Source organism: Chryseobacterium sp. W4I1, from assembly GCF_030816115.1.
Lineage (GTDB): Bacteria > Bacteroidota > Bacteroidia > Flavobacteriales > Weeksellaceae > Chryseobacterium.
In genome coordinates this window covers 3,861,029-3,975,515 of record NZ_JAUSXQ010000001.1, presented here as the reverse complement: position 1 = coordinate 3,975,515, position 114,487 = coordinate 3,861,029, and the positions used below count along the sequence as shown (strand labels likewise).

The window sequence follows — 114,487 nt, the reverse complement described above, 5'->3', positions numbered from 1 at the left end:
TTTTCTGCGCATCGAATCTTGACGAAAAAAAATACAAAATCATCATCCTGGAACAGAACTCGGATGTGCTTCAGAAGGTAAAGATTTCAGGCGGTGGCCGCTGCAATGTGACGCATGCGTGTTTCGACCCAAAAGAATTGGTTCAGTTTTACCCCCGTGGCAATAAGGAATTACTTAGTGTTTTCACAAAATTTCAGCCGGGAGATACTATGGAGTGGTTCGATCAGCGTAATGTTTCTTTGAAAATTGAAAATGATAACAGAACATTTCCGGAAAGCAATTCCTCACAGACGATTATCAATACTTTCCTGCATGAAATTCAGAATAAAAAAGCAGAGGTCAAAACAAAATGCTCTGTAAAAGATATTGAAAAACAGGACGACAAATATCTTGTTAAAACAAGTTTAGGTGATTTTGAAGCGGATTATATCGTTTATACAACAGGAAGTTCCCCAAAATCACTAAAGATTGTTGAAAATCTGGGCCATAAGATTATTCCTCTTGTTCCATCACTTTTTACATTCAATATTAAGGATGACTTACTTAAAGATCTTCCCGGAACGAGCTTTGAAAATGCAGAAATTTCAATTCCTTCCCTTAAAACAGAAGAAAGCGGTCCTTTACTGATCACCCATTGGGGGCTTTCGGGACCTGCCGTTTTAAAAATTTCAGCATGGGAAGCCTTAAGCCTGGCGAGATTGAAATATAATTTTGAAATTGAAGTGAATTTTATTTCAACTACTTTGGATGAAGCAGAAGAAAGTTTCCACAACTTCAAACAGTCCAACCCGAAAAAGACAATCGGCCAATCTAAAATATTTGATATCACCAACAGGTTCTGGCAGAAAATATTAGAAGTTTCAAAGGTTGACCTGAATAAGCAGATGTCCAATATTTCAGGAAAAGAAATGCAGAAGATCCTTGAAAATCTTTGCAGGAAAAAACTGAAGGTCACAGGAAAATCAACTTTTAAAGACGAGTTTGTAACCGCTGGAGGCATTGATTTAAAGGAAATTAACTTCAAAAACATGTCCTCTAAACTTCTACCGAATTTCCACATTGCCGGAGAAGTTCTGAACATTGATGCGGTGACGGGAGGTTTCAATTTCCAGGCATGCTGGAGTGAAGGATGGCTAATTGCACAACATTTAAATAGCTTATCATGATGAAAAAAATAATTTTATTCAGTTTATTATTAATTTCGGCAACTGTATTTTCGCAAACACAGGAAACTGTAAAAACTTCACCGGAAGACCGTTCTAAGTATGTTCCGGAAGATGCTAAACCAGCAGAATATCCCGGAGGCATTGCTGCATTCAGCAATACGGTAGCATCAAAAATAAAAGCAAACCGCATAAAAGGAGTAAAAGGAAAAATACATTCTAATGCACGATTCGCAGTTAATATTAATGGTGATATTGAAAAAATTACAGTAACAGGCGAAAACGTAGAATTTAATAGAGAGGTGGAAAGAGCCATTACATCTGTGAAAACAAAATGGACTCCTGCAGAATACAAAGGGTATCAGGTGCTGACCTGGTATAATCTGCCTTTTATACTTAATTTCGATTAAATAAAATGTCTACGTTCCAAAAACATACTTCTCCCTTTTTTAGAGCTCTTTTAATTATGGGGTTTGGATATTTTTTTTGGCTCATGCTTAAAATTACACTAGAATATATTCCATTTAATCCCAATGTGAGTTTTCTGATGATTAAACAAACGGAAGTAATAGACAGACCGGAATATCTTACGTTTTTTTATACACATGTTTACACCAGTATTTTTGTACTGTTTTCCGGATTTCTGGCGATCCTGAGAAAAGATTTCGGATTAAAAAGCTTTCACAGGAATATTGGTAAGGTCTATATATTTTTAATTCTGATCCTGGCTGCACCGTCAGGAATTTATATGGGAATTTTTGCCAATGGAGGTTTTCTTTCTAAGGTTTCCTTCATTATTTTAGGTTCTCTGTGGTGGTTTACTACCTACAAAGCCTATCAATCTGCAAGACAAAAAAAGTTTAAAGAACACAAGCAGTGGATGTGGCGTAGTTTTGCACTCACTTTATCTGCTCTTAGTTTAAGAATCTGGAAAGTAATTATTGTATATTTATTCCACCCCAATCCTATGGATGTTTATCAAATCATTGCATGGCTGGGCTGGATTCCGAATATCTTTTTAATTGAATATTTAATCACAAAAAAACATCTATGAAAATTTTAAATTACACTCTTGCCTCTTTACTCGCGGTTTCTTTGCTAAGCTGTAAGAAAGATGGAAAAATTACTGAAACAGGAAAGGATTCCGTAATCGCAAAAAAGGATTCTGCTGTAGTTCCTGAGATCTATAAAGAATATTACGGAATTTATATGGGCGATTTCGCCGGAAAAGAAATGATTACTTCTGAAGATGGCGAGGAATATGAGGATTTTGTCAATAAGAGAATTTCTCTGAAGATCAATAGAATTACCAAAGACAGTGTTTACGGACAAAGCATCGTGAATGGAAATCAGCGCCCTTTCAGAGGGATATTTAATGAAAGTACTAAATCTTTTGTTTTGGATGAGCCCGGAAATGACAAAACAGACGGAAGATTTGAAGTGAAATTAAGCGGAGACAGTATTACGGGAAAATGGAATGCATTTAATAAAACAGCTGTAAAATCCCCCTTAAAAACGATTAAAATATCTAAGAAAGAATTTGTTTATAATCCGAATTTCATGCTGGATAAGGATTCTGACTTAGTAGATTGGTCAAATCCGAAGGATTTTGTAGAAAAATATACGGATGAAGAAACCGGAAAGACTGAAAGCTATACGACTTCTAAAAACAGAGTGGCTTCTGAAGCGATCTTTAAACTGAATGCCTCTAAGCAGAAACTTACCGAAAAAGACCTGAAAAATTTACGCAAAATAGATCTTGAGATCATCAAAAATGCTGTTTTTGCAAGACATGGCTATTCTTTTAAAAAGGAAACTTACAGACATTTCTTTGAGCAGACAGATTGGTACATTCCTGTTTCTAGCAATGTAGACAAAGAGCTTTCCTTAATTGAAAAAGACAATGTGGCATTGCTGAACCGTTTCATCAAATATGCAGAGGATAAATACGACAGTTTCGGAAGATAATAGTGAAGTAATGAGAAAGTATCTGTTTTTTATTTTATTATTTTGGACCGTTTCAATTGCTGCTCAAAAGGACTCAACAGTAGTTCCGGGTGTAAAATCAAATGTAGAAGCAGTATCCCAGCCAACCAAAACTGCAGAGTTTCCGGGAGGACACCGGGCATTTGTCAATGAGATTTTAAAGAATTTTAAAACGGCTCCATTGGTAAAAGCGGGAATCATGAGTGCAAAAGTGGTTGCTACTTTTATTGTGGATACGGAAGGAAAAATGGTGGGTATCAAAATAGAATCCTATGAACATCCAATGGTAAAGAATGAATTTCTGAGAACACTTAAAATGGTAAAAACCTTATGGATTCCTGCTGAACAGAATGGCAAAAAAATCAGAAGCATCATGAGACAGCCTTTGATATTCAATCTGCAATAACCTCCTTTTTTTTCAAATTATTAAGTCTCAGCCAAAGGAAAAGAAGCATACATCCCACAGCATAGCAAAGGATATCAATCCATGAGAAAGAGTTTCCAATAACAATATACATCAGGCTTCCAGGACGGAAGCCTAGTTTTTCTGCAATATGGAAGTATTGCGCAAATTCTACAAGGCAGGAAAAAACTAAAATCCCAAGAATAAGCTTTTTATCGTTCATCTTCACAAAGCTTTTGACAAAGGTATAAAGCAGGATTACAACGATAACATCACCAAAATAGGCTCTTACAAAGAAAATATTGGCCAGTTTTGTGGCAATTAAAACTTCGGTTAGGAAAATGAAGATGGTGAGAAGAAAATACTTTAAACTGAATCTGAATTTCATCTTGTTTTTTTTAATTTGGCTAAAACCTTGTAGAGGCTGATTATTGTTAAGCAGGCTAAAACCCACTCCTCAATTTGATAAGGCAATTTTTTTTTTTGCTCATAAAAAATCGGCATTCACAGAATACCGATCTTATAACACCTAAGGCAAATATATTATTTCTTTACTTTAATTGTACATCCTATGGCTACTGTTTTTGTCATTTTTACAGGCTCATTTTTGATCAGGGCGTTTACAGCATCCTGAACGTAATATTCTGATACATCATTCGGGTTATCGTAGTTATTGTCGATAGCACCGATGTATTTTACAATATTCTTTCCGTTTTCTTTCTGCAGAACAAAGACGTGGGGTGTTTTTGTGGCTCCGTACAAAGGATAGATCTTCTGTCCTTCATCCACCAGATAAGGAAACGTAAAACCTTTCTGTTTGGCTCTCTCAATCATTTGCTGGTAACCGTCTTCAGGCTGTATAGTAGGATCGTTCGGATTAACGGCAATAACCGGATAACCCTGGTTTTTAAATTTTTTATCTAGCTCAACAATTCTATCTTCATATTTTTTAGCATAGGGACAGTGATTGCAGGTGAAAACGACAATAAATCCTTTTGCACTTTTAAAATCACTTAAGGAAACCATTTTTCCGTCGGTATTTTTCAGTTTAAAATCAGCTGCTTCATCTCCGACTTCGTACCCTTTCGAACCGGAAGTATTTTCTTTCCGTACCGAATCTTTATCAAGGCCTGATGAAGTAAAGCTCAGCAGCCCGATTCCGGCAATAAATGCCAACATTAAAAATTTCAGGTTTTTCATATTATTTTTATTGTAAATTATCGTTGATTGTCTTTTCCAGGTCTTCTTTGTTCATTTCGCCGTCATTGAAATATACTTTTTCTCCTTTTTTATAGAAGATGGTGACAGGAATATTTCCATCCCAGTTTTTTTCAAATCTGGGGATCCAGGTATTCATCCTTTTATTGTCATCCAGCAGCACCACTTCTGCAGTAAGGTTTTTATTTTTGATGAACTTCACCACTCTGTCCTTATCAATCTGTCTGTCCAGTGAAACGAGGATCATTTTAAATTTCGGGTTATCCTTGTACTTATTGTTGAGTTCCATAAAATGTGGAAGCTCTTTTACACATGGCGCACAGGTAGTTGCCCAGAAATTGACAACCAGAATTTTATCATTCTCTTTTTGAATGCGCTTTTCAAGATCTTCATATTTCAAGGAAGATACTTCTGCCTGCTGGGCAATAGAAGCCGTAAAGCATAGAAATACAGCCAATAGGGTTAATACATTTTTCATGATTCAAAAATAGTGATTAATTGTCATTGAAAATAACTGCCTTACATTTATTATCCGTTTTGATGAAGGAATGAAAAGTATACAAAAATGTTGCCGTAAGAAATTATTTGATATTACTTCTCATTTCACTAACTATTACTTTATCAGCAACTTTAACATTATTTTATTAATCACCGCACATTGAATTGAATGAAAATTTGTAAATTAGCTTCAACCAAATTAAAATTATTATGAAAAAATCAGATTTTCAAAAAAGAAAGCTTTCAAAAAATGAACTGAAAGAAATCAGTGGTGGAAAAAGACCTGTCTGTCCAAGAGTCGTAAGCTGTATTGATCCGGCAACCGGAGAGGAATTGTATGGTGTTTATGGCGTTCAGGACGGGTATTGCTGTTAAGTATTTAATTAAATCAGAATCATATGAAAAATTCAAACATCCAAAACAGAAAGCTCACGAAAAAAGAGCTGAAAGAAATCAACGGAGGCGCTGCTTCATGTTCAGGAGATCTATGCAAACTCAGAGGGGTAAGCAGTCATTTTATGATTGTCGGACCGAAAGGCAGAGACGGATATTGCTGTTAAAATAAAAAAAATGATTGGAGCTAACCTCCAATCATTTTTTTTATCGAATTCAGCTTCATTAAAGCTTCAATAGGTGTCAAAGTATTGATATCTATTTTCGTCAGCTCTTCGCGGATGTTCTCCAAAACAGGATCGTCAAGCTGGAAAAAAGAAAGCTGCATATTTTCCTCTGTTACTCTTTTAATACTTTCAGAAGTACTGGTGGTCTGCGAACGGCTAGCTTCCAGGGTTTTCAGAATTTCATTGGCTCTGTTTACCACCTTTGCAGGCATTCCCGCCAGTTTCGCTACATGAATACCGAAACTATGCTCACTTCCCCCGGGAATCAGTTTTCTTAAAAAGATAATATTCCCTTTGTTCTCCTGTATGGAAACGTGGAAATTCTTTACTCTTTCAAAATTCACCGTCATTTCATTCAGCTCATGATAATGCGTTGCAAACAGTGTTTTTGCCTGTGTAGGATGCTGGTGAAGGTATTCTGCAATTGCCCATGCAATAGAAACCCCATCATAAGTGGATGTTCCTCTTCCAATCTCGTCCAATAGGATCAGGCTGCGTTCTGAAATATTATTGAGGATATTAGCCGCTTCGTTCATTTCCACCATGAAGGTAGATTCTCCTGCAGAAATATTATCCGTAGCGCCTACCCTTGTAAAGATTTTATCCAAAACTCCGATCTCGGCATGTTTTGCAGGAACAAAACTTCCTATCTGAGCTAAAAGACATACAATAGCTGTCTGCCGCAGAATGGCAGATTTACCCGCCATATTGGGCCCTGTCACCATAATGATCTGCTGCGAATCTTTATCTAAAAAGATGTCATTCGGGATATATTTTTCGCCTAAAGGAAGAGCATTTTCAATGATGGGATGCCTTGCTTCTTTAAGATCAATAGCATACCCTTGATTAAGCACCGGTTTTGTATAACTTTCAGAAACAGCCAGTTCCGATAATCCTGCAGCTACATCAAGCTGCGCAATAATATTGGAATTTCCCTGGATCTGATCCATATAGACCATAGTTTCAGCACATACATTTCTGTACAGCTCATTTTCCAGTACACTTATCTTTTCTTCTGCTCCCAGGATCTGGCTTTCATATTCTTTCAGCTCTTCTGTAATATAGCGTTCTGCATTCACGAGGGTCTGCTTTCTCAGCCAATCACCTGGAACCTTATCTTTATGAGCATTCCTTACTTCTATATAATACCCGAAAACATTATTAAAATCAATTTTAAGGCTTGAAATTCCCGTTCTTTCGATTTCTCTCTGGCACATTTCATCCAGAAAACCACGGCCTTTGCTTTGAAGGCTTCTCAAATGGTCCAGCTCTTCGGAAACACTGGCTTTAATGGTATTTCCTTTTGAAAGATTAACCGGAAGCTCTTCGTTCAAATGATTCTGTAAAAATTTGATCAGTTCTTCCATATCAAATAATGGCTCTAACCAAGCCATAACATCGGCATGAGGATGAAGCAATGCTTTAATCTGGTGAATATTGATCAGACTCTGACGCAGATATCCCAGCTCTTTTGGACAAATCTTTTCAGCAGCGAGTTTCCCCATCAGCCTGTCCAGATCCGAGATAGATTTCAACAGTTGGCAGATCTCGTATTTTAAATGATCATTTTCATTCAGGAAATCAATTAGGGAAAGCCTTCTCATAATCTCGTCTACAGATTTTAAAGGAAGAATAATTCTTCTTCTCAAGAGCCTTCCACCCATTGGGGTAGATGTTTTATCTATAATATCCAGCAGCGATTTCCCCTGCGGATTGCTTGGATATACAATTTCAAGGTTTCTTAATGTAAAATTATCCATCATCAGGTAATCTTCCTGCGGAATGATCTGAAGCTTTGTAATATGCGCAAGAAGGTTGTGGTGGGTATCTTCCACTAAGTAAGCGAAAATAGCTCCTGCTGCGGTTATGGCAAGCGGGAAGTTTTCGACTCCAAAACCTTTTAAAGAATTGGTTTTAAAATGAGAGGTTAGTTTTTCATAAGCAAAATTATACTGGAACGCCCAGTCTTCAAGCTTAAAGGCACTTTTATTTTTAAGCTGTTCCGGCAATTGAACGCTTCTCTGAAATACGATTTCACTGGGATCAAAAGTATTAACGATATGAAGAATTTTGTCTAAATTCCCCTCACTAACCAAAAATTCACCGGTAGAAACATCCACCATGGCAATCCCGTACTTTTCTTTTTCTTTGTGAAGGGAAAGCAAGAAATTGTTCTTTTTTGAATTTAAAACCTGGTCGTTGAAAGTAACTCCGGGGGTTACAAGCTCCGTAACACCTCTCTTAACTATTCCTTTGACCATTTTCGGATCTTCCAATTGATCACAGATGGCAACTCTCATTCCGGCTCTCACCAGTTTTGGCAAATAGGAATCTACGGAATGATGCGGGAATCCCGCCAGCTCTATATGCCCATCCCCATTGGCTCTTTTGGTAAGAACAATTCCAAGGATCTGGGATGTTCTTACAGCATCCTGCCCGAAGGTTTCATAAAAGTCTCCTACTCTGAATAACAAAAGCGCATCAGGATATTTCGCCTTTATGGTATTGTACTGCGTCATTAACGGGGTTTCTTTCTTCGTTGCTTTTGCCATAATAAAAAATGAGCCCCAAATTTAAATAAAATATAGGCAGGGTTGTGATATGTGATGAAATTATTCTCAATATGGAGACCAAAAACGACACTTATATGTTCTGAACAAAATATTTATTGTATTTTTAAGTAAAAAAATTTCTATGATTTATCCTGTTCTGGAAACAGAAAGACTCTTACTAAGACAGCTGACATCTACTGATTCAGCAGACCTCTTTGAATATTTTTCCCAGGATAAAGTGATGGAATATTATGACCTGGAAATCTTTAAAACACTGGAAGACGCCCAAAATATTATCAACCACTTTAATGGCGAGTTTGAAAAAGGTAAAGGATTTCGTTGGGCTCTGGAATTAAAATCTGAAAAGAAGGTGATAGGAACCTGTGGCTACCACAATTGGTCCCGTGAGCATTTCCGGGCAGAGATCGGATATGAGCTGAATCCGAAATTCTGGAGAAACTCTTACATGAAAGAAGCTATTCTTCCCATTCTGATATTCGGTTTTGAAAGCATGCGGCTTCATAGGGTTGATGCGTTTATAGATCCTTCAAATATTTCTTCTGAGAAGCTTTTACAATCTTTAAATTTTAAGGATGAGGGAACACTCCGTGATTATTTTTTTGAAAAAGGAAAGTTTGTAGATGCTAAAATTTTTGGACTTATTAATGAATAAAGATGGGAGATGGATGCCAGAAGATGGAAGTTTCCAAAGTTCTACAAAACGACTGAATATTTTTTTAATTAATTTTTTTAGCATTGATCTTCTTGAATTACAATCATAGCAAGAAGTATTAGGGAAACAGTAACTTCCAGCTTCCCTCTTCAGCCTTCCAGACTATTTCCTTTTCTTTTCAAAAGCTTCGGTCCCTTTTTCATACGCCCATTTCTGCTTGTAATTCACCCAGTTAGCCTTAAACAACTTACGAAGAAGTTTGTCCGTATATCTCATGATAAAAACATGGTACATCATATTGGCAAAAACACCCGGCTTGTTAGGAAGTGCTCTAAGCGACATAGAAAACCCCGGTTCCAGATACCTGTTAAAATGCCAGAATGCCCCGGGAATGAAAAGAGCATCTCCATGTTCCATAAAAATCTCATATCCTTTAGCATATTGTAGGGCCGGAAACTTTTCATAATCCGGATTTTCATAGTCTATATCATAAACGGTATGAACGGAAAGCGGTACTTTATATAAGAAGGCAGACTGTTTCTGATCAAATAAAAGGATTCTCTTTTTTCCCTCGAAATGAATATGTAAAAAGTCTCCAAGATCCACATCGTAATGCATCAAGACATGGGCCTCACTTCCCCCAAAGAAAAGAGTTGGGAGCCTCTTAAAAAATTTTATTCCCAAGTCAGGATAGGTAAAGTTTTTCAGCAGTTCAGGAAGCCTGTCTGTAATGATATAGAAAAAGATACGTAAATCTGAAGGTCCACTTTTTATCCTGTCGATATAATCCTTCATTTTCATATTCGTCACCGGTGCATCTGAGCTTTTAGAAGCATCTGCAGGCTTGTTATCATACAGCGGAACATCCTGGTCTCCGGCTTTTTCACGGATATAGGCGAGATTCCATTGGTCAAAAGCATCCCATCTGGCCGCAAAATTTTTGATCAGAAGCGGCTTGTGCTTTTTGAAATAATTTTTCTGAAAATCTTCTTTACTGATATCGTTAACTGTATCTACGTTTTCGAGGATCATCTTATATTGTTATTTAGTACGAAATAAAAATAGTGTTTTTTTGAAATCTGTGAAAATTAAAAAACAGAGATGAACTGTCAAATTTTCATTTTAAACTTAATTTTAAGCTGTTGATAAAGCTGAGCTCAAATGAAAAAATTATCTTTGTGAGACACGTCAGTTTATGAGAGCCTACAATACCAAACATTTTCTGAAGATTCTTCTCAGTATGCACAAAAGCGATACCATGAAGATTCTTTTTCCAACAATGATCCTAGTGGGACTTTACTCCTGGGGAATCCAGTATCTGGAAGTGGAATATCTTCATCTTACCACAAAGTCAGGGGTCAGTAATGTAGGAATGATTCATTCTTTATTGGGTTTTGTACTTTCATTACTGCTGGTTTTCAGAACGAATACAGCGTATGACAGATGGTGGGAAGGCAGAAAACTTTGGGGAAAACTGGTGAATGACACCCGAAATTTTGCCATAAAGATCAATGCTATTTTAGGAGAAGACCGCCAGGATGCAGAGCAAATTGCAAGGTATTTAAAGTATTTTCCTCATTTTCTGGCTAAACATCTTTCTAAAGAATCTACAAGACTGGCTTTGGACGAGGATTATTCTGAAATTGAAAAATCGCTGAAACATCACGGTCCCAGTGAAATTGTTATTCTTTTAACGCATAAACTGAACCAGTTGAAAAAGGAAGGTAAGATCTCAGATATTGAAATGCTGTATCTGGATACTCAGGTTTCCGGGTTTCTGGATGTATGTGGCGGTTGCGAAAGAATTAAAAACACGCCTATTCCTTACTCTTATTCGTCGTTTGTGAAGAAATTTATCATCTTATATGTACTGGCACTTCCGGTGGCATATGTGATTACCATCGGGCTTCTGATGATTCCGCTGACCGTATTTGTATATTACGTTCTAATGAGCCTTGAGCTGATTGCAGAAGAAATTGAAGATCCTTTTAATAATGATGAAAACGATATTCCTATGGAGGCATTGGCACAGAATATTGAAAAGAATGTTCACCAGATTATGGGTTTGAAAAAGTAAAAATCAACCTATAGGCTGATTTCTTTAAGCTCTCCGTCCTCTTTTATTTCAACAAATTTACTTTCCCGGTTGGCGGCAGAGTAACCATAGAAAAACGTTTGGTATATCGGTGATGAATACAGATAACCTCCATACGCATTGTAAGCATCTGATCTTCCGGTTTGCTCCTGATAACTACCGGTTGCCGTAAAGTTGATGATGGTTTCCAGGTAGTATTTTCCCGGTTTTAATTTTTCAAATTTAAATCTTCCATAATCATCCGTCAAAGCTTCCAGTCTGTATTTAAAAGCATCTTCTGACATGTATACGGTCGTTTTTTTGCTCTCATATTTCCGTCTCATGCTGTAAAATTCATCAAAATAAGGCGTTACAGGAAAAAGCATGACCACCGTTCCTTTTGGTGCATAGTGTTTTTCGCCGAGTAGCGGTTTAATCCCAAACTTTCCTTTCTGCTTTGTGGAAGCCACTCCCTCAATAGAGGAATTTCCGAAGCTGAGCATCTCCCTGGCCATCTTTTTATCAAAAAATGCCTGCGGATAGTAGGTATTCTGTGCCTGTGAAAATATAAAAGCGAATACCAACAGCAGTAAAGTAGATATTTTTTTCATGTTAATATTTTAAATCAAATATAAGTATTTTGCTATTTTTGAAGTAAAAATATCTATGAAATACATTTTTCTGCTATTAATTTCTGCATCATCGTGGGCAATAGCACAAAAACCGTGCGGATTTAAAGACGGACTCCAGGAAGGATCATGTAAAGCATTCTATGATAACGGGCAGACAAAACAGATTCTTGAATGGAAAAAAGGAAAGGTGGATGGCGATGCTATTTATTATCATGAGAATGGAAAAATTCAGGCTAAAGGCGAATATAAAAAGGACTTTAAAGTAAAAGAATGGACTTATTATGATAAAAATGGAGCCCTTACCTCAAAAGAAGTTTTCAGAAACGGAGACAAAAATATCTATGATAACAGCTTTACCGCTACTTTTTATACTCCTTCTGGTGTAGTAAGTGAAATTTCCAATTATAAATTCGCTAAATTACACGGTGAATCCAAATTATTCTATGAGAACGGAAAATCGGTAAAACAGATCGGTCAGTATGAAAACGGGCTGGCCGTAGGAAAGTGGAAGGCACTTTATCCGTCAGGGAAAGTACAGCGTGAAACAGAATTTGCCAATGATAAATGGAACGGAAGCAGGGTTCATTACCGTGAAGACGGTAGCGTAGAAAAGACCGAGATCTACAAGGACGGAAAATTAATCTCAACAAAATAAAACAATTGGTACAGAAATTAAAACTGGAAGAACTTAACAGAATCGATGTAGAAACATTCAAGAAGGTTGAGAAAATTCCATTGGTCATTATTTTAGACAATCTCAGAAGTATGCATAATGTAGGTGCTTCTTTCAGGACGGCAGATGCTTTTCTGATTGAAAAAATCATTCTTTGTGGTATTACACCGCAGCCGCCACACCGGGAGATCCATAAAGCTGCACTTGGAGCGACAGAAAGTGTAGATTGGGCCCATGAAAGTGATATCAACACAGCGATCAGCGATTATAAAAGCCGGGGCTATGAGATCATTGGGATTGAACAGACGACAGACAGCGTTATGATAACAGACTTTAGCATTGATCAATCTAAAAAATATGCGTTGATTCTGGGAAATGAAGTGGAAGGCATAAGTGATGAAGCACTGCCGAACATTGACACGTTTCTTGAAATTCCTCAGTTGGGAACCAAGCACTCTCTGAACGTGAGTGTATGCGGTGGAATTGTAATGTGGGAGTTCGCAAAAGCCCTAAAATAAAAAAACTGCATATGTCCTTAAAAGACAGTGCAGTTTGAAATAAATCTAATAAAAAGTAAAAATGAAAGGCGACAAAGATACTTTTTTTTTATTTACAAACAAATTTTAACATCATCTTTTTTATTTTCGCCGAAAAAAAGTGGTGTTTTGAGAAAAAGTTTCATTTAATTTTTTATAAATTAGCACAATGTTTATCAAGGATTATATCTCAAAAGACTTTCCGTGTTTTAGCCTGACTGACTCAATAGAATCAGCAAGGAACATGTTAGAGGATTTCGGATATTCCCATGTTTTCATTAAAAAATCCCACCACTTTTACGGAGCCATTGCTGAAGACTTTCTGTATGAAGGAGATGGAATCCTGAAGGATCTTGAACACCAGATCGAGCGCTTTGCCATTCTGGAAGACAATAATATCATGGACAGCATCCGCCTGTTCTATACCTTCAGTGCCAATGTAATTCCGGTGATCAACAAAAATGAAAAATACCTGGGCTATATCACGTGTGAGGATATCTTTCAGAATCTTTCACGTTATCCCCTGTTTTCAGAAACCGGAGCTATTCTTACCGTAGAAACAGCGGCAAGAAAATATTCGATGACGGAGATCGCCAATATTGTGGAGAGCAACAACTCGAAATTCTATGGCGGATTTATCACCCTGATGTCTGATGAAGTGATCCAGGTGACCATTAAGATAAGTAATGAAAACCTTTCCTCGATAGATGCTACTTTTGACCGGTATGATTACAGAATTGTAGAAAAATATTATTCTGATGAGAAATCAGATCTGTTTAAGGACCGGTTCGGATTTTTTCAAAAATTCATAGAAATATAACATGAAGGCAGCCATATATTCTCAGAAAAAAGACCTCGATACTTTTTTATATTTAAGCAAGTTTATTTCAGAACTTGAAACAAGGGGCATAAAATCTGTTCTGTACGATGAAATGGCTGAAGCGCTTCAGTTTTCAAAGATATTTGAAACATTCAACAGCAAACAGGACCTTCTGGATAAGGAAGTAGATCTCTTCTTTACCTTCGGGGGAGATGGAACTATCGTAAATTCCCTAACCTTTATAGAAGACCTTGAGATTCCTGTTGTTGGGGTAAATACCGGAAGACTCGGTTTCCTGGCCAGCTTTACCAAAGAAGAAGCTTTCAAAGAATTGGATGCGATCTTAAAAGGGGATGTAAAAACCAGCCGGAGAGCAGTAATAGAAGTTGTTTCGCCAAGATCCAGCGATTTTTTTCCTTATGCCCTGAACGATGTTACGGTATCCAGGAAAGAAACTACGTCCATGATCACGGTAGACTCTTATATTAATGATGAGTTTTTAAACGTTTTCTGGGGAGACGGAGTTATTGTCTCTACCCCTACAGGATCGACGGCTTATTCATTAAGCTGTGGCGGCCCCATCATCTCACCGAACAACGAAAATTTTGTCATTACTCCCATTGCACCCCACAATCTGAATGTGAGGCCGTTGGTTGTGAATGACAGAGTGGAAATAAAATTTAAAGTGGAAAGCAGGGTACCCCAGTATTCTCTTTCTCTGGACTCCAGACTGGTCCATATAGAAACAGACAAAGAAATCATCATCAAAAAGGCAAGTTTCCAGCTTCTTCTGGTACAGCCCAATCATTTAAGTTTCTACGAAACGATCCGTCAGAAGCTGCTTTGGGGCAGGGATAAAAGAAATTAGTAATTCCTCAAAAATGATTACCTTTACAGGAATTTTAAAAACGCCTAATAATTTAAAATAAAAAGTAAAACATGAGCAGAATTTTTCCGGCAGGAGTTGCCACAGGTCAATTAGTTACCGATATTTTTCAGTATGCTAAAGAAAACAAATTTGCACTGCCAGCAGTCAATGTAATTGGTTCAAGCAATGTAAATGCTGTTATGGAAACTGCAGCGAAATTAAACTCTCCTGTCATTATCCAGTTTTCAAATGGCGGAGCTGCTTTTAATGCAGGAAAAGGATTAAGCAATGATGGTCAGAAAGCAGCAATTTTAGGATCTATTGCGGGAGCCAAACATATTCATACACTTGCAGAAGCTTACGGAGCGACTGTTATTTTACATACTGACCACTGTGCAAAGAAATTATTGCCTTGGATCGACGGATTATTAGATGCCAGTGAAGAGCATTACAAACAGACAGGAAAGTCTCTTTATTCTTCTCACATGCTGGATCTTTCTGAAGAATCTTTAGAAGAAAATCTTGAGATTTCAACTAAATATTTCGAAAGAATGGCTAAAATGCAGATGACTTTGGAAGTTGAAATCGGTGTTACAGGAGGTGAAGAAGACGGTGTTGACAATTCTGATGTTGACAACTCTAAATTATACACTCAGCCTGAAGATATCGCCTATACTTACGAAAAATTAAAGGCTATTTCTGATAACTTTACGATTGCAGCTGCATTTGGTAACGTACACGGAGTTTACAAGCCAGGAAACGTGGTTCTTACCCCAAAAATCCTTGATAACTCACAGAAATATGTTCAGGAAAAATTCGGAACAGCTGAAAAGCCTGTTAATTTTGTATTCCATGGAGGTTCAGGATCTACTTTAGAAGAGATCAGAGAGGCTATCGACTACGGAGTTATCAAAATGAATATTGATACAGACCTTCAATTCGCTTACACGGAAGGAGTTAGAGACTATATGGTTAACAATATTGATTATTTAAGAGCTCAAATCGGAAACCCTGAAGGAGAAGAGAAACCGAACAAGAAATTCTACGATCCAAGAGTTTGGGTAAGAAAAGGTGAGGAAACTTTCTCTACAAGACTGGTAAAAGCGTTTGAAGACTTAAATAACGTAAATACTTTAAAATAAGAACTGTGTAAACTTGTATTAATGTAAAAAGTATTCATGATGAGTGCATTTTACATTAATACATTTTACATTTATACCCTAATACAATCAAAATGGCATTCGACTGGTTTAAAAGAAAAGCAAAAAACATTACCACCTCTACTGATGAAAAAAAGGATGTTCCCAAAGGTCTTTGGCATCAGACTCCATCAGGAAAAATAGTGGAGCATGATGAATTGAGAAGAAACAGCTACGTTTCTCCTGAAGACGGATTTCACGTAAGAATTGGAAGTGCAGAATTTTTTGAGATCCTTTTTGACGAAGGTAAATTCACTGAACTGGATGCCAATGTTGAAAGTATTGATATCTTGAATTTCAAGGATACAAAACCTTATAAAGACCGTTTAAAAGAAGTAAAAGCGAAGACAAAACTTACAGACTCTATCAGAAACGCAGTAGGAACCGTAAAAGGAACTGAAATGGTGGTTTCATGTATGGATTTTGCTTTTATCGGGGGATCTTTAGGCTCTGTAATGGGTGAAAAAATCAGAAGAGCAGTAGATTACTGTATCGCCAATAAACTTCCGTATATGATCATCTGTCAATCCGGAGGAGCGAGAATGCAGGAGGCGACTTATTCACTGATGCAGTTAGCTAAAGTACAAGCTAAGCTTGCCCAACTGTCTGAGGCAGGGCTTTTATACATTGCTTATCTTTGTGACCCTACTTTTGGAGGAATCACCGCTTCTTTTGCTATGACCGCAGATATTATCATGGCCGAACCGGGCGCATTGATCGGTTTTGCCGGTCCAAGAGTAATCCGTGAAACTATCGGAAGAGACCTTCCGGAAGGTTTCCAGACCTCTGAATTCCTGCAGGAAAAAGGATTCGTGGATTTTATTGTAAAGAGAACTGAAATTAAAGATACAGTAGCTAAAACAGTGAATTTATTAGCTGTAAACGCATAAGTCTGTAACAAACACTATACAATCTCTCTCTAATTAGGGAGAGATTTTTATTTATGAGGACTTTCAAGATATTTTTTAATACCATCCGAAGCATGAGCCTGAAAAAGATCATGCGTTTATTATCACTGCTTCTCCCCCATCCTCTTTTTGCATTATTGAGTTTCTATGCCACCGTACAGGCTTTCGCTATTGCACAGAAAAAGTTTCCCAAAACGGCCTCCAATAATGGTATTGGAAATGCTTTCAGGCATGCGCTGTGGTGCTGTTTTATCATGATGTACTGCTGTAAAGTATCTTCCCCGGAAAAAGCACTGGACTTCTGTAAAAGAATCACCGATATGCATGAAGAACTGTTTCCAAATCAGCCTTTAGAAACCAAAATGGATCTTCATAACAATAAGATCGGTATGGATTATTTTATGGAACTGCTTCCCGGAATTCACCGGCAGTTTTTTGAGAAGAACTTTTTTATAGACAGTCTGGCCAAAAAAATGGATGATGCAAAGGTTTTGAAAAACCTGGATGATAATTTTGAAGGCTATTTGGTTTACCTTGAAGATTAAGTATATCACCGGAAAATATTTGACATGAACATACAGGAACAAATCAATACTTATATTACCGGTCAGCCTGAACCCAAAAGCAGCGATATGCAGAACCTTCACAAAATTATACTTCAGGTATTACCGGAATGTAAAGTATGGTTCATGGACGGCAAAAATGCTGAAAATCAAATTATTGCAAACCCTAATATAGGATACGGATCATACACAATTAGATATTCAAACGGAACCAGTAAAGAGTTTTATCAGATTGGTATGAGCGCCAACACAGCGGGTATATCCATTTATATCATGGGCATAAAAGATAAAAAATACTTGCCTGAGACCTATGGAAAAACAATAGGTAAAGCAAGCGTAAGCGGATATTGCATTAAGTTCAAAACACTGAAAGACATCAATATTGGCATCCTTGAAGCAGCCATGCGATCGGGAACTGAGCAGGGGTTATAATTTCGAAAAAACACACTAAAGCATACTACATAGCACTGAAAGCGATCCCGCATAAAATATTCATGGGTCATCATTTTTCTCAAATTTTCACTACATTTAAGACCAAAATAAACTAGAATGGTTCTCAGCAGAATTTGGTCGGCTTTTATTATTATTGCCATTGCCATTGCCAGCATTAAATACGTTTCGTCAGGCCACTACAAAACCATTTTCAATGATATGGTCGTAGGTAAAGGCGGTGACACGGTTCAGATCGCTTCACAGCCAATGAACATGCTTACCCCGATTGTCAGAGACAGCCTGATGAAAAAAAATGATTTTGCAGACAGCAGGATTCATTACAAAACAGACTCTATAAAGCAGAATGTAAAAGTTTACAGAATTCAGGAAGCAGACGGCGTGATCGGAACCTCCGAAACCGCTGTAAAGATCTGCATCGGCCTGATCGGGATCATGACTTTATTCATGGGATTCATGAGTATTGCTGAAAAAGCAGGTGGAATCAATCTTTTAAGCCGATTTATACAGCCATTCTTCTCTAAACTATTTCCTGAGATCCCAAAAAACCATCCCGCTTTCGGGCATATGCTGATGAATTTCAGCGCCAATCTTCTGGGTTTGGACAATGCCGCTACTCCATTCGGTTTGAAGGCTATGGAAAGCCTGCAGACTTTAAATCCAAATAAAGATACCGCCAGCAATTCACAGATCATGTTTCTGTGTCTTCATGCCGGAGGAATGACACTTATCCCGGTTTCTATTATTGCAATCCGGGCTTCGATGGGTTCCAAAACCCCAACGGATATTTTCCTTCCTTGCATGATTGCTACATTTGCAGCCACATTAGCCGCCATGATCATTGTATCGCTGTATCAGAAGATCAACCTGCTTCGTCCTGTAGTCATTGCATATGTAGGAGGAATTTCAGCAGTTATTGCACTTCTGGTGGTCTATCTGGTTCAGCTAAGCAAAGATCAGCTTGATGATTTCAGTAAAGTATTAAGCAATGGCCTTATTCTGTTTATTTTCCTTGCTATTGTACTGGGAGCTGTATATAAAAAGATCAATGTTTTTGATGCCTTTATTGAGGGCGCCAAAGAAGGTTTTACCACCTGCGTCAAGATCATTCCTTATTTGGTTGGAATGCTGATCGCTATTTCTCTGTTGAGAACTTCAGGCGTTTTTGATGTAATTATTGACGGAATGAAGTGGGTTGCTTATACGGTAGGTTTTGACCCTAGATTTGTGGATGGGCTTCCGACAGCACTTATCAAGCCTTTATCCGGATCAGGAGCCAGAGGAATGATGGTGGATACTATGGCTACCTTCGGAGCCGACAGTTTCCAAGGAAAGCTTGCCGCAGTTCTTCAGGGAAGTTCAGATACAACGTTTTATGTCATTGCAGTTTACTTTGGTGCAGTAGCCGTAAAGAACACAAGATATACGGTAATTGCCATGCTTCTGGCAGATCTGGTTGGAGTTATTACTGCAATTGCATTGGCTTATCTTTTCTTTGCTTAACTTTCAACCAATGGTTGTTTGTTGCCAGTTACTGGTTGTAGGTTTACTTCCGGATCTAAAAGGAAAAATGAATAATTTTATAAAATATGTCCAATTAAATTGGCGAACATAATTATACAAACAGCAACTAGCAACTAGCAACTAGCAACTAGCAACTAGCAAAAAAATCAAGTATGATCACAGATAAAGAATTTACATTAAGGTTAATACGTCAGTTAACTCAAGCCTTAGAAAAACTGATTTTAGATAAACCGGAAGAAAGTATGATGCAGAAGGAACTAGATTTTGATTCTTTAATGAAGGATATTTTCAAAATAGATTTCAAGGAAATTTCTGCTAAATCAAAAGAGGAAATTATTGCCATTGTTAATGAAAGACAGGAAAGAGACCATAAAGATTATTACGAAATGCTGGGCAATCTTTTCTATTATACAGGCAAACAGCAAAATAATAAAGACTTTTTGGATAAATCAAAAACGTTTTATGAACTTTATCTCCAGACGAGCGGTATTTTTGCACTTCCGGTGATCAACAGAATTAATGAAATAAAAAAAGCACTTGAATAAAGTGCTTTTGTATTTTAGAATGTGATTTTATACGTTCCTGTAGAGGATGTGGCCGCCTTTTCGGCTTTTACATACTTCTTGACCCAGGATACACCTGTAGAAGAAATACAGGGATCTGATGTTCCTCCTGCTCTTCTTGCAGAAACAACATTACCTGCTTTATCAACCGTGTAGGCAATTGTAATGGTTCCACTTGCCGTGCAGCTGTTACTAGGCTGTGCTCCGCCTCTTCCCATGGTTCCAGGGATATATCCAATTAATTTTCTGTCAATTCCTACTTTACTATCTCCGTTTCCGTCTCCTCCCAAAGGATCTCCTGCATTTCCAATACCAGTGCCCGTCCCCTGGCTTCCGGCTTTTGTTCCTCTTCCTCTGATCAGGTTTCCGATGGCTGCATTTCCTTTTCCGTCACCATTTCCGGTTTTAGAATTGGCAGTTGTTGCTCCGGCTTTCTTAGTATTTTTTGAAGCACTTGCACTTGTTGCTGTCTTCTTATCTGTTTTTTTAGATTCTTCTTTCTTAGGAACGCTCACTTTTGAATTATTTCCCGTGATTATCTTTTCTTTTGCCTCCGTTTTCTTTGGCTCAGGTGCAGGTTCCGGTTTTATTACGGTTTTAGTTTCCGGAACAGGTGTTTCAGCTGGTTCGGGTGTTACTTCTGTAGCTGCAGCAAGACTTCCGGGCTGATCGGCTGGTTCTTCTACACCATTTCCATTTCTGTTGTCCCCGAAATTTACAAGCATTGTTGTTATTACTTCATCCGGCTGCTTATCAAGCTCTGGCTTTAATTTATAAAGAAAAACAAAAAGCAGGATCGCAGACCAAATAAGGATAGAAAGTACTGCACTCTTTATCCTGTCTCTGTTTTGCTCGTTTTTGTCTACTGTATAGCTTTTCATCTTAAAATGATTCTTTTCCGGATTTCCCGGATCCATTATTTATCTTTAACTGTTGCAATGGCAATATTAAATTTATTTTTCTCCGCAATTTCCATGGCAAAAACCACATCTTTATGCATGGTATTTTCATCTGCACGGATGGTGAAAGATTTATTGGTCTGACCTGTTAATTTACTAACAATCAATGGTTCCAGCTGATCTCTGGTTACGGGAGTGTCATCTACAAAATAAGACCCGTCAGGCTTAATGCTTACCGTCAATGGATTGGGAATATTATCTTCAACTGCTCCCGCTTTAGGTAACTTCACATCAATCGCACTCTGGTTGGCAGCTGATGAAGTGATCATAAAGAATATCAGCATCAGCAAGATAACATCGGTCATCGCAGCCAAACTGAATTCGGGATTCGCTTTATTTCTTCTCTGAATTTTCATAGATTTATAAAGGTTTGTTGATAAGGTCTAAAAATTCACCGGACATATTCTGTGCTTTCAATACAAACTTATCTATTCTTGTTAAAAGGATATTGTAGAAAAAGTTAGCCGGAATTGCTACCGCAAGACCTACTGCCGTCTGCCCTAATGCAGTATAAATACCTTCAGAAAGTGTTTTCGGCGAGAAAGAACCGGTAGCATGCGAAAGATTGAAGAACGCAATGATCATCCCGATAACTGTTCCCAAAAGTCCTAACATCGGGGCAATACTAGGTACCACTGCTAAAAGGTTAAGATTCTTCTCCATATTGGCAACTTCTACCTGGGCCTGGGATTCCATGGCACTTACGATATCAGAAACGGGACGTCCCAGCCTTGAAATTCCCTTTTCTAAAATTCTTCCTTCCGGAGAATTCTGCTTTTTAGCATAATCTGCTGCTGCCTCTATCTTTCCTTCTTTGATAAAATCTTCAATATTGTCCATGAAATTGGCATCCGTCTTAGAAGTCAGTCTTTTAATAAAGAAAAAGCGTTCAAAGAACAGATATACTGAAAAAACTCCTAAAGCCAAAACGACGAACATCACTATTTTAGCGAAAGCCCCTCCATGGAACATGATCTTCCAAAATGAAAATTCTAAATCGTCTGTTGCAACTGCAGGAGCAGTAATCTGTGCAAATAAAATCTGAGTAAGTTCCGTTAACAGCATTAATGTGAATTTTTATAAAATTTTAACGACAAATGTAGTGGAATATTATGAATTGCTCTCTTAAAAATTGCTTAAAAACAACTTAAAATTTGTTATGATTGAGAGACAGCAAATTTCTTTCCAAAAGAAATTTTGAAAAGAAATTTGATATAAAAAGGATGAGAAAACGATTAGTCCTCGTCTACAACAATAGCATCCTGCTTAAATTCGCATTTTAAACGGAATGGGATCGGCGTGTCAGATCCCGTATAGAAATCGTCAATAGTCCCTTTCCAGATAACCTGAAGCTCACCTTCTTCATTTTTGTCAAACGCAAGCTCATTATCATAGATAAAAGCATCTTCGTCATCAAATAAATCCACTTCGGTGTAAGTATCTTCCTCAGAATCATTAATACTGATCACTTTTCCTTCTATCTCCGCCGATTCGATGGGGAAATCAAAAATTTCAAGTGAAAGTTGCGGAAAGTTGTACTGTAATGAATCATCATCTACATGATCCAGGCTGTCATCCGTTATAATTTCAACCTCTAATAAATGCTGTTGGTTGCTGTAGACCGCTTTACAATAAGTGTTTCTAATATTGTATTTTAAGGTCTCCTCCGGATGGTAAATTTTTAAAATCCCTTTCATTATTTCTTAAAAAAGAGCTGTAATAATATGATTGTTAAATGTTTTAGACAAAGATAAAAAATTGATTCAAAGTTGAAAATGTTTTGAAAATTATTTTTTTAAATCATTATGATTGATTATTCTGTATATGCCAATAATACTTACTTTTGCTTTCATAAAGATTCATGATAATGAAAAACATTTTATCAAAAGTTATTTTAGGATTGGGACTGGTAATCAGCCTTGCCTCATGCAGGAAATCTGATTCTCCGCTGACCAAGGTAACTCCTACGAATATGGATTCTATTGCATCTAACTATTACGAGCAGTATCTTAAATTATATCCGTTAGACGCTACTTCCCAGGGAGATACGAGATACAATGATCAGCTTCCCATCAATATCGACCGGGATTTTATTTCCGGAGAGGTTGCTTTTTATAATTCTGTCCAGAAAGAACTGGAAAGCGTTGATTATAAAGCTCTTTCAGATGAAGACAAAGTCGTATATGATGTGCTGGATTATACTTTAAAGGATAAAATTGAAGCGTATGCCTATCACCCGGAATATATTCCTTTCACACAGTTTGGAGGACTTCCCCTAAGCTTCCCCCTATATGGAAGCGCAGAAGGAAGCCAGCCTTTCAAAACTGAAAAGGACTACAGCGACTGGCTGAAAAGAATGGAAAAATTTCCAGCCTGGATGGACGCCGCTGCTGAAAATTTCCGTGAAGGGATCAATAATAAATTTGTCCTTCCTAAAAAACTGGTTATCAAAATGATCCCACAGATGAGATCAGAAGAGATCACCACAACCGACATGGATAAAAATATTTTCTACGGACCGATTAGAAAGTTCCCGAAAGATTTTACAAAAGCCCAAAAGGATAAATTTTCTGCTCTTTATGCAGAAGCCATTACCAAAAAGATTATTCCTGCTTATACCAAAATGGGTGCTTTCCTTGAGAAGGAATACCTGCCGAAAGCAAGAGACACCGACGGATACAACAGCCTTCCAAACGGAAATGAGATTTACAGATATTACGCAAAGAGCTGGACAACCACAAAGAAAACACCTGAAGAGATCAATAAAATAGGCCTTCAGCAGGTAGCTATGCTTCGTGCAGAAATGGAAAAGGTAAAGCAGCAGGTTGGTTTTTCAGGAACACTGGAAGAGTTTATTAACTTCGTAAAAACAGATCCTAAGGCAATGCCATATAAAACTTCTAAAGAGGTTCTGAACGGATTTAATGGCATTTTAGCGAAAATCACTCCTAAACTGAAGACCATGTTCAATGTAACACCAAAGACAAAGTTTGAGATCAGGCAGACGGAAAAATTCAGAGAAGCAAGTGCCAGCGCAGAATATATTCAGGGAACACCTGACGGAAAAAGACCGGGGATATTTTACATTCCTCTTCCTGATCCTTCCAAATTCAATGTAACTTCGGGAATGGAATCTCTTTTCCTCCATGAAGCCATTCCGGGGCACCATTATCAGGTTTCGCTTCAGCAGGAAAATACTAAGCTTCCTAAATTCATGAGATTCGGATGGTTTGGTGCTTATGGTGAAGGCTGGGCCCATTATTGCGAAACTTTAGGCCCGGAATTCGGGTTATATACAGATCCTTACCAGAAAATGGGTTACCTGAGTGATCAGATGCTGAGAGCAGTAAGGCTGGTAGTAGATACAGGAATCCATACGGGAACGATGAGCAGAGAAGAAGCCATTAAATATTTCCTGGGCAATATCTCTTATGATGAAGCCGGCGCCACTGCAGAAGTGGAAAGATATATGGCAATGCCGGGACAGGCTTTGGGCTATAAAATTGGTTCTCTACGTATCCGTGAGCTTAGAGAGAAATACCAGAAAGAGCTTGGAAGTAAATTTAATTTAGCCAGCTTCCATGATGAAGTTTTAAGCCAGGGATGCCTTCCTCTTGATGTTCTGAACAGAAAAATGGAGCTTTGGGCCACGAAGCAGAAGTAATTTTCTCTAAAAAATATAAAATCGATCATTTTGACGAAGCAGTTTAGTAAATTGCTTCGTCTTTTGTTTTGTAATATGATTCATTACCGTAATTTATGTGAAAACCCACCAATACACAAAATATAAAAATATGATTATAGAAAGCCTGAGATCTCTTTACAACAGGGATTTAAATAAGTTAAAAACAGAGATAGAGTCTTACCAGAATGAAGACGTAATCTGGAAAACCGATAAAAATATTTCCAATTCCGCAGGAAATCTCTGCCTTCATTTGGTTGGAAACCTTAATACTTATTTTGGTGCAGAACTAGGAAAAACCGGCTATATCAGACATCGAGAACTTGAATTTTCACTAAAAGATATTCCACGAGCAGAACTTATTGAAAAGATATCGGCAACCATAATTATGGTAGATGATGTCCTTAGCCAATTAACTTCTGAAGATCTTGAAAAGGAATATCCTCTCATTATTTTTGAAGAAAAAATGACAACAGGATATTTTTTAATTCACCTGATTACACACCTGGATTATCATCTTGGACAAATCAATTATCACAGAAGGCTGCTGGATATTTATTAACTAAACCGTTGTTTGCCGTAAAAATTCCACCTTTTTATGGAAGTGGAATCAGTTTACGTAATAAAATGTTTACTTTTCAAACATCATTTTTGTGATAATATCTTTCTCACCTTTTCCTCTGGCCGGAGAATATTCTCTTCCGTAATAAATAATCTGAAGGTGAAGTTTATTCCATACTTCTTTCGGAAATATGGCTTTAGCATCTTTTTCCGTTTCTACAACGTTTTTTCCTGAAGTAAGCTTCCATTGCGTCATCAGCCTGTGAATATGAGTATCTACCGGAAAGGCAGGAAACCCGAAAGCCTGGCTCATGACCACTGAAGCTGTTTTATGCCCTACTCCGGGAAGCGCTTCCAGTTCTTCATATGTTTGGGGAACGATCCCGTTGTGCCTTTCCAGTAAAAGTTCGGCCATCCTTTTAAGGTTTTTGGCTTTCGTATTGGATAATCCAATCTCTTTGATCAGTTCCTTTATTTCATATTCCTCCAGTCTGGCCATTCTCTGTGGTGTTCCTGCCACTGCAAAAAGGTCGGGAGTTACCTGGTTTACTTTTTTATCCGTTGTCTGTGCAGAAAGTGCTACAGCAACCATCAGGGTATAAGGATCTGTATGATCTAACGGAATAGGTGTTGTAGGATATAGTTTCTCTAATTCAGTCTGAACGAGCTCCGCCCTTTGCTTTTTTGTCATGTAACCATTAAATTTGAACAAAATTAATTCATTATGCTGAAAGTTGGAGATAAATTACCTGAATTTGAAGGAACAAATCAGGACGGGGAAATCATTACCTCATCAAAATTGATCGGGAAGAAATTGGTTATTTTCTTTTACCCGCAGGCCAATACACCTACCTGTACCGTGGAGGCATGCAACCTGAGCGATAATTATTCAAAGCTTAAGAAAGCTGGATTTCAGCTGCTGGGAGTAAGTGGAGACACTATAAAAAAGCAGAAAAATTTCCACAGCAAATTTGAATTCCCTTACGATCTTATTGCTGATGAAAGCCACAATATCATTGAAAAATTCGGTGTTTGGCAGGAGAAAAAGACTTTCGGAAAAACCTATATGGGAATTGTAAGAACAACGTTTATTTTTGATGAGAACGGAATTTGTTCAAGAGTGATAGAAAAAGTTACTTCAAAGACTGCTGCAGAGCAGATATTAGAGTAAGAGTAAGATCAATATATTTTTAACCTTAATAATTGTATTTTTACTATTGAAAGTCTTAATTATAAGATTATTAAGGTTAATTGAATTAGATTTTAACTAAAAGTAGAAATTAGAAGTTAAAACAGTTATTCTGTTTCATAATACATCAACTCCTCATCTTCGTTAGGAAGGGTAACATAGTTCTTAAACTTCAGGCCTAGTTTTTCAATCAGTTTCTGTGAGGAGAAATTATCTTTTGAAGTAATGGCAGAGATCTTTTTTAAACCGAAATCATCCATTCCGATAGATTTTACTTTCTGTGCTGCTTCATAAGCATATCCTTTACCTTCAAATTCTTCCAGCAGGGAAAATCCTATATCCACAACATCCAGTCCTTCCCTTTCAAAGATTCCTACGCCCCCTATTTTGTCTCCTTTATCTTTTGTAACAACTAAATAGTTACCATATCCCAATTTATCGAATTGCGGAAGAAACCTGTTCAGAATATAGTTTTCTGCATCGGAAAGTGTTTTTATACCCCGTTCGCCAATGTATCTGATGAATTTAGGCCTGTTATACAGCTCAAAAATAAACTCTTTGTCATCCACAGACATAGGCTGAAGGATCAGTCGTTCCGTTTCGTAGACCTTACTTCCGTTTGGGTGATTTTTTAGGCTCATCTTTTGGTTCTTCTTTTTTTTGAATTTTTAAAAGTCTCGGGTTATTGGCGCACTTTTTATTGTAAAGTTCAATATAAGTTCCATTATCTTTCACATTGGAAACGACTCCTGAAGACTTATTGACCGTCAGTGTATAATGCGTTTTCTGGTAAGGGCATTCTTTTGAAGTAAGCTTGCCGATATCCAAATAATAATTGGTGGAATCTTCATAATAATTGCCGGCAACATCTTTAAATTCTTCATCCACCATATATCCGTCAGTGGTAAGTATAATGGCTGCTTCTTCCGCATTATCAATTTTTCCGGTGAACTTTTTCAGAGCTTCCAGATCTGTTATATAATTTATCTTTCCGCCTGCAGAATAAGCAATATAATAAAAGCTGTCTTCCTCGGGAAATAAATTAAATCCGGAAAACTGCGGGGTATATTCTATTTTTCCGCCGGAAGTCTTAAGATCCTGGTTTTTCCCGTAACTGTTGTATACCAGCACCCAGGAATCAATCCTTTCATTGGGAATGATCTGCTGCAAAATATTCGGAATATTGGAAAAGTTTTTCTTGTTTTGGGAGTATCCAAAGAATCCCAAAAGTAGAAATATAAAAACTGTTGATCGGATGGCGTTTTTTTTCATAACTCAAAATCAGCAGAAAGATACCAATATTTACATGAATTTATCTCCTTTCTTGAAACTTTTCAGGTCAAGAACATAGTCTTTAATCAGCTGATCGTTGTCCCGAGGGCATATCAGCAGGGCTTTATCAGTGTCGACAATAATAAAATCTTTAAGGCCGTCTATAATGACAGCTTTGTTATTATTTTTCAGTCGGATAAGATTTCCATTGGAATTATAATTAAGAAAATGCTTTAGTTTTACAGCATTATCATTTTTATCTTTTTCAGTATTTTCATAGACGGATGTCCAGGTTCCTAAGTCACTCCATCCGAGATCGGAAGGAATTACATATACATTTTTTGCTTTTTCCAGAATCCCGTTATCAATAGAAATTTTCTGAACTTTAGGATAAATGGTTTCAATACAGCTGTTTTCCTTATCAGAATTATACTCACAAGCCATGAAATGCTGCATCATCTCAGGAAGATAAAGTTCAAAAGCGTGATGGATACTTTTTACATTCCAAATAAAAATCCCTGCATTCCACAGGAAGTCCCCGCTTTCCAAAAAGCTCTGGGCAATTTCAAGAATAGGCTTTTCTGTAAAGGTTTTTACTTTAAAATAATCCGATCCTTTCTTTTCTACAAACTGAATATATCCGTAGCCCGTATCAGGTCTTGTAGGCGTAATTCCGAGAGTTACCAGATAGTCCTGTTTTGCTGCAAGATCAAAAGCCAGTTCTACTTTCTCCAGAAATACATCTTCCTTTAAAATCAGATGATCTGCCGGAAGTACAATCATCGTTGCATCCGGATTAATTTCTGCAATCTTGTTGGCCATATACAGATTGCAGGCAGCTGTATTTTTCATCAGAGGCTCGCCGACAATATTTTCTTCAGGAATTTCCGGAAGCTGCTGGTGGGAAAGCGCAACATATTCTTTATTCGTGATTACGAATATCTGTTCTTTAGGAATGATACGGCTGATTCTGTCATAAGTCTGCTGAATCATGGTACGCCCTGTTCCTAAAATATCCTGAAACTGTTTTGGAAATTTTTGTGTACTCATTGGCCAGAACCGGCTCCCGATTCCGCCCGCCATGATGACACAGTATCTATCTGATTTTAACATTCTTGCCTACATTTTTCAACCCTAGCCAAAGGCTTGAAAGAATACTTTCTTCCTGTAGCCAGATTCTTACAAAGATAGTTTTTTTTAATCAGTCCTTCTAATAAATACTTTTCGTTTCGATATATAAAAAATTCTCCTTTTTCAAGCTCTTCAATGAAATATAGGCTATCATCCTGTTTTTCAGTATGAAAATATCTTACAAGATCCGGACTTGCCATGAAATTGGCTTTTGGCGATTTCGAAAACCGAATGATGATGGGCCTCAGATCCTCATCATACACCTCAAGACTTTCAAGAAGCATATTCCTGAACGTCTCCTTCCACTCATTCCCGTGCGGTGATATTCTTCGTCCATATTTTTCAAAAGCAATAAGATGAGCCAGCTCATGCGTAAGCACAAAGAAAAAAAGCGGAGGCGTCAGGGTTGAATTGACGGTAATTTCGTGGGAGTGATCAGGCAGTTTTCTGTAATCTCCCAGCTTAGAATTTCTACCGCGTGTGACTTTTATATGAATAAAGTGATCCGCAAACCAGATTCTTAGGTATTTATGGGTATTTTGAGGTAAATATTTTTCTAATGACTTGATAGACATCCTACAAAGTTAATGGAATTCCCGAATAGAAGTTCAGCAGTTTAAGGCTAAAAAGATAATTATATTTTGCCTGAGCTACTGAACCCTGAGCATTGGCGTAATTATTTCTTGCTACATTGACGTCATAAATGGTGCTTCTTCCTGCCGCATAGCTCTTATCAGCAAAATCCAGGGCCAGCTTTGTACTTTTTTCTGTTTCTGCCGCAGAAAGAAAGGTTTCATAATTGGCATCTACATCAAACTGCGCCTTCTGTACATTCTGTCTTACGGTCTGTTTCTGCTGCTCAAGAGTAATCTTAGCTACACTTTCATTGATTTTAGCCTGCTCTACCTGCAGCTTGGTAATTCCCTTATTGAAAATAGGAACATTAAGTGAAATACTGGCCTGCTGTCCAAAATTATCTTTATACTGACCGAATAAATTTCTTTCCATTACAAGATTACCTGCCTCATCCACTCCCGTTATGTTTGTAGTTAGAAGATTATTATAAAAACTTCCTATTCCCACACTTCCCGTAAGTGTAGGCCAAAAAGCAGTCTTGCTCACTTCTGTTTGCGCTATTGCAGAATTAATCCTGCTTTCTGCCGCTTTTACCTGAGGCTGATTTTCAAAAGCTGTAGTAAGAACTTCGTCCACCGATTTTAACTGGGGTTCCAATTGATCCGGCACTTCTACATATTCAATATCAAAATCCTTATAGTCAGGAAGCTGTAAGAGCTGTGCCATGGCAAAAAGACTTCTGCCAACATTAATTTCAGCTGTTTTCTTATTTTGCTTCTCTCTCGCCAATGCTGCTTCTGCTTCCGCCAGAATAGTTTGAGCGGTAGTTCCGACCTGCGTTGTTATTTTTGCCCTGTCGTATTGTTTTTGTGCATTTTCAACGGCACTTTCCGATATTTTTACAATTTCTTTATTCAGCAGTGTTGTAAGATATTGCTGTGCAATCTGCAGGGAAATATCATTTTTAATCGTTTCTACATCATATTGGCTGGCTTCTACATCAAACTGAGTTTTCCTGATCGTTTTCTCCAGTCTTCCGTTATTATACAGTAAAATATCTGCTCCTAAATTAGCACTGTTACTGAATCGGTCATTCCTTAAACTTCCTGTTCCAAATGAAGTCTGCCCAAAACTTACACTGTTAGACATGCTTCCGGACACCGAAGGCAGATACTGATTTCTTGCTATTTGAAGATTAGAATCCTGGATCTGTTTAGAATATTGATTTTGGATAACCTGAAGATTATGTTCCACGGCATAGTCTACACATTCTCTTAAGGACCATTTCTTCTGAGCGCTTAGCCCCAGACAGCTTAATCCAAAAACGATAATCCAACCTTTTTTCATATTAATAATTTTCCATATTAGACGAGCCAAATATAAAAAAGTTACAGTTTAAAAAAATTATTGTTTCATTTTAATAAAACTTTTGAGAATTTTGTAACATGACAATCGAACAATACCAAGAAGCGGTAGACTGGCTTTTCATTCAGGCTCCGAATTATCAGACAGACGGACAAAAGGCTTACAAACCTGGATTAGAAAACATTACAAGGCTATGCACCTTCTTTGGAAACCCTCAGGAGAAGATAAGATGCATCCATATCGGAGGCACAAACGGTAAAGGATCTTCAAGCAATATGCTGGCATCAGTTCTTCAAGAAGAAGGCTATAAAGTTGGTCTGTATAATTCTCCTCATCTTATAGATTTTACGGAACGCATCAAAGTCAACGGAAAAAACTGCGATAAAAAATTTGTCTTTGAGTTTATTCAAAAACTGAAAACCCTCCCTGAAGACATACTTCCCTCCTTTTTTGAATTTACAACCATCATGGCTTTTGAATATTTTTATCAGCAGGGAGTAGATTTTGCCGTTATTGAAGTGGGTCTTGGGGGAAGACTGGATTCAACCAATATCATTACACCTTTGATTTCTACAATCACCAATGTACAGCTGGATCATCAGAATATCTTAGGAGACACAATTGAGGAAATTGCAGCAGAAAAAGCAGGAATTATCAAGTATCACATTCCAATTATTTCCGGAGATGACAATGATACCGTAAAAAATATTATCCGGCAGAAGGCCAACCAGGAAAATGCACCATTTATAGACGCCACTGCAATAAAGTCTGACCTTACTTCAGATCTTAAAGGAAATTATCAGCAGAAAAACATCCGTGTTGTTGTGGCTATGATTGAAGAGCTGAAGAAAATAAGCATCCATGTTTCTGCAGAAAATATAGAAAAAGGACTGCTCCACGTGCATCAAAACACCGGATTTATCGGACGCTGGTTTGAGTTTTCAAAAGATCCGCTTACCATTTGTGATACCGGACACAATCAAGCAGGTCTTGAGTATGTATTTTCACAATTGAATTCTATTAATCGTCACAAACATGTTATTCTGGGTTTTGTGAATGATAAAAATATCGATGAAGTAATGGCTCTTCTTCCCGAAAATTCAGAATTTTATTTTGCGAAACCGTCTATTAACAGGGGAAGACATCCGGAAGATTATGAAAATCTGCTTCAGGAAGCAAAAATTTCTTATAAAATTTTCGACTCAGTACAGGAAGCATATCTTTCTGCAAAAGAGCGATGTACAAATGAAGAAATGATTTTTATAGGAGGCAGTAACTTTGTAGTTGGAGAATTTTTAGAAAAAAATTTGGAGATTTCTGAATAAGTCGTATATTTGCACCACTCTAAACGAGGAAACAAGTTATAGGGGCTCTTAGCTCAGTTGGTTCAGAGCATCTGGTTTACACCCAGAGGGTCGGGGGTTCGAATCCCTCAGGGCCCACACAAAGGATACTGAAGCCTTTCAAAAAATTTCAGGGCTCTTAGCTCAGTTGGTTCAGAGCATCTGGTTTACACCCAGAGGGTCGGGGGTTCGAATCCCTCAGGGCCCACAAAATCTCTCAGGAAACTGGGAGATTTTTTTGTTTAAAAAATTCAGGATATTCTTACCTTTACAGCTTAAACACTCTGTTTTTTTGAAAGAACTTCACTTTATATCATTCAATTATCCTTATCCTCCCTCCTACGGTGGTATTATTGATGTTTATTATAAGATTAAAGCATTATCTGATCTGGGTATAAAGATCCACCTTCACTGCTTTGTAAATAATATTCCTGAAAGTCTTGATGCAGAGATTAAAAACATTACAGAGAATGTTTTCTTTTACAGAAAAAAGAAAAATCCTTTCTCTTATTTTTCTACTGTTCCTTTTGCTGCTGCGATGAGAAATTTCTAACAGCCTTTTTGAGAATCTAATGGAGATCAAAGCTCCCGTGTTATTTGAAGGACTTCAGACCACTCAAATCATCAGTCAGCTAAAAAATAAAGGGTTCAAGCTCTATCTGCGCCATCACAATAACGAAACAGAATATTATAAAGGGCTTTCTTCATCGGAAAAAAACATCTTTAAAAAGATCATTTACAAGATTGAGTCTTTAAAGTATTCAGGCTACCAAAAAAAAGTTTTAAAAGAATTTGAAACCGTTTTCTGTCTCTCTGAAAAAGAATATAACGAAGTTAATTCATATTCCAAAAATGCAGAGTTAATCCACATTTTCCATGGCAACAGGTTTGTGAAAATCTTGGGCAAAAAAGGAAATTATTTCTTTTTCCATGGAGATCTGAGTATATCGGACAACAAAAAGGCACTGGATGAAACGATTAATCTTTTTAAAAATCTGCCACAATATCAACTTGTTGTAGCTTCTGACCGGGCTGATAATGACATCAAGAAAAAGATCAGCAATATTGTGAACATTGATCTGGTGCCCATCGAAACAACTGAAAATCTTCACTGTCTTTTTGAAAATGCTCATGCTAATATTCTTCTCTCCTACCAAAATTCCGGCACGAAGGTTAAACTGTTTAATGCATTATACAATAGCCGGTTTGTGATCATTAATCAGAATATCACAGACGATCATGCTTTAATGGATTTATGCCTTTTCGGATCTGATATGAATGAGATCCGAAAACTAATTATTGAGACAGAAAAAAAAGACTATAATGGAAATGAGTACAGAAGTGAAGTCCTTGAGAAGAACTACTCTGATGATGCTAAGGCTAAAAAAATGGCTAAAATTATTTTTAAAGATTAACTGCCTTTACGATTTTCTGAATATTAAGTTCCTCAAGACAGGCCCAGTCTCCCCGGTAGCACTCTTTGTCCCCAAAAACAGAACAAGGTCTACAGGTAAGGTCTGTCATCTGAACCACATCGTCTTCGCTCTGTCCGAAGCCTAAAAACCCCGCATAAGGATGTGTTGCTCCCCATATCGAGACACATCTTGTTCCCATAAGGCTGGCAAGGTGCATATTGGCAGAATCCATTGAGATCATCAATTCAAGTTCAGAGATTTTTTGAAGTTCTTCTGAAAGGCTAAGTTTTCCTGAAAGGCTTTTGGTATTTGGGATTTCAGTTTCCCATTTTTCAAGGGTTTCGGTTTCTTTTTTCCCACCTCCAAAGAAATATATCGTATGTTTTTGAGCCAGGATTCTGGCCAGTTCAAACGATTTTTCCAGAGGAAGCATTTTTCCTTTATGCTGGGCGAAAGGCGCAAAGCCTATTCCTGATTTCTGTCCCGGTGTTGGTCTAAGCTTATTGGAAAGCTCAACTTTGAAACCCATTTGGCGGAAAACATCTGCATAACGTTCAACTGTTCTTTTTAGCTGAACCTTATTTAAATTCCAAACATCTGTAAGTTCTTCTTTTTCCTCTTTGCCTTTGTTTATTTTAAATACTTTTAAACCTTTTCTTCTGTAAATCTTATCCAGAACTTTGGTTCTGATCACATCATGAAGATTGGCTATAAAATCAGGGTTAAATTCTTTTACAAGTTCATTTGCCAGTCTGTTCAGACCAAAGAACCCTTTATAATCATCAAGATTAATTCCTTTAAAGGTCACATTCGGAATATCCGTAAACAGGCTTTCAAAATTCTTTCTGGAAACCATAACAATTTCCACATCCGGATTCTGCTCCAGAAACTCCCTGAAAACGGGCGCTGTCATCGCGACATCACCAAAAGCGGAAAAACGATATGCTAAAATTCTGGTCACAGGCTATGATTTCAGCTGATAAGCGACTGCGTAAAATTTGATCTGTTTGGTCATTGCCATTAATCCGTTCGCTCTGGATGGCGAAAGAAATTCCTGAAGTCCGATTTCCGAAATGAATTCAAAATCAGAATCTAAAATCTCCTGCGTTGAATGACCGCTATAAATACTGACCAACAGAGAAACAATTCCTTTTGGAAGGATCCCATCTGAATCGGCATCAAAAAAGAGTTTCCCATCTTTGAATTCAGCATCAATCCATACCTTACTCTGGCAGCCTTTGATCAGGTTATCATCTGTTTTCTTATCTTCCGAAAGCCCCTTCAGCTCTTTTCCAAGATCAATAATATATTCATATTTCTGCTCCCAGTCATCAAGAAACGCAAATTCGTCAATTATCTCTTGCTGTTTTTCTTTAATGGTCATCTTTTTAACAAATTTTTAGCAAAGATAACCATTTTTATAAAGATAATTTATTTTGATGCGTTTTCAAAAACTTCCAGTAGTTTTATTTCTTCATTTTCCCAGCACAGGCTATCTGATGCTTTATCCAGTTCCGGAAGATAGTTTTTCCTTCCTTTATGGAGAACTTTTTTCACTGCTGCTGCAATATTTTCCGGTGTATGATCTTTAATAATTTCTCCTACATCAAACCGGCTTTTAATATTCTGCATTTCAGGAAGATTGGCGAGCACCAGCGGTACTCTTGACTGAATACAGTCTAAAACCTTATTCGGAAGTGAGTAAAGGTAGCTTTCTCCCCCATTCTCTTCGATACTCATTCCAACATCGGCAGTTACTGTTATATTTCTAAGATTTTCCGGCTTTAATTTACCCAAAAACTGAACTTTGTCCTGAAGTTTTTCTTTAAGCACCAAATCCTCGTACTCTTTTTTTCTCGGTCCATCGCCGGCTATTTTGAATACTACCCCATCAAGATGATGCATCGCAAGAATTGCTTTATCAATTCCCCGAAAAGGATTAATTGCTCCCTGATATAAAAATACTTTAGGATCATTATTTGGAATTTCCATTGTAAAATCTAGCTTTTTGGGAGCATTCTGAATCACAACAGGATCTGCACCATACTTTTTACGGAACCATTCTGCATAACTTCCGCTTGCTGTGATCATAAAGGTAAGCTTAGGAATGATCTCTTTTTCTAAATAACGCCATATTTTTTGTGACATTTTGCCCTGAATTGCAGGCATTTCTGAAAAAATTTCATGACTGTCAAAAACCAAAGGAATATTCAGCTTTTTCGCAAGAAGATAATTCGGAAGCAGGGCATCCAGATCATTAGCGTGAAGAATGGTATTTTGATCCGCCTTTTTCTTTAGCTGATGGTATAGTTTCCAATTGAATTCAAAATAAGCAGTTTTTAAACTTGCAGAAGACAAATGAATACGTGAAAACCGGTAAGGACGTTCCATCTGCTCTGCTCCCTTCCAATCGTTTCCGATTAGTTCAATCTGGTAGCCGTTTTCATGGAGAGTCCTGCATACCTTTTCGATACGCTGATCCGTATATAAATTACTGAAGGCAGAAGTAATTACCTTTTTTTTCATCCTTCCTTCTTTCCGGCCAGCAAATGATAAACCTGAATAAAACAGATAAGGCCATTCGGAATAATAACAGGCCAGAGCATTCCGTTGAAAATACCATAAATGACAAAGCAAATACAGCCGATCATATTTACAATTCTAATTTTTCTTACATCTTTCAGTATGAAACTCAGTACAATGAAAATTGATGCGGAATAACCGATATAAGTAGTAAGTTCGGGATTCATGGAGAATTTTTAAAGGATAACAAACTTAATCATTTTCAATAAGATAATAAAATTTTTTCTGCCATAAAGTCATTAATTGATTTTTGGTAAAATATTTGTAATTTAGATAATGAATAAATGGCACCGCTGCCATTATTCTAATGAGATATATTATGGATTATAAGTTTTCACAAGGTTTGAGCCAGGTGTTCAAACAAAGCAAGAGCGAAGCTAAAAGGCTGAAAAGTGAATTTCTTAATACAGAACACCTACTTTTAGGTATTATAAAGACGGAAAACTCTGCAAAAGAAATCCTACAAAACCTTAATGCGGATTTAACACAAATCAGAAGAAAAATTGAAACTTTAAATACAACAAGTCTAAATCCTATTTCTGAAGAGGTTACCAATATTTCTTTCACCAAGATGGCAGATCATGCAATCAAACGTGCAGAGCTGGAATGCCGGCAATATAAAAGCAATGAAATTAATACCGTTCATCTGCTTTTAGGTATTCTTTATAAATATGAGGATCCTACTTCAAATATTTTGGGTGCTTATGACATCGACTATGAAGGAGTTTCAAGGGAGTACCAGACCATGCTTAAAAATTCCGGGCAGGCACCACAGATGAGTGCTTATGACGATGATGATGAAAGAGAGGATTTTGAGCAGATGAGAAAGCCATCAGGAAATTTAGGATCTGCTAAAAGTAAAACGCCAACACTGGATAACTTTGGTAGAGATTTAACTTCTTTGGCAAGAGATGGAAAACTGGACCCTGTGATTGGCCGTGAAAAAGAAATTGAGCGAGTTTCTCAGATCTTATCACGAAGAAAAAAGAACAACCCTTTACTTATCGGTGAGCCTGGAGTTGGTAAATCTGCAATTGCAGAAGGTCTGGCTTTAAGAATTCAGCAGAAGAAAGTGTCAAGAGTTCTTTACGGAAAACGTGTCATTACTTTGGATCTTGCAAGTTTAGTTGCGGGAACGAAATACCGTGGACAGTTTGAAGAAAGAATGAAGGCGATCATGACCGAGCTGGAAAAGAACCGTGATGTAATCTTATTCATTGATGAGCTTCACACCATTGTTGGTGCAGGAAGTTCTACAGGAAGCTTAGATGCATCCAATATGTTCAAACCCGCTTTGGCAAGGGGCGAAATTCAATGCATCGGGGCAACTACTCTTGATGAGTACCGTCAGTACATTGAAAAAGACGGCGCTTTGGAAAGAAGATTCCAGAAAGTGATGGTAGAGCCTACCAATATTGAAGAAACCATTCAGATCCTGAATCAGATTAAAGATAAATATGAGGAGCACCATAATGTAGTGTATACTCCTGAGGCGATTCTGGCGTGTGTCAATTTGACATCAAGATATATTACAGACCGTTTCTTACCGGACAAAGCGATTGATGCTATGGATGAAGCAGGTTCACGTGTTTATATTAAAAACATGAAAGTTCCTACTGAGATTATTGATTTTGAAAAGAAAATCGAAGATATCAAAGAAATGAAGCAGAAAGCTGTAAAAGCCCAGGATTATCTTGAGGCAAGAAAGCTTAAGGACGAAGAGGAACGTCTTCAAATGGAGCTTAATTCTGCTCAGGAGAAGTGGGATAAGGATGTTAAGGAGAAAAAAGAAACTGTAACAGAGGAAAATGTAGCGGAAGTAGTTTCTATGATGAGCGGTGTTCCGGTAACAAAAGTTGGTAAGAATGAGCTTGATAAACTCGCTCAGATGGATGATAAACTGAACGGAAAAGTAATCGGTCAGGAGGATGCTGTGAAGAAAGTCGTTAAGGCTATTCAAAGAAACAGAGCAGGTCTTAAAGATCCAAACCGTCCGATCGGCACATTCATCTTCCTTGGGACAACCGGGGTTGGTAAAACCGAGCTGGCTAAAGTAATGGCACGAGAGCTTTTCGAATCTGATGAATCTCTGATCCGAATTGACATGAGTGAATACATGGAGAAATTTGCAGTTTCAAGATTAGTGGGAGCGCCTCCGGGATACGTAGGATATGAAGAAGGTGGTCAGCTAACAGAAGCTGTGAGAAGAAAACCTTATGCTGTGGTTCTTCTTGATGAGATTGAAAAAGCTCACCCTGATGTATTCAATATCCTGTTGCAAATTTTAGATGAAGGCCACGTTACAGATAGTTTAGGAAGAAAAATTGATTTTAGAAATACAATCATCATCCTTACTTCAAACATCGGAACAAGAGATCTTAAAGATTTCGGAGACGGTGTAGGATTCGGAACTTCAGCGAAAAAGACCAGTACAGACACAAGAGCGAGAAGCACGATTGAAAATGCCCTTAAGAAAGCATTTGCACCGGAATTCTTAAACAGAATTGATGACATTGTGATCTTCAACTCTCTTGTACAGGATGATATCAAGAAAATTATTGATATTGAACTAAGCAAACTTTACGGCAGACTTGAAAAATTAGGCTATAAAGTGGAATTAACTGATGAAGCAAAAGACTTTATCTCTGAAAAAGGATGGGATAAAGATTTTGGTGCAAGACCGTTAAAACGTGCTATCCAGAAATATATTGAAGACTTATTGGCAGAAATGCTGGTAAACAAGCAATTATCTGAAGGAGAAACAGTGATCCTGGATCTTAATGATACCAAAGACGCATTAATCGGAAAGGCGCCAAAAGCAAAAAAGACGACTGAAAAATCTTCTCAATCGTAAGCAAATAATATCATCATAATGAAAAGCACCGGAATGTTCCGGTGCTTTTTTGTTTTCTTAGGTTTTGGCCCAAGACCATCCCATTATATTTTTATTTTAACCACGGATTTCACAGATTGACACAGATGACTATGGTTAATGAACCGTATTTCTCGTTAATAATTTTAGTACCATACCATTGAAATAAAAATTCTCATAAGTAAAGCACAAAGATCTGTGTCAATCTATGAAATCTGTGGTTAGAAAATTCTGTCCCCAGAAAAATCACAGTCCTACCACAAAGCCAATATTCGGGACAAGGCCGCTTGAGAATATACTTGAATTTTCTTTCCAAAGTACATTATACATTAATCCCAACTGCATAAAAGAGTTTCCTCCTATCCTCTGCATATAGCCGCCTCCGAGATATAGAGCCGTTTCCTGCTCATTGGATTTATAATCATACAGTTTGTCTTTATAATTGATAAAATACTGCTGAAGGTTCGCGCCTACGTAAAATGATCTTGCAAAATAGTAATTGGCAAATGGTCCTACCCCAAACATGGTGGATTTGTAATAATCAGAAGTTTGCCAGGAAACACTTCCCACTACCCCTGCTTCAAGATCATCGGTTAGCCTATATCCAACTCTCGGGGAAGCCTGCAGATAAAAAGCACTGTTGCTGCCAAATCCAAGCCCGATCCCGCCACCAAAGGTCCAGCGATTAACTTCAGATGTAGGTGTTCCTGTTGTAATCTGGGAAGAAACAGATACTGAAATCATTAGCAGTAAAGGAATAATAAATTTTTTCATATTAATATCGTTTTTATCAATGTTTAAAATTATGGTTTTTTTACGAATTTATTTAGTTGTATTTTTGCCCCGTCAAACTAAGAACTCCCGTTAAGAGTTTCGTAAAATTGAAATAAAATGAAAGTAGTAGTAGGATTATCCGGAGGTGTAGATTCCAGTGTTACAGCATATCTTCTGCAGCAGCAGGGACACGAGGTAGTAGCCTTGTTTATGAGAAACTGGAATGATGCTTCGGTAACGCTGGAGGATGAATGTCCCTGGATTGAGGACAGCAATGATGCCCTGATGGTTGCCCAGAAGCTGGGAATTCCGTTTCAGGTGATTGATATGAGTGAGCTTTATAAGGAGCGCATCGTAGATTATATGTTTGATGAATATCAGAAAGGAAGAACTCCGAATCCTGATGTTCTCTGCAACAGAGAAGTAAAATTTGATGTTTTTATGAAGACCGCGATGTCTCTGGGTGCCGATAAAGTAGCCACAGGACATTATGCTCAGGTGAATTCAAGTTTTGATGAAAACGGAAAGGAGATTTTCCATCTTTTAGCAGGAAAAGACAATAATAAAGACCAGTCTTATTTTCTATGTCAGCTGAGCCAGGATCAACTGTCAAAAGCATTGTTTCCTATTGGAGAACTGACAAAACCTCAAGTAAGGGAGATTGCAAAAGAGATAGGATTAGTTACGGCCGATAAAAAAGATTCTCAGGGCTTATGTTTTATCGGAAAAGTAAGTCTTCCGCAGTTTTTACAGCAGCAATTGGTTCCTAAAGAGGGTGAAATTGTAGAAATTTTTAAAGATTCACCATTATTTTTTATGGAAAAACCTGAATTTTCTTCGAAAGAAGAAGAGCTGGAATTTTTATCCCGAAAAATCGATTATAAAAAATCTGACGGAAAGGTGATCGGAAAACATCAGGGCGCGCAGTTTTTCACGATCGGACAAAGCAAGGGCCTTGGTATAGGCGGCCATAAAGAGAGCTGTTTTATCATCTCCAGAGACATGGAAAACAATATTATTTTTGTGGGTGAAGGCCATAGTTCTCCGGGACTGCACAAAAAAGCACTGAAAATTGATAATTCAGAACTTCACTGGGTTCGCGAGGATATGAAGCTTGAAAATGGAGGATCTATGGAAGGGATGGCGAGATTCAGATACAGGCAGGCGCTGCAAAAAGCTGTTCTTTATCAGTTTGAAAATGCTGCCTATATTGAATTTGAAGAGCCGCAGTCCGCTATTGCTGAAGGTCAGTTTGCTGCGTGGTATCTGGATGAGGAGCTGATCGGAAGCGGAGTTATTTCATAAAGAAAAAAAATAATCAAATCAGCTAAGCTGATATCTATAAATCCCGAAGCATATTTGTTTCGGGTTTCTTTTTGTATCATTCACTTCTTCATTTTATAACTGAAGTCAGTCAATATAGAAAAGGATAATAGGTCTGGAATAACTGCCGGTTATATTTACAATAGCCGATCTTCATTATAATAATATTCAACCTTGCTTTCCACATCTTTCACCAGTATATCTATGTCTTTTGCCATATCATCTCCATAGAAATTGACGAAAAGTACTTCATTTATTTTCTTAGCATACACCAGATTATATTTTGTTTTCAGAAAATCACGGAAATAGTATATTTTCTCACTTGAATCCAGTTTTACGGTCGTAGAATAATCCTTTAATATTAATCCGGCTTTTTTAGTAAAGATTTTAGCATTAAAAATCTTCAAAATATCCTGAAGAGGGACATCAATTTTTTCTGAGCCCTTTGGTCCGTAATTTCCAATTTCTTTCAGGAAATCTTCTTTTACCGAGTATTCTACTGATATTTTCAGCGCTATCTTAATTTCTATTTTTTCTTCTTTTGCATTGAAAACCTGTATGATAAAGTCTTCATCCTTATCTCCCTGAAAAACCTCTATTTCTGTAGTTTCAAGTGCATTCTCTTCAGCATATTTCCCATACCTTGAATAAACTATTATATTCCTTATTAAATTCAACATAAAAACTGTCAGCAAATAAGGAACGATGAAAACCAGGATAATCACTATTAAAACGTAAATTATTGCAATCCAAAGGGAAAAGCCCTCTTCTTTTAAAAAGGGATTATAATCAAATATTAATGCTTTAAAAATGAGTACAGAAAACATAATGTTCAAAATAATAAAGAGATACGTTTCCCAATTCACTTCATAGTCCTGCTTTTGTATAGGAATATCTTTATATAGAATATTTTTCTCCTTTTCTGTAAATTTTCTGGTCATGATGTTGCTTTTTACCATCCCTTTCAGATTTGCTTTTTAGTATTTGCTTTTGGACCAGGCTGACATACAATCACAATGCCTTGTATGATCAGCAGCACGATGAGATATCCGACCGGTTTTCCCAGCGTTAATCCTTTTATCAGTTTCACGGTTCCTATTATTAAAATGAAAATCATAAAATAAGAAGCAATTTTTGAATTTCCTTCTTTAAAAGATTTCAGGATTATGATAAAAGTATAGAAACTAATGAGAAGAATTAAGTAAAATTTTAGAAATTCCGGCCCTTTCATAGAAATGGGATTATAAAGATGATGTGTAAGAACTAGCCAGATCATGCTTCCCATTAGCGGTACTGAGTATAATAGTATCTTTTTCATAGCTTCTGATTTTTTAACCGCCACATCCCCCTCCGCAACCGCCACAACCTCCGCCGCAGCCACTTCCACATCCGCTTCCTCCTCCACTGCAACTGGAGCCTCCGCCATCGCTGCTGTTTCCTATGCTTCCGTCATCTTTCTTTTTCCCGTTAACCTCCACGTTAGCACTCCCGAATAAGGAAAGGAATAGAGCAAAAACTATAATGCCTGCGAAGGACAGAACAATTGTTCCTATAGTGCTTAAAACTTCGCCGAGACAGGATGACAGCATAAATAAAACCAGTAATAATGGAATAATCCTAATTTTTTTCAACCAAATCTTACTTATTTTTGGAGGCTCTTTTTCGTGCCAAATGTCTTTTGGCGCTTCTTCTTGGAAGATCTCCCGGTAACTTTTCAGAGTGTCTGAAAACCAGGTCTGGTGTTTGTCTTTTTCTTTAAAACCTCCTTTTGAAGGATGGTGATGAAGCTTTCTTTTCAGGATATTGGGACAGAATTCTTCCCAGTAATTCTGGGTATAAATAAGATGCATATGCCATACTTTATCTACTGTTTCGCTTGGAGAGGCACCGTTGGGAAGCGTGCAGCAGAGATAAACAAATTTTTTGTACTCCTGAATAGCTTTCATGGTAAAATCTAAAGTCCAGCCTTCTTCTTTGGCCAGCTTTTTAGAAAAAGGAAAATCAGCATCTGAAGCATCTAATGAAAAGCTTTGAATTCGATTCCAAAGGATTTCGTCTTTTAATAAGATTGTTGTTTCCATTGTGTTAACTTTTATTTTTCTACTCAAATATCATTTGATTTTAAAATATAAAAGTCTTTCGTAAATCTTATTTGGATGTATAAAAATCTTATATTAGTCTTATAAAATTTAATATACTGATGAAAAAAGAAGATATTCTGCATCTTGAGAAATTGATGAATTTCCTGAGCCAGCATTTTTTAAAGAAGAATGCCTGGGAAGACGTAACGAAAACAGAATGGTCATACATCAGCGCAGAGCTTAATGACCTCATCATTAATGATCATGCGGAAAAGGAAATAAAAAAAGATCCGGATCTTTTAGGCTTAAATTATTTGTACGAACACCTGATCATCAATAAATTAAAGAAATACCGTCAGAATGAAAATGCTGTTTTAAGCAAACCAAATCTAGCCAAACTAAGCCAGATCGTCAAAATTTTGGGATACTCGAGTTATATAGATTTCATTAATTCCAATACAGAATCATTCAACTTTAATGATCTCAGGATCGATATGAATAATGTAAAGCAGAATACAGCGCTTTTAGACCGTTTGGTAGGTTGCTGGTACTCTTACAACAGAAATCTCCCGGAGAAGCCCGTTCAGGCTCAGGAAGAGCGGATATGGCGTTCGGCAATGGAAATCTATAAATCTGAAACCACCGGCGAATATTTCATCGAAAGAAGCGGTGGCGACCATCACAAATATTTCGGAAAAGTGACCGCTTATTCAGATTACGTGTTCATCATTATGAACAGCAATACATTCATCCGTCAGCGACATTTTATCTCAAGGATAAAAGATATCAAGGAAAAGCTTAAAAATCCAGAATACAAGCTCCATGAAGTGCATTTTATAAGTACGTGTATCAGTTTTAATCAAGAGCCTATTGCTCTGTTCGAGATCTTTCAGAAAGCAGACCGAAAGACCTTTATTTCAGATTCTATCAGCTTTCCTATCGACAGTGATGAGATCCCTCAATCTATCATAAAACAGCTTGAAGACACTGAGTCTAACAGGATCGATTACAGGTAATTTCGGGTTTGAGAGTTTTAGAGTAAAAAAGCTTGGGTACGCAAGCCAAATTCATGTTATAAGCGTTGATCTCCTGTAAAACACCTCACGTAATTAAAGTCTGAAGTCTGATATCTTACATCTGAAATCTTTTTTCTTGATTCTTGGCTCTTGGCTCTTGATTCTATAAGTCATCCCACCAGCCAGTCTTTAAAATCTTTCACCCGGTCACGGCTCACGGTAATCTCTTCCTGCGGCTGAAATGTCAGATCTACCTTGTAATTCGGTGATGTGTGGATATTTTTTATAAAATCTGAATTGATGATAAACTGTCTGTTGACCCGGAAAAACTTTTTTTCTTCAAGAACATCTTCCAGCTCATCCAGTGTGAAATCTGAGGGATAGATTCTATCTTCCGTCTGGAGATAGACAATTTTATTTTCACTGAAGAAGCAGCTTATTTCCGGGGTCTGAACAATTTTCAGGTTATATCCTATCTTCACCAAAACCCTGGAAAGTGTAGATTTTTCTTTTCTGATGAGTTGTTTGATATCCTCAGACCCTGTTGTATTATTGGAAGGGATAAAGGATTTGAACTTTTCCACTGCTCCCGAAAGATCTTCCTCCAGGATTGGCTTTAAAAGATAATCGATGCTGTTCAGTTTGAAAGCTTTCAGCGTATACTGATCAAAAGCTGTGGTATAAATGATAAAGCCTTTGGTAGGTATTTTCTCAAAAATATCAAAAGAAAGGCCATCTCCAAGAACAATGTCGGAAAAAATCAGCTGCGGATGTTCATTTTCAGAAAACCAGGCAACGCCTTCTTCTACTGATTCTATTTTTCCCACTATTTCTATTTCAGGAAAATTACTCAGCATTCTTTCTAATTTCCTTGAAGCCGGTTTTTCATCTTCGATAATGACAGTCTTGATCATTGAGTTCGTGGTTTTAGTTTTAACAGGGAATAAAATTAGATAAAAAAGAGACAGATTTAAAAATCTATTCTCTTTTTACCTTTTTTTATTTCTTTTTCAATAATATTATTTTCCCATTCTGCATCTAAAAGGAAGAGCTTTACAGCCTTTACCGTTAAGAAAATCCCCCAAATCAACAGAATAACAGATCCATCAAATAAAGAAAAATTGATTTTCCCGGTTTCAAAAATATCATCTAAAAATATAATTCCGGCAACTATTCCAAACCAAAGAAGGCTTTTGTAAAATTTTTTCAGCTGATGTACTCTTTCTTGTGCGCTATTGTAATCCATGATCGTTAAAGCTTTATGATTAATTATAATGTTTTAATCTTTTTAGTATCCTGATCCATCAGTTCCTTCATTTTTTTTTCTTCCCAGTCTTTTCCGATCCCGAAAACGTTCACAGCATGGGTTGCAATTCCTATTCCCCATCCCAGCATTGGCCATAAGAACCATAAGTGATCCGGAGCTGTCAGAAGATTCAGTACAGCCAGGAAAGGAATGACCAGGCAGTAAGAGGTAAGATTTCCATAGAATCCTTTCAGTTCTTTTACTCTTTTAGCTGCTTTCTCGTAAGCTAATGTCTCTTTTGTGTATCCTAATGTTTCCATAATTATTATTTTTAAAAAGTTAGTTTGTCATTTTTGTTGAATCAAAGGTAGGGCAGAAAGGAGGCTTGAATCAACTTTATATGACTGAGTCGTAGAATAAGCTTTCTGAATCGTAAAAAGATTGGTTTACTTGTTTTTGGATAGCGCAAAGGTGCAAGACTTTCCTAAAATTGAGAATAATGTAAGGCGCAAGAAAATCAAAGATTTTCAGCAAGTTATTGGAGATATATGAATAGGATTTGTGCTTCTAAAGTTTATTGATCTCTCGCAGATCTTAATGATTGAGCAGATATTTATTTCGAATAATAGATCAGTAGATAAAAGGAATCAGTTTTTTGGTCTTTTTCCTGTATTCCAGATATTCATCTCCAAACTGCTCCATCAAAGCCTGTTCTTCAATTTTTATCCTGTATAAAAACGCAAAAAAAGGCGGTAAGAAAGCAAGGATAAGTGACAGCCAGTTATTCAGATAAAGACCTAAGCCTAAAGATGTCAGCAGGGAAAATGAGTAAGAAGGATGTCTCAAGTATTTATAGAACCCTTCTTTTTTGATCTGATGATTCTCTTTTATCGTCACATCAACAGTAAAATATTTCCCTAAAGACTTAATGATTATAAACCTGAAAATAATTCCAATCCATATAAAAGCTTCTCCCAGATATAAAATCCAGGTATCTTCTGTAATAGGAAACTGGGTCATATAAGATGTTGACACCGAAGCAGCAATAGAAAACGGAATAGCCATCCATAAAATATTCAGAGTAGACTTGTCTTTATCTTTCTTGTCCTCTTTGCCGGATTTGAGCATATTTTTATAAAGGATCTCGGTGATAAGCCAGGCGGCCATCGAGATGGAAAACAGGATTTGGAGTGTGTTCATCATGTATAGTTTATCCTTAAAAATTAAATCAAATTCAAGTTATTCCTTTTTATTTTTATCCATCAGCCTCCTGATTTTCTTTTCTTCCCAGTCTTTCATAAATCCTAGATTGGGTAAAAGAACCACGCCCGCATGAGCCATAATCCCTATTCCCCAAAATGTTGCCGTAAAGAAGTTTTTGAAATGAAAGTAGCTTTCTCCAGCTTCTAAATGTTTGTAGTTATAGAGAACGATTATTGCATTGACAGCAATATAGAAGAATAAGTGTCTGTAAAATCCACTTAATCGTTCAACCTTTCTTTTAGCTTGCTGGTAACGGATACTGTCTTCATCATAAGTTTCCATTATTTTCTGTTTTTTTGTTTATCCATAATTTCCCGGATCTTCTTTTCTTTCCAGGATTCTCCAACCCCAAAAACCCGAAATGCATGAGAGGCAACCCCAATTCCCCAACCCAACATCGGAAAATAAAACCAGAGATCATTTGGGGAAGTCATCAGATTTATAATGATGAGAAACGGAATAACTGTACAGTAAGAAATAAGATTTCGATAGAAACTTTTCAGCTCTTTTACTCTTTTTCTTGCCTTTTCATAAGATCCGTTATCATCTTCTGTTTTTATACTGATAGAGTTTGGCTTAGTGGAAAGTATCGGAACTTTTACTTTAAAATAATCTTCAGATTTTTCAATGAAAACATTCTTTTTAGTAAGCAGGGCATACCGCTGAACAATATTGGCCAGTCCTATTCCGGAACTTTCCTTCATCTGCTCTCTCGCCTGAAGATTGTTTTCAATACAAAGTGTGTCATTATCCGAAAATATTTTAATGACAAGAGGTTTTGAAGAGGTCGCAAAATTATGTTTGATGCAGTTTTCCAAAAGCAGCTGCAGCGAAAGCGGCACAACATATCTCCTGTATTCTTCTTTTTTAACATCAAAAATAAAGTCAACACTGTCTTCAAACCTGGTTTTTAAAAGATTACAATACGTTTTTGCAAATTCAATCTCATCTTCCACCGTTACCAGTTCCTTGTCTTTCTGCTCAAGTACATAACGGTAAATCTTTGACATTGAAGCAGTAAACTTCTGAGCCTGGTTGGGATTCTCATCAATCAATGCGCTTAAAACATTTAAAGAATTGAAAAGAAAATGGGGATCCAGCTGGTTTTTTAAGCTTTCAAACTGTGCGTTAGCAGACTTGGCAATCAGCTTCTGCTCTACCACTTCTTTCCGAGAATTTTTTTTCATCTCTTCCATAAAGCTTTTCGCATGCAGAAATGCTGAAATCAGAAGCGCTATATTGATCATGAACCAGTTTGTCGTGGCATATTCTTTAGAAAAAAATGTTTCCGTTGTGGCCACTTTCTGAATCTCGACATAATTGATATAATTGCAGAAATAGACCAGAATAAAATTTCCAGCAATGATAGAAACTACACTTAAGGCGGCTCTTATCCCGGTTGTTTCAGACCAGGGAAACTTTTTGTTAAGGAAATCATTAATAAAAGTATTTCCAAAACCCAAAACAAAGGAATACAAGGTAGAGATGAGCAGTGTAATTAAAAAATTGTGAAAGGTCTTCTCTTTTGTAAAAAATAAGAAGAAAAATAACGCTGTTCCCAACGATACCCAAAGTAAAATTATAAATCCTTTTCGTTTCATGATCCGTTTTCTTGGCTCAAAATTAGTTTTTAATAAAGGTATCGAAAATTATTTTTTACCGAAGGGCATATTTTCCTTTCTGAATGGAATAAAAAAAGCCTTCCGTGTAAGGAAGGCCGAATTTCATTGTTATTGTGCCGGCATACTGATAAAATATTCAGCTTCTGCTTTACCCCAATTAGGATCTAAGGCTGTTTTCGGTTTGTACGTCCCGAATTTCGCCAATGCTTCTTTGAACATCTCCAATCCTTTAGTTTTGCTTCCTCCATACTGCTCAGGAGTAAAATAGGTATCTTCTGCTTTAATAAGAGCTATTCTGGGATTGCTGGGATCCAGTTTTTCTGCAATGCCAAGTTCCTCCGTTGCCTTGGCTCCGTCCGTCATATACCGCTGGGCCGGATTGACCATCATTCTTAGGGAAGCTGCCATTTTTCTAAGCAAGTGTATTTCTGCATTATCAGCACCTGCAAGATTTTGTGCTGTTGAAAGATATTTATCTGCCTGTCCTGCTGTCTCATCCAGCCCGGACATATCTCCATTTCTCATCATCAGCCTTCCTTTTTGAATATGGGCAAATGCAGCATAGTAAGGCGGAAGCCATTTTGAACTTTCTTTGCTTCCAATTCTCTGGAAATCGTTGGCGAGCGTCTGAAACTCTTCTGTTGATTTACAGGCTTCAATCTTGGCGATCTTTTCTGTCATTACTTTTTCATAATCAGCCTGTGCAAAAGCAGTTAAACTGATGAAAGCTAAAGCAAAGCTTAATAGGTATTTTTTCATAATATCATTTTTTAAGTTAGTTAATTTGCGTATCCGAAGTTATGTATTTTGTAGTGACTGTGATATGAGCCGCTGTTATTTTATAAATTATTATTAATGGCATCCTGGGTTTTATCTGCTCCCAAACTGATGAAAGCTCCTATAAATACAAAGGTATTGACTGGCGGGACAACGGATGAGCTTCTGGTTCCGTCCTGAGAGAAATTGTAGCCGTACACATTTTTAGATCCTAAAACATTGGAAATACTTAGGACAAAAACAGTGAAGGCTTTTGCATCTTTTTTGCCCAGGTTCGGCAGATAATTAAAGCTCAGGTTTAAGGCATTATAATCTTTCAGCTGTCCTTCATTTCTGATATAATTCACCATATTGCCATTTCCCGTTTTTGTTGCGATGTCGTAATAAGGACGGCCTTTTGCATAAGTATAGGATAAATTAACACCAAGCTTCCATTCCGGAATAAATCTTTTAGCCACGGCAGAAAGTGTATGTGAGGAGGCAAAGTTAGGTTTTAGACTCACCGGATAATTGATGAAATCCCGTTGTGAATCCAGAAATGAATAACTGATCCAGTAATCGATGTTTTCAAACGTCTTTTTGTCTCGCCAGAATACTTCCAATCCTTTGGCAAAGCCATACCCGTTATTATTTAAAGCCGTCTGTACCTGCTGATTCTGGTCTTTATCCGGCGTAACATTAAATGTTTTGATCAATTGGTCATATTTTTTATAAAAAGCTTCAAAACGCAGGCTTCTTCCTTCCGATGCTCTCTGCACCTGGAAAATATAATGCTGTGATTTCTGAAAATCAAGGTTTGAGGGTCCATTGATGTATTTACTTTCCGGATTCTGATAAAATAGTCCATAAGCAAAGGAAGTTGTCCAATCTTTGGCCAGGCGGTAGGCCAGTGCAAAACGCGGAGCCACATTATTTTTACCTAAAAAAGATGAATTCTCTGCTCTCACTCCTATTTTAGCAGATAAGGCATTGCTAAAACCAAGATCCGTTTCTACAAAAACTGAAGATATCAGGTCTTTATAATGCTTCTGTATCGGCTCAAAATTCAGCTTTTCATCAGTGTCATTCAGTTCAAATCCAGCTCTTACTGCACTTATTTTGTTGATTCTTCTCTCAATTACCGCTTTAAAATTGATATAATTTCCTACAGTCAGCAGCTTAGACCTATCTGATTCATTATCGTTAGTTTCCGTAGAAAAATTAAGATCAGATCTATTGTATGAGTATGAAGTTCCGGCATTCAGAAGGTATTTTCCGAACTTTTGCTTAAAAGAAAGGTTATGGTAGGTATTTTTCCCTTTCAGTCTTACCAGTGCGAAATCATATTCCGGCTCCTGGCTTTCCGTTCTCACTCCCATTTTATTGGAATCGTACATTCCGTAATACTTGAAAATTCCTCCCGATTTTGTTTTTATTCTGAAATTAAAATCACCGTTTAAACCTTGGGGAGCATCAATAAAATCAGTATTAAAATTAAAGACCTTCTGCATTACGCTTAGAAGAGAATAACCTAAAGTCGCTCCAAAAGAATGATTCTTATCCTCACTAAGTTTCTGAAATCCTGCACTTAAGAAGATAGGCGAAATACCAAAATCATAGGAACTCTGATCAGGAAGATCTACACTTTCCAGCATCAAGGCTCCGGAAAGAGCCTGTCCATATAATGCAGAATATCCGCCACTGGAAAAGATATTCCCTTTAAATAATGAAGTATTGAAGCGATCTCTTCCTGCAATCCCGGGAACTGAATTGGAGAAATAATTGTTGATCAAACTTCCATCCATGAAAATTTTAGACTCTGTTCCTGTACCTCCACGGATAAATAATCCCTCTGTTTCTCCTACTTTCTGCACACCCGGAAGGTAGTTTAAAGCAGAAGAGATTTGCCCGTCCGCCCCTGCCGTGGTGTAAATATCAATAGGAGTCAGTAAGGCGGTCGCTCTTTTTTTATCACTGGCTTCAATGGAACCTGCAGAAACCACTACCGCATCGATCTCGCTGATCTGTTCTTTCAATTCCGCATTTACCAATATATCGTGGTCACCAATCGTAATTGTTTTTTCAACATCCTGGTATTTTGGATGGGTAAAGGTGAGAATATGATTTCCTTTTTCTGAGGTCTCAAAAGAGAAATTTCCTTGCGCATCGGTGGTAGCACCATCGTAGGTGTCTTTGAGGGTAATATTGATTTCATTGGCTCCTTTGCTTTTAAAAGTGACCTTTCCTGAGATCTTCACCTGGGAATATCCTGCGATAAAGAATAGAAAGGTAGTTAGAAGCAGGAGTTTTTGTCCGTATGTTTTCATGGGGTTAATTTTCGGATCAAAAATAGGAAGCAATAGGCCTTTCTTTAAAATAAATTTTACTGAAAGGCATACTTTGGCTGCTGAATGGGAAATTAGTGAATAGGTATACAGAAATCCACGATCATTTTGCCTTCCGGATGTTCTTTGAAATTAGAATGATAAATCTCGAACGGAAATGCTTTTCTCATGGAATAATGATGCTCATTCATCCATAAAAACAGGGAAACCCAGCATTGTTCAAAATCATCAAGCGTAAACTCTCCACTTCCTACGATAAATTTTCCTGCATCAATGGTTTCCGGAAAGACGATTCCATTCTGCTCTTCCAGTCTCTTATCAAGAAGCATGCACGCATGAATTCTCACCTTATCAGCCGGGGTAACTTTAAAACTGTCATGGTACACAGAGATCATTTTTAGATTTTCTCGGGGAAACAGTTGTCTCTTTTTTGCCCATTCTATGAGGACATTAAAGGAAGGCTCCACATTGACAATTCCTAAGCTCATTACAGAAGCCAGATTCATTTCCGGCCATTCTTTTACTTCGATTTTTAAATTCATTTTTGTCCAGTTTAAAAGATTTTCGACAAGGCAAATGTACTGGCTGAAAACGGCACCTACTTGACCATTCTTGCTTTCTGTCTGTACAATCTTGTGAAAAGTTTCGGGCGCAGATTTCCTAAATACAGACGGAGCTACTCCGTAATATTTTTTAAAAGTCTTATTGAAAACAGAATGATCTAAAAATCCAAGTTCAAGATAAATATCTTTTATCCCAATATCCTTCTTTACAGCAAGGTAAAAAGCGCTTTTTTCTATCTTCTTTCTGATGATATAACTCTGGAGCGTTTCGCCTGTAATGAGCTTAAATATCCTATGGAAATGGTAAGGGGAATACATGCCGACCTCGGCAATTTTTTCCAAATTAAGGGCGGTTTCAAGGTTATTATCAATATATCTGATCGCTTTGATGATCCTTTTCCTGTGTTCTTCCATTTTAAAAAGTGCTGATAAACAAAGGTATTAAGATACACAGAATTTGAGTTGTCCTATATTGCTGTTTAAAAAAAGAACCGGAATCATAAACTGTTTCGGAAAATCTTTTCTAAATTTAACGTTAAAATCACTTTAAATCATTTTAGAAATGAAAGGACAAACATTAGCATTACTGGCAGGGTGTGCATTTTTAGCAGCTTCATGCTGCACGACAAAAACGTATGCCGTAAATGCCAAGAGCGGAACACAGACGGGCGGAACAGCCAAGTTTACCCAAAAAGGAGAAGAGGTAACCATGAAACTTGAAGTAACCAATCTTACTCCCGGCATTCATGCGGTACATATCCACGAAAAAGGTGACTGTTCTGCAGCCGACGGAACTTCTACAGGCGGACACTGGAATCCTGCTAAAGACGATCACGGAAAATGGGGCGCAGATCACTTCCACATGGGAGACATTGGCAACTTAACAGCTGACCAAACCGGAAAAGCAGTGCTTACTTTTAAAACAAATAAATGGTGCCTTGGCTGTACGGATGAATCTAAAAATATCATCGGAAAAGGCCTTATAGTGCATGCAGCAGCAGATGACTTCCATACTCAGCCTACAGGAAATGCAGGCGGAAGAGTGGGTTGTGTAGAAATTAAATAATTCTTAAGGCTGACATCAAAATAAAGAGGAGATCTTGATTAAGATCTCCTCTTTATTATGTTAATTCTACCTCTAGATTTTTTCCTTCCAGCTTCACATTAAATTTCACATCTGCATCCAGTGCATCAAAAACCTTTAATACGGTTGCTATTGTGGAATTTGTTATATTATTTTCAATTTTAGAAATCTGTGCTTTTTGCACACCTATCAATTTTCCCAGCTCTAATTGGGTGAGCTTTCTTTCTTTGCGGGCCGCTTTAATAAGATGTCCCAATACGTCCATTTTAAGTTCATACTCGTATTGATGTCTTTCTTCACTTCCTTCTTTGCCGATGTAACGATCTTTTATATCTGCAAGAGTATACTTTTTTATTTCTCTCTTTGCCATAACTATTTAAAATAATTTTCTCTTATTTTTTCTGCTTTCTTTATCTCTTTTTTAGGGACTTTGCTATCTTTTTTAATAAATCCATGAGTTCCAATAACTAGCGTATTTTCATTATCTCTTTTATCCCAAAATGCCAATAACCTATACTGTTTATCTAAATATCTTGTTCTGAATTCCCATATTTCTCCACTTAGTTTTTTGAAGAGTCTTGGATCATTAGTCTGTCCAGCCAGGTCAATATTATAAATTATCTTAGCAGCTGACTTTTTATCCAAACTAGATAAGAAATCTACAACATCTTCTAAAAATATTGTTTCAAAATATTTCATTTATGTTTTTATCAAATATACAAATAAGTTTCCAAATATGGAAACTATTAATTATTTTTTACATAGTTAATAGCTTAATAAAAAACCGCTGATTTTCATCAGCGGTTTTTTGTTTTTATGATTTAGCTCCCATATCGGAAACGATGTTCATTGCTTCTTGTAGATATGGATCTTTCTTAAGATTTTTGATCCACATTTCAGATTTCTTCTTGAAAGCTTCATCTTTTTTCTCTCTTTCAATTTCTTTCGGGTACATCATGAACTTAAGACCATTCTCAAATTTACTAAGCGCTTTGAATTTCTCGATCTGAGCCTTTCTTTGCTTCATTAGCTCATTGAATTTATTGATGTTCAGCGTAATGGTTTCTTCTTTATCCAGCTTTTCTCTCCACTGGGCAGATTCAAGCAGAAGCTGGTAATTGCTGTTTTTAGCCATTCTGTCTGCGCTTGCTTTCTCAAGAGCCTGAATATTGAAATAGTTCAGTTTCTGGAAATTTGTTCCTGGAATTTTATCCCAAGCCAAGGCATAATCATCATAACGCTCTCCTACTTCTGCATACGTAAAGAAATCTTTCATCTGGATATCGGAAACAATTCCTTTTCTCTGCGTAGATTCTCCTGTGATTCTGTAGAATTTCTGAATCGTCAGTTTTAGTGATCCGAAATCATCTTCCGTATTCAGGAATCTGTTCAGATCTACAAAGGTCTGTACGGTTCCTTTTCCAAATGATTGCGGAGAACCAATGATCATTGCTCTTCCTGTATCTTGCATTGCACCCGCTAAAATCTCAGAAGCAGAGGCTGAAAGCTCGTTCTGCATGATTACCAACGGACCTGTCCAGATCGGCGTTTCATTTTTATTTTTTAGGGTCTGGATTTTTCCGTTTCCGTCTTTTACCTGAACATAAGGTCCTGCATCCATGAAAAGTCCCATGATATCACCTACTTCTGTAAGCGATCCTCCTCCGTTATTTCTAAGGTCAAGAACGATTCCTTCAATATTCTGCTCCTTAAGTTTAATGATTTCATTTTTGATGTCATCAGAAGCATTTCTTCCTTTAGCATCTTCAAAATCAGCATTAAAGCTTGGCAGGTTTATAAATCCGTATTTCTTTCCGTTTGGAGAATTTACTACAATACTTCTTGCAAATGTATCTTCAATAGCAACTTCTTCACGGATCATCGTTACATCTTTAATCGTTCCGTCTTTTTTCTGAACGGTAAGTGTTACCGGTGTTCCTTTTTCTCCTCTGATCAGTCTTACGGCTTCGTCAGAGAGCATTCCCACTACATTTACGGCATCATCTTTCGGTTTGGATCTGACTTTTAAGATCTTATCACCTTCAGAAAGCTGCTTAGATTTCCATGCCGGTGCCCCGATCGTTAAAGCTCCCAGATAAAGATTTCCCTTTTTCTCCTGAATAATAGCTCCGATACCAATTACTTTTCCGGTGAACTGGGTATCAAAATCTTCCTTATCCTTTGGAGAATAATAGTTCGTATGAGGATCAAATACTTCGGTATATGCATTCATATACACGGTAAACCAATCCATTTTCTTTCTCTTTTTGAATCTTGTGAAAGTATCTTTTACAAGATCTTTCACTTCATCCGTTGCCTTTTTGATTTTCTGATCCTGCGTAAGCGGCTGATACTTGATTGTATCTTTCAGCTTGTACTTCTGAACAGAGTCTTTTTTCTCTTTCTGAGCTTCTTCTTTGCTGTTCATAGACTCCACCTCCTGAAGAATATTATATTTAATATATTTTCTCCACTCGTTGTATTGTTCCTGTTTGTTGACAGGTACTTTTTTAAGCTTCGGCTCAAGAGTAAGGGCTTCATCCTCTTGCAGATTGATCGGCTTGCTGAAAATATCCTGAGTAATCTTGTCGATCTCATCTACTCTCTGATAAAGCCTGTCGATGGTAAGTTTATAGAATGTCAAATCACCCTGGCTGAGATAATCATCAAGTTTTGTTTCATGCTTGCCGAATTCGTCCATATCCGATTGCAGAAAATATCTTTTTGCGGGATCTACCAGTTCGAAATAATGTTTATAAACGTCCTTGGAATAGGCATCATTGATTGGTTTCGGGCTGTAATGTAAATAAGAAAGTGTATTCTTAACGCTCACCATGATCGTCTGCATCTTTTCATCGTCATTCTTTGGCGAGTTGAAACAAAACATTAGACTTGTCAATGGAATTAGGAGTAAAAATTTATTCAGTTTGAAATTTTTCCACATAAACTGTCTTTATTAATTGATTTTATTTTAAATATATACTGCAATTAGTAGCAGCAATTAATTCGCTGTTACAAACTATCAAATTTAATACCTTATTTATAATTATCGGATAGTTTTAAGTATTTTTGTTAAAATTAAAATATTTTATGGAAAGACCACTTATTCTGGTAACTAATGATGACGGAATCACAGCGCCTGGTATCAGAAACCTTATCAATTTCATGAACGAAATAGGAGAAGTAGTTGTGGTAGCACCGAACTCTCCTCAAAGTGGAAAAGGCCACGCTATTACCATTAATTCTACCCTGAGCTACGAAGAAGTAACGCTTGATGGACCGCAGACCGATTTCTCGTGCAGCGGGACACCTGTAGACTGTGTGAAAATGGCTCTTGATAAAATCCTTACAAGAAGGCCGGATATCGTAGTTTCCGGGATCAATCATGGAGCTAATTCTTCAATCAATGTAATCTATTCCGGAACCATGTCTGCCGCTGTAGAAGCTGGTGTAGAGGGCATTCCTGCGATTGGGTTTTCTTTAATGGACTTTAGCTGGGAGGCTGATTTTTCACAGGCAAAAGAATATATCCAGAATATTGTAAAAAGAACCTTGGAAAATCCTATGCCTAAAGGAATTGTTCTGAATGTGAATATCCCTAAGCTTACTGCTGAAGAAATCAAAGGGGTGAAAGTCTGTAAACAGGCGAATGCAAAATGGGAAGAGAGCTTTGACGAAAGGGTGAATCCTCACGGAAAGAAATATTACTGGCTAACGGGATATTTTAACAATATGGATGATTCTGAAGATGCTGATGAAACGGCGTTGGCTAACGGATATATTTCAATTGTTCCTGTAAAGTTCGACCTTACGGCTTATGAATATATGAAAACACTGGAAGAAGTAATGAATTTTGACTAATGTACGGAAAGCTGGACAATCCTGTTTATCATTCACTTAATGAATATCATGAAAAGTTCTGCTTAAATTTCGGGGACACCAAATTTTACAACCCTGAAGTAGCCTCCTTTGGTGGCGCTGCAGAGATTTCAACAGCAGAAGACATTACAGAGTATGGAAAGATCTGTGATGATTTTCTGATTTTCGGGACTCGCCCTGATCTGGGAAGTTTAAAAATAAATCTATCGCAACTTGTATGTGATCAGTATGTTCTGGAAAATCCCATTCAGAGTGATTTGACTGAGGAAATCGTTGAACTGAAAGAAGAAAACCATGAGGAGCTTCTGGCATTTGTGATGAAGTTCTATCCTTATTATTTTAAGGCAAGAACTCCTGAATTAGGCCGTTATTTCGGAATCTTTAAGGAAGGTAAATTAGCTGCCGTAACAGGCGAAAGGATGCAGATGAATGATATGACGGAGGTAAGCGCCGTAATCACCGATATAGATTATCTGGGAAAAGGATTAGCTAAACAGCTTGTAACTTTTGTGTCAGCAAAGATCTTTGAGGATAATAAAATTCCTTTTCTGCATGTCGCAGAAAGCAATACCGGAGCTAAAATGCTCTATGAAAAGCTTGGTTTTATGCATAGAGGAAAAATAAACTTATGGGGCGTGAAAAGATAATTTCCCGCCCTTTTTATTGTAAAAGCTTCAGAGCTCTCTTAATACAAGAATGTGATAATCTGCCGGAAAATTATTTAAAAAAGAACCTTATCCTCTTTTCTCAATTCCTCAAGATATTTAATTTTATCATCCCTGTAAAATAAATTCATCGTCTCGAAAGGAATCATTTTTAAATCTTTATTGACAATGTGAACACAGGATTTTTTGATAGCACGCACGTCAAAATCATGGGCATCCATAAAATTCATAATGATAATTCTGAAGAGATTGTCATAGTCTAAATTCGGGGCTGAAACTTCCGGAAGACAGCATAATAATTGGTTTACTTTAGGCTGAACTTTATCTACAGAAATTCCGGTGCTGAAAATATCCAAAAGCTGCATCTGCAAGCCCGCATCCTGTTCATAAACAATGGTATTTTTCGTTTCATTATTCAGCAAATCAGCAGGATTGATATATCGTGTAAGAGGAATGGTTTCCCCTTCAAGTTTAAGAATATAGCCCATCGCCAAGGCATCAGGATTACACGGAACGGGAATAATATCATCACCGTTCAGAAGCGGAAACTGGTTTAAAATTTCCTGCCTTACTTCCGTCAGCGTAATTTTTTCGTGTGCAGAATCCTCCCTGTTTCTTCCGGCCACTTCTACAGGCTGGAAGGTAATCCCGCGAACGCATTTCTGTTTTAAGGCAAAATCAATTAATTTTCCAATCTCGTCAATATTTTTTCCTTTCTGAAGAACGATAACCAGAGTGGTGGAAAGATTTAATTCATTTAATTTTTCCAAAGCTTTCATACGGACACTCGTCAAATCTTTTCCCCTGAAATCTTCCAAAACTTCAGGTTTAAAAGAATCAAACTGAAGATAAATTTCAAATTCCGGAGCGTAAGTCGCCAATTTTTCTGCAAAACCGGGATCATTCGCAATGCGGATTCCGTTGGTATTCAGCATCAGATGTTTAATTGGCTTCGATTTGGCGATATCCATAATTTTAAAAAACTCAGGGTGAATCGTCGGTTCGCCGCCACTGATCTGCACGACATCCGGTTCGCCCTCGTTTTTAACAATGGTATCAAACATGGCTTCAATCTGCTCTAAGGTCCTGTGACTTCCATAATGTGGGGACGACATCGCATAGCAGGTCGGACACGTCAGGTTACACCGGTCGGTAACTTCTACGATTGAAAGACAGCTGTGCTGCTCATGATCCACGCATAAACCGCAATCGTACGGGCATCCATATTCCACATCAGTTCCGAAATGAACAGGCATTTCTGAGGCCTTATTGTAATTTCTGATATTTTTATAGTACTGAACATCTGAAGCAATCATGGTCTTAAAAAAGCCATGATCAGGACATCTTTTGGTCATAAAAACCGCTTCATCTTCAATAATGATCTTGGCTCCTACCCTTTTCAGGCATTCGGGACAGAGACTGATGGTATAATCGTAATAGGTATAATTTCTTACCGGCATAATTTTAATTTTTACATTCCTCCACAAATAAAACCGCTGATCAGTCCACAAATCAACAAAGAAATAAGCATCGTCTGCCAAAACTGTTTTTTGGTAAATTTTCTTGTCATTATTCCACTCATAAATAACCTTTGCTATTAAGGTGACAACCAGTGAAACCACTAAGGCAACTACTATGATTATTCCTATAATCATGACGACAACGCCGCCGAGATTACCAACTTCGAGAAGGGTCAGCATTTTCATAATTCAATTGTATTGGTGTTTTTAATCTTATAAATGTAATAAATAATTACTGAAAGACAGACCAGTTGAATCGTCCCTAAATTTCCAACGATTTCAATTCTTGGTTTAATAAAGTCTAAAAAGAATCTGAATGTAAAATAGCTCAGCATAAATACCTGAAAAATAAAGCCTGATGGATATTTCTTTTTTTTCTCAACCATTTTTAAACTAATCCACAAAAGAATCAGAAAACCAATCTCATACAATGCAACAGGATGTCTCAGATATTCATCACCGAGATGCATTCCGAACATTGAATCGGTAGGTAAGCCGTAAGTTTCTTCATGAATTCCTGTTAGAAAACAGCCGATTCTACCGATGATTATGGCTAAAATTAAAGGATACACAATGAGATCTCCGGTACTTTCTTTGTGGCCGACTATCTTTTTTGCCCATTCAACACCGATCAGCCCAAATGCTAAACCGCCAACAATGGTATTATTGGTCCAAAATCTTTTAAAGCTGAAATTTTCGAATAAAACATAGGGATTTTCAAGATTTCCGATGAGTTTTGAACCGAGTAAAGCTCCTGCCGTTGCCCCTATAAGTACTGCTGCGGAAGTGTTAAAAGACAATTTTTCGGTCGATTTTCTTTTTAAAAAAAAATAAAAACGCATCCCAAGAAAAATACCCAGTGTTTCAAATACAGGATGTGCAAGAACTGTTTTACCGAAAATATAAAAAGTAACAGGAAAATCCATCCTTTCAAAAGTAGTATATTTAAGTTAAATTACTAATTTTAATTTTTAAACAATAAATAAATTCACCAAAATGCGAATAGAAAATGATATAAAGCTAGGTTTTAAAGACGTTATGTTCAGACCCAAACGTTCTACTTTAAAATCCCGCTCAGAAGTGGATCTGGAAAGAGAATTTACCTTCAAACACACGAAAAAGAAATGGAGAGGAGTTCCGCTAATTGCTGCTAATATGGATACGGTAGGAACTTTTGAAATGGCAGTAGAACTGGCCAAAGATAAAATCATTACGGCCGTTCATAAGCATTATACTCCTGAGGAATGGAGCCAGTTTCTGGACAGCCAGCCTGAAAGCATCCATCAATATATTGCTTTAAGTACCGGAACCGGAAAAGCGGATGAAGAAAAGCTAAGGGTAATCCTCGAAAAGCATCCAAAAATTGAGTTTCTGTGCATTGATGTAGCGAATGGTTACTCTGAACATTTCGTTGGATTTGTGAAGAAAGCAAGGGCTAATTTTCCTGATAAGATTATCATGGCAGGTAATGTAGTGACCGGCGAAATGGTAGAAGAACTTCTCTTAGTAGGCGCAGATATCATCAAAGTAGGAATCGGACCAGGCTCTGTATGTACGACGAGAGTAAAAACAGGTGTTGGATATCCGCAACTTTCTGCTATTATTGAATGTTCTGATGCGGCACATGGCCTGGGAGGACATATCATCGCAGACGGAGGCTGTAAAGTTCCGGGAGATGTGGCCAAAGCTTTCGGAGGAGGCGCAGATTTTGTAATGCTTGGAGGTATGTTTGCCGGACATGATGAAAGCGGTGGCGAGATGATTGAGGAAAATGGTAAGAAATACCGTTTGTTCTATGGGATGAGTTCCAAAACAGCAATGGATAAACATTCGGGAGGTGTCGCAGAATACCGTGCCTCAGAAGGAAAAACAGTGAAGGTAGCTTATAAAGGTCCTGTTTCCGAAACAGTGAAAGATATTTTGGGCGGAGTACGTTCTACATGTACCTATGTAGGAGCTTCCAAACTGAAAGAATTGTCTAAGAGAACTACTTTTATCAGGGTTCAGGAGCAGGAGAACCAGATATTTAAAGACTAAAATTATGCTCTCGCAGATCGAGCAGATTCTCTTATTTTTTAGTAGAAATAAAAACCGGCTATACAAGTGATGAATAGCCGGTTTTGTTTTTATTATTAAGTCAGCATTCCGCCGTCTACGTTCAGGGTTTGTCCTGTGATATAAGAAGACATTTCACTTCCTAAGAATATGCAGGCATTAGCAACGTCTGTTGTTTGTCCCGCTCTCTTCATTGGAATTCTTTCTCTCCATGCCTGAAGGGTTTTTTCATCCAGATCTGCTGTCATTTCAGTTTCAGTAAATCCGGGAGCAACTGCATTACATCTGATATTTCTTGATCCTAATTCCAGTGCAATGGATTTAGTAAATCCTATCACTCCGGCTTTAGAAGCTGCATAATTGGATTGTCCTGCGTTTCCGCTGATTCCAACCACAGAGGTCATATTGATAATAGATCCTGATTTAGCCTTCATCATCGGCTTGATTACCGCTTTTGTAAGATTAAATACCGAATCCAGATTGATTCTCATTACCTGATCCCAGTCTTCTTTAGACATTCTCAACAGCAGGTTATCTCTTGTAATTCCTGCATTGTTGATCAGAATATCGATCTTTCCAAACTCTTCCATCACATCATCGATCAACTTTTGAGCAGCATCGTAATCTGATGCGTCAGACTGATATCCTTTGATCTGGGTTACAGAACTTAAAGCCGCCTCTAATGCTTGAGCTTTTTCTACAGAGCCGGCATAGGTAAATGCTACTTTTGCACCCTGTTCAGCGTACATTTCCGCAATTTTCTTTCCGATTCCTCTTGTAGCTCCGGTAATTAGTGCTACCTTTCCTTCTAATAGTTTCATCATATCTCTTGATAATTATATTCTTAGTAAATACTTCCGTCTTTGAAAAAACGGCAATTTAGCATATTTAATTTTATACGGATTAAACAGTGCGCAAAGATATTACAAATTGTTATTCAATACATTCCAAATCATCAAATTAGTGAAGATTTTTCGCTGTTTTATATCATATTTTAAAGACGGCTTCCTGTATTTTTAAATCTTGTAAAATAAAGAATATCCGTTTTTTTATCTTTATCCAGCTTCAGAACTTCCTTCTGCCAGTAATATTTATCATAAATAATATCCTTTAAAGGCTCATTCTGAAAGTTCACCACGCCGTATTTATCCTGCTTTTTCACGACAAACTCATTTTCAGAATTTTCAAAGGCAATAATATCATCGTAGATAAAAGGAACAATCTCCTTCCCTTTTTCGTTGATTATTCCATATAAATTGCTGCTGTTTTTGCAGACCACCGGCTTTGAATACAGATTGAAAATATTAAAGAAATCCGGCTCCTGTTCTTTAATGAAAGTAATGTCTTTCAGAATAGAAACCGATCTGTCCAGTACAAAAAACTGATAGTAAATGTCCCGCTTTTTAATGATGAGCTGGTCAGGATAGAAAGCAATGGCCTGTGTATTTTCCTCCAGAATATTTTTTAAATCTTTATCCAGGAATTTTTCTTCCTTTTCATTTTTAAGGTATATAAAGTCTTTTCCGGAAATGTCGAAGCTCTGTATAAAATCATATTCCTGAGGAGTAATAATTTCTCCATTCAGATTTACTATCCCGTATTTCTTTGATTTATCACTATATACAGTAAAAAGATCATTGAATAATGGCGTTAAATATTTGAAATTTCCAGGATAAAGCTTTTTGTCCTTTTTGTTAAAAACGGTAGTTTTTCCTTTTTTCCTAAGGTAAATATACTGTTTAGCCCCAAAATATTCCGGCGAAATATCATCATAAATTTCTTCTGCAAGGACATTTTCTTCGGCATCCACCAAACCGTACTTCCCTGTTATTCTGTTTTTTGTGATCAGATAAGGATACGACGCTAAACTGTAGATCTGTGTTGAAAATGTATGCAGTGTCTCTCCGTTTTTACTGATGATTTCGCTCTGATTGTCTTCATTAATAATGAGCGCCTTGCCATTTTCAAAGTGATAATCTTCTCTAAATTCACGGTTACTGATCTGTTTTCCGTTCAAATTGTATAAAAACCACTTTTTATCTTTTAAAACAAAAAAACGGTCTTCTCCTGCAAACTGAATTCTTTCAGCATAAGGAATAATTTCTTTTCCATTATAATCGTAAACAGCTTCTTCCCCGTCTTTAGTAGAAATAATGCATTTTTCGCTGAGCCATGGCGTGTTAAAACTCTGGTTATCCAAAGGAAGCAGCTGGTTTCCTTTTTCATCAATAACTGCAGATTTTGTCTTGTAATTGGATTCTTCGGCGGTAAGAATAAACCTGTTTTTAAAGATATGCGAAATGCTGTGAGGCGATTCAAAGGTTATATTTCCTAAAGAATCTACAATGCTTCTGGTCTTCGTTTTAGAATCATATACGGTTCCGTAACCTCCGGAATAGGAAGTCACCTCCTTTCCTGTCTTTTTTGATAAAAGAATTTTGGTATACTGATTGGTCTGGGCCATACACACTGATGAGCACAGTGCGAAAACTAAGTTTTTCAATGAAATTTAAATAGAATTATTGACAATAAGAACGATCTCTCCTTTTAAAGTTTTGCTTTTGGAAAATTCAATTAATTCATTGATTGTTCCACGTTTTGTTTCTTCAAATTTTTTGGAAATTTCCCTGCTCAAACTGGCTTTTGTTTCTTCACCAAAGAATTCTCTGATCTGTTCCAGAGTGGTATTGATCTTATGTGGGCTTTCATATAAAACAATGGTTTTTTTCTCTTCAGCCAGCTGTTTCAGCTTAGTCTGTCTGCCTTTCTTTTGAGGCAAAAATCCTGCGAATAGAAATTCATTATTAGGAAGTCCTGAAACTACAAGTGCCGGAATTAAAGCAGTTGCCCCCGGAAGACAAATCATTTCAATATCATTGTCTGAGCCTGCTCTTGCCAGCAGATAACCCGGATCTGAAATTCCCGGTGTCCCGGCATCAGTAATAATGGCAATATTCTGCCCGTTTTTAAGGTCACCAATCACTTTTTCTGTAGCCTGATGCTCATTATGAAGGTGATATGATTTTAAAGGTTTTGAGATCTCGTAATGCTTTAAAAGTATTCCCGATGTCCTTGTGTCTTCACATAAAATATAGTCAACTTCCTTAAGGACTTTCACAGCCCTGAAGGTCATATCTTCTAAGTTCCCAACTGGTGTAGGAACAAAATATAAGATTCCGCTCAAAATTATAAGAATTTATTTTCTACCAATATCCAGAGTCTCTGGGCATATTCATCTACTTTACTCCACTTCCTTTCATAATAAAGGTCGCTAAGATACTCTTTTGCTTCTTCAAGGTTTTTGAATCCGTTCAGGTGGGCCACCGTATCATTCAGATCCATTTGGCTTCCGTTAAAGAGCATTTTTGAAAAGGCAATCCTGTCATTCAGATCCAGCTTGAATTCAGGCTTAAGCTTTTCAGCTTCCATGAATTGGGTAGGAATGTTGGATTTCAGTATACTTCCGGAACCTTCTTTTACTTCAGAGGCAGGCTTTTCCTTTGGTATTTCCCTTTCCAGCGGATCGTCATCAAAAAGAGTCTGAACAGCCTTCAATCCTTTGATATTGGACAATTTTATTTTTTTCTCCTGATGATATGACTCTAAATCTTCAAAGCTTTCATCAGAAGCTAATTTTTCTTTTTCTGATTCAGGAAAAGGTTTGTCTATGTCTACAATTTTCCTTCTGTCATATACTTCTGCAAGAATGGTTTCTTCCTTTTCTTCTAAAGGAAAATCATTTTTTATATCGCTCAAAATACTTTCAACGTTGGAAGTTTCTGTAAGCATTTCTCCCTGCTCTATCGTTGCATTAGAAGTCACAAACTGCTCTTCGTTTTCTTCGATCAGTATTTCGTCCTCCAGCATTTCCGTATCAAAAATGCTTGGAATTCTTTCTGTCTGATGGATCGCTTTATCTGTAGCGTTGTGGTCTGAATTTTCTTTTTCAAGATCAGTTGAAGGATGTGTTTCATGTGAAACATTATCTTCATTTTCATCAATTTCGTTTAGCTGATTGTTGAAAGTCACCTCTTCTTCTGTAGTTTCAGTGACGAACAAATCTTCATTCAGATCTTCGTCATTATCCGGTTTGGCATCAGCAAGAATTCTTTCTTCATCCACGAAGCTGAAAACTTTCTCATTAGCATTAAAAGCTTCATTTTCATCAATTTCATTCAGTTGGTTATTGAAAACTGCCTCTTCTTCTGTAATATCATGAGGAGAAACTTTTTCCTGAATTCCTTCTACAGCATCCTTTTCATAGTTTTCTTCCGAAAAGCTGACCATGTTTTCATGAAATTCATTTTCTACGATCTCATCAAGCTGATGACTGAATTTTTCCTCTTCATCAATAGAAGTATCTGAATAATTCTCGCCTTCATTCTCGTCAATTTCATTGAACTCATTGTTGAAAATCGCTTCTTCCTCCGTTACTTCATGGCTGGACTCATGTCCGTCCTCTGAGATAGAAGAAATATATTGGCTTTCTGAATTTTGCTGGCTATCAGTAATAAAATACTCAATATTTTTTTCCAACAACCTTAAAAAAGAGATCCTGTTCGCAAGCTCATCTACAAGATCCTGCTTGGAAAGTAATTCGTCTACGTTGTTTATTTTCTCCAGAATATCAATGATATTCTTGGATTCAAAAAAAATTTTTTCCTTTAAATCTTGGATGTTCTGCATAATAAGAATCTTATTAAAATTGCTTACTTTTGATCTTAAAAATATACGGCTAATTTAACAAATGTTTTTAGAAAATACAATTAATCATTCCAAACAAAGTGGTTGGATGGAAGTTATTTGTGGCTCTATGTTTTCGGGAAAAACCGAAGAGCTGATCCGAAGATTGCGAAGAGCAGAAATGGCGGGACAGAACGTGGAAATTTTCAAACCGAGACTGGATACACGATATTCTGACGAGGACGTCGTTTCTCATAATCAGAATAAAATCCGCAGTACAGCAGTAGATAATCCCAATGAAATTCTCTTGCTGGCCTCTAACTGCGATGTGGTGGGGATAGATGAAGCACAGTTTTTCGATGAAAGCATTGTAGATATCGCCAACCAGCTTGCCAACAGCGGTACAAGAGTCGTAGTGGCAGGGCTTGATATGGATTTCCTGGGACGTCCGTTCGGGCCAATGCCTAATCTTATGGCTACCGCAGAGTATGTTACAAAAGTACATGCGATCTGCAAAAGAACGGGCAATCTGGCGAATTATTCTATGAGAATTTCTCAGGGAAATAATCTGGTAGAACTGGGTGAAACAGAAAGCTATGAAGCCGTAAGCCGCCGTGTTTTTATTGACGAAGTCCTTTTAAAAAAGAAAAAATAGAGAAAACCAATTTGCAGAGGTAAATAATAAAATACACAGCAGGTTGGCCATCACAAAAACACTATATTCAAAAATAATCAATTAGTCACTATTTATCCTGTGACTAATGAGCTCAAAATAAAGTAGAAAGGGTACCAATGAACTATACAGTAAAACAAATTGCAGAGATCACCAATGCACAGATTATTGGTGAAGAAGGTATATTGATCAAAAATATAGCGTTTGACAGCAGGATTATTTATTCAACGAAAAATACGGCATTTATAGCGATCAATACGCATAAGAATTCCGGTGAAAAATTCATTGAATCTGCCATTGATCGCGGTATCAGTGTGATCATTTCTGAGCATCAGTATCCGCAGTTTGAAAATGTAACATGGATTATTGTAGAAAATTCTGTAGATTTTCTCCAGAAATTAGCGAAATATCATTTTGGAAATTCTCATCTTAAATCTATTGGAATTACCGGAAGCAACGGAAAAACTATCTTAAAAGAATGGTTATACCAATGTTTGTGGAATGAACTCCCGACGGTAAAAAGTCCAAAAAGTTTCAATTCTCAGATCGGCCTTCCACTCTCCTTGCTACAAATCAACAACTCTTATGAGTTGGGAATTTTTGAAGTAGGAATTTCAAAGCCTCACGAAATGGAGAAGCTGGAGAATATATTCCATCCCCAGATCGGTCTGCTTACCCATATTGGAAATGCCCACGCTGCTAATTTTAAATCTGAAGAAGAGCTTATTGATGAAAAAATAAAACTTTTTAAAGACTCTGAAGTTATTATTTATAATGGTGATAATGAATTAGTCAGCAATAAAATAAAGGAATTATATTCAGGTAGAAAATTAATTTCTTACGGGATTCAGACGGATAACCAGGTTTTCATTAAAGAAGGTATTTCCAGAGATGGAAATATTACGGTTGTTTACTTTGACGAAGAAATATCCTTTCCTGTTCACCAGAGAGACGAAGCTACTTTAACGAATGCTTTGGCTTTGATTACGGTTTTAAAAGAATTGAATATAGATAATCAAAAGATCGTCGAAAAAGTCAATGCTTTAAAAGCAGTGGAAATGCGACTGGAAGCAATTGAAGGAATTAAAAATAATATCATCATTAATGATTCTTTTAATCTGGATCTTGATTCTTTGAAAACGGCTCTTCAGTTTCTGAATGAATATAATAAATCTAAAAAGTCTCTTGTCTTAACAGATATCGTAGGAGTAAATTCTAATTCTAAAGAATTGTATGAGGAAGTTTCTGAACTTGTGAATGAACAGAAATTTGATTCTGTATTCTTAGTTGGTGAAGAAATATCTAAGTTCAGCGATTTTTTTAAATCTAAAACTTCTACTTTTGTAGATACCAAGGAGCTAATTGACAGTAAACGTCTTACTGAAATTGAAAATCAGATCATTCTGCTCAAAGGGGCAAGAAAATTTGAAATCGAGAAGCTTAAAGATATTCTAGAACTGAGAAAACATGATACAGTTCTGGAGATCAACCTGAATGCAATACTCCATAATATCAACTATCACAAATCGCTCCTTAAACCGGGAACGAAAATGATGGCTATGGTAAAAGCTAATGCTTACGGACTGGGCAGTTATGAGATTTCCGAATTCCTTCAGCATCATCATATCGATTACCTGGGCGTTGCTTACGCTGATGAAGGAATAGAGCTACGCAAAAAAGGGATTACTACTCCTATCATCGTCATGAATCCTGAACAGCACAGCTACGAAGCAATCATAGAATATAATCTGGAACCTGAAATTTACAGCTTCAGAGTATTGGATCTATTTTATGAAGCCGTACAGAAATCCGGGTACGATAAAAAATATCCTATTCATATAAAGCTTGAGACAGGAATGCACCGCCTTGGCTTTAAAGATTTTGAACTGGATCAGCTAAGCCAAACTTTAAGCCATAAAAATGTAAAGATTCAAAGCATGTTCAGTCATTTATCTTCTTCTGACATGCCTGAAGAAAAAGATTTTACACTCAAGCAATTTGAAGTTTTTGAAAAAAACTCCAGCTATCTCATTGAAAAACTAGGCTATACACCTTTACGCCATATTCTGAATTCTTCTGGAATAACAACCTATACTGATCATCAGTATGATATGGTAAGAATAGGGATAGGAATGATTGGGGAATCACCATGTAGTGAAATACAAAAACAACTTCAGTCTGTAGTAAGTTTTAAAACTGTAATTTCACAGATCTCAACAGTTGATACGGGAGAATCTGTAGGCTACAGCAGAAAATATAAACCTAACCATGCGGCAAAGATTGCTACCCTTCCTGTTGGCTATGCAGATGGAATTCCTAGATTGATAGGCAACCAGGTGGGAAATGTAGGGGTAAATAAAATTCTGGCTCCCATTGTCGGGAATCTCTGTATGGATATGATGATGATCAATGTAGATCATATTCCCAATGTAAAGGAAGGTGATACCGTCACCGTATTTAATGCAAAACCAAGTTTAAAAGAATTCGCAGATTACTGCAAAACAATCACTTACGAAGTATTAACATCCATCTCACCACGGGTGAAACGGATTTACATAAAAGACTAGTTATGAAAAAACTCCTGATCCTCCTTTTCATATTCCCACTCCTAATGATCCATTCCCAAGTGAAAAAGGATCTGGTCATTCCCAAAAACCCCAGAATAGGACTTTCCCTTGCGGGAGGCGGTGCCAAAGGTTTTTCTCACGTCGGAGTACTGAAAGTATTGGATTCACTTGGAGTAAAAGTAGATTATATCTCCGGGACCAGTATGGGGGCAATCGTGGGCGGTCTGTATGCTTCGGGGTATTCCGGAAAAGAAATAGAAAAGATCGTAATGGATACGGATTTCTATTCTCTGATCATGGATCCTAAATCCAGGCAGGAAACTTCTTTCTTTAATAAGTCTGTAGATAAATATCTTTTATCAATTCCTTTAAAGAACGGAAAAATAACCCTTCCCTCTTCTATTAGTTCAGGACAGCGTAATGTCTATCTTCTCAAAGAACTTTTTAAAAACGTTTCTAATATTGACGACTTTTCTACACTTCCCATTCCTTTTATGTGTGTTGCTACCAATCTGGAAAGTGGTAATATGCAAATTTTCGAAAAAGGAGATCTGGTACAGTCCATTATGGCAAGCTCAGCCTTTCCTTCTCTTATGGATCCGGTAAAAATCGGTGACAGTATTTATATTGATGGAGCGATGACGGTTAATTATCCTTCAAAGCCATTAAAAGACAAAGGAATCGATATCGTTATCGGTGTGGACCTTAATCAGGATTTATCGACGAGAGAGGATTTAAGCAACATTATTTCCATCCTTAACCAGGTTATCGATTTCGGGATTAAAAGAGATACCAGAAAACAGTACAAATACACAGATATCAATATTAAGCCAAACCTGAAGGGAATGTCAGCAACCAGCTATGATGACAAGAAAAAAATCCTTGACAGCGGCTATGTAGAAGGTATGAAATACACCAACATATTGGATCAGCTTCCCAAACGTCAGTTTGACCGCCTTAGAGAACGCGTAAATCCAATATATTCCAATGTATATAAGATTGACAGCATTTCGCTGGATGGCGGCAAAATATACGGTAAAAACTACGTTCTGGGGAAAATGGCGCTCAGACTGCCTTCTATGCAGACTTACGGCAGCATTAATAAGAAGATCGATAAGCTTGTTGCTACCAATAATTATCGTTTTATCAATTATGATATTATCCCGGAGAATGATGCCAATTATCTTAAACTCTATGTTACAGAAGATGAAGCCCGTCACTTTGTAAAAGTTGGACTGCATTACGACGAAGTTTTCAAAACAGGGCTTTTACTTAATTATTCGGGAAAACGTCTTTTATTTAAAAATTCAAATCTTTCTCTTGATGTTATCGTGGGAGATCAGCCAAGGTATTACCTTAATTATTTTATCGATAACGGCTATATTCCAGGTTTTGGTATTTACTCCTCAGGAATGAGCTTCGGGATCAAAAATGTAGACAATAATGTAATTGATAAATGGGAATGGTTCAGGAATGAAGCATACATTCAATCGGTATGGAGGGATAAATTTGCTGTTGGCGGTGGGATAAGTCACGATTATTTCGGAGCCGAAATAAACGGCGAACATGAGAGATATATGCGTTTTTTAAACCCATATGTATTCTTAAAAAGTGATACTCAGAATGACAAAGACTTTCCTTCCAGAGGAGTATATATTGCTGCAGAAGGTAAGGTAATTGATCTCTTGAAATCTGAAGTAGAAAAAAGAATCATTCAGGTAAAAGCTGATGTAAGGATTAACGTTCCCCTATCCAAACAGTTTACTTACCGTCTTAATCTCTATGGAGGAATCACAATTGGAGACAATCTTCCGGAGTTTTACCAGTACAGACTGGGTGGGATATTTGAGCAGAATCTGATTAATTTTAAAAGCTTTGGTGGCTTTTATTTTGCTCAGTTGAACACTAATAATGTTGTTCTTATCTCAAATGACCTTCAGTTTAAATTTAATAAAAATTATTTTATCAGCGGGAATTTCAGTTTTGCTAATCTTTCGGATGATATCAATTTTGAAGATGCAGTTAAAGTAAATTACAGTTCTGTAGGACTTACTGCCGGCTATAAATCTCCTTTCGGGCAGATTAAAATCAATTTTAGCCATTCACTTAAAAACAATCAAAAAGGCATATTCAGTGTTATTTTAGGACACTGGTTTTAATACAATGATACAATTCTTTTACGAAAACTTACAGGAATCTGTCAATACAGATTATCAACAATGGTTGGAAGATATTATTCTTTCAGAAGGAAAAAAAATAGGCGAAATCAACTATATTTTCTGTGATGATGAGTATTTGCTCAAGATCAATCAGGATTATCTGCAACACGATTATTATACTGATATCATCACTTTTGATTATGTAAAAGGCAAAACAATAAGCGGCGAGATTTTCGTATCTTTGCAGCGAATTTCAGACAATGCTTCTACTCTATCCAGAGATTACGAAGAAGAATTAAAAAGGGTTCTTGCCCATGGTATTCTTCACCTCGCAGGTTATAAGGATAAGACTGAAGAAGAAGAAAAAGAGATGCGCAGAATGGAAGATCTTTATCTGGTTAAATTCAGGGATTTAGATCTTGAATAATTAAAGAATTACTTAAGGAACAATCCGTAAAGTACTATAAGATAGATACAATTAACAATCATCTAGAGCGCATTTTCCAAAAATGTTTCACGTGAAACATCGATAGAAAAAGATTAAATTAAAGCTTTAAATAGCAATATAAAATGATTTCAGAAACGTATGATGTAATAGTAGTAGGTGCCGGACATGCAGGTTGTGAAGCTGCAGCTGCAGCCGCCAATCTTGGTTCAAAAACCCTACTTGTTACAATGAATATGCAGACCATCGGACAGATGAGTTGCAACCCCGCAATGGGAGGAATCGCAAAAGGACAGATCGTAAGAGAAATTGATGCTATGGGAGGATACTCCGGAATTATAGCAGACAAATCTGCCATCCAGTTCAAAATGCTGAATCTTTCCAAGGGCCCTGCGATGTGGTCTCCAAGAACTCAAAATGACAGAATGCTTTTTGCAGAAGAGTGGAGACTTGCATTAGAAAATACACCCAATCTTGATTTTTTTCAGGATATGGTGAAACAGCTTATTGTAGAAAATAATAAGGTAACCGGAGTTGTTACTTCTTTAGGAATAGAGATAAAAAGCAAATCAGTTGTTCTTACTAACGGAACATTTCTTAACGGATTAATTCATGTTGGCGATAAACAATTAGGCGGAGGAAGAATGGGTGAACCGAGAGCATTTGGAATTACAGAGCAATTGGTAAGCTTAGGTTTTGAAGCCGGAAGAATGAAAACAGGAACTCCTCCCCGTGTAGATGGAAGAAGTCTGGATTATTCTAAAATGGAGGAACAGAAAGGAGATGAAAATCCTCAGAAGTTCAGCTACACAGATACTCCAAAATTAACAAAACAGTTAAGCTGCCATATCGTTTATACGAATGAAACGGTACATGATATTTTACGTGAGGGATTTGATAGAAGCCCAATGTTTAATGGCACTATTCAGAGCTTAGGACCAAGATATTGTCCGAGTATCGAAGATAAAATCAACCGTTTTGCAGAAAGAACAAGACATCAACTTTTCGTAGAACCGGAAGGATGGAAAACTGTAGAAATCTATGTCAACGGATTCAGCTCTTCTCTTCCTGAGGATGTACAGATTAAAGCAATGAAGCATATTCCAGGTTTTGAAAATGTAAAAGTTTTCCGTCCTGGTTATGCTATCGAGTATGACTACTTCCCTCCCACCCAATTAAAACATACTTTAGAAACAAAATTGATTGACAATTTATATTTTGCAGGACAAATTAACGGTACTACAGGATATGAAGAAGCAGCCGGCCAAGGTTTAATAGCGGGTATTAATGCTCATAATAAAGTACATGAAAAAGAAGATTTCATCCTGAACAGAGATGAAGCTTATATTGGTGTACTTATTGATGATTTGATTACTAAAGGAACAGAAGAACCTTACAGAATGTTCACATCACGTGCAGAATACCGGCTTTTATTAAGACAGGATAACGCAGATATCAGAATTGACTGAAAAAGCTTATCAGTTAGGACTTGCAAAAGAAGACAGATTAAGAAAAGTTGAAATCAAAGTATCTGAAAGTCAGAAACTTGAAGACTTTTTAAGAGAAACTTCTTTAAAGCCTGGAATCATCAATCCTATTCTCGAAAGCATTGAAAGTAATCCTGTAGACCAAGCTTACAGAGCATCACAGTTTCTTACAAGACCAAATATTACACTAGAAAAGCTTGATGCAATTGATAGTATTAAAGAATTTTCTTCCCAGTTTGATGATGAAGTAAGAGAACAGGCAGAAATCAATATTAAATATAAAGGATATATTGAAAAGGAAAAAGAAAATGTTGCCAAGCTAAACCGTTTAGAAAACATAAAAATTCCTGAAGATTTCGACTATAAAAGTATTTCCAGCCTTTCTTTGGAAGCAAAACAGAAAATGTCCAATGTAAGACCTAAAACTATTGCACAGGCAGGCAGGATCAGTGGTGTTTCACCAGCCGATATAAACGTTTTACTGGTGTATTTAGGACGTTAAATCGAAAATGTTTCACGTGAAACATTTATAAATTAAAAGCAAAAATTAAGGTGTTTATGTCCTTTTAAATATAAGTCATAAATACCTTAATTTTAAAATATCAAGATATTAAGATCAATGAGAATAAAGGATCATTTTCTTTCACAGGAAATATTTGAAATAAAAGAAACAGAAACAAAAGGGGTTTTCAAAACCACCCCTACTCCGTCCAATATTTCTAAATATTACGAAAGCGAAGATTATATTTCCCATCACCAGGACTCCGGGAGTTTAAAAGAAAAGTTATACAAATTCTTACAGTCTTTTAATCTTAAATACAAGAAAAATATTCTTGCAGATAGAATAAAAAAAGGGTCTAAAGTTTTGGATTACGGTTGCGGTGCGGGAGAATTTGTCAAGTATATAGAAAATGATTTTGAAACTTTTGGTTTTGAACCTGATGCGGATGCAAGAAAAGCTGCAATTAATAAAATTTCCAAAGCATCAATTATTGATACACTTCAAATAATTCCTGATAAAAGTTTAGATGCAATTACCTTATGGCATGTATTTGAACATATAGAAAACCAGGATGAAATGCTTGAAATATTTCACGGGAAATTAAAAGATAAGGGACTCCTCATTATTGCTGTTCCCAATCCTACTTCCTATGATGCAAAACATTACAAAGAATATTGGGCCGCTTATGATGTACCGAGACATATTTATCATTTCTCTAAAAATGGTATGGAAAATCTAATTGCCAAAAAACCGGATTGGAAAATGAGAAAAATCAAACCGCTGGTCCTTGACTCCTTTTACATCTCTATGTTGAGCGAAAAATACAAAAAATCATCGCTTTTTTGGCTAAAAGCGGTCATCTACGGAACGATTTCTAACGTAAAGGCACTTTTTTCAAGCGAATTTTCAAGTTTGATATACATTATCGAAAAAAGATAGAAAATCGATTTTTGAGCCATTTCTGAAGGTCAATTTTCACCTATTTCGACTTAAAAAACAAAAACCTGTAGAATTTTCCGGGTTTCTTTTTTGGATTTATATAAGATCGGAAACTCGAAAAAGGAAAAATGAAAACTCCCCTACTCCATTCCTTTCAAAAATAATAGAAAAAAATTGGAGAGCGCACTAATTTATAGTCAGTTCAATATTGCTGAAAAATAAAATTGACAATTTCAATTTTCAAATGAAAATCCACGACATAAAAAATTGGGTTGTAAAATAAAATAGAAACTATAGTCTTATCTTTTCAAAAAAAGTAAATTGAACATAAAAAGCTAATCACATGAAAAAAATAATTCTTCGCAAAATTTTCCTTTAGACCCATATTTTATCCGAAAAATTAAATTTTCAGTAAAACCGCAGATATCCACATCTTTTTAACAAAATAGGAAATTTAGCACTGATTTTGGAAAATCAACAATAACTCACTCTACTTTCAAAATTTGAAGGGAAAAATTTAAAATTCAATAAATTCATTCTTCCACAAAAAAAAACCGTCATTCATGACGGTCTCCTATATATAAAAAATAAAATTCTATTTATTGATAGCAGCAACTCCCGGGAGTTCCAAACCTTCCAGACTTTCCAACATCGCTCCTCCACCCGTAGAAACATAACTTACTTTGTCGTCATAACCGAACTGCTTTACAAAAGCAACACTGTCACCACCACCTACTAAAGAGAACGCACCTAATTTTGTAGCTTCAGCAATACTGTCACCAAGAGCAATAGTCCCTCCTGCAAAGTTTGACATTTCAAAAACTCCGATCGGTCCATTCCAAAGAATAGTTCTGGAATTTAAAAGAACATCATTGAACTGGTCTCTCGATTTGTGACCGGCATCAAGCCCCATCCATCCTTCAGGAATTGCATAAATATCCGCATCTTTTCTTTCTGCATCATTATTGAAAGCTTCCGCAATAATAACATCAGAAGGAAGATACACTTTAACTTTATTTTCTTTAGCCTTTCCTAAAATTTCAAGAGCCAAAGGAAGTTTATCCTCTTCTACCAATGAGTTTCCGATTTTTCCGCCTAAAGCTTTAATAAAAGTAAATGCCATGCCTCCTCCAATGATCAGATTATCTATTGCAGGAAGTATATTTTCTATAATGGTAATTTTAGTTGAAACCTTAGAGCCTCCTAATATGGCAGTTACAGGTCTTTCTCCTTTTCTTAAAACTTTATCAATAGCCTGAAGCTCTTTATTCATCAATAAACCGAAAAATTTAGTTGATTCAAAATATTGAGCGATAACAGCTGTAGAAGCGTGTGCTCTGTGGGCGGTACCGAATGCGTCATTTACAAAAGCATCTCCAAGTTTTGAAAGCTTTTCAGCAAATCCTGCATCACCTTTCTCCTCTTCATTGTGAAAACGCAGATTCTCTAACAATAAGATCTCTCCCGGCTGAAGCTCAGAAGCAGCCTTTTCAGCCTTTTCTCCGATACATTCATCCACAAACTTCACTTCTTTTCCAAGAACGGCAGAAACTTCATCTACGATATATTTAAGAGAAAATTCGTCTTTCACTTCGCCTTTCGGTCTTCCCAGATGGGTCATTAAGATCACAGAACCTCCATCATTGAGAATTTTTTCAACTGTAGGTTTCACAGCTGCAATTCTTGTATTGTCTGTCACTTTTAACTGATCATCCTGCGGAACATTAAAGTCCACTCTTACCAGAGCCTTCTTGTCTTTAAAATTGAAATCATTGATTGTTTTCATAAATATCGTTGAATTTTCGTTTCACAAATGTAAGCTTTTAAACTTTTTCAACAGATCCGAAAAAACAAAACTTTTTGAAAACTTTCCCCCAACCCAATCACCCACTAATCAACAATTTTTTTCTCTTTAAAGAAAAGAATAATGTAGTTGTTGTTGAGTGTTGTTAGTTTCGGGGATAAGTTTTATCAAAATAATTGGTAACAAATAATTTTTATTCAATTCATATTTAATTCACATTGTAATATATTGTAAATCTGCTTTTTCACAGACTTATTAACAGATGTGAATAACTTCCCCACAAAACAATTATTAGTAATTTAATTATGGAAAAAGTTCGGATTAACTGAAGAAAACAATTTGAAAGTTGTGACTAAAATTTCCGAATACATTTCCCATTACGAAATAAATTCTTCTTTAAAAACAGAAAGTTGACAAAAGTTTTCCACACTTATTAACAGACCTTTTCACAAATTACTCCCGATTAACTAACAGACTTTGTTATTATTCTTACCTTTGTCATGAAATAAAATCTAAAAAGACTTAATACAGGTATTATGAAAAGAAAAATAGCTATTGCTGCAGACCATGCAGGCTATGAATACAAAGAGATTGTTAAGAACTTTCTTTCAGAACGATTTGAAGTTCAGGATTTTGGAACGTTCTCCACAGACAGTGTGGATTATCCGGACTTTGTACATCCTGCCGCAACCTCTGTGGAAAATGGTGAGAATGAATTGGGAATTTTGATCTGCGGAAGTGGAAACGGTGTACAGATCACAGCAAACAAACATCAGAAGATAAGATGTGCTCTTTGCTGGATGCCCGAGATTGCTGTACTTGCCAGACAGCATAATGATGCTAATATGATTTCCATGCCTGCGAGATTTATTTCTAAGGAAGTGGCTATGGAAATTGCCGATAAATTTCTATCTACAGATTTCGAAGGTGGAAGACACCAGAACAGAGTAGATAAAATTGCTGTTTGTTAAAATATAAAGGCTTGTAAATCAAATTACAGGCCTTATTTATTTTTTATTTTATATCTTTGCAGTAATCAATAGAACTTACCAGTCTATTATTTCCATACACAACCTGAAATATTTTAAGAGATATTTATTCAAAGGTTTCTCCCCTCTTCTCCAGATTTATAGTAATTTTATACAAGCTAAAGTTTCCATTAAAAAGTATTTGGAAGGAAAATTGATGCTTTGGATTATAAAAGAAATATAAAACAATAACCAATAAAGAAGTAATAATTCCTGAAAGTGATTTTATTCAAATGTCTCCTAATACGGAGATTTCAAAAACAGATTATTACAATAATAACAATTAAATAACATTAAAAAATGCCAAGAAAAGGTAAATATATAAGCCATAAAAACGAACAGAAACTCATAGAGATCGGAAGACTGATCCTGCGTTTCATGAATACGAATTCGTCCAAGATCTATAATTATAAACAGATTGCAGACGGAATAGATTATAAAAATCCCCGCCAGAGAGAACTGGCCATCCAGGCCCTTCATAAACTTCAGGGTTCTGAGAAAATAAAAGAGGTGGAAAAAGGAAAATACATCGTTAATCTTAAGATTGCAGGAACTTTGACCGGAATCATCGATTTCAACCAGTCTGGAAATGCTTATGTTGATGTAGAGGGTGTGGATGATGATATCTTTATTCATTCCAAAAATGTGAAAGATGCCCTTCAAGGAGATAAAGTTCTTATTATAACATATCACTTCAAAGGAAAGAAACTTGAAGGTTCCGTGCTGGAGGTTCTTGAAAGAGCAAGAACTGAATTTGTGGGTACATTTCAGCTTGTGGCTCACAAAGATTTTGGATTTGTAGTGTGTGATAAAAAAACAATCAATACTGATATTTTTATTTCAAGAGCCAATTTCGGAGGCGCTGAAAATGGGGACAAAGTAGTTGTAAAAATGACAGAATGGAGACCGGGAGACAAAAATCCTCAGGGAGAAATTATCCAGGTATTGGGTGCTCCGGGTGAACATGAAACAGAGATTCACTCTATTCTTGCAGAATATGGTCTTCCGTATGAATTTCCAGAGGAAGTAGAGCGTGATGCTGATAAGATCGACAGAAGAATTACAGATGAAGAAGCTGCAAAACGTTGGGATATGCGTGATATCTGTACATTCACCATCGACCCTAAAGATGCAAAAGATTTTGATGATGCACTTTCCATAAGAAAATTAGAAAACGGAAACTGGGAAATCGGGGTGCATATTGCAGATGTATCTCATTACGTAGTTCCGGGAACTATACTGGATGATGAAGCTTACAAAAGAGCCACTTCCGTATACCTTGTAGACCGTGTGGTTCCTATGCTTCCCGAAGTTTTGAGTAATGATGTTTGCTCACTTCGTCCCAATGAAGATAAATATACTTTCTCCGCAGTTTTTCAGCTGAATGATAAAGCAGAAATTCAGAAACAGTGGTTCGGAAGAACGGTCATTCACTCAGATAGAAGATTTACTTACGAAGAAGCTCAGGAACGTATAGAGACGGGTCAGGGAGATCTTGCAGAAGAAGTCAATACCTTAGATAAATTGGCCAAAATTATGCGTGATGAGCGTGTAAGAAATGGTGCCATTACATTCGACAGAAGTGAAGTAAGATTTAATCTGGATGAAAATAATTCGCCGATTGGAGTGTACTTTAAAGTTAGCAAGGATTCCAATCACCTGATTGAAGAATTCATGCTTTTAGCCAATAAAAAAGTATCCGAATTTGTTTCATTGAACAGTAAAGGAAATGTTTCAAACAATACCTTTATTTACAGAGTCCACGATGATCCGAATCCTACAAAGCTGGAAGCATTAAGGGATTTTGTTTCCACTTTCGGCTATAAAATGAACCTTGACAATACTAAGAAGGTTGCCGAATCTCTAAATAAACTTCTTGCTGATGTCAAAGGAAAAGGAGAAGAAAATATGATTGAAACACTGGCTATGAGGAGTATGAGCAAAGCTGTATATTCTACAGAACCTATCGGTCACTATGGTTTAGGTTTCGAATATTACAGCCACTTTACCTCTCCTATCCGTCGTTATCCCGACCTACTTGCCCACCGTCTTTTACAACATTATCTTGATGGAGGTAAATCTCCGAGCAAACAGGAGCTTGAAGACAAAGCAAAGCATTGCAGTGCTATGGAAAGATTGGCTGCTGATGCAGAAAGAGATTCTATCAAGTTTATGCAGGTGAAGTTTATGGAAAAACACCTTGGAGAAACCTTTACAGGAGTAATCTCAGGCGTTGCAGAATTCGGATTCTGGGTAGAAATTCCTGAAAATGGCGCCGAAGGTTTAATCAAATTAAGAGACCTTGTAGATGATTCCTATTCTTATGATGCCAAAACCCATGCGGTATACGGCCATAAAACCGGTAAAAAGTATCAGTTAGGAAATGAAGTTCAGATCAAAGTAGTAAAAGCAAACCTTATTCAGAAACAGTTGGACTTTAAGATTGTTGATTAATTAAATCATAAAGTATAACTTTGTATAAAAGGGATGAAATTTTTTTCATTTAAAATACTATTGAATGTTTGAACTTGTACTTTCTGCCGTTGTCTTAGGATTTATGCTAAGCCTGGTTTTTATAGGACCTATTTTTTTCCTGTTAATTGAAACCAGTTTTTCCAGAGGACCAAGACACGCTCTGGCACTGGACCTCGGAGTTATTACGGCAGATATATTATGCATTGTTGCTGCTTATTATGCAAGTGCAGATATTGTTACTTTAATAGATAAACATCCCGGATTTTACAGGATCACATCTATACTTATATTTGTGTACGGAATCGTCATGATAGTCACCAAGACCAAAATGCATATGTCCGGTGAAGAAAGAATCATTGGCCAGAACTATTTTAAAACGTTTTTCAATGGTTTTTTCTTCAATCTCTTGAACGTTGGTGTTATCCTTTTCTGGCTTGTTACGGTGATTTCCGTAAGAAACCAATATCCTGATACCAGCAGTTTTATTCTTTATGTAAGCATAGTCATTGGCACTTATCTGTGTATTGACCTGGCCAAAATATTTTTAGCAAAACAATTTCACGATAAACTTACCCAGAAACTCGCCAACAAAATCAGAAGGATTGTAGGTGGGATTCTTATTGTTTTCAGTTTCTTTATATTTCTGCAGAGCTTTAAGAAATTCAATCAGTTCGACAGACGTTTAGAAGAAGCTGAAAAAAAAGAAATCAAGTATCAAAAAACACAATGAAAAAGATAATCTTTCCAAAAGCCCTTAAAAAAGGAGCCAAAATAGCGGTTATTTCCCCTGCCGGAGCTGTAGATGCTACCCAACTTGAAAAAGGAATAGAAATGATTAAAAGCAGAGGTTTTGAGCCTGTTTTAGGTGAGCATCTGTATGCAAAGTTTTCAAATGGGTATAATTATGGAGGAACAGAGCAGGAAAGAATAAAAGATATCAACTGGGCTTTAAACGATCAGGATATTTCTGCAATCTGGGCTTCCAGAGGAGGCTACGGATGCCAGCATCTCATTCAGCATTTGAATCTGAAAAGTTTTACAGAAAATCCAAAATGGTACATAGGATATTCTGATAATACTGTTATACAAAGCTATTTATTGAAAAAAGGTTTCGCATCTATTCACGGACAGACCATCAAAACATCCAGCTTTGGAGTGACAGATAAAGCTTATGATCTGATCTTTGATATTTTAAAAGGAAAAAGTCCTAAATACGCTTTAAAATCAAATCAATTTAATAAAGCAGGGAATATTGAAGGAGAGCTGGTTGGAGGTAATTTAGCCTTAATCTATGCTCTTTTAGGAACGAAATATTCTTTTGACTTTAAGGACAAAATTTTATTCATTGAAGATATAGGAGAGAATTTCTATGCCTTGGATCGAATGATCATGAGCCTGGAATTAGCCGGAGTTTTCACTAAAATAAAAGGATTAATTATTGGTGGAATGACCAATATGGGTGATGAAAAAGAAAATAAAAGCTATGAAGAAAGCTTCGATGAATTTGCCTATAAACTGATCTCAGAGAGAATTTCAAAATATAAATTTCCTGTTGTTTTCGGATTTCCAAACGGACATATTAAAGATAACAGACCTCTGATTATTGGTGGAAATGTGAAATTACAGGTTAAGGATAAAGTTAAGATTGAGTTTTAAAAAAGAACAATTTCCATAAACGCTTCTACTCTCAAACTTGAAAGATGGCAACTCACAACGATTTCGGTAAAATAGCAGAAGATCTTGCAGCTGAATATCTGCAGAAGAACGGCTACAAAGTGATTACCAGGAATTTTCGGTTTCAAAAAGCTGAAATTGATATCATTGCTGAAAAAGAGGACCTGATTATTATTGTAGAAGTAAAGGCCCGTTCTACTGATGCTTTTATGCTGCCTCAGGAAGCAGTCACAAAGTCTAAAATTAAGTCTATTGTAACAGCGGCTAACCATTATCTTGAAGAATTTAACAGGAGTAATGAAGTGAGATTTGATATTATTTCCGTGCTTCCTGATAAAAAAAAGAAACTGACCATTGAACATATAACTGATGCTTTTGAAGCATTTGATGCCAACTGATTATAATAATTTAACAATCTGATAATGTACCAGTGTAACAATAGTCAAATCCACGATCTGCCATTGTTACATTGATAAACTGATACATTGCTACATTAAAAAAGAAATTATGAAAACAATACTCATCACCGGAGCTACCTCCGGAATAGGAAAATCAACTGCCGAGCTACTGGCAAAACAGGGAAACAGAATGATTATCTGTGGCAGGAGAAATGAAGTTTTAGAATCAGTAAAAGCTGAACTTTCCCAGTACACCGAAATATTTAGTTTATTATTTGATGTAAGGAATCTGGAAGAAGTTGAAAAAGCAATCAATTCGCTTCCTGAAGAATGGAAAGCTATTGATGTTTTGATCAATAATGCTGGAAATGCTCACGGTTTAGAGCCTCTTTCTTCCGGAAATACAGCGGATTGGGATTCCATGATCGATGGGAATGTAAAAGGACTTCTATATGTTTCCAAAATGATTATTCCTTCCATGAAAGAGCGGAATACAGGGCATATTGTAAACATTAGTTCAGTAGCAGCAAGACAGACCTATGCTAATGGTACGGTATACTGCGCAACTAAAAAAGCAGTTGATGTAATTTCTGATGGAATGCGTTTGGAGCTTACAGAATTCGGGATCAAAGTGACCAACATTCAGCCGGGAGCTGTGGAAACAGATTTTTCTCTGGTAAGGTTTAAAGGAGATAGTGAAAGGGCGTCTACCGTATATGCGGGATATGAAGCATTAAAAGCTGAAGATATTGCTGATGCCATTGCTTACTGCGTAAATGCTCCAAAACATGTTATGGTTTCATATATGACTATTTATCCAAGTGCACAGAGTGAACCGAGAACCATTTACAGAAAATAGTCTCAAAATAAAGGCATAAATTTGCAGAATATTCAGGGTAATTTTGTCTTTTGCCATTTTACCTTTTAGCTTAAAATTAAAGAAATGAAAATCCTATATCTGGAAACCTCTTCCAAAAACTGTTCTGTAGCTATTTCAGATGATGAAAATCTCTTATGTCTCTGCGAAGAAGTTTCGGAAAACTATAAGCAGTCTGAGAGCCTTCATACTTATGTAGAATGGGCACTGGAGGGTGCGGGGCTCACCATGAAAGATATTGAGGCTGTTTCGCTGGGTAAAGGACCGGGTTCTTATACCGGATTGAGAATTGGAGCAGCTTCAGCAAAAGGTTTCTGTTATGGACTGAAAGTTCCGCTGATAGCTGTAAATTCGTTAGAAAGCATGATAGAGCCTTTTTTAAGTGAAAACTATGATTATATAGTGCCATTGATCGATGCAAGGAGGATGGAGGTCTATACGGGCGTTTATGATGGCAATACTGGAAAAGAATTGTCCCGGACCGAAGCGAAGATTTTAGATGAAACTTCGTTCGAAGAATTTAAAGATAAAAAAGTGGTTTTTGTAGGTGACGGCGCAAAGAAAGCGAAAGAAATCCTGGATCTTCCTCAGGCAGATTTCAGAGATGATTTATATCCTTCCGCACAATACCTGATCAAAAAGACCATCGAAAAGATAAATCAAAAAGACTTTGAAGATATAGCCTATTTTGAACCGTTCTATCTCAAAGATTTCCATGGGGTAAAGAAAAAGAAAAGCGAAGATTAATCTTCGCTTTTCTTTTTTATTTTGACATCTCAGGAGGGCCATCAGGAATACTATTCTTGGGCCTTTTTGATTTTTGGTTTGATTTTTTAGGATCAACCTCTATATTTTGTACAGACTGCTGAAGCTGGCTGTTCAGATCATTTCCGGGTGGATTCTGTGGAATACCGTTATTTTTATTCTGTACAGGCTGTACGGGGGCTCCCGGCTGTTGTGGAAGAGTATTTCCCTTATTGTCTGTAGCCTGAAAAGAAAGTTCACTTTTCAGATAATTCAGCATTTCCTTAGCCTTTATACCTTCCGGTGTTTTGGAATAATTTAAAGCTATTTGTTCAAGCTGTAGGATCATGACTTCTTTTCCGCTCATTTTACCTGTATTAAAAGCATTTAATAGCTGAAATTTTGGGATTAGGGCATCTTTGGGATACTTTTGTATAGTCTGGTCTATAATATCCCGGCTATCAGCAAATTTCTCAGATTCATATAGAGCGTATGCTTTTTTATACTCATTTTCAACATCTGCAGAAGACTTTACAAATGAGTTATTTTTAGGATTTCTTGCAAATTCTGCATAAGAAGTATAAGGATAATCCGCCAAAAGAATCTGTTTCGCTCTTTCTGACGCCTGCGGATTCTTCTGATAATTCATGGCAAATATTTCATAGAGAGCCTGAAGCATTACTTTTTCCTCAGGTTTTACATCAACAAGATCATATAAAGTTTTTGTGGCTAAAGGAGTATTCGTAAAATAGTTCTGGTACATCACGCCCAAGCCAAGAGAAGCGGTATCCCTGTCTTTCTTTAATTGCCCCAATTTTTCCTGATCAGTAGGGATTTGCTCAATATAGTAGGTTGCTTCAAAACGTCTCGGGTTAGGAGCAGAAGTTACTCCCAGAGCTTCATTTTTCATGTCTTCAATAGTGGCCATTTTTTTAGAATAACGCCAGTTGTCAGACAGTGCCCTGTCTCCCCAAATCTGTTTAAACGAAGAAGTTCCTTTACTAATCGTTCCCGTATTACTGAAATAAAAGCCTTTCGTGGTAACCCCGAAATCTTCAAAAGAATTGGCATTATTGGCAAATATAGAATTGGCACTGTAATCTCCACCATCAAAACCTTTGCTTCTTTCTGCCCGTCTTCTCTCCTGCTCTTCTCTTTCTTCCTTCGCTTTCAGTTTAGCGATATATTTTGTGAAAAAGTCAGTTTTCTGAGGTTCACTCATCTTCGCTAAAGAAAGAATACTGTCATTCTTCTTGATCAGATAATAGTTTTTGGAGATCTTCTTGATATATCCGGATTGATCCTTTAAAAGAATTTTTGAAGGTTCATAGGTCATCACCGCAAGCGCAGAATCATAATAAGTTCCGGCGCCGATGTAGTCGTTTTTTTCAAGATAGCTCTTCCCTATTTCGTAATAAGTAAGGCCTCTCACCTGGGGATCAGAAACTTTCTCAAATAATGATTTCCTGAAAAACTGCTGAGCTTCATCCTGCTTGCCTGCCTTATTGGCCATTAAACCTAAAGCATAATAAAATTCATTCTTTCTGGAGCCGTAAGTTCCTTTTTTACTGATCCCTTCAAGATAATTTTTCGCCCCGTTATAATCTCCTTTCCCATTGAAAGTCTTGGCAATAGCAATTTGGGATTTTACTTCAAATTCAAAATCGTTGGCATATTTATAAGCCTGTGTAAAGCTTTCACGGGCTTTGTCATTTTGGCCCAGGTTTTCAGAAACCTGACCTCTTAGATAAGCAATTCTGCTCTTTAGTTTACGGTCAGAATTCAGTTCAAAAGCCCGGTCAAGTTCAGTAGCTGCTTCCTCTTTTTTTCCTGCATCCAGAAGAGATTCAGCATAATAAATGCTCAATAGTTTTGCATAGCTTTTATTAATATCCTCCCCTTTCAGCTTGGCAAAAGTTTCATGGGCTTTATGATAATCTTCAATCTTCGCATAAGCAACGCCCTGGTAAATTCTTGCCAAAGGAAGTCTTTTATCATCCTTCATGTGAGTGAAAACATAATTCAGTGCATCAAGAGCCTGTACCGCTTTATTTTGGTAGATTCTCGACTGTACAAGGATCATGTAAGCATCGAAAATTTTCTTATTTTTTTCTTCGCCGCTTCTGATAACGGAATATTTGGTGATTGCTTTTTGAGCTTTTGCTTCAGCAATTTCTAAAGTAGTTGCCCCCTTGTTCTGTAGGTCATCTGGATTTTCGGGAGAATTTCCATTAGCAGGCTTACCTGGTGGCATTCCGGGCATTCCCCTTCCTGAAGATGGAGCGTTTACTTCAGCCATTTTCATAGAATTTTCGGCGAAAGCAGCAGATTGCCCCAGATCACTTCCCAGAGGCTGGTCTTCAAAAGTAAGAATAGGAATGTAAGGTGCATAAAAATTGTCTTTATGTCCCTTATCTCTACTCGTGAACTCACTGTTTAACGCGTCTTTAGCATTAAAAAGGGTATTATAGTAGGTGTTGAATCCTTTCATGAATTTTGAACGCTGTTCCGGCTTTTTGATCTTAGTAGCACAGGAAGCAACGAGACACATGATTAGAAGAAATAAAATATTCTTTTTCATTATTCAATATAACTCTCTTATCTGCTTTTTATTATCAGCAGTTGATGATTTTGTAAAAATAACAAAATTTTGTAATGAATAAGATTTATATTTCCTTCAAAATTTTGTAAACCAAATGGGTAGGAAGCCCCATGATTGTATAAAAGCTTCCGCTCAGCTTTCTGATCTTTGCCATACCCAGCCATTCCTGAATGCCATAGCTTCCTGCTTTATCAAAAGGTTTATAATTCTGAACATAATAATCTATTTCATCATCGGTAATTTCATCAAATTCTACATCTGCCACATCGGTTTCTGTAATGGTTTTATCAGTGGTTTTTATACTGATTCCGGTGTACACCTGATGCGTTTTCCCGGAAAGCATTCGGAGCATCTGTCTGGCATCCTTCTCATCTTTTGGCTTTCCAAGGATTTGTCCATCTGCTGCCACGACAGTATCAGCAGTCAATAAAACTTCATCAGCAGTTAATTCTCTGAATGCCCTTGCCTTTAGTTCAGAAAGATAGGCTGCGGCTTCTCCTATTTTGATATGCTCAGGAAGAATTTCTTCACAGTCTATTTTCACCACTTCAAAATCAAAGCCTAAGTTAGTAAGCAGTTCTTTTCTCCTCGGTGACTGGGATGCTAAAAGTAATTTCATAAAAAGAGTTTATACAGATTGGGTATTATCATCATGCCAGTTCCCCTGAACCTTCATTACCTGCTCTATGACGTCACGTACCGCACCGCTTCCGCCTTTTTTGGTAGAAATGTAATTCGATATGCCTTTCACTTCAGGAACGGCATTTTCGGGGCACGCAGCAATTGCAGAGTTTTCCATAATATGGATATCCGGAAGATCATCACCCATCGTAAGGATCTCTTCATTTTTAAGATTATATTTCTTTTTAAAATCTTCAAAATCAGCCATCTTATTGTGGGATTTTGGATAATAATCATCTATTCCGAGATAATTGATTCTGTGTTTCACCATATCATCATTTCCGCCCGTAATGACACCTATTAAATAATTGTTTTTTAATGCTTTAACAACAGCGTATCCGTCCAGGACATTCATTACCCTGCACATATTTCCTCCGGGCATCAGATACACACTTCCATCCGTAAATACTCCGTCTACATCAAACACAAACGCTTTAATATCTTTTAATTTCTCTTTATAACTCATACATTTTCTGAATAGAATGATTCATTGTCTTATAAATTTCAAGACTTTCGTCTTTTAATAACTGCTCATGTAATTCCAGCACTCTTACATCATTTCTTACTGCCGGTCCTGTTTGGGCATCCTTAGGTTCAATTTCATGAATTTTCTTCACTGTTTCATCAATAAGAGGCAGAAAATAACTAAAAGGAATTTCCTGCGAATCAGAAATCTCTTTGGCTCTTGCAAAAAGATGATTAACGAAATTGCAGGCAAAAACAGCTGTAAGATGAATATATTTTCTCTTTTCGTGGTTGCTTTCCATTACATTTTGTGAAATTTTGGAAGCAAGATCAAAAAGAATCTCCTTATCCCTTTCATTTTCAGTTTCTATGAAAAATGGGATCTTTTCGTAATCAAGCTCTTTCGATTTTGAAAAAGTCTGCAAAGGATAAAAGCTTGATTTTCTGTATTCCCCCGATAGAATTTCTTTGGGAAGAGATCCTGAAGTGTGGGCAACCAGTGCGTCCTTTTTGGTGATAACCTTAGATACATTTTCCACAGAAGCATCACTTACACAGATGATGTACAGATCCGCATCCTCCAGATGTTCCGTAGAATATGGGACATCCAGTTCTTGAGAGATTTTCTTCAGTTCTTCTCCATTTCTGCCAAAAATCTGCAGCAATGGAATTTTTTTAAGACTGAAAGCTTTTGCCATATGGTAGGCCACATTTCCGGAACCTATGATTACAATTTGCATCTAACAAAGATAAGATTTTAAAGGAAGATGGAAGAAAGAAGCCTGAAGTTTATAAGCAGCCCCCTATTCCCTACTGCTTAAGGCTCACAGCATAAACATCTGATATTATTTTAAATATTTGGACTGAAAATTGAATAAGTAATTTAACTTTCGGTTATTTTTGTAATCCAAAACAGTGAAAGCATCTTATGAAGATTAAGGACGCGGAAATTATTTCGTTGATGCAGAATCCACGGACCCAGGAAAAAGGGGTACGTGCCTTGATGGATGCTTATCAGAGCAGGTTGTACTGGCATATCAGAAGAATTATTGTAGATGGAGATCTTGCCCAGGATACGCTGCAGGAGACATTTATTAAAGCTTATCAGAATTTTCACCAGTTCAAAAATGACAGCCAGCTGTATACCTGGCTTTACAGGATTGCCACCAACGAGGCATTACAGCAGGTCAACAAGATGAAGAAAATGCAGAAGACGGATGAAGATCCGGAGTATTATATGCAGAATCTGGTAGCAGACAATACAGCAGGAGATGCTGAAGAAATACAGCTGCTGCTCCAAAACGCTATACAAAGCCTGCCTGAAAAGCAGAAACTGGTATTTATGATGCGGTATTATGATGATCTGCCTTATGAAGAGATATCTAAAATTGTAGATATGTCTGTAGGGACTTTAAAGACGAATTATCATTATGCCAAACAGAAAATAGAAGAATTTATTAAAGAAAATTACGAAAAATAATTTTTGACCCACCCAAGATGAAAGAGTTCGACATAGAAAAACTAGAACGAAAGAATATTTACAAAGTTCCGGATGATTTGTTTCAAAACATCCAGGACAACGTAATGAACGAAGTGAAAACAGAGAAAAAAGTACCTGTTTTCAAGCTTAACTGGATGTATGCCGCAGCGGCATCACTGGTTTTGATATTCGGGGCAACGTATGTTTTTAATTCTGACAACGATCCGGCAAAAGACATGTTGAATCCTCAGTCATATGCTTCCAATATGCAGAAGCCTAAAACAGAAAGTGAACGTGCTTATGAAACGCTGGAAGCAGATTTAACTTCTGTTGAAAATAATAATCAAACAGTTGCAAATCAGTCGACTAAACCGGTTTCATATACTCCAGAGAAAGGAAATGAAAATGTAACGGAACGAAAGCCTGTGAAAGCAACCTCTAAAAAAGAAGATACTAAAATGAATGAATATCTGGATTCCTTTTCTAACTCTGAAATATCAGAACTGGCAAGCAATTCTACCCAGGACGTTTATTTAGATTTATATAATTAAGAAAGATGAAAAAGATATTATTTACGTTTTTTATTATTTATGGTTTTGGTCTGAATGCACAAAATGCCCAGACTACAGATTATGACTGGAAAAAGATGGACCCTAAACAAAGAAAAGAGGTAATCAACAATCTTTCTCCGGAAGAAAGAAAAGAGCTTCTCAAGAAATTCAGAAATAATATGGTGTTGGAAAGTCTTGAAATTGATGCCAATGATAAAACAGAATTTACACAGCTATATAATGAATATCTTGAAAATCAGAAACAGATAAAAGGTCAGTTTGATCCTCATTTTAATCCTGAAACTTTATCGGATGATGAAGCCAAGGCAAAGCTCCAGCAGAGCTTTGAAGTAGGGCAAAAGCTGTTAGATAATAGAAAGAGGTATGCTGATAAAATGCAGCAGGTAATTCCCTGCCAGAAAGTATTAAAACTGTTCCAGTCAGAGGGTATGATGAGAGATAAAATGAATGAAAGAAAACCTCACAGCGGGCATGATAACACGGCAAGGCCCAAACAAAACCCATAATAGTTTATTTTTTTAATGTTGGACGGCTCTTACAGACAATTGTTTGTGAGAGCCGTTTAGTTTTAAAGCAAATTCATATTTTTACGGACGAATTAAAAAAAACAAATGAAAAAAAAATTATTATTTCTATTATTCTCTAACTTTATTTTTGCTCAAAAAGAGCAGTTTATAGACCTGAGACAGAACATAAAAGATAAAAAACATTTTGCAAAATCTCTTACTTTGCTAGACAGGAGGGAAGATAAAAACATAGGAATAGTTTCTCACAGAAAAGAACCTTTTGAAGTAAAGTTTGAAAAAGATGATTTGGAAAAATTATTTTCTGATTGGTTTGTAGAAGATAATAAGGTACAGGGAAATATTCAATATTATCTTGTGCTGGAAAATTTAAAAGTTAATGATATACCAACTGAAAGATCCGTTATGGGACATCTTGAATTGAAAATCTCTACCTTTTTAAAAAGAAATGATCATTATTATTTTTTGAAAAAACGGACCATTTCAAAAGATTATCCACAGAAAGATCATGCCTATATTACAAGAGCTATAGCGGCTAGAATATCATCAGAATTAGCCAATATTATCAAAGATTCATACACTGAAACCGGACTCAATAGTCCTATTTTAGAAACCGATCTTGGAAATTATGAAAAAATAATACCTGAAAACTTATCAGTTTATAGTTCTGAAACTTTTACGGACGGTGTTTATAAAGATTATAAATCATTTGCTGAACAAAAACCGGATAAAGAATTTGCAGTAAAAAAGAATAAAGATGGTGTAATTAGAGGCGTGAAAAGAGTCGATGGTTACGATAATCTTGGTAAAGATGTTTATGCAATTATTGATAACGGAATTGCTTATAAAAAAACACCCGTAAGTATTATCGAAATTGAAAAAGATAATGACGGAATTTTCATAATGGCATCTCAGGAAGAAATTTTTCCACAGTATAACAGTACTCCTGTTATTGTAGGAGCAGGTGCTGCCGGTGTTATTGGAGGTTTGGTTGCTGCTGTAGTAATAGATATTGCTGCTGCAAAAATCCGCAAAAAGAATGAAGCGTATTACAGAATAGGAATTGATAAACTTACGGGAGAATATATTTTACCCGAAAATTTCGTTAAACCTAGATAAGACATAGCGATAAACGCTCTGATGTGGTTTTGAAACTTCTGATTTATGACTTTTCTGAAGAATAAAAATATATTGAATGTAATTTTGATATGAAGAGAGATAGAATGTCTCTCTTTTTTATCTTTACAAATAAAACAAAAAACAAAATGAGAAAAATAGTATTCTTCCTGTTATTTTCAATGGCTTTATCTGCCCAAAAAAAAGAAATTATTGAACTTAATCAGAATATTAAAGATAAAAAAGGCCTTACCAAATCCTTAACTTTCATAGATAACCGGAATGATAAAACTATTGGGACTATTACCGGTAAAAAAGGCACATCAGACATAAATTTTGCTGATGGAGATTTAAAAAATCAATTCGAAACCTGGTTTTCAAAGGATAATACAGTAAAAGGGAATAATGATATTACTTTAATTCTGGAAGATCTGAAGGCTTATAACGAGCAGGATCCGGGGCAACAAGAAGCCTTTGGAAAAGTAAGGATTAAAATATCAAGCTTTCTGAAAAGAAATGATAGATATTACTTTATCACCCGTTTTGAAAATGTGATCGTTTCAGATCCGAAAAAGACAGGGGATATGCCGAAATTTTTAGCTCAGCAGATCTCCGAGGTGTTCTCAGAATTTATTAAAGGCTCTTATTCCGGGACTGTTTTAGGGGTTATGATTCCTGAAAATGAATTGGGCAATTACAGTCCTTATCTCAATAAAAATTTTAAAGCTTATAATGAGCCTCAACTGGCAGATGGTGTTTATAAAAATTTTAAAAGTTTCTACGATCAGAAGCCGGAGCCAGGTTATTCTATTGTTAAAAATAAAAAAGGAAGACTGATGAATGTGAAATACAAAGATCTTTCAGTTCCGCTCAGTGAAGTTTTCTGTTATGTAGATTCCGGAAAAGCATACCGCGGTATACCTTCAGGATTTGTAGAAATGGTAAAAGGAAATAAAGGATTTTATATCATTTCATCAAGAGCACAGCTTTCCGTTCAAAAGATGACGGGAGGAATGATGGTAGGAGCACTCGCCGGCGGTGTAGTCGGAGCACTTGTCGGAGGGGCTCTTGATCCGGGAACATCTCACACGGCGGCAATAACCGGTGCAAAGACGACAACATCTTCGAAGGTATATATAGATTCTTTAACAGGCGCTTACGTCTTCGAAAAATAAATTTCACACGGAAAATTAAAGAGAGATAATCTCCTGCATTTTTTTATCTTTGCAAATTACAACGTTCTTAAATGAAAAACATACGAAATTTTTGCATAATCGCTCATATTGACCACGGTAAAAGTACTTTGGCAGACCGTCTTTTAGAGTACACCAATACGGTTACTCAGAGAGAACTGCAGTCTCAGACCTTGGATGATATGGATTTGGAGAAAGAACGTGGGATTACCATCAAGTCTCACGCGATCCAGATGGATTATGAGTATAAAGGAGAAAAATATATCTTAAACCTTATCGATACCCCGGGACACGTAGACTTCTCTTACGAAGTTTCCCGTTCTATTGCTGCTTGTGAAGGAGCACTTCTTATTGTAGATGCAGCACAGAGTATCCAGGCACAGACCATCAGTAATCTTTATTTAGCATTAGAAAATGACTTGGAAATTATTCCAATTCTTAATAAAATAGATCTTCCATCTGCAAATCCAGAAGAAGTTACCGACGAAATTATGGGACTTTTAGGATGCAAATATGAAGATGTTCTTAGAGTTTCAGGAAAAACAGGGGAGGGAGTTCATGATTTGCTTGAGCAGATTGTCAACAGAATTCCTGCTCCGGTTGGAGATCCTAAAGCACCACTGCAGGCCCTTATTTTTGACTCAGTTTACAACCCGTTCAGAGGAATTGAAGCGTATTTCAAAGTAGTCAACGGAAGTATTTCTAAAAACGAGAAAATAAAATTTTTCGCTACAGGAAAAGAATATGGCGCTGATGAAGTAGGAACTTTGAAACTGAAACAGGTTCCGAAAAAGACCATTGAATGTGGTGATGTAGGCTATATTATTTCAGGAATTAAAGACGCAAGAGAAGTAAAAGTAGGGGATACCATTACCTCTTTTGTAAATCCTGCTGATTCGGCAATCGATGGTTTTGAAGAAGTAAAACCAATGGTATTTGCGGGAATTTATCCTATTGAATCTGAAGATTTTGAAGAATTAAGATTCTCACTTGAAAAATTAAGACTGAATGATGCTTCACTGGTTTTCGAGCCGGAAAGTTCTGCCGCACTTGGCTTTGGTTTCCGTTGCGGATTCCTAGGAATGCTTCACATGGAAATTGTTCAAGAGCGTCTTGACAGAGAGTTTGATATGAACGTTATTACCACAGTACCCAACGTTTCATACCATGGATATTCTAAAAAAGAACCTGACACTCCAATTTTGATCAATAACCCGTCAGAAATGATGGACCCAAGTATTTTAGATAGAGTAGAAGAGCCTTTTATTAAAGCTTCTATCATTACTAAGTCAGATTTTGTAGGTCCAGTAATGACACTTTGTATTGAAAAAAGAGGAGAGATTGTTAACCAGAGTTATTTAACGGCAGACAGGGTAGAATTAACATTCAATATGCCTTTGGCAGAAGTTGTTTTCGACTTTTATGACCGTCTGAAATCTATTTCCAAAGGATATGCGTCATTCGATTATTCTCCGATAGGAATGCGTTCTTCCAAATTGGTTAAAATGGATATCCTGATCAACGGAGACATGGTAGATGCCCTTTCTTCACTGATTCACGACAGTAATGCTTACTATATCGGTAAAAAGATGTGTGAGAAACTTCGTGAACTGATCCCGAGACAGCAGTTTGATATTGCAGTTCAGGCAGCACTGGGAGCGAAAGTGATCGCCAGAGAAACCATCAAAGCCTTAAGAAAAGACGTTACCGCAAAATGTTACGGTGGAGATATCTCCAGAAAACGTAAACTTCTTGAAAAGCAGAAAGAAGGTAAAAAGAAAATGAAGCAGATTGGTAGAGTAGAAGTACCGCAATCAGCGTTCATGGCTGTATTAAAACTAAACGATTAATATAAAAAAGACCGGTAATTTCTACCGGTCTTTTATTTTTCAGAAAGTTCGTTGTTTCTCCGTGAGATTGGCTTGTATCACCAATGCACCGAGGCCAAGAATCACTTCGGCAATGCCTAATGTTCTAATAAGATTGATCCCGCATACGAGACATTCAGGTTCCGGGAAAGGCTTTTTCCCGACAACGATGATCAAAACTCCTCCTATGATAATAATGACCACGATAAAGGCTCTTAATAATGTTTTCATGATGGTATAAATTTTTATTTTCTATACCAAAGTTGAGCATATCTGCCTTCAAATCTATAAGGAAAATCACTGTTTCAAACAAGGGATTTCTCCGGTTTTTATTTATTTCTCGTGAATTTTATTTCTATGCTTTTGTGTTCTTTTCCTGTTTTAGAGTCGGGGCCGTACATTTCCATGGTGTGGTTATTATCGTCAGTAAATAGGTATACTTCTCTGAAATCACATTCTTTTCCGGGTCTTGCAGGATCAGCCATTTTTCCTTTGAATTCAAGGGACTTTTTAGCAGCATCCCAGTCACCCTCTGCATGCATAATACCCGTTCCCATATTATCTATCCAGGTGCTTACAAACTTTTTCTTTGCATTATCATAGCCTATCAGGCTCATTCCTTCAAAAGGCATTCCCATAAAACTTCCTTTGTAATTGCTTTGCTGATAACGTCCTCCGAAGATCATTTTATTGGTACATTCAGCCTGACTGGTCGCGGGTTTTCCATCCGATTCCATCCATATGGTTGAAGATCCTGTCCAGTTTCCGTCATATTTTGCCAGCATTTTGTGAAGCTCTCCGGGGGTAGCGTAGTCCATCCACGCTTTCATGGCAGCAGCAGAATCTACAGGTTTCCATTCGGTTGAATCCATTTTTGAGGAACTTTTTTCTGTCACGGGTTTTCCTTTCTCACAGGCAGTAAGAAGAAAAACAATTGAAAATAATAACAATAGATTTTTCATAATTAGTTAATTTTAAATGAGTTAATGTGAAATAAAGTTAGTTAGTTTTATTATGCAGTCAATTGTTTTTTTGATGTCATTTATAAATTGTACCTTTGTGTATTCATAACGCAAATTAACTATGCAGGCAATAAAAGTTGCGGTAGACGCCGTCATTTTCGGGTACTTTGATAAGCAGGATCTTCAGCTCCTATTAATCAAAAGAAAGATAGAGCCCTTCAAAGGAGGCTGGGCGCTTCCCGGCGGTCTCGTTCTGGATGATGAAAACCTGGATGATGCGGTTAAAAGAGAATTGCACGAAGAAGCAGGCATAAAGCCCGATTTTCTGGAACAACTCTATACTTTTGGCAACGTAGGCCGCGATCCGAGAAACAGAGTGGTTTCCGTGGCTTATTTGGGCCTTGTGAACCCTTCCTATCATGAACTCTTTGCCGATTCTGATGCCGAAGACGCACAGTGGTTCAGTGTAAATAAACTTCCCAAACTGGCTTTTGATCATCAGAGTATTATTGATATTGCGTTAAAAAGACTTCGTACCAAGATCCAATACCAGCCAATCGGCTTTAATCTTCTCAATGAAGAATTTCCTTTTTCAGACCTTGAAAATTTGTACAGAACCATCGTCGGACGTGAAATAGACCGAAGAAATTTCCGTAAAAAAATCATGAGCTATGGCCTGCTTAATGAAACCAACAACGTTAAAAAAGAAGGCAGCGGAAGACCCGGAAAACTGTTCACATTCAATCAGGAGAAATATGAAGAACTGGAAAAAGAAGGCTTCTATTTCGAAATCAAATAATCTTTACTCAAACCGAATCAAGTTTAGATTTACATCAAAAACCTCCCTTTTTATCATTTAAAACAACATAACTAAAATTTTAGTTTGTTGTATATTGGTGTTATTTGTGAAAACATTAGTGTCATTTGTGTTTAAAAAAACAATCAAAACAATTAAATTTTAATATTGATAATCAATGTTTTAAATATTTAGTGTTAAAATAACGCAAATATAATTTGGCTGTAATATGATATTGTTTTACATTTGCGTAATAATAACACAATCATGAAATACACCTTACCAAATATTATTGAAAAATTTCAGAGAAAAGAGAAACTTGAATTTCTATTCTTCTGGGGGCACACTGTAAAACATGAGATCACCAAATCATGCTTCAGTCAATGGTTTCCTATTCAGTTTGAAGAAAACGGAACTTTTTATAAAACTGCCGAACATTATATGATGGCCGGAAAAGCAAAACTGTTTAATGATCAGGAAATCTTACGGAAAGTTTTAAAATCCGAAACGCCTAATGAAGCTAAAAGCTTAGGAAGAAAAGTGAAGAATTTTGACCCGAAACTTTGGGACGAACATAAATATGAAATCGTAAAGAGCGCCAATCTTTTGAAATTCTCACAAAATCTAAAGTTTCAGAATTTTCTGTTGGCAACTGATGATAAGATTTTAGTAGAAGCCAGTCCTTATGACAAAATCTGGGGAATCGGAATGCTGGAAACAGATACCAGAGCTCTTGATCCAAAACTTTGGGATGGTGAAAATCTGCTGGGATTTGCTTTAATGGAAGTAAGAGACGAATTGAGAAGGTAAAAACACAGCCACTAAACACAAAATAGTATTATGGAAAAGATAGAACTTCACCCACAGATCTTTCTGATCGAAGATTTTCTGACTTCCGCTGCCTGTGATGAATATATCGCAATGGCTCAGGAAAAGGTATTTGAAGAAGCGAAGATCAATATGAATGGCCGCCAGATGATGAGCAAAGGGATTCGGAACAATGATCGACTGATGGTTTTTGATAACGAGTTAGCAGAAGATCTTTTCAAAAAAGCAGCAGAATTTCTTCCTCAGGAACATGAGAACTATAAACTTCAGAATTTTAATGAAATGTTGAGGGTTTATAAATATTCTCCCGGACAGCGGTTCAAAATGCACAGGGACGGAAGCTATATCCGGAATGAAAATGAAAAAAGTTTCTATACGTTCATGATCTATCTGAATGACGATTTTGAAGGCGGAGAAACTGAATTTGAAAACCTGTTCACCGTAGCTCCTAAAAAAGGATCAGCATTGGTTTTTTATCATCCGGTAAGACATGAAGGGAAAACCCTGATGAGCGGAAATAAATACGTTTTGAGAACGGATGTGATGTATTCCAATGAGTAGTAATCTTTAAAAGGATAAGCATAACTATGCCTTTTTTAATTAGCGTAAAAACAACACAAAACAATAAAAATGGAAGAAGAACTAAAACCGAGATTCATCGAGTCATTACAGAGAAACAATGACCAGATCAGAGAAGACCGTGCACGTACCATTGGAGCAGATTCCGAATTGATCTACAGGCGCAGGGTGGAAGACATTGAACTGAAAATAAAGCGGCTGGAGCGTGAGCAGGAAGGCCTCATCGATATCAGCCCTTTAGACAGGAACAGCTTGACATTTGCTGATTTTCAGCCGGAAGCATTTGTTCAGAAAGATTTAGAATATTCATTAACAATCAGAAATTTAAATATTCAGCTGGAAGTCGCCGTAAAGAGATTTGAATATTTATTCGGTAAAACATTTTAGTTATGGGAAGTACAAGATACGATATGGATGCTCGTTTTGACAGAGCAAGAAAAGCAGGTTACGGAACTAAATCCGCAGGTGAAATTTTCACTCAGAATGCAGAAAGAAGCGCTCATGAATCTATGAACCCTAACGGAATTTCTTTTAGAGAATCGAGAGATTCTTCCGTACACCCGAACTCTGTTCCTATCATTTTAGGATTGGATGTGACGGGAAGTATGGGACATATTCCGCACGAACTTATTAAAGAAGGACTTCCTAAGTTAATGGGAGGAATTATCCAGGGAGGTGTTCCGGATCCGGCGCTTTTATTTTTAGGAATCGGAGACCATGAATGTGACGCCTTTCCTTTGCAGGTCGGGCAGTTTGAATCAGGAGATGAGGAACTGGATATGTGGCTGACCCGTACTTATATTGAATCCGGTGGTGGTGGAAATGCAGGAGAAAGTTATCTGTTGGCGTGGTATTTTGCCGCTTTCCATACGAGAACCGATGCATTTGAAAAGAGAAACCAGAAAGGGATTTTGTTTACGGTAGGTGATGAGCCTTGCTTAAAAACACTTCCGGCATCCGCGATCAGGGAAATTATGGGAGCGGGACAGCATACTTACACACATTTTGAGTTACTGGAAGAAGCGAAAAAGCGATACGAGGTGTATCACATCAATGTTCTGCATTCTGATCAGGCGATGAGAGCAAATAGTGGCTGGAAGGAATTATTAGGACAAAACTGTTTATCAATAGTTGATCACAGAGACATTCCAAATGTTATAAAAGTAGTCATCTGTGACCGGTTTAAAAATGAAACGTTCAGACCAGCAGAAGGAGGCGGATTGGATCATATTCAAATGTTTTAAGTCATGAAAAAGGCACAAATAGTAATAGGCTTGGGTTTTGGTGATGAAGGAAAGGGAATCACTACAGATTTTCTCGCGCAACAAAACCCTGAGTCTGTTGTCATCAGGTTTTCAGGAGGGCAGCAGGCAGCGCATACGGTAATGATTGATGGTAAAAAGCACATTCATTCCAGTTTTGCGAGTGGAGCCCTGCGTGGGTTGCCGTCTTATTTTACGGAACATTGCACCATTCATCCTGTATTTTTATTCAATGAAAGAAAGGAATTAATGGAGAAAAACGGAAATACAGAACTGCATATTCATCCGCTGGCGAAAGTCACCACTCCGTTTGATGTCTGGCAAAACAGGACCAATGCAAAAATCCTGAAGCACGGAACTTGTGGAAAAGGAATCGGAGCAACGATGAAAAGACATGAAAGCCCGTACAAACTATTTGCAGCCGATTTAATAGCTCCAAGATCAATGCTGATCGAAAAATTGAAAGGAATAGCCTATTACTACGGCTTTATGGATGGAAATCAGCTGGAAGAAGCGATGCATGATTTCTTAAATGCGGTAGATCAGATCGATTGGAAAATAGATGATTATAACTACCTGAATTCATTTGAAAACCTCATTTTTGAAGGCAGCCAGGGAATTCTTCTGGATATGGATCACGGCGTATTTCCGAATGTGACTTACGCGAATACCACTTCGAAAAATGCTTTTGAGATCTGCAGGCTTTTGAAAATAGAGGTTATTGAGATGTATTATGTGACCAGAAATTACTCAACCCGTCACGGAAGTGGCTGGATGAGCGGTGAAAAGGAAGTACTCCTGAAGAATAATGAAGAGGAAACTTGTGTCTTTAATGATTATCAGAAAGAGCTCCGTTTTGGAGAACTGGATTATGATCTGCTGAATTATGCCCTTCTTTTGGATGGCGCTTATGGTTCAGCCACACAAAAGAACCTGGTTGTTACGTGTCTTGATCAGACCGAAGAGCAATTTAAAATAGAAAAATTAAAAACAAAATTTAATAAAGTCTACGGATCCTATTCTCCGTTTTCAAAAGACTTTAAACCAATTTTTTAAATCAAATAATGGTTTTATATTTAATGGCAGAAAGGAGCCGAATACCAATACGATGATGAAAGAATTTGAAATAAGAGCAGATTACAGCAGAGATACGATTGTGATATACCAGTCATACAATGAGCAGATTGCAAAATCTGCCGTGATGAATCAGAAGTTTTCTGCTCCTTTTTCATTTAACAGGATGACGTGGATCAAGCCTTCCTTTCTATGGATGATGGAACGGAGTAATTACGGACAAAAATCCGGGCAAGAATGTACGCTGGCCATCCATATCAAAAGAGAAGCGTGGGAAAAAGCGCTAAGCAAAGCCATTTTAACTTCTCCTGAAAAAAGGGTATATCCCAATCCGGGAAACTGGGAAAAAGACTTTGAAAAGGCTGAGATTTATGTACAGTGGGATCCGGAAAGGAATATTAAAGGGAATAAACTGGAATACCGTTCCATTCAGGTAGGCATCAGCCGGTATCTGATTGAAGAATTTAATAATGAATGGATCGTTAAAATTGAAGATTATACGCCTTTGGTCAAAAAAATCTTAAATTTTACCAAATCAGGAGCATATGATAAAGCAAAAAAATTATTACCCATTGAAAAATTGTATCCATTGCCAGCTGAACTGGCTCATAAAATAGGAGCGATTATTTAAAAACAAAAACTATGAAAACAATACCTCTTGACTTAAAGCTAAAGAACGAATGAAAGAGATACACTATTTAAAAGGAGACGCGACCAATCCTCAATCCGAAGGAAATAAGATTATCGTCCATATCTGTAATGATATTGGCGGTTGGGGAAAAGGTTTTGTAATGGCGATTTCTAAAAGATGGAAACAGCCAGAGAAAGAGTATAGGGAATGGTTTAAGAGCGGAGAGAGGTTTGGTCTTGGAGAAATCCAGATGGTTCAGGTTGAAAAGGATATTTGGGTTTGCAATATGATTAGTCAGCATAAAATTATAACCAACTCCAACGGAATCCCACCGATCAGATACGAAGCTGTAGAAAAATGTTTGGAAAAACTAGCTCTTGACGCTTTAAAACTTAATGCAGAAGTACATATGCCGAGAATTGGCTGTGGCTTAGCAGGAGGAAAATGGGACGAGATAGAACCCATTATTGAAGAAACATTAGTCAGAAATAGTATCCCGGTATATGTTTATGACTTTGAATAATATAAAAATAAATTTAAAAGGGTGGTTTTTGCAGTCTTGACTAAAAATGAAGAGATGCTAAAGCTGTTCGAAACCATATCATGAAAATTAAATTAAAAAAATATAAAGAACAACTACAGGATTGGCCTCAAAAAGGCTATCACATCATGGCTCAATATGATGAAGATAAAATAATTGTCTATCAGTCTTACCGTAAGGAAATTGGAGTTTTTGCGTTTGAAAATCAATATTTTGGAGGAAAATTTAGTCTGGAAAGAATGACATGGATAAAACCTAATTTCCTTTGGATGATGTATCGAAACGGATGGGGAAATAAAGAAGGCCAAGAATATGTCTTGGCGATTCATCTAAAAATGTCTGCTTTTAAAAGGTATTTGGAGAATGCAGTCTATTCTACTTATAATGATAGATTAGAAGTTTCCCGTGAAGAATGGCAGGATCAGGTGAAAGAATCTTCTGTGCGATTACAATGGGACCCGGATCATGATCCTTTTGGGAATAAGCTGGAGAGAAGAGCCATACAAATCGGTTTAAGAAATGAATTTATACGTTCTTTTGCTAGGGAAGACATTTTGTTAATTGAAGATATTTCAGATTTTGTAAAAGAGCAGTACAAGTTTGTTTTAAAGGATGATTTGGACAATCTGATTATTCCTGAGGAAAAACCGCTGTTATTTGATCAGGAAAGTTTAAATGAAAAGCTAAGATTAGATGAAAACTAATTGCCATGAAAATTGAATTGATAAAAGGAGACATCACAAAAATCCAAGCAGACGCTATCGTCAACGCAGCCAATTCATCACTGCTAGGCGGCGGTGGAGTAGATGGAGCTATTCATCGTGCTGGAGGAAAGCAGATTCTTGAAGAATGTATCCAGATCAGGAACAGGCAGGGAAAATGCAGAACTGGAGAAGCTGTGGTTACATCAGCGGGAAATCTTCCGGCAAAGTATGTGATTCACACGGTAGGACCTGTTTGGAACGGAGAAGAAGATAAAAGCTCAAAGCTTTTGGAAGACTCTTATAGAAATTCCTTACAACTGGCGGAAAGTTTGGGGATTAAAACCATTGCTTTTCCCAACATCAGTACGGGAATTTATAAGTTTCCAAAAGAACTGGCCGGAAAAATTGCCGTAGAAACAATAAAAAATTTTCAGTCAGATAGCATTGAGAAAGTTATTTTTGTCTGCTTTGATGATGACAATGAAAAAATTTACAAAAAATTATTAGATTAAAACAAATGAAAAAACTAACCATATTAAGCGGTGCAGGAATCAGCGCCGAAAGTGGAATAAAGACATTCAGAGACGGAGATGGTCTTTGGGAAAATCATAATATAACCGATGTAGCCAGTCCAGAAGGATGGCGAAAAGACAGGGAGCTGGTGCTGGAATTTTACAACCAGAGAAGAAGACAGCTTCATGAAGTCGAGCCTAATGAAGCTCATCGATTGGTCGCAGAACTGGAAAAATATTTTGATGTTCAGATCATTACCCAAAATATAGATGACCTGCATGAAAGAGCGGGATCTACGAATGTTCTTCATATTCATGGAGAATTGTTCAAGTCTTGCTCGTGCAACAATAAAAACCTGATCTATGAGGAAAAAGGAGACATCAAGATTGGTGACAAAGCGGAAGATGGCGCTCAGTTAAGACCATTTATCGTGTGGTTTGGTGAAGATGTTCCTTTGTACAAAACAGCACAGGAAAAGGTAAAAGAAGCGGATATTCTTGTGGTAATCGGAACTTCTCTGCAAGTATATCCTGCGGCAGGGCTGATTCATGAGATCAAAGACGACAGCCTGCTGGTAGTCATCAATCCCAACGAAACCGGATTTGGGTATGGACAAAGAGCTGTAGTGATGAAAGAATCCGCAACTAAAGGAATGAAATTGCTGTTTGAGAAACTTGTCAATTTAGCATAATGGAAAACATTGTTAAAGCCGGAATTTTTGGAGTGTGCATCGGTGATGCGCTCGGGGTTCCTGTAGAGTTCAGGAGCAGAGAGCAATTAAAACGTTCACCCGTGACAAAAATGAGAGCTTTAGGAACACATCATCAACCAGCCGGAACATGGAGTGATGATGGTTCTTTGACTTTGTGTCTTGCAGATAGTCTTTGTAGTGGATATAATTTGGAAGATATGGCTCTGAAATTCCTTCAATGGTACAATGCTGAAATCTGGACTCCTCATGGAAGGGTTTTTGACATTGGTATTGCTACCTCACAAGCCATTCACAGAATTAGTAAAGGGGTATCGCCTACTTTATGTGGAGGAAATTCAGAGTTCGATAATGGAAACGGTTCTTTAATGAGGATCATGCCATTATTATTTTATATTAGGGATTTCCCTATTGAGAAGCGGTTTGATATTACAAAGGATGTTTCCTCTATTACTCACGGGCATATCCGTTCTGCCTTGGCTTGTTTTATTTATTTGGAATTGGCTGTAGAAATTTTGAAAGGAAAAGATAAGTGGGAGGCGTACAGAACAATGCAGGAAAAAGTTAGAAACTTTTTAGATCATAATCCTATTTGTTCCCAAAATGAAATGGATAAATTTCACCGGATTTTAGAATTAAAAGTAGGAGAATATGACGTAGCTCCATTATATACTTTGCAGGAAGAGGAAATAAGTTCTTCCGGTTACGTCCTCCACAGTTTAGAAGCCTCTCTTTGGTGTTTTCTCAACTCCGAAATCTATGCCGAAGCAGTATTAAAGGCAGTGAATTTAGGAGAAGATACAGATACCACGGGAGCTATCACCGGAGGACTTGCAGGGATCTATTATGGATTTGAAAATATTCCGGAAGCATGGGTTTCCGAACTAGTAAGAAAAGATGATATTGAAGTTTTATGTGAAAAGCTTCAGAAAAAATTAATGAATTAAAGACAAAAAACCATGAACGAAATAGAAAACAAAAGAATAAGCAAATTTCTAAGCCTTATTCTGAGACATCAACCCGAGACTATTCAGCTGACACTGGATGAAAACGGTTGGGCAGAAGTGAATGAACTGATTACAAAATCTGCAAAAGGCAGGATGCATTTCAGCTTCGAAGAGCTGGAAGAAGTGGTGGAAACCAATAATAAAAAGCGCTTTGCTTTTAATGAAGACAAAACCAGGATCAGAGCCAGTCAGGGACATTCCATTGATATAGATCTGGCCTTGAAAGCTGCACAGCCACCTGATTTCCTGTATCACGGAACCGCAGAATCGAATATTTCTTCTATTTTGGGCGGCGGAATCGAAAAAAGAGCCAGACAGCATGTTCATCTGAGTGCAGACAAAGAAACAGCAACCAAAGTAGGAATGCGGCACGGAAAACCGGTTATTCTGACCATCAGAACCAAAGAAATGCATGAAGACGGAATTCTTTTCTATCTTTCGGCCAACAAGGTCTGGCTGACAGATTTTGTGGATGCAAAATACATTTCAAAGTAAAATGGGGAGAACATTAGTAATCGGGGACATTCACGGAGGTTTTAAGGCCTTACAGCAGGTTTTTGAACGGGCAGGAGTTACAGCAGAAGATCAGTTTATTTTTCTGGGAGATTATGTGGATGGGTGGAGCGAATCTTCTCAGGTCATCCGTTTTTTGATGGAGCTTTCCAAAAAACAGGAATGCATCTTCATCAAGGGAAACCATGATACCTGGTGTGAAGACTGGCTGTCACTGGGAGAAGGTCCTGATGTATGGCTGTTCAATGGCGGAAAAAGCACGGTTGACAGTTACAATGACTATTCACTGGAAGATCTGGAACTCCATCTTGAATTTTTCCAGCGGATGAAAAGCTATCATGTAGATGATAAAAACCGTCTGTTTATTCATGCAGGATATTCCTCCATGCACGGCCCTGAAAAAGAAGTCTATTCCAGCAATTACCGTTGGGACAGAACCCTTTGGGAAACCGCAGTCGCAATGGACAAGAAATTGGAAAGAAACTCACAACTCTACCCGAAAAGGCTGCTTTTATACAATGAGATATTTATCGGGCATACGCCCACAATAGACATCGGAATTAAACATCCTGCCCATAAAGCCAACGTATGGAATATGGATACCGGAGCCGCTTTTACGGGAGCTTTATCTATGATGGATGTCAATACCAAAGGATTCTGGCAGAGTGATCCGCTTCCATCCCTGTACCCTGATGAAAAGGGCAGGAATAATGACATCATAGGAAATAAAGCCTTATGAAAATAAATCAGAACTTATCAACATACTCCAACCTTATAGGTTTCCAAAACCTATAAGATTTTAATCCATAAAAAGCTCAACATAAATAGCTGTTTTCCAAAGATTAAGCATATTTTCAAACAGCATATTATCCAAAGGAAATTTTCTGTTTTCTTGCGCCTTTTAAAAACATAATCAGGATCAAAAACCTTTCGCCCTTGCGATAATTCAACCTCACGGGACAGAGCCTAACAAATCCGTAATTTCCCTTTCCCACCCAAATCATATTAAGTAATTTTGAAGTCCAAAAACTGCTTCAATGAAACTGAAATATCTCTTAATATTCCTAAGCACATCCTTATTTTTAGCCCAAAACTCATTTCAGACTCCTTTTGAAAAAGGAAACGGAAACCAAACGGTGACCTATGATGAAATGAACAGCTACTATCAGAACCTGGCTAAAAGTTTTAATACCATTCAATACCTTAAAAAAGGAGAAGACGATAATGGAAAGCCTATTTATGTCGTTATTTACAATCCTTTTCCTGAAAAAGATCTTGATAAACTGAGAAAAGATAAAGCTGTTTTATTTGTAAACAACGGAATTCACCCGGGTGAGCCGGACGGAATAGATGCCACCATGATGCTTATGAGGGATCTTGCTACAGGAAAGATAAAAACGCCGCAAAACTTTATTGTGACTGCCATTTCTGCCTATAATGTGAGCGGAATGCTTAACAGGGGCTCTTTCTCCCGAGCCAATCAAAGTGGGCCGGAACAGTATGGTTTCAGAGGAAATGCCAGAAACTATGACTTGAACAGGGATTTCATTAAAGCAGATTCAAAGAATGCCAGAAGTTTTCAGACCATTTATCAGTGGCTGCAGCCGGATGTTTTTATAGACAACCATGTGAGTAATGGAGCTGATTATCAGTATACTTTCACCTATATTTCTACCTTTAAAGAACGTCTTGGAAATACATTAGGCGCTTACTTTTACAATGATTATCAGGCCAAAAATCTTGAAGCGATGAAGAAGTTAGGTTATGAAAGCACGCCTTATGTAAATATTCATGGAGATGTTCCTGATGAAGGATTTGCCGCTTTTGAAGATTCCCCAAGATATTCGACAGGATATACCTCTCTTTTTAATTCTTTGGGAACGGTTCCTGAAACCCATATGCTGAAGCCTTATGACAAAAGAGTGGATGCTACCTACAAATATATGCTGGTCAACCTCCAGAATTTAGACAAAGATTATAGAAAAGTAAAACAGCTACGTCTGGATAACTTAAAGCAGTACAAGGCCGGATTGCAGTACGGAATCCGCTGGAAAATAGATTCTACAAAGTTCTCTACCATGGATTTTAAAGGGTATGAAGGAAGTTATAAACCAAGCGATATTTCCGGAAAACCAAGGCTATATTACGACAGAAACAAACCTTTTACCAGGAAGATCAAACTGTTTATGACAGCCGTTCCTACTGGATATATCACGATTCCTAAATACTACGTGGTTCCACAGTCCCAGTATCGTGTCATTGAAGAACTGCAAAGAAATAAAATCCGGATGACTGTTCTTAAAAAAGACAGCACGGCAACCGTTGAGTCTTATAAGATCAAAGATTTTAAAACCGTTAAAAACCCTTACGAAGGACATTATCTTCATTACGATACAAGTGTGGAAACAGCCAAAAAAAATCAAACTTTCTTAGCAGGAGATTATGTAATTCCAACGGATCAGCCTGGTGTAAAATATGTCATTGAAACACTTGAACCTGAGGCTTTAGACTCATTTTTTAACTGGAATTTTTTTGATGGAATTTTTGCTCAGAAAGAATATTATTCAGCCTATATTTTTGAAGACACGGCATCAGAATTATTGAAGACCGATAAAAAATTAAAAGAGTCTTTTGAGGCTAAAAAAGCATCAGATAAAAAATTTGAAAACGATGGAACCGCCCAGCTGGACTGGATCTACCGGAATTCTCCCTACTTTGAAGAAAAAACGTTCAGACAATATCCGGTTTACAGAATATTATAATCCTTAATTTATAAGTTAAATTGTTGATATTCAGTATTTAATTTTAAGTGTTTTCACCTGTAAACAATGGGTGTTTTTCCTTATGTATTTTGGTCTCCTTCTGCCGAAATTTGCTTTATAAACCAATAAAAACTATAGTTATGGCCACTAAAAAGCAATTTTTCGTTTCACTGGAAGGCGTAGATCTTACAGATGAGCAGTTGAAAAACATCGACAGAGGAATTCAGAGCGTTGTTCTTTCCGAACTATCAAAGATTGACAATACCCAGGCTTTTGGAGCTCACCGGGATTTCAAAGGTTTGATTAGACCGCTGAAAATTAAAGACTGGTTTCCTTGGGGAATCATTATTTTCAAACCGGGGATTGATATCCATAGCCAGGTTAAAGACATTCAGGCTCAAATAAAAAATTATGGAGGCTGATTCCCGTTCTTCAAAAAAGAGGTGTCCCAGTTATGTAGGAAAAGTTGGGGCACAGCTTTTTGGGGTAGTCGGCAAAGACGGGAAGGTACAGTTCATAACACCTCTTACTGTCACAGAAGATTTCCTGGATCAGAATCAGAATAAAAACAGTCTCGAACAGAGATTCCGTTTTACCGGAAAGTGCGTAGAAAAAGGCTGTGCACAGTGGAACGCTAAAGAATCCAAATGTTCCTTATCTCAAAAAGTTCAGAATCTGGACACCCATAAGGAAAAAGAGTTGTTCTTTTGCCCGATCCGGTCTCAGTGCAGATGGTTTTCCCAGGATGGAAAAGAAGCCTGTTTTTCGTGTAATGAGGTCACGAGAAATATGGAAGAACTTCTTGTAAGTACCCAACAATAAAAAAGACGCTTCAATGTGAAACGTCTTTTTTGTCTTTATTTTGGTAAGCCTCTTTTTAGGGCCATTTCTGCGGTCTTAACGGCTGCTTTTTCTTTCCAGTCCATATATTTAGTCTTAAAATTAGACTTCATAATATCATCAAATTTACGCTGTACAGTCAGGTTCCATAAAGAGTGAGCTTTCACTGCCCAGGACTTGTCCCATGCTCTGAGAGAAATAGAGAAACTTCCGTCCAGATATTTCATCCAGTGCCACCATCCGGTAGGCATGAAAAGCGTATCCCCGTGCTCAAGGAAACATTCAATTCCTTCTACACCGTCCAGGGCAGGGTATTTTTCAAAATCAGGATTATCAATGTCATAGTCTTCCAGCGCGTATGTTGCGTACGGTAGCCTGTAAAGTCTTTCTTTCCATTTATATTCAAACAGCTTCACATGCTTTCTTCCGTTGAAATGCGTATGGAAAATATGCGCCATATCAATATCAAAGTGAAGGAAAGTCACAGAACTTTTCCCACCAAAAAACATGGAAGGATATTTATCAAGAAAACCACCCATAAGTTCTTTTGGAGCAATAAAGTCATCCATCAATTTACCGGCGTGTTTTATCGGGTCAAAAAAGAAAATTCTCAGATCGGTAGGCTCTCTTTGGATAAGATCTATATAATCTCCGAACTTCATTTTTGTAGTGGGCGTATTGATGGGAGCTGCGGGATCGGCCTTTTTTGAATCATATAGAGGAACTTCTACATCACCTACCACTTCCTTTACATAATCCATCGTCCATTTTTGATAGGCGGGCCATTTTTTTGCCATGTTTTTAATGACAACGGGCCTTCTGGGCTTTAGATATTTTTCCATAAACTCTTCCTGAGTAATATCATCTACAACATCTATAGGCTTTAAAATAATTCCCATTATATAAATTTTATGTTACAAAATTATTAAATAAATACATATGAATCAGTGTTTAAGTTTTTTTTAATCTATGATTCAAATCAACTTTAACGATTAGACTAAATAGAAATAAGAAAATTATTCCTTTCGGCAAATCTTAGTCATTTCCTCGTAATAAGTCAATATTTAAAGGAAAAATCTTAAACGAAGATAATAGAAATGAATTAATCACACACCAATTTACAAATAGATTTTAAAGAATTTGCATACCAAACGAACTATAATTACAAAATTGATAGATGGCTGTTTAAATGCATTAACTTTTCTTATTTAAAAACAAAAGCATTTTCTAATGCAAAAAAATTAAAACATTCTACCAAATAATTAGGAATATAAAAAATATCACTAAGTTTATAGTGTTAAAGGCATTTAACCTTTATCTATAAAATCCATCTTTATAAAAAGTGTAACAAAAAACACAAGCTGCAAACTAATTAGGCAAATAATAAATTATGAAAAGAAAGATTTCCTTATTGCTGATGCTTTTTTTTACCGTGCTTACTTTTGCACAGAAAACAGTGTCAGGGAAAATTACCGATGAAGACGGATCACCGATTCCCAGTGCCAGCGTTACGGTAGAAGAGCCAGGCAAGGATGCTATTCTGGCCTACGGAATCACCAATTCTAAAGGAGAATACAAAGTGACATTCACGTCTGCAGAACCCAATGTAGATCTTAAGGTAAAAGCATTCAATCAGAAGCCACTTACCAAACAGATCGGCAACAGTGACCAGGCGCTCACTTTTAAAATGCAGTCTGAAGCCACAGAAATAAAAGAAGTACAGCTGAAAACCAAGATGATCACAGCAAGAGGAGACACCATTGCTTACGATCTGAAGGCATTTGACAGCAAAAGCGATAGAACTCTTGCCGATGTAATGAGAAAAATCCCGGGAATTGAAGTCAATAAAGACGGTTCCATTCTTTACCAGGGAAATGCCATCAATAAATTTTATGTGAACGGAAAAGACCTGATGGAAGGAGGTTACGGAACAATCAACAACTCGCTTCCAAAAGATGCTGTACAGAAAGTCGAAGTCCTTGAAAACCACCAGCCGGTAAAGATCCTTCAGGATAAAGTGCCGTCAGACCAGGCTGCCATCAATATCAAATTAAAAAACTCTGTAACCATGACCGGAAGAGGAGAAGTGGGAACAGGTTTCGGAGACCCATGGCTATGGAATGTGAAATTGACACCAATGTTCTTCGGGCAAAAAAGCCAGTGGGTAGTCAATTACAAAACCAACAATATGGGAGAGCAGGTAGAAAATGAAGGAAATATTCTGGCTTTCGGAAGTTCATGGGAGGGAAGAAGGATCAATGCAGCCCAAAATGACTGGCTGAACGTGGAGAATGCCAGTACTTCCAAACCTTCCTGTAAAAAGATATTTAATGAACAGTGTACATTACCTGTCAGCCAATTATCTTACAAATATTGACAAAAAGAAAGAGTGGGAGCTAAAGGCCAATGCCAATTATACAAACAATTCTGTAGAAAGAGAAGATATTGTAGAAACGATCTATAGTCCCAGAAATGATAAACCTGGTTCTACAATTATAACAAGTACAAGAAATAATTTTTATACTGATAAAGTAAAAGGAGAACTGATATTTACAAAAAATGCAAAGAAGGGTTTCTTTAAAAATACAACAAGTTTCAGCCAGTTCTGGAATGCAGACAGGGCTGTTGCTACAAGAGTTGGAAGAATCGGAAACGAGGCAGTAGAATCACCTACAACTTCCTTCCAGAATTCATTAAGTACAATCATTCCCTGGAAGGAGAAAATGGTAAATTTTAAATCCTATATCAATTATCAGGATGACAAACAGAGTCTTGAAGTTGCCCCTGCTAATTATCTGCAGATTCTATACAAAAATCCTATAGCAGATTCAGCCACGGCAATTAATTTTGCTCCGGGAACATCTGTGATGCAGCATTTTAGATTAAAGACTTTGGAAACATCACATTCTGCTAACATCAGTTTTTCAAAAAAAGGATGGACTTTTACCCCACAAGTAGGATTTGATTTTTCATCAAAAAATCTCAATACCAGCTTCTATGGAACTGCAATACCTAATCCGCAAATTCCTAATGATGTTGCTCCAACTTTTAATGGGCCTGCTTATGAAAATGATCTGAAATTTACAGAATTTAATCCTACAGGATCTTTGGGTATAAATTATAAATCTGAAGCATGGAGCCTATTCGCAAATGCACCGGTAAATTTCAATAGTATTAAAGCTGAAGACGGGCTTAGAAATGTTCATAAATCCCTTAATAAGACAACGTTTACTCCTAATGTATTCGTTCAATATTCCTTTGCTTCTTTTTGGAAAGCAAGTTTAAATGGAAATATAAGCAATAACTTTGGAGATGTTCAGTCTGCTTATGCCGGATATATGTTGCAGAGCCCTGGAGGATTCAGCGTAATGGATCCAAATAATCCTATTCCACAGACGAATTCAAAAAGTGCAGGTTCAAGAATTGAATATAGAAATCCACTTAATAATTTATTTTTCAATGTAAATTACTCTTTAAGCGACAGCAAAAAAAATCTCCTTGCATCACCAATACTTGATATCACAACAGGATTTACCTTGATGCAGTATAGAGAACAGGAAAACCATGCAAAAAGTAACAGACTGGGTATAGAAGTTGGTAAATACTTCCCAAAATTTAAAACAAACGCTTCCGTAAGCTATAGCAACACACTATCTAAATCAGATGCATTTTTGGATGAAATTCAGTACTTAAGTAAAAACAATACTCAATCTTATGGATTTAAATTGAATAATACTTATTTCAGCTGGATGAGCTTGGATTATAACCTTAGTCTTTCCAGAAACAAGCAGGATAATGTAGGGTTAAATGAAAAAGGAGGTAGATTAGGGATCAATAAAGGATTTAATCATAACTTAGGAGCGTTCTTCTATCCGCTAGAAAATCATACGATAGGATTCAACTGGGATCAGGTGAATACAAGTGACGGACAGAATAAATATAATAATGCCTTCTATGACTTGTCTTACCAGTTTACTTGGTCTAAAAAGAAAATTGATTTTGAGTTGAAATGGATGAATATTGCAAACCGAAAAGTATTTGAAACGTATAATATTAACCAGATAACAAACAGTGTTGCTTACACAAGAGTACAGCTCCGCCCAAGCCAGGTCATGTTTACCGTAAAATTCAATTTCAAATAAAAATTAAAAACCAATCCCGCAGGATTGGTTTTTTGTTTGTGGATTATATTGGATTTCTAGAAACTCTGATCATCTGCAGAAGGGCCATAGCTTCCTGGAAGAGGAATGTCATTTATTCTGTAATAAACGCCCAATTGTGCTCTGTGATGCGTGATTTGGTTTAAAGCATGTCTTATAGAGCCGTATTTGCTCCATTTTGCCAGCTCATGCCCGTCGTTTTTCAATGCCCATGTATCGTTGAGGTTTTCCTCTTTAGCATTGTTAAGGGCCTCCTTAGCAGATTTAAAATTCTCATCAAGCACCTGCAGAAGATCTTCTTTTGAAGACAATTGCTTAGGCTGATATCCGCTGGTCGCAAAATCCAGATCAGAGGTTTTCAGCATAATATCTGGCCATCCGAAAACTTCGGCAATATGTGTGGCAAGAGGCATCATTTTCATGCTTTTCTCATGAGGAGCGTATTCATTTTTGTTTTCAGGATAAACTTCAAAAAACTTTCTGGTTGTTTGATATTCAGTTTCAAACTCATCTTTAAATTGTGATAAAGTGTCCATAATATTTTGTTTTTTAGGACATTAAAGATAAAACTTTTAGAATAGAAAATGTTTTAAAGAAATCATAATTTGTCAGACAACAGACAATTTTTATTATAATAAACAACAAAGCTGCAGAAATACAGGATTAAAGAGTTTTGAAATATTAATACATCCTGATGCTGAATAAATTACAGCACCCGCAATAAAATAATGAAAAAAAACTGTAACATATTGTCGTAACGGCTAACTAATTACTAAACATTATTACAATGAAAAAACTAATCTCAATATTCTTTATCACTCTTTTTGCCTTTACATGGGCTCAGGACTCTAAAGAATCAAAACAAACTGCAAACCGTTTCTTCTATGAACTGACTTTTAAACCGAAGAAAGATTCTACAAAAATGGATAAGGTAATAACGATCTTAGACATTACTGATAAAAACAGATCTATTTATCAAGATTATACTGTAATTGCACAAGATTCTATTATGAAAATTGAAATGGAAGCGATGCAGAAATCAGGAATGATGAGAGATCTTTCAAAATCTCTTAAAAGCCCAAAAATTTCGGCAAGAATATATAAATCTTATCCAAACATGAAAGTGCAGTATGTGGATAAGATTGCAAGTGGATTTACACCAAGTAATATTGGATATAGTGAAGACTTGAAATTCAATTGGAATATTCTGAATGATAAACAAAAAATAGGGGAGTATAACACTCAAAAAGCGACCACTGAATTTGGAGGAAGAAAATGGACAGCATGGTTCAGTACAGATCTGCCATTTCAGGACGGACCCTATAAATTCTGGGGACTTCCAGGTTTGATAATTAAAATTGAAGATGATCAGAAAAATTATTCATGGATTCTTCAGGGAAATAAGAAGGTTAAAGACTATACAGAATATTCTTATATTGAAAACCTGATGAATGCAAAAGGAGGGAAAGTAAATGAATTAACAAGAGAAAAATTTGAGAAGACATTTAACGATTTCAAAAAAGATCCTTTTGCTTCTATAAGACCTATGATGACACAGGAAATGATGTCTAAGACAGTTCCTGGAATGGATGGGACAGTTGGAGATATGGTAAAAAAACAGGAAAAGCAGTATAAAGATTTTTATAATGCGAATGACAATCCTATAGAAATTTCATCACAAAACCTGGATAAAAAGAAAAAATAAGCATTCATATCAACTAAATTATATTTTTGAATCAACCCGGATACAGTAATGTATTTGGGTTGATTTCTTTCATGTCATTCGTTATTTAGATTAAATTTAAATAGCGTATATTTGCCTTTACAAAAAATCAGGCTTGAAAGAGATGAATTTAGATAAATTAAGCGGATTCCCTAAAAACAAAATGGGGAAGATTTTAGGTTATGATAATGATCACCTGAAAATGCCAAACAAGATCATAGAAATGGGGCTTTTGCCGGAAACTATTTTTAGGATATTGTATCAGGCACCATTCAGTGGACCTATGTATGTAGAATTTGGAGAAGAAAAAAGCCGCATTGCCCTACGTGAAGAAGAAGGAAATTATATTATTGTTGAAGAATTGAATTAATGCAGGAAAATAAGAAAAAACAAATTCTTTTGGTCGGGAATCCTAATGTAGGGAAATCTACGGTTTTCAATGCACTTTGTAACAAAAAGCAGAAAACCGGAAATTATGCAGGAGTTACCGTAGCGAGCCATTCCGGAAATTACACTTATAAAAACGAGGAAGTTGAGGTGATCGACTTACCGGGTTCGTACAGTGTATATCCAAGCTCCGAAGATGAAGCTATTTTTTCCAAATTTCTTATTGACGAACAAAAAAATTATGAAGGAGTAATCTATATCCTTGAAGCATTAAGCTTAAAAAGAGGCCTTCTCCTATTTCAGCAGATACAGGATTTAGGCATCCCGATGATATTGGTGGTTAATCAGATCGACCAGGCAGAAAGAAGAGGCATCACTATTGATATTCAGAAGTTTTCTGATGCCTTGGGTATTAAAATTATCCAGACCAACGCCAAAGAACAGTTGGGAATAGACCAGATCAAAGAAGCTGTACTT

Annotated in this window: 121 protein-coding genes, 2 tRNA genes and 2 pseudogenes (2 of these 125 cut by a window edge); 74 read left to right on the top strand and 51 right to left on the bottom strand. The window is 36.9% G+C overall.

The annotated features are described in order from the left end of the window. The 5 genes from QF044_RS18560 to QF044_RS18540 all read left to right on the top strand — a co-directional run. A protein-coding gene (locus QF044_RS18560; protein WP_307270477.1) for an NAD(P)/FAD-dependent oxidoreductase crosses the window boundary here: on the top strand, positions 1-1,166 show its 3' portion. Its footprint begins 40 nt before the window's first position; only the last 1,166 of its 1,206 coding nucleotides appear in the window; its start codon lies beyond the left edge, outside the window; the stop codon is at positions 1,164-1,166. Further along, positions 1,163-1,573: a hypothetical protein gene (locus tag QF044_RS18555; protein ID WP_307270475.1), complete on the top strand. Its 411-nt coding sequence runs from the start codon at positions 1,163-1,165 to the stop codon at positions 1,571-1,573. The genes QF044_RS18560 and QF044_RS18555 overlap by 4 nt, the downstream gene beginning before the upstream one ends. A gap of 83 nt (positions 1,574-1,656) precedes the next feature. Continuing rightward, positions 1,657-2,217, top strand: a complete 561-nt coding sequence (locus QF044_RS18550; RefSeq protein ID WP_307270474.1) for a DUF2306 domain-containing protein — start codon at positions 1,657-1,659, stop codon at positions 2,215-2,217. After that, the gene (locus QF044_RS18545) at positions 2,214-3,131 is read left to right on the top strand and encodes a YARHG domain-containing protein (RefSeq protein WP_307270472.1); all 918 of its coding nucleotides are present in this window, start codon (positions 2,214-2,216) and stop codon (positions 3,129-3,131) included. The genes QF044_RS18550 and QF044_RS18545 overlap by 4 nt, the downstream gene beginning before the upstream one ends. After that, a complete protein-coding gene (locus QF044_RS18540; protein ID WP_307270470.1) occupies positions 3,097-3,555 on the top strand; it encodes a hypothetical protein in 459 nt (152 codons plus the stop codon). The genes QF044_RS18545 and QF044_RS18540 overlap by 35 nt, the downstream gene beginning before the upstream one ends. On the opposite strand, the gene QF044_RS18535 is transcribed toward QF044_RS18540, so the two are convergent. The 3 genes from QF044_RS18535 to QF044_RS18525 all read right to left on the bottom strand — a co-directional run bounded on the left by QF044_RS18535 (position 3,542) and on the right by QF044_RS18525 (position 5,248). After that, the gene (locus QF044_RS18535; protein ID WP_307270468.1) at positions 3,542-3,940 is read right to left on the bottom strand and encodes a DUF2809 domain-containing protein; all 399 of its coding nucleotides are present in this window, start codon (positions 3,938-3,940) and stop codon (positions 3,542-3,544) included. The two genes, QF044_RS18540 and QF044_RS18535, sit on opposite strands and share 14 nt — an antisense overlap. Before the next feature lie 155 nt (positions 3,941-4,095). Then, complete coding sequence (locus QF044_RS18530; RefSeq protein ID WP_307270466.1) at positions 4,096-4,752, bottom strand: thioredoxin family protein; 657 nt, start codon at positions 4,750-4,752, stop codon at positions 4,096-4,098. 7 nt (positions 4,753-4,759) lie between these two features. Then, entirely contained in the window at positions 4,760-5,248 is a 489-nt protein-coding gene (locus QF044_RS18525) for a TlpA disulfide reductase family protein (protein WP_307270464.1), read from the bottom strand. Between the two features lie 230 nt (positions 5,249-5,478). Between QF044_RS18525 and QF044_RS18520 the strand changes: the two genes are divergently transcribed. Both QF044_RS18520 and QF044_RS18515 read left to right on the top strand, forming a co-directional pair. Next, a complete protein-coding gene (locus QF044_RS18520; RefSeq protein WP_307270462.1) occupies positions 5,479-5,643 on the top strand; it encodes a bacteriocin in 165 nt (54 codons plus the stop codon). 23 nt (positions 5,644-5,666) lie between these two features. After that, the gene (locus tag QF044_RS18515; RefSeq protein ID WP_307270460.1) at positions 5,667-5,828 is read left to right on the top strand and encodes a bacteriocin; all 162 of its coding nucleotides are present in this window, start codon (positions 5,667-5,669) and stop codon (positions 5,826-5,828) included. 20 nt (positions 5,829-5,848) lie between these two features. Here QF044_RS18515 and mutS read toward each other — a convergent pair whose 3' ends face one another. After that, positions 5,849-8,440 carry a DNA mismatch repair protein MutS gene (gene mutS, locus QF044_RS18510; RefSeq protein WP_307270459.1) on the bottom strand — a complete coding sequence of 864 codons (2,592 nt, stop codon included), beginning with the start codon at positions 8,438-8,440 and terminating at the stop codon, positions 5,849-5,851. A gap of 142 nt (positions 8,441-8,582) precedes the next feature. On the opposite strand from mutS, the gene QF044_RS18505 reads away from it, so the two are divergent. Beyond that, positions 8,583-9,113: a GNAT family N-acetyltransferase gene (locus QF044_RS18505; protein ID WP_307270457.1), complete on the top strand. Its 531-nt coding sequence runs from the start codon at positions 8,583-8,585 to the stop codon at positions 9,111-9,113. Positions 9,114-9,275: 162 nt separating this feature from the next. Here QF044_RS18505 and QF044_RS18500 read toward each other — a convergent pair whose 3' ends face one another. Further along, complete coding sequence (locus tag QF044_RS18500; protein WP_307270455.1) at positions 9,276-10,145, bottom strand: cupin-like domain-containing protein; 870 nt, start codon at positions 10,143-10,145, stop codon at positions 9,276-9,278. A 163-nt stretch (positions 10,146-10,308) separates the two neighbouring features. Here QF044_RS18500 and QF044_RS18495 point away from each other — a divergent pair, with 163 nt between their 5' ends. Continuing rightward, on the top strand, positions 10,309-11,190 hold the full coding sequence (locus tag QF044_RS18495; RefSeq protein ID WP_307270453.1) for a bestrophin family protein: 882 nt from the start codon (positions 10,309-10,311) through the stop codon (positions 11,188-11,190). 8 nt (positions 11,191-11,198) lie between these two features. Here the strand turns inward: QF044_RS18495 and QF044_RS18490 are convergent, their stop codons facing one another. Continuing rightward, positions 11,199-11,798 (bottom strand): hypothetical protein, encoded by a 600-nt coding sequence (locus tag QF044_RS18490; protein ID WP_307270451.1) that lies wholly within the window; start codon positions 11,796-11,798, stop codon positions 11,199-11,201. A 55-nt stretch (positions 11,799-11,853) separates the two neighbouring features. Between QF044_RS18490 and QF044_RS18485 the strand changes: the two genes are divergently transcribed. The 10 genes from QF044_RS18485 (at position 11,854) to QF044_RS18440 (ending at position 19,905) form a co-directional block, all read left to right on the top strand. After that, positions 11,854-12,474, top strand: a complete 621-nt coding sequence (locus tag QF044_RS18485; protein WP_307270449.1) for a toxin-antitoxin system YwqK family antitoxin — start codon at positions 11,854-11,856, stop codon at positions 12,472-12,474. 5 nt (positions 12,475-12,479) lie between these two features. Continuing rightward, on the top strand, positions 12,480-13,010 hold the full coding sequence (locus QF044_RS18480; protein ID WP_307270447.1) for an RNA methyltransferase: 531 nt from the start codon (positions 12,480-12,482) through the stop codon (positions 13,008-13,010). Positions 13,011-13,272: 262 nt separating this feature from the next. After that, a complete protein-coding gene (locus QF044_RS18475) occupies positions 13,273-13,848 on the top strand; it encodes a CBS domain-containing protein (RefSeq protein ID WP_307270444.1) in 576 nt (191 codons plus the stop codon). Between the two features lies 1 nt (position 13,849). Beyond that, a complete protein-coding gene (locus QF044_RS18470; protein ID WP_307270438.1) occupies positions 13,850-14,716 on the top strand; it encodes an NAD kinase in 867 nt (288 codons plus the stop codon). 71 nt (positions 14,717-14,787) lie between these two features. Next, complete coding sequence (gene fbaA / locus QF044_RS18465) at positions 14,788-15,858, top strand: class II fructose-bisphosphate aldolase (protein WP_307270436.1); 1,071 nt, start codon at positions 14,788-14,790, stop codon at positions 15,856-15,858. A gap of 92 nt (positions 15,859-15,950) precedes the next feature. Continuing rightward, positions 15,951-16,805 (top strand): acetyl-CoA carboxylase, carboxyltransferase subunit beta, encoded by an 855-nt coding sequence (gene accD, locus QF044_RS18460; RefSeq protein ID WP_116010426.1) that lies wholly within the window; start codon positions 15,951-15,953, stop codon positions 16,803-16,805. A gap of 53 nt (positions 16,806-16,858) precedes the next feature. After that, the gene (locus tag QF044_RS18455) at positions 16,859-17,368 is read left to right on the top strand and encodes a hypothetical protein (protein WP_307270433.1); all 510 of its coding nucleotides are present in this window, start codon (positions 16,859-16,861) and stop codon (positions 17,366-17,368) included. 24 nt (positions 17,369-17,392) lie between these two features. Continuing rightward, positions 17,393-17,818, top strand: coding sequence for a DUF1801 domain-containing protein (locus QF044_RS18450; protein WP_307270430.1), 426 nt, complete (start codon positions 17,393-17,395; stop codon positions 17,816-17,818). A gap of 117 nt (positions 17,819-17,935) precedes the next feature. Then, a complete protein-coding gene (locus QF044_RS18445) occupies positions 17,936-19,339 on the top strand; it encodes a nucleoside recognition domain-containing protein (protein ID WP_307270427.1) in 1,404 nt (467 codons plus the stop codon). 173 nt (positions 19,340-19,512) lie between these two features. Further along, positions 19,513-19,905 carry a hypothetical protein gene (locus tag QF044_RS18440; RefSeq protein ID WP_307270424.1) on the top strand — a complete coding sequence of 131 codons (393 nt, stop codon included), beginning with the start codon at positions 19,513-19,515 and terminating at the stop codon, positions 19,903-19,905. Positions 19,906-19,919: 14 nt separating this feature from the next. Here QF044_RS18440 and QF044_RS18435 read toward each other — a convergent pair whose 3' ends face one another. The 4 genes from QF044_RS18435 to QF044_RS18420 form a co-directional block, all read right to left on the bottom strand. Beyond that, complete coding sequence (locus QF044_RS18435; RefSeq protein WP_307272069.1) at positions 19,920-20,804, bottom strand: ferric siderophore ABC transporter substrate-binding protein; 885 nt, start codon at positions 20,802-20,804, stop codon at positions 19,920-19,922. Between the two features lie 35 nt (positions 20,805-20,839). Next, positions 20,840-21,238: a biopolymer transporter ExbD gene (locus QF044_RS18430; RefSeq protein ID WP_307270422.1), complete on the bottom strand. Its 399-nt coding sequence runs from the start codon at positions 21,236-21,238 to the stop codon at positions 20,840-20,842. Positions 21,239-21,242: 4 nt separating this feature from the next. Then, positions 21,243-21,947 (bottom strand): MotA/TolQ/ExbB proton channel family protein, encoded by a 705-nt coding sequence (locus QF044_RS18425; protein WP_307270420.1) that lies wholly within the window; start codon positions 21,945-21,947, stop codon positions 21,243-21,245. Between the two features lie 170 nt (positions 21,948-22,117). Continuing rightward, positions 22,118-22,579 (bottom strand): hypothetical protein, encoded by a 462-nt coding sequence (locus QF044_RS18420; RefSeq protein ID WP_307270418.1) that lies wholly within the window; start codon positions 22,577-22,579, stop codon positions 22,118-22,120. A gap of 170 nt (positions 22,580-22,749) precedes the next feature. Between QF044_RS18420 and QF044_RS18415 the strand changes: the two genes are divergently transcribed. Continuing rightward, a complete protein-coding gene (locus tag QF044_RS18415; protein WP_307270416.1) occupies positions 22,750-24,546 on the top strand; it encodes a DUF885 family protein in 1,797 nt (598 codons plus the stop codon). Positions 24,547-24,676: 130 nt separating this feature from the next. Then, positions 24,677-25,126 (top strand): DinB family protein, encoded by a 450-nt coding sequence (locus QF044_RS18410; RefSeq protein WP_307270413.1) that lies wholly within the window; start codon positions 24,677-24,679, stop codon positions 25,124-25,126. Positions 25,127-25,195: 69 nt separating this feature from the next. On the opposite strand, the gene nth is transcribed toward QF044_RS18410, so the two are convergent. Beyond that, a complete protein-coding gene (gene nth, locus QF044_RS18405; RefSeq protein WP_307270410.1) occupies positions 25,196-25,816 on the bottom strand; it encodes an endonuclease III in 621 nt (206 codons plus the stop codon). Between the two features lie 33 nt (positions 25,817-25,849). Here nth and bcp point away from each other — a divergent pair, with 33 nt between their 5' ends. Then, positions 25,850-26,296, top strand: coding sequence for a thioredoxin-dependent thiol peroxidase (bcp, locus tag QF044_RS18400; RefSeq protein WP_307270407.1), 447 nt, complete (start codon positions 25,850-25,852; stop codon positions 26,294-26,296). Between the two features lie 125 nt (positions 26,297-26,421). Here bcp and QF044_RS18395 read toward each other — a convergent pair whose 3' ends face one another. The 5 genes from QF044_RS18395 to QF044_RS18375 are packed head-to-tail and all read right to left on the bottom strand — an operon-like array spanning position 26,422 to position 30,640. Continuing rightward, on the bottom strand, positions 26,422-26,955 hold the full coding sequence (locus QF044_RS18395) for a GNAT family N-acetyltransferase (RefSeq protein ID WP_307270405.1): 534 nt from the start codon (positions 26,953-26,955) through the stop codon (positions 26,422-26,424). Then, the gene (locus QF044_RS18390; protein WP_307270403.1) at positions 26,924-27,586 is read right to left on the bottom strand and encodes a hypothetical protein; all 663 of its coding nucleotides are present in this window, start codon (positions 27,584-27,586) and stop codon (positions 26,924-26,926) included. The genes QF044_RS18395 and QF044_RS18390 overlap by 32 nt, the downstream gene beginning before the upstream one ends. A gap of 30 nt (positions 27,587-27,616) precedes the next feature. Then, positions 27,617-28,699 carry a mannose-1-phosphate guanylyltransferase gene (locus QF044_RS18385; RefSeq protein ID WP_307270401.1) on the bottom strand — a complete coding sequence of 361 codons (1,083 nt, stop codon included), beginning with the start codon at positions 28,697-28,699 and terminating at the stop codon, positions 27,617-27,619. After that, positions 28,693-29,292, bottom strand: a complete 600-nt coding sequence (locus tag QF044_RS18380) for a SprT-like domain-containing protein (RefSeq protein WP_307270398.1) — start codon at positions 29,290-29,292, stop codon at positions 28,693-28,695. The genes QF044_RS18385 and QF044_RS18380 overlap by 7 nt, the downstream gene beginning before the upstream one ends. Position 29,293: 1 nt before the next feature. Beyond that, positions 29,294-30,640 (bottom strand): TolC family protein, encoded by a 1,347-nt coding sequence (locus QF044_RS18375; protein WP_307270396.1) that lies wholly within the window; start codon positions 30,638-30,640, stop codon positions 29,294-29,296. Positions 30,641-30,738: 98 nt separating this feature from the next. Between QF044_RS18375 and QF044_RS18370 the strand changes: the two genes are divergently transcribed. The 5 genes from QF044_RS18370 to QF044_RS18350 all read left to right on the top strand — a co-directional run bounded on the left by QF044_RS18370 (position 30,739) and on the right by QF044_RS18350 (position 33,416). Beyond that, positions 30,739-31,983, top strand: coding sequence for a folylpolyglutamate synthase/dihydrofolate synthase family protein (locus QF044_RS18370; protein ID WP_307270395.1), 1,245 nt, complete (start codon positions 30,739-30,741; stop codon positions 31,981-31,983). A 42-nt stretch (positions 31,984-32,025) separates the two neighbouring features. Continuing rightward, positions 32,026-32,100 (top strand) — tRNA-Val (locus tag QF044_RS18365). A gap of 34 nt (positions 32,101-32,134) precedes the next feature. Further along, positions 32,135-32,209, top strand: a tRNA-Val gene (locus QF044_RS18360). A gap of 84 nt (positions 32,210-32,293) precedes the next feature. Further along, the gene (locus tag QF044_RS18355; RefSeq protein ID WP_307270393.1) at positions 32,294-32,554 is read left to right on the top strand and encodes a hypothetical protein; all 261 of its coding nucleotides are present in this window, start codon (positions 32,294-32,296) and stop codon (positions 32,552-32,554) included. 19 nt (positions 32,555-32,573) lie between these two features. Then, positions 32,574-33,416 carry a hypothetical protein gene (locus QF044_RS18350; protein ID WP_307270391.1) on the top strand — a complete coding sequence of 281 codons (843 nt, stop codon included), beginning with the start codon at positions 32,574-32,576 and terminating at the stop codon, positions 33,414-33,416. Here the strand turns inward: QF044_RS18350 and QF044_RS18345 are convergent. The 4 genes from QF044_RS18345 to QF044_RS18330 are packed head-to-tail and all read right to left on the bottom strand — an operon-like array spanning position 33,406 to position 36,166. Beyond that, on the bottom strand, positions 33,406-34,377 hold the full coding sequence (locus QF044_RS18345; protein ID WP_307270389.1) for a glycosyltransferase family 9 protein: 972 nt from the start codon (positions 34,375-34,377) through the stop codon (positions 33,406-33,408). The genes QF044_RS18350 and QF044_RS18345 overlap by 11 nt on opposite strands. 3 nt (positions 34,378-34,380) lie before the next feature. Continuing rightward, positions 34,381-34,800 (bottom strand): SufE family protein, encoded by a 420-nt coding sequence (locus tag QF044_RS18340; protein WP_307270386.1) that lies wholly within the window; start codon positions 34,798-34,800, stop codon positions 34,381-34,383. Between the two features lie 47 nt (positions 34,801-34,847). Then, positions 34,848-35,942 carry a glycosyltransferase gene (locus tag QF044_RS18335; RefSeq protein ID WP_307270384.1) on the bottom strand — a complete coding sequence of 365 codons (1,095 nt, stop codon included), beginning with the start codon at positions 35,940-35,942 and terminating at the stop codon, positions 34,848-34,850. Next, entirely contained in the window at positions 35,939-36,166 is a 228-nt protein-coding gene (locus QF044_RS18330) for a uroporphyrinogen decarboxylase (protein WP_307270380.1), read from the bottom strand. The genes QF044_RS18335 and QF044_RS18330 overlap by 4 nt, the downstream gene beginning before the upstream one ends. A gap of 152 nt (positions 36,167-36,318) precedes the next feature. Here QF044_RS18330 and QF044_RS18325 point away from each other — a divergent pair, with 152 nt between their 5' ends. Then, the gene (locus tag QF044_RS18325) at positions 36,319-38,853 is read left to right on the top strand and encodes an ATP-dependent Clp protease ATP-binding subunit (RefSeq protein ID WP_307270378.1); all 2,535 of its coding nucleotides are present in this window, start codon (positions 36,319-36,321) and stop codon (positions 38,851-38,853) included. Positions 38,854-39,117: 264 nt separating this feature from the next. Here QF044_RS18325 and QF044_RS18320 read toward each other — a convergent pair whose 3' ends face one another. Beyond that, a complete protein-coding gene (locus tag QF044_RS18320; RefSeq protein WP_307270376.1) occupies positions 39,118-39,645 on the bottom strand; it encodes a hypothetical protein in 528 nt (175 codons plus the stop codon). Positions 39,646-39,762: 117 nt separating this feature from the next. On the opposite strand from QF044_RS18320, the gene mnmA reads away from it, so the two are divergent. Continuing rightward, entirely contained in the window at positions 39,763-40,950 is a 1,188-nt protein-coding gene (gene mnmA, locus QF044_RS18315) for a tRNA 2-thiouridine(34) synthase MnmA (RefSeq protein WP_307270373.1), read from the top strand. A 155-nt stretch (positions 40,951-41,105) separates the two neighbouring features. Here mnmA and QF044_RS18310 read toward each other — a convergent pair whose 3' ends face one another. From QF044_RS18310 to QF044_RS18300, 3 genes are read right to left on the bottom strand one after another with little or no spacing between them, the layout of a single operon-like run. Beyond that, on the bottom strand, positions 41,106-41,909 hold the full coding sequence (locus QF044_RS18310) for a hypothetical protein (RefSeq protein WP_307270371.1): 804 nt from the start codon (positions 41,907-41,909) through the stop codon (positions 41,106-41,108). 23 nt (positions 41,910-41,932) lie between these two features. Continuing rightward, complete coding sequence (locus QF044_RS18305) at positions 41,933-42,286, bottom strand: hypothetical protein (protein WP_307270368.1); 354 nt, start codon at positions 42,284-42,286, stop codon at positions 41,933-41,935. Positions 42,287-42,299: 13 nt separating this feature from the next. After that, on the bottom strand, positions 42,300-43,049 hold the full coding sequence (locus tag QF044_RS18300) for a hypothetical protein (protein ID WP_307270366.1): 750 nt from the start codon (positions 43,047-43,049) through the stop codon (positions 42,300-42,302). A 119-nt stretch (positions 43,050-43,168) separates the two neighbouring features. Between QF044_RS18300 and QF044_RS18295 the strand changes: the two genes are divergently transcribed. Further along, a complete protein-coding gene (locus QF044_RS18295; protein ID WP_307270365.1) occupies positions 43,169-44,065 on the top strand; it encodes a hypothetical protein in 897 nt (298 codons plus the stop codon). Positions 44,066-44,235: 170 nt separating this feature from the next. On the opposite strand, the gene QF044_RS18290 is transcribed toward QF044_RS18295, so the two are convergent. From QF044_RS18290 to QF044_RS18250, 9 genes are all read right to left on the bottom strand, one after another. Next, positions 44,236-44,979, bottom strand: a complete 744-nt coding sequence (locus QF044_RS18290) for a LytTR family DNA-binding domain-containing protein (protein ID WP_307270362.1) — start codon at positions 44,977-44,979, stop codon at positions 44,236-44,238. A gap of 56 nt (positions 44,980-45,035) precedes the next feature. Then, entirely contained in the window at positions 45,036-45,311 is a 276-nt protein-coding gene (locus QF044_RS18285; RefSeq protein ID WP_307270359.1) for a 2TM domain-containing protein, read from the bottom strand. 23 nt (positions 45,312-45,334) lie between these two features. Further along, complete coding sequence (locus QF044_RS18280; RefSeq protein ID WP_307270358.1) at positions 45,335-45,631, bottom strand: 2TM domain-containing protein; 297 nt, start codon at positions 45,629-45,631, stop codon at positions 45,335-45,337. Between the two features lie 310 nt (positions 45,632-45,941). Continuing rightward, positions 45,942-46,511 carry an isoprenylcysteine carboxylmethyltransferase family protein gene (locus QF044_RS18275; protein ID WP_307270356.1) on the bottom strand — a complete coding sequence of 190 codons (570 nt, stop codon included), beginning with the start codon at positions 46,509-46,511 and terminating at the stop codon, positions 45,942-45,944. Positions 46,512-46,550: 39 nt separating this feature from the next. After that, the gene (locus QF044_RS18270; RefSeq protein ID WP_307270354.1) at positions 46,551-46,856 is read right to left on the bottom strand and encodes a 2TM domain-containing protein; all 306 of its coding nucleotides are present in this window, start codon (positions 46,854-46,856) and stop codon (positions 46,551-46,553) included. After that, positions 46,856-48,175, bottom strand: coding sequence for a 2TM domain-containing protein (locus QF044_RS18265; RefSeq protein WP_307270352.1), 1,320 nt, complete (start codon positions 48,173-48,175; stop codon positions 46,856-46,858). The genes QF044_RS18270 and QF044_RS18265 overlap by 1 nt, the downstream gene beginning before the upstream one ends. Before the next feature lie 129 nt (positions 48,176-48,304). Further along, positions 48,305-48,955 (bottom strand): hypothetical protein, encoded by a 651-nt coding sequence (locus tag QF044_RS18260; RefSeq protein WP_307270349.1) that lies wholly within the window; start codon positions 48,953-48,955, stop codon positions 48,305-48,307. Between the two features lie 80 nt (positions 48,956-49,035). Then, positions 49,036-51,279: a TonB-dependent receptor gene (locus QF044_RS18255; RefSeq protein WP_307270347.1), complete on the bottom strand. Its 2,244-nt coding sequence runs from the start codon at positions 51,277-51,279 to the stop codon at positions 49,036-49,038. 92 nt (positions 51,280-51,371) lie between these two features. Continuing rightward, positions 51,372-52,274: a GyrI-like domain-containing protein gene (locus QF044_RS18250; protein ID WP_307270345.1), complete on the bottom strand. Its 903-nt coding sequence runs from the start codon at positions 52,272-52,274 to the stop codon at positions 51,372-51,374. Positions 52,275-52,422: 148 nt separating this feature from the next. Between QF044_RS18250 and QF044_RS18245 the strand changes: the two genes are divergently transcribed. Beyond that, the gene (locus QF044_RS18245; RefSeq protein ID WP_307270342.1) at positions 52,423-52,926 is read left to right on the top strand and encodes a superoxide dismutase family protein; all 504 of its coding nucleotides are present in this window, start codon (positions 52,423-52,425) and stop codon (positions 52,924-52,926) included. A gap of 55 nt (positions 52,927-52,981) precedes the next feature. Here QF044_RS18245 and QF044_RS18240 read toward each other — a convergent pair whose 3' ends face one another. The 3 genes from QF044_RS18240 to QF044_RS18230 all read right to left on the bottom strand — a co-directional run bounded on the left by QF044_RS18240 (position 52,982) and on the right by QF044_RS18230 (position 55,888). Beyond that, a complete protein-coding gene (locus QF044_RS18240) occupies positions 52,982-53,314 on the bottom strand; it encodes a helix-turn-helix domain-containing protein (RefSeq protein ID WP_307270339.1) in 333 nt (110 codons plus the stop codon). A gap of 2 nt (positions 53,315-53,316) precedes the next feature. After that, positions 53,317-53,643 carry a type II toxin-antitoxin system RelE/ParE family toxin gene (locus QF044_RS18235; RefSeq protein WP_307270338.1) on the bottom strand — a complete coding sequence of 109 codons (327 nt, stop codon included), beginning with the start codon at positions 53,641-53,643 and terminating at the stop codon, positions 53,317-53,319. A 115-nt stretch (positions 53,644-53,758) separates the two neighbouring features. Then, complete coding sequence (locus QF044_RS18230) at positions 53,759-55,888, bottom strand: carboxy terminal-processing peptidase (protein WP_307270335.1); 2,130 nt, start codon at positions 55,886-55,888, stop codon at positions 53,759-53,761. A 146-nt stretch (positions 55,889-56,034) separates the two neighbouring features. Here QF044_RS18230 and surE point away from each other — a divergent pair, with 146 nt between their 5' ends. Both surE and QF044_RS18220 read left to right on the top strand, forming a co-directional pair. Next, entirely contained in the window at positions 56,035-56,805 is a 771-nt protein-coding gene (gene surE, locus QF044_RS18225) for a 5'/3'-nucleotidase SurE (RefSeq protein WP_307270334.1), read from the top strand. After that, entirely contained in the window at positions 56,805-57,470 is a 666-nt protein-coding gene (locus QF044_RS18220; RefSeq protein ID WP_307270332.1) for a GNAT family N-acetyltransferase, read from the top strand. The genes surE and QF044_RS18220 overlap by 1 nt, the downstream gene beginning before the upstream one ends. 74 nt (positions 57,471-57,544) lie before the next feature. Here QF044_RS18220 and QF044_RS18215 read toward each other — a convergent pair whose 3' ends face one another. After that, a complete protein-coding gene (locus QF044_RS18215) occupies positions 57,545-58,948 on the bottom strand; it encodes a radical SAM protein (protein WP_307272066.1) in 1,404 nt (467 codons plus the stop codon). A 242-nt stretch (positions 58,949-59,190) separates the two neighbouring features. After that, entirely contained in the window at positions 59,191-59,934 is a 744-nt protein-coding gene (locus tag QF044_RS18210) for a prolipoprotein diacylglyceryl transferase (RefSeq protein WP_307270330.1), read from the bottom strand. 70 nt (positions 59,935-60,004) lie between these two features. Here QF044_RS18210 and QF044_RS18205 point away from each other — a divergent pair, with 70 nt between their 5' ends. Continuing rightward, positions 60,005-61,045, top strand: a complete 1,041-nt coding sequence (locus QF044_RS18205) for a GMP reductase (protein WP_307270327.1) — start codon at positions 60,005-60,007, stop codon at positions 61,043-61,045. A gap of 95 nt (positions 61,046-61,140) precedes the next feature. Here QF044_RS18205 and fabG read toward each other — a convergent pair whose 3' ends face one another. The 4 genes from fabG to QF044_RS18185 form a co-directional block, all read right to left on the bottom strand. Continuing rightward, complete coding sequence (gene fabG / locus QF044_RS18200; protein WP_307272064.1) at positions 61,141-61,884, bottom strand: 3-oxoacyl-[acyl-carrier-protein] reductase; 744 nt, start codon at positions 61,882-61,884, stop codon at positions 61,141-61,143. A 173-nt stretch (positions 61,885-62,057) separates the two neighbouring features. Then, positions 62,058-63,566, bottom strand: a complete 1,509-nt coding sequence (locus tag QF044_RS18195) for a WG repeat-containing protein (RefSeq protein ID WP_307270325.1) — start codon at positions 63,564-63,566, stop codon at positions 62,058-62,060. A 6-nt stretch (positions 63,567-63,572) separates the two neighbouring features. Next, complete coding sequence (gene rsmI, locus QF044_RS18190; protein WP_307270323.1) at positions 63,573-64,247, bottom strand: 16S rRNA (cytidine(1402)-2'-O)-methyltransferase; 675 nt, start codon at positions 64,245-64,247, stop codon at positions 63,573-63,575. A gap of 2 nt (positions 64,248-64,249) precedes the next feature. Further along, positions 64,250-65,749 (bottom strand): hypothetical protein, encoded by a 1,500-nt coding sequence (locus QF044_RS18185; RefSeq protein WP_307270321.1) that lies wholly within the window; start codon positions 65,747-65,749, stop codon positions 64,250-64,252. A 61-nt stretch (positions 65,750-65,810) separates the two neighbouring features. On the opposite strand from QF044_RS18185, the gene QF044_RS18180 reads away from it, so the two are divergent. The 6 genes and pseudogenes from QF044_RS18180 (at position 65,811) to QF044_RS18155 (ending at position 74,518) form a co-directional block, all read left to right on the top strand. Next, entirely contained in the window at positions 65,811-66,401 is a 591-nt protein-coding gene (locus QF044_RS18180; protein WP_307270319.1) for a thymidine kinase, read from the top strand. Between the two features lie 137 nt (positions 66,402-66,538). Continuing rightward, entirely contained in the window at positions 66,539-68,986 is a 2,448-nt protein-coding gene (locus QF044_RS18175) for a bifunctional UDP-N-acetylmuramoyl-tripeptide:D-alanyl-D-alanine ligase/alanine racemase (RefSeq protein WP_307270317.1), read from the top strand. A gap of 2 nt (positions 68,987-68,988) precedes the next feature. Further along, the gene (locus QF044_RS18170) at positions 68,989-71,145 is read left to right on the top strand and encodes a patatin-like phospholipase family protein (protein WP_307270315.1); all 2,157 of its coding nucleotides are present in this window, start codon (positions 68,989-68,991) and stop codon (positions 71,143-71,145) included. 4 nt (positions 71,146-71,149) lie between these two features. Then, positions 71,150-71,572: an rRNA maturation RNase YbeY gene (gene ybeY / locus QF044_RS18165; protein WP_307270312.1), complete on the top strand. Its 423-nt coding sequence runs from the start codon at positions 71,150-71,152 to the stop codon at positions 71,570-71,572. Between the two features lie 143 nt (positions 71,573-71,715). Continuing rightward, positions 71,716-73,579: pseudogene (gene mnmG / locus QF044_RS18160) on the top strand (tRNA uridine-5-carboxymethylaminomethyl(34) synthesis enzyme MnmG). Between the two features lie 117 nt (positions 73,580-73,696). Beyond that, on the top strand, positions 73,697-74,518 hold the full coding sequence (locus QF044_RS18155) for a class I SAM-dependent methyltransferase (RefSeq protein WP_307270310.1): 822 nt from the start codon (positions 73,697-73,699) through the stop codon (positions 74,516-74,518). A gap of 595 nt (positions 74,519-75,113) precedes the next feature. Here the strand turns inward: QF044_RS18155 and pgk are convergent. Next, a complete protein-coding gene (gene pgk / locus QF044_RS18150) occupies positions 75,114-76,304 on the bottom strand; it encodes a phosphoglycerate kinase (RefSeq protein ID WP_307270306.1) in 1,191 nt (396 codons plus the stop codon). A 554-nt stretch (positions 76,305-76,858) separates the two neighbouring features. On the opposite strand from pgk, the gene rpiB reads away from it, so the two are divergent. The 7 genes from rpiB (at position 76,859) to tsaB (ending at position 83,521) form a co-directional block, all read left to right on the top strand. Further along, positions 76,859-77,293, top strand: coding sequence for a ribose 5-phosphate isomerase B (gene rpiB / locus QF044_RS18145; RefSeq protein ID WP_307270303.1), 435 nt, complete (start codon positions 76,859-76,861; stop codon positions 77,291-77,293). Positions 77,294-77,650: 357 nt separating this feature from the next. After that, positions 77,651-79,804 carry a ribonuclease R gene (gene rnr / locus QF044_RS18140; protein ID WP_307270301.1) on the top strand — a complete coding sequence of 718 codons (2,154 nt, stop codon included), beginning with the start codon at positions 77,651-77,653 and terminating at the stop codon, positions 79,802-79,804. Between the two features lie 64 nt (positions 79,805-79,868). After that, positions 79,869-80,555 (top strand): LysE family translocator, encoded by a 687-nt coding sequence (locus QF044_RS18135; RefSeq protein ID WP_307270299.1) that lies wholly within the window; start codon positions 79,869-79,871, stop codon positions 80,553-80,555. Beyond that, positions 80,552-81,481 (top strand): LD-carboxypeptidase, encoded by a 930-nt coding sequence (locus QF044_RS18130; protein ID WP_307270297.1) that lies wholly within the window; start codon positions 80,552-80,554, stop codon positions 81,479-81,481. The genes QF044_RS18135 and QF044_RS18130 overlap by 4 nt, the downstream gene beginning before the upstream one ends. 44 nt (positions 81,482-81,525) lie before the next feature. After that, entirely contained in the window at positions 81,526-81,897 is a 372-nt protein-coding gene (locus tag QF044_RS18125) for a YraN family protein (protein ID WP_307270295.1), read from the top strand. Positions 81,898-82,006: 109 nt separating this feature from the next. After that, positions 82,007-82,756, top strand: coding sequence for an SDR family NAD(P)-dependent oxidoreductase (locus QF044_RS18120; protein WP_307270293.1), 750 nt, complete (start codon positions 82,007-82,009; stop codon positions 82,754-82,756). An 84-nt stretch (positions 82,757-82,840) separates the two neighbouring features. Further along, positions 82,841-83,521, top strand: a complete 681-nt coding sequence (gene tsaB / locus QF044_RS18115) for a tRNA (adenosine(37)-N6)-threonylcarbamoyltransferase complex dimerization subunit type 1 TsaB (RefSeq protein WP_307270291.1) — start codon at positions 82,841-82,843, stop codon at positions 83,519-83,521. Between the two features lie 16 nt (positions 83,522-83,537). Here the strand turns inward: tsaB and QF044_RS18110 are convergent, their stop codons facing one another. From QF044_RS18110 to QF044_RS18095, 4 genes are all read right to left on the bottom strand, one after another. Next, positions 83,538-86,099, bottom strand: a complete 2,562-nt coding sequence (locus QF044_RS18110; protein WP_307270289.1) for a tetratricopeptide repeat protein — start codon at positions 86,097-86,099, stop codon at positions 83,538-83,540. A gap of 85 nt (positions 86,100-86,184) precedes the next feature. Then, a complete protein-coding gene (locus QF044_RS18105) occupies positions 86,185-86,739 on the bottom strand; it encodes a nucleoside triphosphate pyrophosphatase (RefSeq protein ID WP_307270287.1) in 555 nt (184 codons plus the stop codon). A 9-nt stretch (positions 86,740-86,748) separates the two neighbouring features. After that, entirely contained in the window at positions 86,749-87,267 is a 519-nt protein-coding gene (locus QF044_RS18100; protein WP_307270285.1) for an HAD family hydrolase, read from the bottom strand. Further along, positions 87,257-88,006: a Rossmann-like and DUF2520 domain-containing protein gene (locus tag QF044_RS18095; RefSeq protein ID WP_307270283.1), complete on the bottom strand. Its 750-nt coding sequence runs from the start codon at positions 88,004-88,006 to the stop codon at positions 87,257-87,259. The genes QF044_RS18100 and QF044_RS18095 overlap by 11 nt, the downstream gene beginning before the upstream one ends. A gap of 188 nt (positions 88,007-88,194) precedes the next feature. Here QF044_RS18095 and QF044_RS18090 point away from each other — a divergent pair, with 188 nt between their 5' ends. The 6 genes from QF044_RS18090 to lepA all read left to right on the top strand — a co-directional run bounded on the left by QF044_RS18090 (position 88,195) and on the right by lepA (position 94,001). After that, a complete protein-coding gene (locus QF044_RS18090; protein WP_307270282.1) occupies positions 88,195-88,746 on the top strand; it encodes an RNA polymerase sigma factor in 552 nt (183 codons plus the stop codon). A 17-nt stretch (positions 88,747-88,763) separates the two neighbouring features. Then, on the top strand, positions 88,764-89,297 hold the full coding sequence (locus QF044_RS18085; protein ID WP_307270280.1) for a hypothetical protein: 534 nt from the start codon (positions 88,764-88,766) through the stop codon (positions 89,295-89,297). Between the two features lie 5 nt (positions 89,298-89,302). Next, positions 89,303-89,824, top strand: coding sequence for a hypothetical protein (locus QF044_RS18080; RefSeq protein ID WP_307270277.1), 522 nt, complete (start codon positions 89,303-89,305; stop codon positions 89,822-89,824). 105 nt (positions 89,825-89,929) lie between these two features. Then, the gene (locus QF044_RS18075) at positions 89,930-90,961 is read left to right on the top strand and encodes a hypothetical protein (RefSeq protein ID WP_307270276.1); all 1,032 of its coding nucleotides are present in this window, start codon (positions 89,930-89,932) and stop codon (positions 90,959-90,961) included. Between the two features lie 146 nt (positions 90,962-91,107). Further along, the gene (locus QF044_RS18070; protein ID WP_307270274.1) at positions 91,108-92,133 is read left to right on the top strand and encodes a hypothetical protein; all 1,026 of its coding nucleotides are present in this window, start codon (positions 91,108-91,110) and stop codon (positions 92,131-92,133) included. Positions 92,134-92,204: 71 nt separating this feature from the next. Continuing rightward, positions 92,205-94,001: a translation elongation factor 4 gene (gene lepA, locus QF044_RS18065; protein ID WP_307270271.1), complete on the top strand. Its 1,797-nt coding sequence runs from the start codon at positions 92,205-92,207 to the stop codon at positions 93,999-94,001. Positions 94,002-94,040: 39 nt separating this feature from the next. On the opposite strand, the gene QF044_RS18060 is transcribed toward lepA, so the two are convergent. Next, positions 94,041-94,250, bottom strand: a complete 210-nt coding sequence (locus QF044_RS18060; protein ID WP_034724485.1) for a hypothetical protein — start codon at positions 94,248-94,250, stop codon at positions 94,041-94,043. A 98-nt stretch (positions 94,251-94,348) separates the two neighbouring features. Further along, a complete protein-coding gene (locus tag QF044_RS18055) occupies positions 94,349-94,981 on the bottom strand; it encodes a DUF1579 domain-containing protein (protein ID WP_307270268.1) in 633 nt (210 codons plus the stop codon). A gap of 121 nt (positions 94,982-95,102) precedes the next feature. Here QF044_RS18055 and QF044_RS18050 point away from each other — a divergent pair, with 121 nt between their 5' ends. The 17 genes from QF044_RS18050 to QF044_RS17970 all read left to right on the top strand — a co-directional run bounded on the left by QF044_RS18050 (position 95,103) and on the right by QF044_RS17970 (position 107,722). Beyond that, entirely contained in the window at positions 95,103-95,780 is a 678-nt protein-coding gene (locus QF044_RS18050) for an NUDIX domain-containing protein (RefSeq protein WP_034724489.1), read from the top strand. A gap of 264 nt (positions 95,781-96,044) precedes the next feature. Continuing rightward, entirely contained in the window at positions 96,045-96,587 is a 543-nt protein-coding gene (locus QF044_RS18045; protein WP_307270266.1) for an NADAR family protein, read from the top strand. Positions 96,588-96,617: 30 nt separating this feature from the next. Then, positions 96,618-97,166 carry a 2OG-Fe(II) oxygenase gene (locus QF044_RS18040; protein ID WP_307270264.1) on the top strand — a complete coding sequence of 183 codons (549 nt, stop codon included), beginning with the start codon at positions 96,618-96,620 and terminating at the stop codon, positions 97,164-97,166. Between the two features lie 69 nt (positions 97,167-97,235). Next, complete coding sequence (locus tag QF044_RS18035) at positions 97,236-97,571, top strand: hypothetical protein (protein WP_307270261.1); 336 nt, start codon at positions 97,236-97,238, stop codon at positions 97,569-97,571. 2 nt (positions 97,572-97,573) lie between these two features. Next, entirely contained in the window at positions 97,574-98,428 is an 855-nt protein-coding gene (locus tag QF044_RS18030) for a hypothetical protein (protein ID WP_307270259.1), read from the top strand. A 3-nt stretch (positions 98,429-98,431) separates the two neighbouring features. After that, complete coding sequence (locus QF044_RS18025; RefSeq protein WP_307270255.1) at positions 98,432-99,502, top strand: adenylosuccinate synthetase; 1,071 nt, start codon at positions 98,432-98,434, stop codon at positions 99,500-99,502. Positions 99,503-99,554: 52 nt separating this feature from the next. Next, positions 99,555-100,151: a DUF4291 domain-containing protein gene (locus tag QF044_RS18020; RefSeq protein WP_307270253.1), complete on the top strand. Its 597-nt coding sequence runs from the start codon at positions 99,555-99,557 to the stop codon at positions 100,149-100,151. A gap of 49 nt (positions 100,152-100,200) precedes the next feature. Next, a complete protein-coding gene (locus QF044_RS18015) occupies positions 100,201-100,674 on the top strand; it encodes a macro domain-containing protein (protein WP_307270250.1) in 474 nt (157 codons plus the stop codon). Positions 100,675-100,754: 80 nt separating this feature from the next. After that, entirely contained in the window at positions 100,755-101,396 is a 642-nt protein-coding gene (locus QF044_RS18010; protein ID WP_307270247.1) for a DUF4291 domain-containing protein, read from the top strand. 5 nt (positions 101,397-101,401) lie between these two features. Next, positions 101,402-101,908, top strand: a complete 507-nt coding sequence (locus QF044_RS18005; protein WP_307270244.1) for an O-acetyl-ADP-ribose deacetylase — start codon at positions 101,402-101,404, stop codon at positions 101,906-101,908. 5 nt (positions 101,909-101,913) lie between these two features. After that, complete coding sequence (locus QF044_RS18000; protein WP_307270241.1) at positions 101,914-102,600, top strand: NAD-dependent deacylase; 687 nt, start codon at positions 101,914-101,916, stop codon at positions 102,598-102,600. After that, entirely contained in the window at positions 102,600-103,565 is a 966-nt protein-coding gene (locus QF044_RS17995; protein ID WP_307270239.1) for an ADP-ribosylglycohydrolase family protein, read from the top strand. Before QF044_RS18000 ends, QF044_RS17995 begins: the two co-directional genes overlap by 1 nt. A gap of 12 nt (positions 103,566-103,577) precedes the next feature. Continuing rightward, the gene (locus tag QF044_RS17990) at positions 103,578-104,120 is read left to right on the top strand and encodes an RNA 2'-phosphotransferase (protein ID WP_307270236.1); all 543 of its coding nucleotides are present in this window, start codon (positions 103,578-103,580) and stop codon (positions 104,118-104,120) included. Position 104,121: 1 nt separating this feature from the next. Continuing rightward, on the top strand, positions 104,122-104,877 hold the full coding sequence (locus QF044_RS17985; protein ID WP_307270234.1) for a metallophosphoesterase family protein: 756 nt from the start codon (positions 104,122-104,124) through the stop codon (positions 104,875-104,877). Between the two features lie 298 nt (positions 104,878-105,175). Then, on the top strand, positions 105,176-106,900 hold the full coding sequence (locus QF044_RS17980; protein ID WP_307270232.1) for a hypothetical protein: 1,725 nt from the start codon (positions 105,176-105,178) through the stop codon (positions 106,898-106,900). Positions 106,901-107,040: 140 nt separating this feature from the next. Next, the gene (locus QF044_RS17975; RefSeq protein WP_307270229.1) at positions 107,041-107,322 is read left to right on the top strand and encodes a hypothetical protein; all 282 of its coding nucleotides are present in this window, start codon (positions 107,041-107,043) and stop codon (positions 107,320-107,322) included. After that, positions 107,312-107,722: a hypothetical protein gene (locus QF044_RS17970; RefSeq protein ID WP_307270228.1), complete on the top strand. Its 411-nt coding sequence runs from the start codon at positions 107,312-107,314 to the stop codon at positions 107,720-107,722. Before QF044_RS17975 ends, QF044_RS17970 begins: the two co-directional genes overlap by 11 nt. Positions 107,723-107,757: 35 nt before the next feature. Here QF044_RS17970 and QF044_RS17965 read toward each other — a convergent pair whose 3' ends face one another. Then, the gene (locus tag QF044_RS17965; protein WP_307270225.1) at positions 107,758-108,639 is read right to left on the bottom strand and encodes a cupin-like domain-containing protein; all 882 of its coding nucleotides are present in this window, start codon (positions 108,637-108,639) and stop codon (positions 107,758-107,760) included. Between the two features lie 491 nt (positions 108,640-109,130). Between QF044_RS17965 and QF044_RS17960 the strand changes: the two are divergent. Beyond that, positions 109,131-111,882, top strand: a pseudogene (locus QF044_RS17960) (carboxypeptidase regulatory-like domain-containing protein). Between the two features lie 56 nt (positions 111,883-111,938). Here the strand turns inward: QF044_RS17960 and QF044_RS17955 are convergent. Next, positions 111,939-112,436: a DinB family protein gene (locus QF044_RS17955; RefSeq protein WP_307270223.1), complete on the bottom strand. Its 498-nt coding sequence runs from the start codon at positions 112,434-112,436 to the stop codon at positions 111,939-111,941. 251 nt (positions 112,437-112,687) lie between these two features. Between QF044_RS17955 and QF044_RS17950 the strand changes: the two genes are divergently transcribed. The 3 genes from QF044_RS17950 to feoB all read left to right on the top strand — a co-directional run. Next, positions 112,688-113,605 carry a GLPGLI family protein gene (locus QF044_RS17950; RefSeq protein ID WP_307270220.1) on the top strand — a complete coding sequence of 306 codons (918 nt, stop codon included), beginning with the start codon at positions 112,688-112,690 and terminating at the stop codon, positions 113,603-113,605. A 142-nt stretch (positions 113,606-113,747) separates the two neighbouring features. After that, entirely contained in the window at positions 113,748-113,993 is a 246-nt protein-coding gene (locus QF044_RS17945) for a FeoA family protein (protein ID WP_307270217.1), read from the top strand. Further along, positions 113,993-114,487, top strand: partial view of a ferrous iron transport protein B gene (gene feoB / locus QF044_RS17940; protein WP_307270215.1) — the 5' portion only. 1,539 nt of this gene lie beyond the right edge of the window; only the first 495 of its 2,034 coding nucleotides appear in the window; its start codon is at positions 113,993-113,995; the stop codon falls past the right edge of the window. Before QF044_RS17945 ends, feoB begins: the two co-directional genes overlap by 1 nt.

Excerpts from the sequence above, each read along its gene's own strand:
- QF044_RS18540 (WP_307270470.1), top strand. The coding sequence starts at position 3,097 with ATGCAGAGGATAAATACGACAGTTTCGGAAGATAATAGTGAAGTAATG.
- QF044_RS17945 (WP_307270217.1), top strand. The coding sequence starts at position 113,748 with ATGAATTTAGATAAATTAAGCGGATTCCCTAAAAACAAAATGGGGAAG.
- QF044_RS18255 (WP_307270347.1), bottom strand. The coding sequence starts at position 51,279 with ATGAAAACATACGGACAAAAACTCCTGCTTCTAACTACCTTTCTATTC.
- nth (WP_307270410.1), bottom strand. The coding sequence starts at position 25,816 with ATGACAAAAAAGCAAAGGGCGGAGCTCGTTCAGACTGAATTAGAGAAA.
- QF044_RS18265 (WP_307270352.1), bottom strand. The coding sequence starts at position 48,175 with ATGAAACGAAAAGGATTTATAATTTTACTTTGGGTATCGTTGGGAACA.
- fbaA (WP_307270436.1), top strand. The coding sequence starts at position 14,788 with ATGAGCAGAATTTTTCCGGCAGGAGTTGCCACAGGTCAATTAGTTACC.
- QF044_RS18545 (WP_307270472.1), top strand. The coding sequence starts at position 2,214 with ATGAAAATTTTAAATTACACTCTTGCCTCTTTACTCGCGGTTTCTTTG.
- QF044_RS18170 (WP_307270315.1), top strand. The coding sequence starts at position 68,989 with ATGAAAAAACTCCTGATCCTCCTTTTCATATTCCCACTCCTAATGATC.
- QF044_RS18040 (WP_307270264.1), top strand. The coding sequence starts at position 96,618 with ATGGAAAAGATAGAACTTCACCCACAGATCTTTCTGATCGAAGATTTT.
- QF044_RS18280 (WP_307270358.1), bottom strand. The coding sequence starts at position 45,631 with ATGGAAACATTAGGATACACAAAAGAGACATTAGCTTACGAGAAAGCA.
- QF044_RS18555 (WP_307270475.1), top strand. The coding sequence starts at position 1,163 with ATGATGAAAAAAATAATTTTATTCAGTTTATTATTAATTTCGGCAACT.
- QF044_RS18270 (WP_307270354.1), bottom strand. The coding sequence starts at position 46,856 with ATGGAAACTTATGATGAAGACAGTATCCGTTACCAGCAAGCTAAAAGA.
- accD (WP_116010426.1), top strand. The coding sequence starts at position 15,951 with ATGGCATTCGACTGGTTTAAAAGAAAAGCAAAAAACATTACCACCTCT.
- QF044_RS18205 (WP_307270327.1), top strand. The coding sequence starts at position 60,005 with ATGCGAATAGAAAATGATATAAAGCTAGGTTTTAAAGACGTTATGTTC.
- QF044_RS18300 (WP_307270366.1), bottom strand. The coding sequence starts at position 43,049 with ATGGAAACAACAATCTTATTAAAAGACGAAATCCTTTGGAATCGAATT.
- QF044_RS18055 (WP_307270268.1), bottom strand. The coding sequence starts at position 94,981 with ATGAAAAATCTATTGTTATTATTTTCAATTGTTTTTCTTCTTACTGCC.
- QF044_RS18020 (WP_307270253.1), top strand. The coding sequence starts at position 99,555 with ATGATGAAAGAATTTGAAATAAGAGCAGATTACAGCAGAGATACGATT.
- QF044_RS18310 (WP_307270371.1), bottom strand. The coding sequence starts at position 41,909 with ATGACCAGAAAATTTACAGAAAAGGAGAAAAATATTCTATATAAAGAT.
- QF044_RS18500 (WP_307270455.1), bottom strand. The coding sequence starts at position 10,145 with ATGATCCTCGAAAACGTAGATACAGTTAACGATATCAGTAAAGAAGAT.
- QF044_RS18215 (WP_307272066.1), bottom strand. The coding sequence starts at position 58,948 with ATGCCGGTAAGAAATTATACCTATTACGATTATACCATCAGTCTCTGT.
- QF044_RS18030 (WP_307270259.1), top strand. The coding sequence starts at position 97,574 with ATGGGAAGTACAAGATACGATATGGATGCTCGTTTTGACAGAGCAAGA.
- QF044_RS18085 (WP_307270280.1), top strand. The coding sequence starts at position 88,764 with ATGAAAGAGTTCGACATAGAAAAACTAGAACGAAAGAATATTTACAAA.
- QF044_RS18240 (WP_307270339.1), bottom strand. The coding sequence starts at position 53,314 with ATGGCAAAGAGAGAAATAAAAAAGTATACTCTTGCAGATATAAAAGAT.
- pgk (WP_307270306.1), bottom strand. The coding sequence starts at position 76,304 with ATGAAAACAATCAATGATTTCAATTTTAAAGACAAGAAGGCTCTGGTA.
- QF044_RS18175 (WP_307270317.1), top strand. The coding sequence starts at position 66,539 with ATGAACTATACAGTAAAACAAATTGCAGAGATCACCAATGCACAGATT.
- QF044_RS18185 (WP_307270321.1), bottom strand. The coding sequence starts at position 65,749 with ATGCAGAACATCCAAGATTTAAAGGAAAAAATTTTTTTTGAATCCAAG.
- QF044_RS18475 (WP_307270444.1), top strand. The coding sequence starts at position 13,273 with ATGTTAGAGGATTTCGGATATTCCCATGTTTTCATTAAAAAATCCCAC.
- QF044_RS18415 (WP_307270416.1), top strand. The coding sequence starts at position 22,750 with ATGAAAAACATTTTATCAAAAGTTATTTTAGGATTGGGACTGGTAATC.
- QF044_RS17975 (WP_307270229.1), top strand. The coding sequence starts at position 107,041 with ATGGCCACTAAAAAGCAATTTTTCGTTTCACTGGAAGGCGTAGATCTT.
- QF044_RS18060 (WP_034724485.1), bottom strand. The coding sequence starts at position 94,250 with ATGAAAACATTATTAAGAGCCTTTATCGTGGTCATTATTATCATAGGA.
- QF044_RS18380 (WP_307270398.1), bottom strand. The coding sequence starts at position 29,292 with ATGTCTATCAAGTCATTAGAAAAATATTTACCTCAAAATACCCATAAA.
- QF044_RS18325 (WP_307270378.1), top strand. The coding sequence starts at position 36,319 with ATGGATTATAAGTTTTCACAAGGTTTGAGCCAGGTGTTCAAACAAAGC.
- QF044_RS18430 (WP_307270422.1), bottom strand. The coding sequence starts at position 21,238 with ATGAAAATTCAGAGAAGAAATAAAGCGAATCCCGAATTCAGTTTGGCT.
- QF044_RS17950 (WP_307270220.1), top strand. The coding sequence starts at position 112,688 with ATGAAAAAACTAATCTCAATATTCTTTATCACTCTTTTTGCCTTTACA.
- QF044_RS18015 (WP_307270250.1), top strand. The coding sequence starts at position 100,201 with ATGAAAGAGATACACTATTTAAAAGGAGACGCGACCAATCCTCAATCC.
- QF044_RS18130 (WP_307270297.1), top strand. The coding sequence starts at position 80,552 with ATGAAAAAGATAATCTTTCCAAAAGCCCTTAAAAAAGGAGCCAAAATA.
- QF044_RS18290 (WP_307270362.1), bottom strand. The coding sequence starts at position 44,979 with ATGATCAAGACTGTCATTATCGAAGATGAAAAACCGGCTTCAAGGAAA.
- mnmA (WP_307270373.1), top strand. The coding sequence starts at position 39,763 with ATGAAAGTAGTAGTAGGATTATCCGGAGGTGTAGATTCCAGTGTTACA.
- QF044_RS18100 (WP_307270285.1), bottom strand. The coding sequence starts at position 87,267 with ATGAGTTATAAAGAGAAATTAAAAGATATTAAAGCGTTTGTGTTTGAT.
- QF044_RS18305 (WP_307270368.1), bottom strand. The coding sequence starts at position 42,286 with ATGAAAAAGATACTATTATACTCAGTACCGCTAATGGGAAGCATGATC.
- QF044_RS17970 (WP_307270228.1), top strand. The coding sequence starts at position 107,312 with ATGGAGGCTGATTCCCGTTCTTCAAAAAAGAGGTGTCCCAGTTATGTA.
- QF044_RS18515 (WP_307270460.1), top strand. The coding sequence starts at position 5,667 with ATGAAAAATTCAAACATCCAAAACAGAAAGCTCACGAAAAAAGAGCTG.
- QF044_RS18220 (WP_307270332.1), top strand. The coding sequence starts at position 56,805 with ATGTACGGAAAGCTGGACAATCCTGTTTATCATTCACTTAATGAATAT.
- QF044_RS18260 (WP_307270349.1), bottom strand. The coding sequence starts at position 48,955 with ATGAAAAAATACCTATTAAGCTTTGCTTTAGCTTTCATCAGTTTAACT.
- QF044_RS18235 (WP_307270338.1), bottom strand. The coding sequence starts at position 53,643 with ATGAAATATTTTGAAACAATATTTTTAGAAGATGTTGTAGATTTCTTA.
- QF044_RS18050 (WP_034724489.1), top strand. The coding sequence starts at position 95,103 with ATGCAGGCAATAAAAGTTGCGGTAGACGCCGTCATTTTCGGGTACTTT.
- QF044_RS18350 (WP_307270391.1), top strand. The coding sequence starts at position 32,574 with ATGGAGATCAAAGCTCCCGTGTTATTTGAAGGACTTCAGACCACTCAA.
- QF044_RS18420 (WP_307270418.1), bottom strand. The coding sequence starts at position 22,579 with ATGAAAGGGATTTTAAAAATTTACCATCCGGAGGAGACCTTAAAATAC.
- QF044_RS18450 (WP_307270430.1), top strand. The coding sequence starts at position 17,393 with ATGAACATACAGGAACAAATCAATACTTATATTACCGGTCAGCCTGAA.
- QF044_RS18375 (WP_307270396.1), bottom strand. The coding sequence starts at position 30,640 with ATGAAAAAAGGTTGGATTATCGTTTTTGGATTAAGCTGTCTGGGGCTA.
- QF044_RS18000 (WP_307270241.1), top strand. The coding sequence starts at position 101,914 with ATGAAAAAACTAACCATATTAAGCGGTGCAGGAATCAGCGCCGAAAGT.
- QF044_RS18180 (WP_307270319.1), top strand. The coding sequence starts at position 65,811 with ATGTTTTTAGAAAATACAATTAATCATTCCAAACAAAGTGGTTGGATG.
- QF044_RS18550 (WP_307270474.1), top strand. The coding sequence starts at position 1,657 with ATGCTTAAAATTACACTAGAATATATTCCATTTAATCCCAATGTGAGT.
- lepA (WP_307270271.1), top strand. The coding sequence starts at position 92,205 with ATGAAAAACATACGAAATTTTTGCATAATCGCTCATATTGACCACGGT.
- QF044_RS18520 (WP_307270462.1), top strand. The coding sequence starts at position 5,479 with ATGAAAAAATCAGATTTTCAAAAAAGAAAGCTTTCAAAAAATGAACTG.
- QF044_RS18445 (WP_307270427.1), top strand. The coding sequence starts at position 17,936 with ATGGTTCTCAGCAGAATTTGGTCGGCTTTTATTATTATTGCCATTGCC.
- QF044_RS18440 (WP_307270424.1), top strand. The coding sequence starts at position 19,513 with ATGATCACAGATAAAGAATTTACATTAAGGTTAATACGTCAGTTAACT.
- QF044_RS18295 (WP_307270365.1), top strand. The coding sequence starts at position 43,169 with ATGAAAAAAGAAGATATTCTGCATCTTGAGAAATTGATGAATTTCCTG.
- QF044_RS18370 (WP_307270395.1), top strand. The coding sequence starts at position 30,739 with ATGACAATCGAACAATACCAAGAAGCGGTAGACTGGCTTTTCATTCAG.
- bcp (WP_307270407.1), top strand. The coding sequence starts at position 25,850 with ATGCTGAAAGTTGGAGATAAATTACCTGAATTTGAAGGAACAAATCAG.
- QF044_RS18535 (WP_307270468.1), bottom strand. The coding sequence starts at position 3,940 with ATGAAATTCAGATTCAGTTTAAAGTATTTTCTTCTCACCATCTTCATT.
- QF044_RS18390 (WP_307270403.1), bottom strand. The coding sequence starts at position 27,586 with ATGAAAAAAAACGCCATCCGATCAACAGTTTTTATATTTCTACTTTTG.
- fabG (WP_307272064.1), bottom strand. The coding sequence starts at position 61,884 with ATGAAACTATTAGAAGGAAAGGTAGCACTAATTACCGGAGCTACAAGA.
- QF044_RS18275 (WP_307270356.1), bottom strand. The coding sequence starts at position 46,511 with ATGAACACACTCCAAATCCTGTTTTCCATCTCGATGGCCGCCTGGCTT.
- QF044_RS18095 (WP_307270283.1), bottom strand. The coding sequence starts at position 88,006 with ATGCAAATTGTAATCATAGGTTCCGGAAATGTGGCCTACCATATGGCA.
- QF044_RS18125 (WP_307270295.1), top strand. The coding sequence starts at position 81,526 with ATGGCAACTCACAACGATTTCGGTAAAATAGCAGAAGATCTTGCAGCT.
- QF044_RS18075 (WP_307270276.1), top strand. The coding sequence starts at position 89,930 with ATGAAAAAAAAATTATTATTTCTATTATTCTCTAACTTTATTTTTGCT.
- QF044_RS18025 (WP_307270255.1), top strand. The coding sequence starts at position 98,432 with ATGAAAAAGGCACAAATAGTAATAGGCTTGGGTTTTGGTGATGAAGGA.
- QF044_RS18245 (WP_307270342.1), top strand. The coding sequence starts at position 52,423 with ATGAAAGGACAAACATTAGCATTACTGGCAGGGTGTGCATTTTTAGCA.
- QF044_RS17965 (WP_307270225.1), bottom strand. The coding sequence starts at position 108,639 with ATGGGAATTATTTTAAAGCCTATAGATGTTGTAGATGATATTACTCAG.
- QF044_RS18395 (WP_307270405.1), bottom strand. The coding sequence starts at position 26,955 with ATGAGCCTAAAAAATCACCCAAACGGAAGTAAGGTCTACGAAACGGAA.
- QF044_RS18495 (WP_307270453.1), top strand. The coding sequence starts at position 10,309 with ATGAGAGCCTACAATACCAAACATTTTCTGAAGATTCTTCTCAGTATG.
- QF044_RS18105 (WP_307270287.1), bottom strand. The coding sequence starts at position 86,739 with ATGAAATTACTTTTAGCATCCCAGTCACCGAGGAGAAAAGAACTGCTT.
- QF044_RS18070 (WP_307270274.1), top strand. The coding sequence starts at position 91,108 with ATGAGAAAAATAGTATTCTTCCTGTTATTTTCAATGGCTTTATCTGCC.
- QF044_RS18335 (WP_307270384.1), bottom strand. The coding sequence starts at position 35,942 with ATGAAAAAAAAGGTAATTACTTCTGCCTTCAGTAATTTATATACGGAT.
- QF044_RS18035 (WP_307270261.1), top strand. The coding sequence starts at position 97,236 with ATGGAAGAAGAACTAAAACCGAGATTCATCGAGTCATTACAGAGAAAC.
- QF044_RS18080 (WP_307270277.1), top strand. The coding sequence starts at position 89,303 with ATGAAAAAGATATTATTTACGTTTTTTATTATTTATGGTTTTGGTCTG.
- ybeY (WP_307270312.1), top strand. The coding sequence starts at position 71,150 with ATGATACAATTCTTTTACGAAAACTTACAGGAATCTGTCAATACAGAT.
- QF044_RS18155 (WP_307270310.1), top strand. The coding sequence starts at position 73,697 with ATGAGAATAAAGGATCATTTTCTTTCACAGGAAATATTTGAAATAAAA.
- QF044_RS18110 (WP_307270289.1), bottom strand. The coding sequence starts at position 86,099 with ATGAAAAAGAATATTTTATTTCTTCTAATCATGTGTCTCGTTGCTTCC.
- rnr (WP_307270301.1), top strand. The coding sequence starts at position 77,651 with ATGCCAAGAAAAGGTAAATATATAAGCCATAAAAACGAACAGAAACTC.
- QF044_RS18505 (WP_307270457.1), top strand. The coding sequence starts at position 8,583 with ATGATTTATCCTGTTCTGGAAACAGAAAGACTCTTACTAAGACAGCTG.
- QF044_RS18005 (WP_307270244.1), top strand. The coding sequence starts at position 101,402 with ATGAAAATTGAATTGATAAAAGGAGACATCACAAAAATCCAAGCAGAC.
- QF044_RS17990 (WP_307270236.1), top strand. The coding sequence starts at position 103,578 with ATGAACGAAATAGAAAACAAAAGAATAAGCAAATTTCTAAGCCTTATT.
- QF044_RS18045 (WP_307270266.1), top strand. The coding sequence starts at position 96,045 with ATGAAATACACCTTACCAAATATTATTGAAAAATTTCAGAGAAAAGAG.
- QF044_RS18135 (WP_307270299.1), top strand. The coding sequence starts at position 79,869 with ATGTTTGAACTTGTACTTTCTGCCGTTGTCTTAGGATTTATGCTAAGC.
- QF044_RS18425 (WP_307270420.1), bottom strand. The coding sequence starts at position 21,947 with ATGCTGTTAACGGAACTTACTCAGATTTTATTTGCACAGATTACTGCT.
- rpiB (WP_307270303.1), top strand. The coding sequence starts at position 76,859 with ATGAAAAGAAAAATAGCTATTGCTGCAGACCATGCAGGCTATGAATAC.
- QF044_RS18340 (WP_307270386.1), bottom strand. The coding sequence starts at position 34,800 with ATGACCATTAAAGAAAAACAGCAAGAGATAATTGACGAATTTGCGTTT.
- QF044_RS18210 (WP_307270330.1), bottom strand. The coding sequence starts at position 59,934 with ATGGATTTTCCTGTTACTTTTTATATTTTCGGTAAAACAGTTCTTGCA.
- QF044_RS18250 (WP_307270345.1), bottom strand. The coding sequence starts at position 52,274 with ATGGAAGAACACAGGAAAAGGATCATCAAAGCGATCAGATATATTGAT.
- tsaB (WP_307270291.1), top strand. The coding sequence starts at position 82,841 with ATGAAAATCCTATATCTGGAAACCTCTTCCAAAAACTGTTCTGTAGCT.
- QF044_RS17995 (WP_307270239.1), top strand. The coding sequence starts at position 102,600 with ATGGAAAACATTGTTAAAGCCGGAATTTTTGGAGTGTGCATCGGTGAT.
- QF044_RS18330 (WP_307270380.1), bottom strand. The coding sequence starts at position 36,166 with ATGAATCCCGAACTTACTACTTATATCGGTTATTCCGCATCAATTTTC.
- QF044_RS18470 (WP_307270438.1), top strand. The coding sequence starts at position 13,850 with ATGAAGGCAGCCATATATTCTCAGAAAAAAGACCTCGATACTTTTTTA.
- QF044_RS18120 (WP_307270293.1), top strand. The coding sequence starts at position 82,007 with ATGAAAACAATACTCATCACCGGAGCTACCTCCGGAATAGGAAAATCA.
- QF044_RS18455 (WP_307270433.1), top strand. The coding sequence starts at position 16,859 with ATGAGGACTTTCAAGATATTTTTTAATACCATCCGAAGCATGAGCCTG.
- QF044_RS18410 (WP_307270413.1), top strand. The coding sequence starts at position 24,677 with ATGATTATAGAAAGCCTGAGATCTCTTTACAACAGGGATTTAAATAAG.
- QF044_RS18090 (WP_307270282.1), top strand. The coding sequence starts at position 88,195 with ATGAAGATTAAGGACGCGGAAATTATTTCGTTGATGCAGAATCCACGG.
- QF044_RS18485 (WP_307270449.1), top strand. The coding sequence starts at position 11,854 with ATGAAATACATTTTTCTGCTATTAATTTCTGCATCATCGTGGGCAATA.
- surE (WP_307270334.1), top strand. The coding sequence starts at position 56,035 with ATGGAAAGACCACTTATTCTGGTAACTAATGATGACGGAATCACAGCG.
- QF044_RS18230 (WP_307270335.1), bottom strand. The coding sequence starts at position 55,888 with ATGTGGAAAAATTTCAAACTGAATAAATTTTTACTCCTAATTCCATTG.
- QF044_RS18010 (WP_307270247.1), top strand. The coding sequence starts at position 100,755 with ATGAAAATTAAATTAAAAAAATATAAAGAACAACTACAGGATTGGCCT.
- QF044_RS18435 (WP_307272069.1), bottom strand. The coding sequence starts at position 20,804 with ATGAAAAGCTATACAGTAGACAAAAACGAGCAAAACAGAGACAGGATA.
- QF044_RS18320 (WP_307270376.1), bottom strand. The coding sequence starts at position 39,645 with ATGAAAAAATTTATTATTCCTTTACTGCTAATGATTTCAGTATCTGTT.
- QF044_RS18385 (WP_307270401.1), bottom strand. The coding sequence starts at position 28,699 with ATGTTAAAATCAGATAGATACTGTGTCATCATGGCGGGCGGAATCGGG.
- QF044_RS17985 (WP_307270234.1), top strand. The coding sequence starts at position 104,122 with ATGGGGAGAACATTAGTAATCGGGGACATTCACGGAGGTTTTAAGGCC.
- QF044_RS17955 (WP_307270223.1), bottom strand. The coding sequence starts at position 112,436 with ATGGACACTTTATCACAATTTAAAGATGAGTTTGAAACTGAATATCAA.
- QF044_RS18285 (WP_307270359.1), bottom strand. The coding sequence starts at position 45,311 with ATGGATTACAATAGCGCACAAGAAAGAGTACATCAGCTGAAAAAATTT.
- QF044_RS17980 (WP_307270232.1), top strand. The coding sequence starts at position 105,176 with ATGAAACTGAAATATCTCTTAATATTCCTAAGCACATCCTTATTTTTA.
- QF044_RS18525 (WP_307270464.1), bottom strand. The coding sequence starts at position 5,248 with ATGAAAAATGTATTAACCCTATTGGCTGTATTTCTATGCTTTACGGCT.
- QF044_RS18490 (WP_307270451.1), bottom strand. The coding sequence starts at position 11,798 with ATGAAAAAAATATCTACTTTACTGCTGTTGGTATTCGCTTTTATATTT.
- QF044_RS18530 (WP_307270466.1), bottom strand. The coding sequence starts at position 4,752 with ATGAAAAACCTGAAATTTTTAATGTTGGCATTTATTGCCGGAATCGGG.
- mutS (WP_307270459.1), bottom strand. The coding sequence starts at position 8,440 with ATGGCAAAAGCAACGAAGAAAGAAACCCCGTTAATGACGCAGTACAAT.